Below are 109,356 nucleotides of genomic sequence, written 5' to 3'. Positions count from 1 at the left end.
GCGTCGGCGTCGTCCTGGGTGGGACAGGCGACCCGGACGATCTGGCAGCCGGACGCGGTGAGCTCGGCGATCTGCTGCAGGGTGGCGCCGATGTCGGAGGTACGGGTCGTGGTCATCGACTGCACGGACACCGGGGCGTCTCCGCCGACCGCCACGGAGCCGACCTGGATCTGCCGGCTCTTGCGGCGCTCGGCGAGCTTGGTCGGAACGGACGGCATGCCGAGAGAAATCGCAGTCATCTGCTGTGCAACCCCAAGTCGTGGATCAAGGCCCAGGTCCCGTCGAAGGCGGGTTCCAGGCTTCGAGATTACGGCACCGCCCCAGGCGCGAGCACTTCCCCACCTCGAACCACTCGACGGAGGGACCCCCATCGCCGGTCGAACCCACTCGACGGAGGGACCCTTATCGCCGGTCGAACCCACTCGACGGAGGACGGCCCGGCACGACGGAGGACGGCCCGGCACCTGGGAGGTGCCGGGCCGCCGTGAACCGCGGATGACAGGGAGGTGACCAGGACCTGGCCTAGGAGATCTTCACCGGGTTCACCACGTCCGCGATCAGGACCAGCACCGTGAAGCAGATGAAGATGCCTGCCACCACGTACGCCACCGGCATCAGCTTCGCCACGTCGAACGGGCCCGGGTCCGGCCTGCGCAGGACCTTGGCGAGGTTGCGGCGCAGGGACTCCCACAGGGCGCCCGCGATGTGACCGCCGTCCAGCGGCAGCAGCGGGAGCATGTTGAAGAGGAACAGGGAGAGGTTGAAGCCGGCGACCAGCATCACGGCCATGGCCAGCTGCTGCGAGGCCGGGATGTCCAGGGTGAAGATCTCGCCGCCGACGCGGGCCGCGCCGACCACGCCCATGGGTGAGTCGGGCTCGCGGGGTGCGCCGTCGAAGGCCGCGTTCCACAGGGCCGGGATCTTGCCGGGGAGGGCCGCGATGGAGTCGACGGCCTCGCCGACACGGTCCGTCATCCAGGACACGGAGTCGCCGAAGTCCTGCTTGACGACACCGGTGGCCGCGCCGAAGCCGAGGAAGCCGGCCTTGATGTACTCGCCCTGGACGTAGGCCCCGTCGGCGTCCTTCTTGGCGACCTGGTTGGTGGCGATCGTCGCGTGCAGGGTCAGTTCCCTGCCGCCCCGGTCGACGACGATGGCCACGTCCTTGCCCGCGCTGACCCGGATCAGGTCGGAGAGCGTGTTCCAGTCGTCCGTCCGCTGACCCGCGAAGGAGACGATCTTGTCGCCGGGCTTCATGCCGGCGGCCGCGGCCGGGGAGGCCGGGTCGGTCGATCTGCAGTCGTCGCGGTTCTGGCTCTGCGAGATGACGCACGGGGAGACCGAGCTGACGGTGGTGGTCTGCTGCTGGATGCCGAAGCCCATCAGCACGGTGAGGAACAGGCCCACCGCGAGCACCAGGTTCATGAAGGGGCCCGCGAACATCACGATGACCCGTTTCCACGGCTTGCGCGTGTAGAACATGCGCTTCTCGTCGCCCGGCCGGAGCTCCTCGTATGCGGCCGAGCGGGCGTCCTCGATCATGCCGCGCCAGGGGGAGGTGGAGCGGGCCGTGATCCGGCCGTCGTCGCCCGGCGGGAACATGCCGATCATGCGGATGTAGCCGCCGAAGGGGATTGCCTTGAAGCCGTACTCGGTCTCGCCCTTCCTGCGCGAGAAGATGGTCGGGCCGAAGCCCACCATGTACTGCGGTACGCGGATGCCGAACAGCTTGGCCGTCGACAGGTGCCCCAGCTCGTGCCAGGCGATCGAGAACAGCAGGCCGACCGCGAAGACGACTATGCCGAGGATCATCATCAGGGCTGTCATGCACGCGCCTCCGCGGTAACCGTCAGTTCCTGGGCCCGGGCCCGTGCCCAGGTCTCCGCTTCGAGGACGTCCGACACGGTGAGTGAAGTTCCCGTCGCCGGCGTGCCGTGCTCCTGCACGACCCGGGTGACGGTCTCCATGATCCCGTTGAACGGGAGCGCGCCCTTGCGGAACGCCTCCACACACTCCTCGTTGGCGGCATTGAACACCGCCGGGGCCGTGCCCGCGAGCTCGCCCACGTGCCGGGCGAGGCTCACCGAGGGGAAGGCCTCTTCGTCGAGCGGGAAGAACTCCCACGTCGACGCCGTGCTCCAGTCGAAGGCGGGCGCCGCGTCGGGAACGCGCCGGGGCCAGCCCAGACCGATGGCGATCGGCCCCCGCATGTCGGGGGGCGTCGCCTGGGCCAGCGTCGATCCGTCCGTGAACTCCACCATCGAGTGGACATACGACTGGGGATGCACGACGACCTCAATGCGGTCGAAGGGAATGTCGTAGAGAAGGTGCGCCTCGATCACTTCCAGGCCCTTGTTGACCAGGGTCGCGGAGTTGATCGTGATCACCGGGCCCATGGACCAGGTGGGGTGGGCGAGGGCGTCCTCGACGGTCACGTCGGCCAGCTGCTGTTTCGTGCGGCCTCGGAAAGGGCCGCCGGAGGCGGTGACGACCAGCTTGCGCACGTCCGCGCGGGTGCCCGCGGCAAGCGCCTGGAAGAGGGCCGCGTGCTCGGAGTCCACCGGGATGATCTGCCCGGGCTTCGCGAGCGCCTTGACCAGCGGGCCGCCGACGATGAGCGACTCCTTGTTGGCGAGCGCGAGGGTGCGGCCCGCTTCCAGGGCGGCGAGGGTCGGCGCGAGGCCGATGGAGCCCGTGATGCCGTTGAGGACGGTGTGGCAGTCGGAGGCGGCGAGCCGGGTGGCGGCCTCCGGGCCGGCCAGGATCTCGGGGAGCGGCTCCCCCGTCCCGTACTCGGCGGCGAGCGCCTCGCGCAGGTCGGCCACGACGTCCTCGCGGGCGACCGCGACCGTCCGCACGCGCAGCCTGCGGGCCTGTTCGGCGAGGAGGGCGACCCGGCCGCCGTTGGCGGACAGGCCCGTCACCCGGAAGCGGTCCGGGTTGCGCAGCACGAGGTCGATGGCCTGGGTGCCGATCGAACCGGTGGAGCCGAGGATCACCACGTCCTTCGGGCCGTCGCCCGCGACCGGGTCGAAGACGAGGTGCGGGTCGGCGAGTGGGGCTGGACTGTCGGTCATCCCCCCATTGTTGCCGCACCGGGTGTGCGGCAGGACAGGGTGCCCCCTGCTCGTCCCCCTCATGAGGGGCTCACAGCACGGGGCACCTTCCGGACATGTGTGCGACGCCTCACCTGATGGGGCGGTGGACGTTCTCCCGCTCGCTCGGCCCGGGTGTGGTGTCGGCGATCCAGGGGCCATCCCCGGACGGGTCGACGATGCCCTGTTCCAGCCACTCGTAGGTGCCGGCCATCACACCCTTGACGACCTTGCGGTCCACGTCGTCGGTGTTGCTCCACAGCTGGGTGAAGAGCTCGTCGACGCGGACGCGGGACTGGCGGCAGAAGGCGTCGGCGAGCTGATAGGCCTCACGGCCGTTCTCGCCGCGCGAACGCAGCAGTTCGGCGCGCACGCAGGCCGCGCTCATCGCGAACAGCTCCGCGCCGATGTCGACGATCCGGCCGAGGAAGGCCTGCTTGGTCTCCATCCGGCCCTGCCAGCGGGACATGGCGTAGAAGGTGGAGCGGGCGAGCTTGCGGGAGTGCCGCTCCACGTACCGCAGATGTACGGAGAGATCGACGCCCTGCTTGAACTCAGCGTAGGACGAGGGCAGTTGGCCCGGCCCGGCGACGAGTTTCGGGAGCCACTTGGCGTAGAAGACACCCGCGTTCGCGCCCGCCTTCGCCTTGTCCTGGAGGGACTTGTCGGGATCGATGAGGTCGCCGGCGACCGTCAGGTGGGCGTCCACGGCCTCACGGGCGATGAGGAGGTGCATGATCTCCGTCGAGCCCTCGAAGATGCGGTTGATCCGCAGGTCGCGCAGGACCTGCTCGGCGGGGACGGCCTTCTCGCCGCGCGCGGCCAGCGACGCCGCCGTCTCGAAGCCGCGGCCACCCCGGATCTGGACCAGTTCGTCGGCCATGCGCCAGCCCAGTTCGGAGGCGATGAGCTTGGCCAGCGCGCCCTCGATACGGATGTCGTTGCGGTCCTCGTCCGCCATCTGGGAGGAGAGGTCCAGCACCGCCTCCAGGGCGAAGGTCGTCGCCGCGATGAAGCTGATCTTCGCGCCGACCGCCTCGTGGTGGGCGATCGGCCTGCCCCACTGCTCACGGGCCGCGGACCACTCGCGGGCGATCTTCAGGGACCACTTGCCCGCCGCCACGCAGGACGCGGGCAGCGAGAGCCGGCCCGTGTTGAGGGTGGTCAGGGCGATCTTCAGGCCCGCCCCCTCGGGACCGATGCGGTTCGCGGCCGGGACCCGCACCTGGTGGAAGCGGGTCACGCCGTTCTCGATGCCGCGCAACCCCATGAAGGAGTTGCGGTTCTCGACGGTGATGCCGGGCGAGTCGGCCTCCACGACGAAGGCGGTGATGCCGCCCTTGTGCCCCTCGCTCTTCGGCACCCGGGCCATCACGACCAGCAGGTCGGCGACCACGCCGTTGGTCGTCCACAGCTTCACCCCGTCGAGGACGTAGTCTCCCCCGCTCTCGAAATCGCTCGAGCCGGAGGCGCCCCCGTCGTCGGGCACCGCGCTCGTGGCGAGCCGGGCCGGGTCGGAGCCGACGTCCGGCTCGGTGAGGAGGAAGGCGCTGATGTCCGTGCGGGCGCAGCGCGGCAGGAACCGCTGCTTCTGTTCCGGGGTGCCGAACAGCTTCAGGGGCTGCGGCACGCCGATCGACTGGTGCGCCGACAACAGCACGCCGACCGCGGGACTGGCCGAGCCCACCAGGGCCAGCGCCTTGTTGTAGTACACCTGGGTGAGGCCCAGGCCCCCGTACTTGGGGTCGATCTTCATGCCGAGGGCGCCGAGCTCCTTGAGTCCGTTGATCACCTCGTCGGGGATCCGGGCCTCTCGCTCGATGAGGGCCGCGTCCACCTTCGTCTCGCAGAAGTCGCGGAGTTTGGTCAGGAACTGCTCGCCGCGCCGGACGGCCTCGTCGGTGGGGACCGGGTGGGGATGGATCAGGTCCAGCCGGAAACGGCCGAGGAACAGTTCCTTGGCGAAGCTGGGCTTGCGCCAGTCCTGCTCCCGCGCGGCCTCGGCGACCTGGCGGGCCTCTCGCTCGGTGACGGTGGGTTTCTTGAGGGGTGGTGCGGACATGAGGCTCACCTCGCCGCGAATCGGGATCTCGGACCACATTGGTTACCGATGGGTGCTACCCGATCGTTGGTACCCGATCCGGGGCGAGGTGGCCACCCCACGCGCGTACGTTCGGCCGGTGCCCACCGGGTACGCGTGTGGCCCGGACGCCCCGGTTTCCCCGACGTCCCGGCGGTCGGCCCCGACGCCGGGAACGCACGCGTCGTGGGAACGCGGCCTGGGCCGAACGAGTGGTGGCCGCCGTGGCCGGAAATGCTTGCCGTACTCTTCTCCACCATTCCCCCACAACTCCCTGTCGAAGCGCTTCGACAACCTATGGACACCCACCCCCGCTAGAGCTACTGTCGAACCACCCTCACCCGCCCCTGTTCGTTCTGCGCACTGTCGAAGCGCTTCACAAAACTTGGAGAGCTGGATGGTCACCCTCGCCGAGGTCGCCCAGCACGCCGGAGTCTCGGCGAGCACGGTGAGCTATGTCCTCAGTGGCAAGCGGTCCATCTCCACGACCACCCGGCAGCGTGTCGAGCAGAGCATCCGGCAGCTCGGCTACCACCCCAACGCGGGCGCCCGCGCGCTGGCCAGCAGCAGGTCGAACATCATCGCGCTGATGATCCCGCTGCGCACCGACATCTACGTACCGGTGATGATGGAGATCGCCATCGCGGTGGCGACCACGGCGCGCGCGTACGGGTACGACGTCCTGCTGCTCACCGGCGAGGAAGGTCCCGACGCGGTCCGACGCGTCACCGGCAGCGGGCTCGCCGACGCGATGATCCTTATGGACGTCGAACTCGACGACGAGCGGCTGCCGCTGCTGCGCTCCACCGACCAGCCGTCCGTGCTGATCGGACTGCCCGCCGACACCACCGGCCTGACCTGCGTCGATCTGGACTTCGCGGCGACCGGTGCCCTGTGCGTGGAGCACCTGGCGACGCTGGGGCACCGCGACATCGCTGTCATCGGCGAGGCGCCGGCGGTCTACGAACGGCACACCGGGTTCGCCGAGCGCACGCTCGACGGACTCCGTCACCGGGCGAGGGAGCTGGGCCTGCGGCTGCTGCACCGCCCGTGCGAGGGCGGATACGACGCGATGGCCGTGACCCTGGCCCGGGTCCTGGACGAGCGTCCGGGCACCACCGGGTTCGTGGTGCAGAACGAGTCGGCGGTCGAGCCGCTGCTCGCGCTGCTGCGCCAGCAGGGCCGGGCCGTGCCGGAGGACGTGTCGGTCGTGGCCATCTGCCCCGAACAGGTCGCCGTCCAGGCCTCGGTGCGGCTGACGTCGGTCGCCATCCCCGCGCAGGACATGGGCCGGCACGCCGTGGAACGCCTGGTCGCCAAGCTGGCGGGGCACGGCGACGAAGTCGTGCTGATCGCACCCGAGTTGACGGTCCGGGCGAGCACGGGACCGGCGCCCGCCGCCTCTTGACACGCCCCGCCGCCTCCTGAGACCCCGCCGTCTCCGACACACCCCGCTTCACCGCTGTCGTGCCCGTTGCCAGGGCACCGCCATGTCTGCACTCCTTCAAGGAGCACTCCGCATGAACCAGCCTGCCGAAGTCCAGCCTCAGGTCAGCCTCGCGCAGTCCTCGCCCACGGTCGGCACCTTCCGTGAGCGGGACGGCGCCCTGGAGTGGAGCGGCCGCCAGGAGACCCTGCGGGTCGAGCCGTGGGGTCCGGACGCCGTCCGGGTGCGTGCCCGGCTCGGCGGGCCGATCCTCGAAGGGCTGCCGGGCGCGCTCCTCGACGAGCCGCCCGCCACCGAGAGCAGCGTCAAGGCCGGTGACACCGAGGGCCGGTTGACCGTCGGTGCCCTGACCGTCGAGGTGGACGCCGAGGGCGTGATCCGGTTTCTGCGGACGGACGACCGTACGGAGATCCTGGCCGAGCAGCGCGCCCACTTCTGGTGGCCGGGTCCGCGGCTCTACACCGCCGTGGGCAACGGCCACCACCGCCTGGAGCAGCGCTTCGCCGCCTACGACGACGAGAAGCTGTACGGCCTCGGCCAGCACCAGCACGGCCGTCTGGACCAGAAGGGCCTGGTCGTGGACCTGGTCCAGCGCAACGCCGAGGTCGGCATCCCGGTGCTCACCTCCAGCCGCGGTTACACGCTGCTGTGGAACAACCCGGCGATCGGCCGGGTCGAACTGGCCGGCAACGGCACCCGCTGGGTCGCGGACTCGGCCCGGCAGATCGACTACTGGATCACCGCGGGGGCCCCGGCCGACGCCCAGCGCAACTACAGCGCGGCCACCGGCCGCACCCCGATGCTGCCGGAGTGGGCGGCGGGCTTCTGGCAGTGCAAGCTGCGCTATCGCACCCAGGACGAACTCCTCGGGGTGGCACGGGAGTACAAGCGCCGGGGCCTGCCCCTCGACGCCATCGTCTGCGACTTCTTCCACTGGACCCACCTGGGCGAGTGGAAGTTCGACCCGGCCGAGTGGCCCGACCCGGCGGCGATGGTCCGAGAGCTCGAGGAGCTGGGCGTCAAGCTGGTGGTGAGCGTCTGGCCGTCGGTGTCGCCGCTGAGCGAGAACCACCCCGTGATGGAGCAGCGCGGCTACTTCATCGGCACCCAGTACGGCCCGATGGCCCACGCCGACTGGCCGGACAAGGGCGTCGCCTCGACCGTCCAGGTGGCGTTCTACGACGCGACGAACCCGGAGGCCCGGGAGTTCGTGTGGTCGAAGATCCGCGACAACTACCTCGCCCCGTACGGAATCACGGCCTTCTGGCTGGACGCCTGCGAGCCGGAGCTGAAGCCCGGCTTCCCGGAGAACCTGCGCTACTGGGCGGGTCCGGGCCTGGAGGTCGGCAACATCTACCCGGCCGAGAACTCCCGCACCTTCTACGAGGGGCTGCGCGCGGCCGGCGAGGAGGAGATCGTCAGCCTCAACCGCTCGGCGTGGGCGGGCAGCCAGCGCTACGGCGCCGCCCTGTGGTCCGGGGACATCGGCACCGACTTCGCGACCCTGCGCCGTCAGATCGCGGCCGGCCTGAACACCGCGCTGTCCGGCATCCCCTGGTGGAACACCGACATCGGGGGTTTCCACGGCGGCGACCCGGGCGATCCGGCGTACCAGGAGGTGATGGTCCGCTGGTTCCAGTTCGGCGCGCTGTCCCCGCTGATGCGCCTGCACGGCTTCCGCGACCCGGGCATGCCGCTGGGCCCGGACATGACCGGCGGCCCGAACGAGGTGTGGTCGTACGGCGAGGAGGCCGGCGCGGTCCTGGAGAAGTACCTGCGGCTGCGCGAGCGGCTCAAGCCGTACGTCCTGAAGGTCATGCGGGAGGCTCACGAGGAGGGGCTGCCGCCCATGCGGCCACTGTTCCTGGAGTTCCCGGACGACCCGGCCGCCTGGTCGGTGGACGACTCCTACCTCTTCGGCCGGGACCTGCTCGTCGCCCCGGTGCTCACGGCGGGCGCGACGGCCCGCACGGCTTATCTCCCGGCGGGCGCGACCTGGACGGACGCGTGGACGGGCCGGACGTACGCGGGCGGTGCGGCCGTGACGGTCGACGCCCCGCTGGACCGCCTTCCGCTGTTCCTGCGGGACGGGGCGCGGCTGCCGGTGGCGGAGTAGCGCCCGAGGACGGGAACACGAGCGGCCGGCCCCGCGACGCGGGGCCGGCCGGGTGCGGTGGTCAGCTGCTGCTGACGGTCAGGTTGTTGGTGGTGAAGTCCAGGCCGCCGGACGACGAGGTGATCTCGTAGCCGAACTGCACGTCACCGATGGTCTCGTTGCCGAACCAGCCCTTGGTGTCCTTGATCCATTTCAGGATCGGCAGGATGTTGACCGTGCCGGAGGTCGAGTTGGAGGTGCGGACGAAGGAGAAGACCTCGTTCGCGCCGTTGTTCCCCTTGTAGACGGTCCAGGTGTGACCGCCGAGCGTCACGTTCCCCTGCGAGGTGCCCAGGGGGCCGACGGCCCCGGTCTTGTTGACCCAGAGCATGATCTCGTAGTCGTAGTCGGTGTCCCAGATGTCGTACGACGTGTTGTACGCGCCGGACGACGGGACCGTGACGTTGTAGCTGCTGGAGAGCGAGCCCAGCGAGGTGATCGCCTTGTTGATCACCTTCTTGGAGTCGGGGTAGGACTTGATGCCGCCGGTGTTGGGGTGGTTGGCCCAGACACCCCAGTTGGTGCCGGAGTTGGCCCAGACGCACTGGCTGCCGGCGCCGGAGCCCCAGATGTTGTTGTACAGCGTGTAGCCGTTGAGGCTGGTGTTGCCCCACTGGTCGCAGGTGTTCCAGACGGCGGCCGAGGCGGGGGCCGAGGCCAGTCCGACGGTGGCGCCGAGCGCGAGGGCGGGGGCGAGCAGGGCCTTGCTGATCCTGCTCAGGGTGCGTGTTGCCATGGGTGTCCCTTCCATGGGTGGGGGGAACTGCGCTTTCTCAGGGGGGAGTCATCACGTCCCCAGGGTGAGGACGTGGTCTTCTCCGGCGACGAGGTCGAGCGGCTGTGCGTCTTCGTCGTCGGAGGAAGTCCGGACTTCGATGCGGTGACTGCGGTGCGGCCGCAGCACGGCCCGGGCGCCGTCGGGGCCCCAGGAGAGGTCGAGTTCGGCGCCGAAGGGGAGCGCGGCGGAGGCGGCCGAGGCCGTCTGGAGGTTGAGGTTGGCGTTGGTGGTGAAGGCGCCGGACCAGGCCGTGTCCCAGTCGCCGGTCCACAGGCCGGTCAGCCGGGGCGGGCACAGGCCGGAGGAGGAGAGCAGGTGGTAGCGGCCGGCGGCGAAGAGGCGCTCCAGGAGCGCCGTGCTGCGGGGGCGTTCCAGCAGCTCGGAGCCGGGGAGCCCGCGTTCTCCCGGGTCGGCGTGGAGGTCGAGGGTGACCCGCTCGTAGGTGGTGCGGTGGAGGGGGAGGTGGCGGTCCAGCAGTTCGTCGTGGGAGTGCGGCAGCCCGCTCAGGGCGCGCTGCTCCTCGGCGACGTCCAGTTCTCCGGTGTGCCGGCGCACGCGGGTGAGCAGCAGCACGGACCGGGCGCCGGTGACCCGGACGCCCGGGAGCCTGAGCGTGGTGCGGCCGCCGGTGACGACGACGAGCGTCACGCCCGTGTACGCGCGGTCGCTGTCGGGGCAGCGGGCCCGCAGGGTGAGCAGGGCGCCGTCCGGGGTGAGGACGGAGCCGTGGCCGACGGCGAGGCCGGCGGGTGCGCCGGGAAGCCGATGGTCCTGGAAGATGTCCAGGTCGAGGCCGGTGACCTGCTGGACGATCACGTCGTCGGCGCGGGAGACGAAGACCCGGCTGGTGACGCCCGCGCAGGTTGCCGTGGTCTCGCCGGTGGCGAAGTCGACGGCGCGCAGGCGGTAGCGGCGCGGCTCGTCCGAGGGGGCTCCGCGCAGCCGTATCTGGAAGGCCGGGTGGAAGGGCTGGACCCACTGCAGGATCCGGTGGTCGGTGAAGTCGTCGGCGGCGGCCCACTCTCCGGCCAGCAACCTGTCCTGCGGGGCGGTGAGTCCGGCGGCGAGTCCGGGCGGGCGGGCGTGTTCGGAGCCGTTGGGGCGGACCAGGGTGTGGTGGGTGACGATGACCCGGTCGTCGTACGGATCGCCGAACGCGAGGGTCCCGTGCCTGCCGTTTCCGCTGAGGAAGGCGTCCTCCCAGCGGGAGGCGGGCCGGTACTCGTGGGTTCCGTGCACGGGACTGTCGGTGCTCGGGCTGCCGATGCCCGGGCTGTCGGTGCCCGCGCTGCCGGGGCGGGGGCGGGGGCGGGCGCGGTTCGCCCGGGACGGCACGCCGGTCATGAGCGCAACACCACCACGCCGTAGCGGCCCAGCGTGACCTCGTCCGCGAAGGTCTCCCCGGTGAGCAGGTCGTGGTGGGTGCCCGGGAGCTCGACGGTCACCGACTCGCGGCCGTGGTGGAGCAGGAACAGCAGCTCACCCCGGCGTACGGCCTCCACGCCCGGCGGGAGGCCCTCGAGGACGGGCCGGGCGCCCGCGTCCGCGGCGATGCGGGCCAGCAGGGCGCGGAAGGCCTCGGGTTCCGGGAGGGTGGAGACGTACCAGGCGCGGCCCCGGCGCAGGACCGCCGGCAGTCCGTCGAGTTCCTCGCCCTTGTACGCGGCCTCGACCGAGGCGTCGTCGGTCTTCTCGAGCTCCTCCGACCACAGGGTCCCGCGGAAGGCGTCGGTCTCGACGTGCTCCCCCGCCTCCAGCGGCCACCACTCGTGCAGGGTGCGGATGCCGAACAGCTCGCGCAGGCGGGCGTCCATCCCGCCGGGCCGGACCCGGTCGTCCTCGTCGGCCACGCCGGTCAGGAAGCCGGCCACGAGGGTGCCGCCGCCGCGGACGTGGGCCAGCAGGTTGTCGATCGCCGCGTCGGTCATCGCGTACAGCTGGGGGACGACGACCAGGCGGTAGCCGGTGAGGTCGTGTTCGGGGTGGGCGAAGTCGGTGGTGAGGTGGGACTCCCACAGGGCGCGGTGCCAGGCGTGCAGGACGGCCGGGTGGTCGACGTGGGTGGAGGGGCGGCCGTCCTGGGCGCCGGCCCACCAGGCGTGCCAGTCGTGCAGGACCGCGATGTCCGAGCCGATGTGAGTGCCCGTCACCTCATCTCCGATACGGGCGAGTTCGGCCCCGAGTCGCTTGACCTCCTGGAAGGTGCGGCCCCGCTCCCCCGCGTGGCCGACCATCCCGGAGTGGAACTTCTCGGCGCCCTGCCGGGACTGGCGCCACTGGAAGTAGCAGACGGCGTCCGCGCCTCGGGCCACGGCCTGGAGGGACCAGAGCCGGTTCAGGCCGCGCGGCTTGGGGTGGTTCACCCCGCGCCAGTTGACCGGTCCCGCCGCTTGCTCCATCAGCATCCAGGGGCCCTGCGCCTGGGACCGGGTCAGGTCCTGGACCAGCGCGCCGTGCTGGGCGCCCAGCGGGTCGCGGGGGTCCGGGTAGAGGTCGACCGAGACGACGTGCTCCTCCTCGGCCCAGCGCCAGGCGTCCTGGCCGGAGAACAGCGGCATGAAGTTGGTGGTGACCGGGATGCGCGGGGTGTGCCGGGCGACGATGTCGCGCTCGGCGAGGTAGCACTCCAGGAGCATGTCGGAGGTGAAGCGCCGGAAGTCCAGCACCTGGGTGGGGTTCTTCAGGTAGTGGGTGCGGCGGGCGGGCAGGACGGCGTCCCAGCTGTCGTAGCCCTGGCTCCAGAAGTCCGTGCCCCAGGCGCTGTTGAGCGCGTCCAGGGTGCCGTATCTCGCGCGCAGCCAGCGGCGGAAGGCGGCGGCCGCCTCGTCGCCGTGGTCGGCCGTGCAGTACTCGTTGTTGATGTGCCACAGGGTGAGGGCGGGGTGGTCGCCGTAGCGGGCGGCCAGGTCCTCGGTGATGGCGGCGGCGTAGCGGCGGTAGGTGGCGCTGGAGTGGGAGAAGTGCTGGCGTCCGCCCCACCACTCGACGTCGCCGTTCTCGTCGCGGGGCAGGGTGTCCGGGTGCAGCCGGCCCAGCCACGGAGGCGGGGCGGAGGTGGGGGTGGCGAGGACCACGCCGACGCCGTTCGCGTGCATGAGGTCCATCAGCGTGTCGAGCCAGCCGAACTCCCGTGCCCCGGGCTCGGGTTCGAGCCTGGACCAGGAGAAGACGCCGAGGGTGACCGAGTTGACGCCGGCCTCCCGCATCAGCCGGACGTCCTCGTGCCAGGTCTCCTCGGGCCACTGCTCGGGGTTGTAGTCGCCGCCGAAGAGGATGCGGCCGCGGGTGACGTCGGCGAGGCCGGGCCGGTCGACGGCGGTCATCGGACGGGCTCCCCGTACTGGATGCCCCGACCGTTGGTGGCGATGTAGACACGGCCGTGGATGCGCGGGTCGGCGGCGATGGCCGCGCCGATCCAGCCCCACTGGTGCTGGTCGTCGTTGACCCGCACCCAGGTCTGCGCGCCGTCGTCGGAGCGGTACACGGCGGTGATCGCCTCCGTGGCGCCGACCTGGTAGACCGCCGGGTACGCGGCGCCGTCGGCGGGCTTGCCGAAGGCGAGGGTGTACGAGGCCCAGCAGCTGGTCGACCTGTCGAAGCTTGCCCCGCCGTCGGTGGACCGGTAGAGGCCGTTCCACTTGGTGCTCAGCCACAGGTCGCCGGAGCGCCCCGGGGCCGCGGCCAGCTGGAACTGGCTGTCCCCGGAGGGCAGTCCGCTCGCGCGCCCGGTGAAGGTGAGACCGCCGTCCGTGCTGGCGAACAGGGTTCCCCTGTCGGTGTCGTACGCGTAGAAGCGCGTCGGGTCGGCCGGGTCGGCGAGCGGTGTGGCGCCCTTGGGGAAGGAGGGGACCTCGGACCAGGTCGCTCCGTTGTCCGTGGAGCGGTGGGCGGGGTACTTGGTGCCGTCCCAGTGCACGAAGGTCCACAGCAGCACGCTGCCGTCGGTGTTGGTGGCGATGGGCCCGGGTGCGTCCTCGGCGAGGGCGGGCTGGGCCGCGAAGGGCGCCCAGGACCTGCCGCCGTCGTCCGACCAGGCGCCGTTGCCGTGGTCGCCGAAGCCCGTGCGGACGACGTACGACGGCCTGGCGGCGGCCTGGGCGAGTCCCGTCGCCGACCCGAACACGGGGTTGGCCGCCATGCCCCGCGAGGGCGAGGCGGTGAGCCGCTCGTGGTACATCACCCCGACGTCCCCGAGGCCGCTGATCAGGTGCGCCTCCCCGGTCGGCGGCGAGATGAGCTGACGTACGGAGGTCTCCTCCAGGCCGCGGACCCGCGGGGCCCAGTGCTTCAGGTCCCGGGTGCCGTAGAGGGTGGCGCCGGTGCCGAAGACGATGTGCTTCGAGTCGTACGGGTCGACGGCGACGGCCTGGATCCACCAGCCGAACTTGGGCCGGTCGGCGCCGAAGGCGAGGAACGGGGTCTCGGACACGTCGAGGACCGCCGCCTCCTTCAGGGACGTCCAGGTGCGGCCGCCGTTCGTGGTCCGGTACAGGGTGTCCACGGCCGCCCAGCGGTTGTTGGTGGAGACGACGACGGTGCCGGGGCGGCGGGCGTCGACGGCGGCTCCGCCGTAGCCGAAGCTGTCGGTGCTCCCGTCGGGGGTCGTCCCTCCCGGCTTCACCGGGGTGACGTCGGTCCACTTCCCGTCCGTGGTGCGCAGCTTGTGCACGCTGCCGTCGGACTGGCCGTTGGGGCCGGGCGCGTCGGCGAACGTGATGTACAGCTCGCGGGTGTGGCGGTCGTACGCGGCACGGACGGGCACCTTGGCGGAGGTTCCGGTGGGCTGTCCGGGCACGGCTTCCCATGTACCGCCGTCGGCGGTCCGGTAGAGGTTCGGCGACCCTGCCGAGCCGTCGGAGTCGCCCCAGCCGGCGTAGACGGCGCGGCCTGCGGCGACGAGCAGGGTGACGCCCTGGCCGCTCGCGCCCGGGGTGCCCGGGAAGCCGCCGGCCGCCGCCCAGGTGGCGCCGCGGTCGGTGGACTTGAGCAGCCCGTCGTGCCGCGTCCCCAGCCACAGCGTGTCGCTGTCGCGCGGGTCGACGAGAAGCCGCTCCCCCGCGCCCCGGCCGTCCTCGTTGCCGCCGAGCTTCACCGCGAGGTCGGTGCGGGTCCAGGTGGCGCCGCGGTCCTCGGAGCGCAGGATCGCGCCGTTGCCCGCCCAGGACTGGGCGTAGGTGCCGAGCGCGAGGAAGAGGCGGTTCGGGTGCGCGGGATCGACGGCGAGTGCCTCCACGCCGAGGAGGTTCCAGTCGTCCCAGCCGAGGTGGTCGGTGAGGGGGGTCCATCTCGCGGCTCTGTCGTCCCAGCGGTAGGCGCCGCCGATGTCGGTGCGGGCGTAGGCGAGGCCGTGGACGGCGGGGTGGAAGAGCACGCCGGTGACGAACCCGGTACCCCCGATGACGACGTTGCGCCAGCGGTAGGCGGGGGCGGTGGCCGCGGCTGCCGCCTGGGCGGCGCGAGGCCGGAGGGTGGTGAGGGCGGCTGCGGCTGCCGTGCCGGCGAGAACGGATCGGCGGCTCAGGGGGGTCGCGGGCATGGAGTACCTCGTTCATGTGTCATGGGGGGGCGCGGTTTGCCGGGTGCGGAAGGCGCGGGTGCGGGCAGCGTGGGTCGCGCGGCCCGGCGCTGTCGGGGCGTCTCCCCCGGGAGGCCCCCGGCCCAGCCGTACCGCCTTGTGGTTCCCCCAGGCTTGGGGCACGGGGGAGGCACGCATGCCCGCATGCCCGGAGGAACCGGCCTACGGCGGGGCAACCGTCCCAGGGGCGCGGGAACTGCGCGACCGGTCACCGACGGTCCCGAGCTGCGGACGACCCGCAGCGCGACGGCGATGTCCAGCGAGGGCGTCTACCCCTTGACCGCCCCCGTCAGCATCCCCTTCTTGAAGTGCTTCTGGACGAACGGCGAGAGCACCGCGACCGGCAGCAGCGCCATCACCATCACGGCCATCTGGATGGCCAGCCCCGACAGCTGACCGGTCCTGATGGCCTGGCTCAGGCCGACCGGCGCCTCCTGCTTCTGCACCAGCTGGATCATGACGTTCTGCAGCGGCATCATGTCCTGGTCGTTCAGGTAGAGCGACGCGTTGAACCACGCGCTCCAGTACCCGACGGCGTAGAACAGGGTGATCACCGCGAGGACCGCTCGCGACAGCGGCATGACGATCTGCCAGAGGATCCGGAAGTCCCCGGCCCCGTCGATGCGCGCGCTGTCGATGAGTTCCTGCGAGATCCCCATGAAGAAGCCGCGCAGCACCAGGATGTTGAAGACGCTCACCGCGCTCGGCAGGATCAGCGCGAGATAGCTGTCCGTCAGGCCGAGGGACTGCACCAGCAGGTAGGTGGGGATGAGGCCGGCGCTGAAGAACATGGTCGCCAGGAGCGTCATCAGGATCCCGCGGTGACCGAGGGACCCGGTGCGCGACAGGCCGTAGGCGCACAGGACGGACACCGCCATCGAGAACACGGTGCCGGCCAGCGTCACGAGGATGCTGATGATCGCCGCGCGGGTGACCTGTCCACCGCCGAGCAGCTCCTCGTAGGCGATGAAGGTGACGCCCTTGGGCACGATCACCAGTCCGCCCGCCTCGTCGATCGTCCTCCGCGAGGAGAGGCTGGTGACGACGATGATCCACAGCGGGAAGAGGACCGCCAGGCAGGCGAACAGCAGGACGATGCCCTTGCCCGCCAGGCCGGCCTTCGAAGGCTCCTCCTCCCACGCCGGGCGTGGCGGCGCGGCCCACCGGGGCGGCTTGGTCGCCGGTTCGTCGAGGACGGCGGTCACTTCTTGTACACCCCCTGCTCGCCCATGAGATGGGCCACTTTGTTCGCGGTGAGGACCAGGCCGATGCTGACCACGCCCTTGATCAGGCCGGCGGCGGCCGCGTAGCCGAAGTCCTGGTTGCGTACGCCGTTCCACCACACGAAGGTGTCGAGGACCTCCCCCGCGTCCGGTCCGACGGCGTCGCGTTGCAGCAGGATCTGCTCGAACCCGACGGTCAGCGCGTCGCCGACGCGCAGCACGAGAAGAAGGGCGATCACCGGCCGCAGGGCGGGAAGCGTGACGTGCCACATGCGGCGCCAGCGTCCGGCGCCGTCCATCGCGGCGGCCTCGTAGTGGTCCTGGGGTACCGAGGCCAGCGCGGCGAGGAAGACGATGATCCCCCACCCGGCGTCCTTCCACACGCTCTGCGCGGTGATCAGGAACGCGAAGGTGTTGGGGTCGGTCATGATGTCGAGGCCGTCGTGCCCGTGCTGCCGCAGCAGTTGGGAGAGCATGCCGGCGCCGCCGAACATCTGCTGGAAGACCGCGATGACCAGCACCCAGGAGAAGAAGTGCGGCAGGTAGAGCACGGCCTGCGCGACCGCCCGCACCCGCGGCCTGACGACGCTGTTGATGAGCAGCGCGAGCAGGATCGTGACCGGGAAGAACACCACGATCTGGATGAGGAACAGCACCAGCGTGTTCTGCACGGCCTGCCAGAAGGCCGACGCCTCGAAGATCCGCTGGAAGTTCTCCATGCCCACGAAGGGGCTGTTCAGGATCGAGACGATGCCGTTGTCGCTGATGTAGGGGTCGTAGTCCTGGAAGGCCACCACGTTGCCGAGGATCGGCAGGTAGTTGAAGACCATGACCAGCACGACGGCCGGCAGTGTCATCAGGATCAGGACGCGGTCGCGGCGGAACCTGAGCCGCGGGCTCAGCTTCCCCGCACTTCGTTTCTCCCGGGAACCGGTGGTGTCGTGGGACGCCACCGGGATCTTCTCCGGCGCGTCGGCCTCGGCGGTGCTCCGAGGCACCGTGCTGTGGGACACGGCGTTCTCCTTGCCTCAGAGCCTCGTCAGCTCGCCGCCGGGCCGTTCTCGTCGAGCAGCTTCTGGTACCAGTCGCGCAGCTGGTCCCCGCCCTTCTTCTTCCACTCGGAGATGGCCTGCTGCATGTCGCCGATCTTCTTGTGGCCGCGGGCGATGTCGTCCTCCAACTGCTCGAAGTCGTTCGAGAGGTTGGTGTAGCGGGACGGCTCGGTGATCTGCAGGCCCCAGAAGGACGACTTCTTGGTGAAGGAGCCCACCCGCTGCTGCCACTCCACCATTCCCTTGGTGTAGTCCGGCAGGTCGGGGTGGGCGATGGTCGCGGCGGGGCTCGCGACCATGACGTAGGCGTTGAGGACCTCGTTGTTGCCCTTGTCGTTCTTGACGGGCACGCCGTCCTTGAGGGTGTAGTGCGTGCCCTCCACGCCGTAGTTGGTCATCATCCACTCCTTGGTGCCGTACGGCGCCGCGGTGACGTTGGCGACCGCCAGCACGTCCCGGATGACGGACTCCGAGGCCTTCTTGTTGACGAAGGCGAAGATGCCGGCCGGGTTCGCCGCCCACAGCGTCGGGTCACCGCCGTCGTGGTTCCAGATGTCCATGCCCCAGATCTTGAACTCCGGGTTCTGGGTGGCCTGGGAGGCCTGCTGCCCGTACCAGCCGGAGATGTCGTTGTTCCAGATCAGGAACTCGCCGGCGGCGAACTTGGGGGCGGGGTCGGTGGCCTGGCTCTTGCCCAGCTTGAAGTCGGGGTGGACGTACCCGGCGGCGAACAGCTTGCGCGTCCACTCCAGCGCTTCCAGGTACTCCGGGGTCTCCATCCGGTGGAGCAGCTTGCCGTCGACCACGGTCCAGCTGAGCGCCTTCTCCCCGCCGCTGATGACCCCGAAGGTGTTCATCGCGGTCCACTTCATGTCACCGCAGGCCCACCGCTTGGCCCTGGCGTTGGTGATGTCCTTGCACAGGGCCATGAACTCGTCGGCGGACCGCGGGACGTCGTAGCCCTGCTTGTCGAAGACGTCCTTGCGGTAGAGGGGCACGATGTTCTGGACGTACGGGGCCGGCATCGGCAGGCCCATCAGCTTGCCGCCGAAGATGGAGCGCTGCCAGGCGTCGCTGGGGATCGCCGCGAGGTTCGGGAACTCCTTGACCTTGTCGCCGGACAGGTACGGGCCGAGGTCGGCGAACTTGCTGATGATGGCGCTGGGTATCTTGCCCATCATGTTCCAGCCGGGGACGACCACCACGTCCGGCACGTCGCTGGAGGCGAGGACCGCGCCGAGCTTCTGGTCGTAGGTGTTGCCGTCCTGGTTGCGCCACTGGACGTCCGCGCCGATCAGGGCGTTCATCGACGTGTAGTAGGAGTTGTCGCCCTTCGGCGGCGAGCCCCAGAACGGCGACATGATGGTGACCTTGCCGCCGCTGCCGAGCTTCTTCGGCACCGAGGCCTTCAGCGTGTCGACGTCGAGTTTGGCGGTGAAGCCCATCGCCGAGCCGTTCTTGGCCGGGAAGTCCGGCTTCACCACGTTGCTGGCCACGTAGGCGGGCAGGATCTTCTGGGCGCCCTTGCCCGACGTGGTGCCCTCGCGCGAACCCTTGTCCGCGCCACCGCAGGCGGCCAGCAACGGCATCCCTCCGGCCACCGCGGCAGTGGCGACCGCCGTGGAGGCGAGGAAGCTTCTCCGGCTGGGCCCGGAAGGACCAGAAGAGGGGGAAGCGGCGTTCGGCGTCATTGCGTCAACCCTTCATGGCACACCAGGACACCCGGCGGTGGCCGTCGGCTGCGGTGTCTCGAGTGGAACTGGCTGAGCCGAAGCGATCCTCCGACGCATGTCAGGGTGGTTCGCAGTCGAAGCGCTTCGATGTTGCTGCGAGGTTAAGTGAACACCCTGGGGTGCACAAGGGTCGTCCCCAACATTCCTCCCCGGCTTCCGGGGCTACCTGTTCGTATGCGCTGCTTGAAATAGCGGTGAGCTCCTCTTGACACCCACCCCGCCGTCGAATGAGCATCGAAGCGCTTCGAAAGAGTCTCCCGCTCCACCGCAAAGGGATCCCCACGTGACCGCACACACGCCGCCCACGCCGCCATTCCGCGATCCGCAGCTGCCGTTCGCGAAGCGCATCGACGATCTGCTGTCCCGGCTGACCCGCGAGGAGAAGGTCTCCTTCCTGCACCAGTTCGTGCCCGCCGTCGACCGCCTCGGCATCGCCGCGTTCCGCACCGGCCAGGAGGCGCTGCACGGCGTCGCGTGGATGGGCCCGGCGACGGTGTTCCCGCAGGCCGTGGGCCTGGGCGCGACCTGGAACACCGACCTCGTGCGCCGGGTCGGCGATGCCGTGTCCAAGGAGGTCCGGGCGATGCGCGCGGGCGACGAGCGGGTGGGCCTGAACGTCTGGTCCCCCACCGTCAACCTGCTCAGGCACCCCCTGTGGGGCCGTAACGAGGAGGGCTACTCCGAGGACCCGAAGCTCACCTCGGCGATCGCCACCGCCTACACGCACGGGCTGCGCGGCGACCATCCGACGTACTGGCGCACCGCCCCGGTCCTCAAGCACTGGCTGGCCCACAACAACGAGACCGGCCGGGACGTCACCTCGTCCTCGGTCCGTCCGCGGGTGCTGCACGAGTACGACCTGCGCGCCTTCCGCGAGACCGTCGAGGCGGGCGCGGTGGCCGGGGTGATGCCGGCGTACAACCTGGTCAACGGCCGCCCCAACCATGTCTCGCCGTATCTGCGCGAGCATCTGCGCGGCTGGACGGACGAGGAGCTGCTGGTCTGCTCGGACGCGGGCGCACCCTCCAACCTGGTGGACTCCGAGCACTACTTCGACACCCACGAGGAGGCGACCGCGGCCGCGCTCGTCGCCGGCGTGGACAGCTTCACCGACCACGGCACGGACAGTTCGCAGATCGTCGCCCGGGTCGAGGGAGCCCTGGAGCAGGGTTTGCTGACCCAGGCCGACGTCGACGCGGCGGTCCGCCGCCAGCTCTCGGTCCGTTTCCGGCTGGGCGAGTTCGACCCGCACCACGACCCGCACGCCGGCACCGGCGAGTTCGACAGCCCGGCCCATCGCGCCCTCGCCCGGGAGGCCGCCGAGCAGGCGATCGTCCTGCTGCGCAACGACGGTGTGCTGCCGCTGGCCGCCGACACCCGGATCGCGGTGGTCGGCCTGCTCGCCGACGAGTGCAAGCTCGACTGGTACAGCGGCACGCTGCTGCACCGCTCGACGCCGCTGGAGGGCCTGTACGAGCGGTTCGGCGCCGAGCGCGTGGAGTTCGCGGAGGGCGTGGACCGGGTCCTGCTGAAGACCTCCGCGGGGACGTTCCTGAAGGTCCCCGCCGCCCCCGCGGCCGCCGACGAGGCGCGCGGCGCCGAGGGCGCCCTCGACCCGGCGCTGCTCGCGGGCCGCACCGACCTGCCGCCGCTGACGACGGACGCGACCGGCACGGAGCTCGCGCTGGTCGACTGGGGCGCGGGCGTGCTGACGCTGCGCGCGCCCGACGGCCGCTACCTCTCCGTGGCCGAGGACGGCTTTCTGCGCGCCTCCGCCGACCAGCCCGGCGGCTGGGTCGTCCAGGAGACGTTCCGCCTGGAGCCGCACGCGGACGCCGACAAGGACACCCACGGGAACGGTCACCTCCTGCTGCATCTGGGTACGGGCCGCCATGTCTGTGTCGCCGCCGACGGCGTCCGGGTTGCCGGGCCGCAGGAGGAGACCCCCGAGGTCGTCGAGATCGTCGTCGTCGAGTCCGGCGAGGACGCGGTGGCCCGCGTCGCCGCCGGGGCCGACGTGGTGGTGGTCGTGGCGGGCAACGACCCGCACATCCACGGCCGGGAGACCGAGGACCGCACCACGCTGCGGCTGCCGGCCCACCAGGAGCGGCTGCTGGCGGCCGCCCGGGCGGCGAACCCGCGGACGGTGCTGGCCCTGGTGTCGGCGTATCCGTACGCGATCGAGCCGGGCGCGCCGGGCGCGGTGCTGTGGACGGCGCACGGCGGCCAGGCGGCGGGCACCGCCCTCGCGCGCGTGCTGGCCGGTGACGTCTCCCCGGCCGGACGCCTCCCGCAGACCTGGTACGCCGACGACGCCGATCTGCCCGACCTGCTCGACTACGACGTGATCGGCGCCCGCCAGACGTACCTCTACTTCGAGGGCACCCCGCTGTTCCCGTTCGGGCACGGCCTGTCGTACGCGTCGTTCTCCTACGCGGACCTGGCGGTGCGGATCGAGGACGGCACGGCGCACGTCTCCTGCACGGTCACCAACACCGGGGACCTGACCGCCGACGAGGTCCCCCAGCTCTACACCCGGGCGGTGGACCCCTCGGTCGTCCGGCCGCGCCGCGAGCTGCTCGACCACCGTCGCGTCACGCTCGCCCCCGGCGCGCGGGCGGAGCTGTCCTTCGAGGTCCCGCTGTCCGCCTTCGGCTTCTGGGACGTGGCGCAGGGCAGGTGGCGTCCGGAGTCGGGCCTGTACGAGTTCCTGGTCGGCGCGTCCAGCACGGACGTGCGGCTGCGCACGACCGTCACGCTCGAGGGCGAACCGTCCCTCCCGCGTCCGGTCCGCCGACGCGGTCTGGAAGCCGTCGGCTTCGACGAACAGAGCGGCGTGGAGATCGTCGACCGTTCGAAGGTGTCGGGCGACGCGGTGACGCCGGTGGCGGGCGGGACGGGCGAACTGGTCTACCGCGCCTGCGACTTCGGCACGGAGGCAGGCACCACGGGCGTGACGGTGACGGCGGCCGGGGCGGGCACGGTGGAACTCTCGCTCGACGGCGGCCCGGTCCTGTCCACGCTGAAGGTCGCCGCGCCCACGCCGGGACCGTACGACTACGTCACCGTCGCCGCGGCCCTCTCCGCCGAGGGCGTCCGCGACCTGCACATCAAGCTGCGCGGCCCACTGCGGCTGGCGCACGTCGGCTTCTCCGGTTGAGGGTCCGGAGGCAGCCGGCACGAAGAGGGGGTCCGGCACCGGAAGGCATCGGTGCCGGACCCCTTCGGGGACGGCGTTCGCGCGCCGGCTCCCAGCCTACATGAAAATGGTTCCCATTTACTGGAGAGCCGGCCCGTACTAGAGCGCGAGCCCCGTCAGGACCAGCACCCGCTCGTACGTGTAGTCCTCCATCGCGAACCGCACGCCCTCGCGGCCCACCCCGGACTGCTTGGCGCCGCCGTACGGCATCTGGTCGGCACGGTAGGAGGGCACGTCGCCGACGATGACACCGCCGACCTCCAGCGCGCGGTGGGCGCGGAAGGCGACCTGGAGGTCGTGAGTGAACACGCCCGCCTGGAGGCCGTACTTGGAGGAGTTGACGGCGGCGAAGGCCTCGGCCTCGCCGTCCACCCGCGTCACGGTGAGGACCGGTCCGAAGACCTCCTCGCAGGCGATGGTGGTGTCCGCCGGTACGTCGGTGAGGACGGTCGGCGCGTAGGAGGCGCCGTCGCGCTTGCCGCCCGCGAGGAGGGAGGCGCCCGCCGCGACGGCCTCGTCCACCCAGGTCTCGACACGCTTGGCCGCGTCCTCGCTGACCAGCGGGCCGACGTCGGTCCGGTCGTCGGCGGGGTCGCCGGTGACCTGGGCCTCGACGGCGGCGACGATGCGCGGCAGCAGCCGGTCGTACACGGAGGCGTCCGCGATGACCCGCTGCACGGAGATGCAGGACTGGCCGCCCTGGTAGTTGGAGAAGGTCGCGATACGGGTGGCGGCCCAGTCGAGGTCGGCGTCGCTCGCGAAGTCGCCGAGGACGACGGCCGCGCCGTTGCCGCCCAGTTCCAGGGTGCAGTGCTTGCGCGGCACCGAGTCCATGATCGCGTAGCCGACCTTCTCGGAACCGGTGAAGGAGATGACCGGCAGGCGCTCGTCCTGGACGAGGGCGGGCATGCGGTCGTTGGAGACCGGCAGGATGCTCCAGGAACCGGCAGGCAGCTCGGTCTCGGCGAGCAGGTCACCGATGATCAGACCGGACAGCGGGGTCGCCGGCGCCGGCTTGAGGATGATCGGCGCGCCTGCCGCGATCGCCGGGGCGACCTTGTGGGCGCACAGGTTCAGCGGGAAGTTGAACGGCGCGATGCCCAGGACGACACCCTTGGGGAAGCGCCGGGTGAGGGCGAGACGCCCCTGGCCGCCCGCGTCGGTGTCGAGGCGCTGGGCCTCGCCCCCGTTGAACCGGCGGGCCTCCTCGGCGGCGAACCGGAACACGGAGACCGCCCGGCCCACCTCCCCGCGCGCCCACTTGATCGGCTTGCCGTTCTCGGCGGAGATCAGCCTGGCGATCTCCTCGGTGCGCTCGGCGAGCCGCTTGCTGACGTGGTCGAGGGCGGCGGCGCGCACATGGGCCGGGGTGGCGGCGAACTCGTCCCGCACGGCGTACGCGGCGGCCACGGCCTCCTCGACCTGCGCGTCCGTCGGCACGCTGACCTCGGCGACGAGCCTGCCGTCCCAGGGGGAGGTGACGTCGAAGCTGTCCTCGCCGGTGACCTGGCGGCCGGCGAGCCAGAAGGCGTGGGTGGCCCCCACGTTCGTTTCCTGGGGCATAGCGAGTCCCGGCCCTTCCGCTTAGGGGGTGTCCTGTGGCTTTCGTGCTCCACCGTAGGGGCGGGAAGCGGAAGGGTCGCTTGTCCGACTCGTACGGGTGGACGGCTCGGGCGCGCCGGTTTGGCGCGGTCGGCCCCGCACCTTCCTCAGGAAGAGCCACAGCGCGCCGAGCAGCACCGTGCACAGGCACCAGCTGGCCACGACGTCCAGCGGCCAGTGGTAGCCCCGCCGGACCAGCCCGAACGAGACGGCCAGGACGAGGAGGAAGCCCGTGGCGACGGCCAGGCATCGGGCGAGCGTCGTGAGCAGCCACGGCAGCAGGATCAGCACCGCCGAGCCGTAGGCGACGGCCGCCGTCGCCGTGTGCCCGGAGGGGAAGTAGCCGATGGCCGGCGGCACGGCGGGCGTCCCGGGCCGGTCGGTCCACTCTTTCAGGGGTACGACGATCAGCGGCACCAGCGCCAGCAGGACCTGCGCGGCGATGGACGGCACCCACCACCGCGCCGCGTCCGCGGCCCGCGCCCTGCGGACCACGTACACCGCCACCACCATCAGCGCGGGCACCGCGACCTGGACGTTCCCCAGGTCGGACAGCAGCTCCGAGGCCCGGTCCGGGTGGACGAGTGCGCGGCTGAGGCGCTCGTCCGTGCGCAGGAGGGGACCGTCGACTGCGACCTGCCAGGTGATCAGGGCGAAGAGGAGGGCGGGCAGACCGAGCAGGAGTGCGCACCGGACCGCGGTCCCCCGCATGGCGGGGGTGTCCTCGGTCGGCGGGCGGAGGCGGGACGACATGGAGCCCAGCTTGTCAGCAGCGACCACTCTGACAAACCGGGACGAAAAAAGACCCCGGATCGGATCCGGGGTCGCTTTCCGTGGTCTGCACCTGAGAAGGAGGTCGGCCACCCCGGAACAGGGGGGGTGGTTCCGGGGTGGCCGACCGGACCGGAAACGCCGGCCGCCCCGGGGGGTTTGGGGCGGGCGGCCGTCCGATCGGTGTGGAGATCCGAAGCCGGAAGCTCCGGTTGTGTGCGCGAGGGCACGACCAGGTCGAAGCTGGGGAGGCCCCGGCCCGGTTTCCGTCCACAGTCCCCTGTGGACGGGGTGTATCTCTCATCTGAAGAGAACCTACGGCAGGGACAAGCGGTACGACAGGCCGTATCCCGTCCCGCCATCCTCCTCGCACACGTTCTTCACACGCTCTGCCGCCGATGGGAATCAGCTGTGCGGGACCCGGGCTCAGATGCGCGCGAAAGCCTGCTCGATGATGTCGAGGCCCTCGTTCAGCAGATCATCGCCGATGACCAGCGGCGGCAGGAAGCGCAGCACGTTGCCGTAGGTGCCACAGGTGAGGACCAGCAGGCCCTCCTGGTGGCACGCCTTGGCGAGCGCGGCGGTCGCCTCCGCGTTCGGCTCCTTCGTCGTACGGTCCTTGACCAGCTCGATCGCGATCATGGCGCCCCGCCCGCGGATGTCGCCGATGACCTCGAACTTCTCGGCCATGGCCGCGAGGCGGCCCTTCATGATCGCCTCGATGTGCTTCGCCCTGGCGTTGAGGTCGAGCTCCTTCATCGTCTCGATCGCGCCGAGCGCGCCCGCGCAGGCGACCGGGTTGCCGCCGTAGGTGCCGCCCAGGCCGCCCGCGTGCGCGGCGTCCATGATCTCGGCGCGGCCGGTCACGGCGGCGAGCGGCAGGCCGCCCGCGATGCCCTTGGCCGTCGTGATCAGGTCCGGGACGATGCCCTCGTCCTCGCAGGCGAACCACTGGCCGGTGCGGCAGAAGCCCGACTGGATCTCGTCGGCCACGAAGACGATGCCGTTGTCGGACGCGAACCTGCTGATGGCCGGAAGGAAACCCTTGGCGGGCTCGATGAAGCCGCCCTCGCCGAGCACCGGCTCGATGATGATCGCGGCCACGTTGTCGGCGCCGACCTGCTTGGTGATCTCGTCGATGGCCTGCGCGGCGGCTTCGGGGCCCGCGTTCTCGGCGCCGGTGGGCCAGCGGTAGCCGTAGGCGACCGGGACGCGGTAGACCTCGGGCGCGAACGGGCCGAAGCCGTGCTTGTACGGCATGTTCTTCGCCGTCAGCGCCATGGTGAGGTTCGTACGGCCGTGGTAGCCGTGGTCGAAGACGACGACCGCCTGCCGCTTCGTGTAGGAGCGGGCGATCTTGACGGCGTTCTCGACCGCCTCGGCGCCGCTGTTGAACAGCGCGGACTTCTTGGCGTGGTCACCCGGGGTGAGTTCGGCGAGGGCCTCGGCCACCTCCACATAGCCCTCGTAGGGGGTGACCATGAAACAGGTGTGGGTGAAGTCGGCGAGCTGGGCGGTGGCCCGGCGTACGACGGCCTCGGCGGAGGCGCCGACGGACGTCACGGCGATGCCGGAGCCGAAGTCGATCAGGCGGTTGCCGTCGACGTCCTCGATGATGCCGCCGCCCGCGCGCGTGGTGAAGACGGGGAGCACCGAACCCACGCCGGCCGCGACCGCGGCGGTGCGGCGGGCCTGAAGTTCCTGCGACTTCGGGCCGGGGATGGCGGTGACGATGCGGCGCTCCTGCGGAAGGGCGGTCATGAGGGGCTCCTGGGGTTCTGCGGACACTTTCGTTCTTTTCTCGCAGGCTAGGACGGGGAGTGGGGGGTGGGCATGCTCCATGTGGGCGGTGTCGGCGTGGCGGCTTGTCCGTCATGGACAGTGCCGTCGGGCGGTGATCGTCACAGGCCCGGCCGCGTAAGCGGTGAACTCCCCTTGTGGGCGCGTTAGATTGACTCGCTGATGGTGGACGGAGCGGCTGGTCGGGGGGCAGGGGCGATGGACAGCGACGGGACGCAGGACGCGCGGGGTACGCATGCGAATCCCGTGCCGCGCCCGGCGGGGCCGCCGCGGCCGCCCTCGACGCCGCCGCGACCGGACCGGGCACCGGGCGTCCCCCCTGCCTTCGAGCACTCCCCGCGAGCCTCGTCCGCCGTCGCCGACTGGCTCGACGAGGAGCGGCCCACGACCCGGACGGGGATCTGGCGCTTCGGCTACCGGCTGCCCAGAGCCGCGCGGGCGGCGGAGCGGCTCGCGCCGGTGACGGTCGTCGGCATGCTGGTCCCGCTGGTGATCGCGCTGGTGCTGTGGTCGCTGTGGCGCCGCGGAGGCCTGCCGTACCAATTCACCCTGCTGCGGCTGTTCACGCCGGGCGACTGGTGGTGGGGCGGCACGATCGCGTCCCCGAAGTCCAACGAGGGCGCCGAGGCACGCGTGGTCTACGACGGCGTGTTCTTCGCCGTCCTCGTCTACGCCATGGGCCGGCTGGGCAGCTGGCCGCACGCGGTGCGGCACTTCGTCGGTCGCCGGCCGCAGCCCACGCGGGCCCTCGTCGCCCTGCTCCTCGCGCTCGCCACGCTCAGCTTCGTGTTCCCCGGCGCCTTCGGGGTCGGCTGGGACGCCCTGCCCGTCATCGACCCACTGTTCTCGCTCATCGTGCTGATCTCCGGCAGCTACGAACTGTTCGCCTCACCCCTGTTCACCAACACGCTGTACGCGGTCATCACCCTCCTCGTGGTGTGGCCGTTCGCCCGCCTCGGCGGCTGGTTGCCGTACGTGAAGGAACGACTCGCCGCGCGTCGGGCCGGGCCCGGTCAGGCCGTGCCCACGGCCGAGCGGCCGCGCGCCCACTGGCCCGAGCTGCGGGACGCGGGGCAGTACGAGGCGGCCGACCTGCTCACCGCCGAGGTCGCCGCCGGCCGGATGAACGACGTGGACTGCGTGCGCGTGCGGCGGGCCTGGTCGGCGGGGCTCGCCGACTTCCGGGACACCGTGCTGCGGCAGGGCGGGGCGGCCTGGGCCCACCCGTCCGGCGCCCGCGACCTGCCCCGGCGCACCGCGCGCCACGACCTGCTCACCGAGCAGGTGTGCGTCGGCCGCTGGGTGGCCGCCGAACGCACCCCGGTCGCCTATCACGACGCGGGCGCCGCGCTCGGCCCGGACGTGCTGGGCACCTCACTGCTCGCGGTCGGGCCGTCCGGGTCGGGCAAGACCAGGACCCTGATCGAGCCGCTGACCGAGGCACTGGCCCTGCAGGCGCTCACCGGGGCGTGCGCCGTCGTCGCCGTGTCGTCGCCCGGCAGCGGCCCGCTCGGCTCCGACTCCGCGTTCGACGTGATCGTCCGGATCGGCGACCCGTCGTCCGTGCACGACCTGGACCCGTACGCGGAGTCCGACGACCCGGACGAGGCGGCCGCGATCCTCGCCGAGGCGCTGGTCGGCGACCTCGACACGGTGAGCGGCCAGAGCGCGACCACGGCGCTCGCCCAGCTGCTCGGCCCCTACCGGACCGTGCACGGGTGTTTCCCCACCCTCCCCGAGCTGCGCGCACTGCTGGAGGGCGAACCGGCCGCGCTGTCCGCGCTGCGGGAGTCCGTGGCCGGCGACGAGGTGATGCGGCGGGAGCTGGAGGCCCGCGTCCGGCAGACCGGGACACCGGGCGACGCGGGCCGGGCCCTCGCCGACCGGCTGTCACTGCTGAACCGGCCGGTGTTCGCGGAGTTCTTCGGCGGCGGCGGCAACGCGCACCGGGCGTTCTCGCTGCGCGCCGTCGCCCACCACCCGCTGCGGGTCCGCGTCGACCTGCCCGAGCGGGGTCACGAGGAGGCCGCCCGGCTGATCACCCGGCTGGTCCTGGCCCAGTTCCAGACCGTCGTACGGGAGCGGCGCGATCACTTCGCCTGCCTGGTCCTGGACGACGCGACCGGCGCGGTCACCGAAGGGTCGGTGCGCCGGCTCCAGCGGCTGCGCTCGCAGAACGCGGGCGTGGTGCTCGCCCTGCGCACGGTCGGCGACGTCCCGGAGGCGCTGCACGGACCGCTGTACGGAGCGGTCGGCTGCCGGATGGCGTTCTCCGGCATCACCACCTGGGACGGCAGCAGGTTCGCGCAGACCTGGGGCACCGAGTGGGTGGAGACGACGGAGGTCGCCAAGCACACCGTCTTCGCCGACCAGCCGATGACCCGCGCCATCCACGCCCTGCGCAAGCTGGTGACCGGCAGGGCGGTGACGACGGACGCGGTGACCGTCCGCCAGGTCGAGCGGGAGCGCTGGTCGGCGTCCCGGCTGGCGCACGAGGTACCGCCCGGACACGCGGTGCTGTCCCTGACGAGTGTGCGGGGCGAGCACGCGCCGCCGCTGCTGGTGGACCTGCGGGGCTGAAGGCACGTCCGGGGTCCTTACAGTGAGGCAGAATCGGGTGAGGCCGTTCATACGCCGCGGCCAAAAGATCACATCGCCCGTCACTCCGGTCACCGCCGATCGCTCCCCGACCTGAAGGCCCCATGCCTCCCACGCTCGCCTCGCTCGTCCATCACTCCGCGCTGAAGCTGACCGTGCGGGCCGGCGAGGGCCGTCTGGACGTGCCGGTGCGCTGGGCGCACGTCAGCGAGCTCGCGGACCCCGTGCCGTACATGGAGGGCGGGGAGCTGCTGCTGATCACCGCGCTCAAACTGGACGCGGAGGACCCGGAGGCGATGCGGCGTTATGTGCGGCGACTGGCCAAGGCGGGGGTGGTCGGGCTGGGCTTCGCCGTCGGCGTCAACTACGAGGAGATCCCGAAGCCGCTCGTGGACGCGGCCGAGGAGGAGGGCCTGCCCCTCCTGGAGGTCCCGCGCCGCACGCCCTTCCTCGCGATCAGCAAGGCGGTGTCGGCGGCGATCGCGGCCGACCAGTACCGGGCGGTCACGGCCGGGTTCGCGGCCCAGCGCGAGCTGACGAAGCAGACTCTGACGGACGGCCCGGAGGGGCTGCTCCGCGCGCTCGCCGCGCAGGTCGACGGGTGGGCTGCCCTGTACGACGCCTCGGGCGCCGTCGTGGCGGCCGCACCGGAGTGGGCGGGTCGGCGGGCCGCGCGGCTCACGGCGGAGGTGGAGCGGCTGCGGGAGCGGCCGGCCCCGGCCTCGGCGGTGGTCGGCGGGAGCGGAGAGGGACCGGAGCACTCCGAACACGACGACCGGGTCGAGCTGCACTCCCTGGGCACCGGCCGACGTCCGCGCGCGGCACTCGCCGTCGGCACCGCCTCGGCTCCCGGCACCGCCGAGCGGTACGCCGTCCACTCGGCCATCGCCCTGCTCACCCTCACCACCGAACGCTCCCGCTCCCTGCACGCGGCGGAACAACGGATCGGCGCGGCGGTGCTGCGCATGCTGCTGGCGGGCGAACCGGACCACGCGCGGGCGGTCGCCGGAGACCTGTACGGCGGTCTGCTCGACGCCCCGTTCCGGGTGATCGTCGCCGACTCGGCGTCGGCTGCGGCGGCGCGGGCGCACGCGGAGGGGAACGGGCACGCGCGCGTGCCCGCAGCCGACGCCAGGCCTTCGGCGGCCGCCGTGGCCGTGGCCGGGGACCCTTTCGGCAGTCTCACCGAAGTCGTCGAGTCGGCGGCCGCCCGGGCCGGGGAGGCCGCGCTGGTGGTGCCCGAGGGCGAGCGTCTGGTGGCCCTGGTCACCGACGGCGGTGCGGCCGTGGCGGCGTGCGTGCGGTACGCGACGGCGCTGGAGGGCGCCCGGGCGGCCGGGACCGCCGGGTCCGAGTCCGGCGACGAGGACGGGCTCGTCGTGGGTCTGTCCGCGCCGGCCGGGCCGATCGCGGCGGCGGCCGCGTACAAGCAGGCCGGGCAGGCGCTGTCGGTGGCGCGGCGCCGGGGCCGGGTCCTGGTGGAGCACGAACAGCTCGCGGCGGGCTCCGTACTGCCCCTTCTCGCGGACGACGCGGTGAAGGCGTTCGCGGACGGCCTGCTGCGCGCCCTGCACGAACACGACGCGACCGGCCGCGGCGACCTGGTGGCCTCCCTCCGGGCCTGGCTCTCCCGCCACGGCCAGTGGGACGCGGCGGCGGCCGACCTGGGCGTCCACCGGCACACCCTGCGCTACCGGATGCGGCGGGTGGAGGAGATCCTCGGCCGCTCACTGGACGACCCGGACGTCCGGATGGAGCTGTGGCTGGCCTTGAAGGCGACGTCCGCGGAGTAGCACGCGGGGCACGGCGGCGCGGGGCGCCGGGGGAACGACGGAGCGGGGCGCGGAGGAGCGACAGCGCGGCGCGCGGAGGAGCGACGGCGTAAGGCACCGGCACCGGCTACCGTCGGCAGCGGTCGCGCGGGCCACAGGCCGCAGGCCGAGCACCGCAGAGGAACGACGGCGTGAGGCACCGGCACCGGCTACCGTCGGCAGCGGGCGCACGGGCCACAGGCCGAGCATCCCAGGCCGAGCACCGCACACGGTTCGCCGCGGGCCGCAGGCCGAGCACCGCAACTGAGCCGCCGCAGGTGTGTCGCCGAGGGCGATTTGCGGCAGGCCGCAGGGCGACCACCACCGGCCGGTCGCCACAAGCCGGTCGCCGGCGGCCCGTCGCCGCAGGCATCCGCGTCGGCCGTGTGGGCGGCCGACGTGAGGGGGTCTTGCGTGCTGCCCGGTCCGGGGGACGTGGAAGCGCGCCGGTCCCGGCCGCCGGGACCGGGAGTCATGACGCCGGGCGTCCGGTCGGTCAGCCGTCCGTTCCACCGGCCAGCCCCGCCGCCGCCTCGTGCATCGCCAGCTCGAGGAGCGCGGGGTCGGTCAGGGTGCCGGAGCCGTCCGGCGGGACCAGCCAGCGGACCCCCCGGGTCGAGCGGCCCGGATACGGCACGACGATCCAGGTGCCGGCCCCGGCCGTGCGGATACCGGTGCCGAGCCAGCGGGCGGCCGTGCCGGGCGTCACGAAGAAACCCATGCGGTCGTCTCCGAAGTCGACCAGCACGGGGCCCGGCCGGCCGAGGATCCGGGTGAGCACGTCGAGGGTGGGGTAGCCGAGTTCGCCCGGCAGGATGAGTACGTCCCAGGCCCGGCCCGCGGGCAGCAACGCCACCCCGAGAGGGTTGCGCTCCCATTCCCAGCGGCACGCCTCGGGATCCGGTGCGACGGATGCCAGCCATTCGACAGCCGTCTTCGCCCCAGCCATGAGAAGACCTCCCCTTTCCCTCGTGGACGCGGTCGCGTCACGAGGGAGAGGGACGTCCCCGGCCGGCATTACGCGGGTTCGGACCACCCGTTGGAGTGAACCGAATCACGCCACACCTCATCGTCATCGGGATCGGGATCGGTCAACTGTCGAAGCCCAGCCCCAGCCTGTCCATCGTCCTCAGCCACAGGTTGCGCCGCCCGCCGTGCGCGTCGGCGCGGGCCAGCGACCACTTGGTCAGGGCGATGCCGGTCCAGGCGAACGGCTCGGGCGGGAACGGCAGCGGCTTCTTGCGGACCATCTCCAACGACGTGCGCTCGGTGCTCTCCCCCGCCAGCAGGTCCAGCATCACCTCGGCCCCGAAGCGGGTGGCCCCGACACCCAGGCCGGTGTACCCGGCGGCGTACGCCACCTTCCCCTGGTGCGCCGTGCCGAAGAACGCCGAGAAACGCGAGCACGTGTCGATCGCCCCGCCCCACGCGTGGGTGAAGCGAACTCCTTCCAGCTGCGGGAAGCAGCCGAAGAAGTGCCCGGCGAGCTTGGCGTACGTCTCCGGCCGGTCGTCGTACTCGGCGCGCACCCGGCCCCCGTAGGGGTAGACCGCGTCGTACCCGCCCCACAGGATCCGGTTGTCGGCCGACAGCCGGAAGTAGTGGAACTGGTTGGCCGAGTCCCCGAGGCCCTGCCGGTTCTTCCACCCGATCGAGTCGAGCTGTCCGGCGGTCAGCGGTTCGGTCATCAGCGCGTAGTCGTAGACCGGGACGGTGTACGCCCGCACCCGCCTGATCAGGTTCGGGAAGATGTTGGTGCCGAGCGCGACCTGCCGGGCCCGCACCTGCCCGTAGGGGGTGCCGACGGCCATCCCCGCGCCGTACGGCGTCAGCGTCAGGGCGGGGGTGTGCTCGTAGACCCGGACGCCCAGGCGCAGACACGCCTGCTTCAGGCCCCAGACGAGCTTGGCGGGGTGGAGCATGGCCACGCCCCGGCGGTCGTACAGACCCGCCTGGAAGGTGGGCGAGGCGACCTGCTCGCGCACCGCGTCCGCGTCCAGGAACTCGATGCCGTCGGCGAGGCCCTTGCCCTCGAGTTCCTCGTACCAGTCGCGCAGTTCCCACGCCTGGTACGTCTCGGTGGCGACGTCGATCTCGCCGGTGCGCTCGAAGTCGCAGTCGATGCCGTACCGGGCGATCGCCGCCTCGATCTCGTCGAGGTTGCGCGTCCCCAGCTCCTCCAGCCGGTGGATCTCGTCCGGCCAGCGCGCGAGCCCGTTGGGCAGCCCGTGGGTGAGGGTGGCCGCGCAGAAGCCTCCGTTGCGGCCCGAGGCGGCCCAGCCCACCTCACGGCCCTCCAGCAGCACCACGTCCCGCTGCGGCTCGCGCTCCTTGGCCACGAGCGCGGTCCACAATCCGCTGTAACCGCCCCCGACGACCAGCAGATCGCAGGTCTCGGGGCCGGTGAGCGCGGGTTCGGGGTGGGGTTTGCCGGGATCCTCCAGCCAGTACGGGACCGGCTGTGCGTCGGAAAGAGAAGTGATCCACCGGTTCATGGCGCTCGGGGCCATGATTTCAACTCCCTACAGGGCTTTTCCGGTCACGCCTTTTGCTTGTTGCGGCGATTTCCGATGACCATCGAGGTCAGGACGAACAGTACGGCGATCAGGAACATGGCCGTACCGATGACATTGATCTGAACGGGCGTTCCGCGCTGCGCCGAACCCCATACGAACATGGGGAAGGTGACGGTCGAGCCCGCGTTGAAATTGGTGATGATGAAATCGTCGAAGGAGAGCGCGAAGGCGAGCAGCGCGCCCGCGGCGATTCCGGGTGCGGCGATGGGCAGCGTGACGCGCAGGAACGTCTGCGCCGGCCCGGCGTAGAGGTCCTGGGCGGCCTGCTCCAGGCGCGGGTCCATCGACATCACGCGCGCCTTCACCGCCGTCACGACGAAGCTGAGGCAGAACATGATGTGCGCGATGAGGATCGTCCAGAATCCCAACCGAGCACCCAGGTTGAGGAACAGGGTGAGCAGCGAGGCGGCCATGACGACCTCGGGCATCGCCATGGGCAGGAAGATCAGCGAGTTGACGGCGCCCCGCGCGCGGAAGCGGTAGCGGACGAGCGCGAAGGCGATCATCGTGCCGAGGACGGTCGCACCGAGGGTCGCCCAGACCGCGATCTGAAGGCTGAGCGACAGCGACCCGCACAGCCCGGAGACCCCGCACGGGTCCTGCCAGGCGTCGGTGGAGAACTGCTGCCACTGGTAGTTGAAGCGCCCCTTCGGTTTGTTGAAGGAGAACACCGTGACGACGATGTTGGGCAGCAGGAGATAGGCGAGCGTGAGAAGTCCCGCGATGACCACGAAATGGCGCTTGAGCCAGTTGACGAGAGGCATTTAGACCAGATCCTCCGTCCCGGACCTGCGGATGTAGAGGGTGACCATGAAAAGGATCGCGGCCATCAGGATGAAGGAGAGGGCCGCCGCCGTCGGATAGTCGAGGACCCGCAGGAACTGTGTCTGGATCACGTTTCCGATCATGCGGGTGTCGGTCGAGCCGAGGAGTTCGGCGTTGACGTAGTCGCCGGCCGCCGGGATGAAGGTCAGCAGCGTTCCGGAGACCACGCCGGGCATCGAGAGCGGGAAGGTGACCTTGCGGAAGGTGGTGGCCGGTCTGGCGTACAGGTCTCCGGCGGCCTCGTGCAGCCGTCCGTCGATGCGCTCGAGAGAGCTGTAGAGCGGCAGGATCATGAACGGCAGGAAGTTGTACGTCAGACCGCAGACCACCGCGAGCGGGGTGGCCAGGACCCGGTCGCCCGCGGTCCAGCCGAGCCAGCTGGTGACGTCGAGGACGTGCAGCGTGTTGAGGGCGCCGACGACCGGGCCGCCGTCCGCGAGGATCGTCTTCCAGGCCAGGGTGCGGATCAGGAAGCTGGTGAAGAACGGCGCGATCACCAGGATCATGATCAGGTTCCGCCAGCGGCCGGCCCTGAAGGCGATCAGATAGGCAAGCGGGTAGCCGAGCACCAGGCACAGGATGGTCGCCGCGGCCGCGTAGAGGACCGAGCGCAGGAACTGCGGCCAGTACTCGCTCAGCGCGTCCCAGTAGGTCGCGAGGTGCCAGGTGACCTTGTAGCCCTCCTCCAGGGAGCCCGTCTGCACGGACGTGGAGGCCTGGTAGATCATGGGCAGCGCGAAGAACACGAACAGCCAGAGCAGGCCGGGCAGCAGCAGCCAGTACGGCGTCAGGCGCCCGCGTTTGCGGGGTGGCTTCCTGGTGGGTGCCGTCGGGGAGAGAGGCGGGGGCGCCTCGGTGAGCGTCGCCATCAGAGAGCCGCCTCTTCCTGGATGCCCGCGTCGATGTCCTGGGCCGCGTCCAGGCCGAAGGTGTGGGCGGGGCTCCAGTGCAGGACGACCTCGGCGCCGGGGGCGAGCCGGGCGTCCCGGTCGATGTTCTGGGCGTAGACCTCGAACTCGGGGCAGACCGTGCTGTCGATGACGTACTGGGTGGAGACGCCGATGAACGAGGAGTTGGCGATCCTGCCGGTGATGCGGTTGCGGCCATCGGGGATCTCGCCGGCGTCGTCGGCGTGGGTGAGGGAGATCTTCTCCGGGCGGACGCCGACCAGCACCTTGCCGCCGGTCGTCGTGGGCGCGGAGCAGCGCGCCTCGGGCAGCACGAGTTTGCCGCCGCCCGCCTTCAGCACGATGTCGTCGCCGCTCTTGGAGTCGACCTCGGCCTCGATGAGGTTCGACGTGCCGAGGAAGTTGGCGACGAAGGTGGTGTTGGGGTTCTCGTAGAGGTCGGCCGGCGAGCCGAGCTGCTCGACCCGGCCCGCGTTCATCACGGCGACCGTGTCGGCCATCGTCATGGCCTCCTCCTGGTCGTGCGTGACGTGCACGAAGGTGATGCCGACCTCGGTCTGGATGCGCTTGAGCTCCAGCTGCATCTGACGGCGCAGTTTGAGGTCTAGGGCGCCGAGGGGCTCGTCGAGCAGCAGCACCTTGGGGGTGTTGATCAGCGCGCGGGCCACGGCGACGCGCTGCTGCTGGCCGCCGGAGAGCTGGTGCGGCTTCTTACGGGCCTGCTCACCGAGCTGCACGAGTTCCAGCATGTCCTCGACCTGCTTCTTCACGCTCCTGATGCCGCGCCGGCGCAGGCCGAAGGCGACGTTCTCGAAGATGTCGAGGTGCGGGAAGAGGGCGTAGGACTGGAAGACCGTGTTCACCGGGCGCTTGTACGGCGGGAGCGCCGTCACGTCCTGGTCGCCGAGGTGGACGGTCCCGGAGGAAGGTTCCTCCAGGCCCGCGATCATGCGCAGGGTGGTGGTCTTGCCGCAGCCGGAGGCGCCGAGCAGGGCGAAGAACGAGCCCTGCGGAACGGTCAGGTCGAGCGGGTGGACGGCGGTGAACGAGCCGTAGGTCTTGCTGATGCCGGAGAGGCGGACGTCGCCGCTGCCGCTGTTGGTCGTCTTCATCGTCGTCACGCCCCAGTGAGCTTCGCGAACTTCGCCTCGTAGGCGGTCTCTTCCTTCGAGCTCAGGGAGCGGAAGGAGTGCGACTTCGCCTGCATGGCCTTGTCGGGGATGATCAGCGGGTTGTTCGCCGCATCCTCGTCGATCTTCGCCAGCGCGTCCTTCACGCCGTCCACGGGACAGACGTAGTTGATGTACGCGGCGAGTTCGGCGGCCGGCTCCGGCTCGTAGTAGTAGTCCATGAGCCGTTCCGCGTTCGTCTTGTGACGCGCCTTGTTGGGGATCAGCATGTTGTCGCTGGACGTCAGATAGCCGCTGTCGGGGATGACGAAGTCGACGTCGGGACTGTCCGCCTTCAGCTGTACGACGTCACCGGCCCAGGCGATGCAGGCCGCGAAGTCGCCGCTGGTGATGTCGGAGGTGTAGTCGTTGCCGGTGAAGCGGCGGATCTGGCCGCTGTCGACGCCCTTCTGGAGGCGGGCGATGGCGGCGTCGTAGTCGTCGTCGGTGAACTTCGCCGGGTCCTTGCCCATGTCCAGCAGCGTCATGCCCATGCTGTCGCGCATCTCGGTGAGGAACCCGACGCGGCCCTTGAGCTTGGGGTTGTCGAGCAGGTCGGAGACCGACTTCACCTCGACGCCGTCGAGCGCCTTCTTGTTGTAGGCGATGACGGTGGAGATGCCCTGCCAGGGATACGAGTACGCCCGGCCCGGATCCCAGTCGGGGCTGCGGAACTGCTGGGACAGGTTGGCGTAGGCGTGCGGCAGGTTGGAGGCGTTCAGTTTCTGCACCCACCCGAGGCGGATGAGCCGTGCCGCCAGCCAGTCGGTGAGCACGATGATGTCGCGGCCGGTGTCCTGGCCCGCGGCGAGCTGCGGCTTGATCTTGCCGAAGAACTCGTTGTTGTCGTTGATGTCCTCGGTGTACTTGACCTTGATGCCGGTGCGTTCGGTGAAGGCGTCGAGCGTCGGGTGGTGCTTGCCGCTCTCGTCGACGTCCATGTACTCGGTCCAGTTGGAGAAGCTGACGGTCTTCTCCTTCGCCGAGTGGTCGTCGGCGGACGTGCCGCCCTCGGTCTTGCCGGCCGCGGGGATCCCGCAGGCGCTGAGCGCCCCTAGGCCGCCCAGCGCCAGGGCGCCTCCCGTGGAGGCGCGCAGCAGCGACCGGCGGGTCATGGCTGCCCTGCCGTTGCGAAGACTGCGCCGCACGGCGGCCACTTGGGCCGGGCTCAGGCGGTCGGGCTCGTACTGCTCCATGCGCGTGGTGCCCTTTCGGGAGGGTCGGCCGTGGTCGGCGGCCGGTCGTCGTCGCTCTAACAGTCCCCGAAGATGGTGCGGTGCCAGGGCTTGCGGGCCACCGCAGTGTTATCGAACATAACGTGCTTTACCTGTGTGTACTCCTCGAACGAGTACGCTGACATGTCCTTGCCGAAGCCGGACGCCTTGTACCCGCCGTGGGGCATCTCGCTGATGATCGGGATGTGGTCGTTGATCCACACGCACCCGGCCTTGATCTCGCGTGTCGCCCGGTTCGCCCGGAAGACGTCCCGGCTCCACGCGGAGGCGGCCAGCCCGTACGGCGTGTCGTTGGCGAGCGCGATGCCCTCGTCGTCGCTGTCGAAGGGCAGGACCACCAGGACCGGGCCGAAGATCTCGGACTGGACGACCTCGCTGTCCTGCGCGGCGTCCGCGATCAGGGTGGGGCGATAGTACGCGCCCTCCTTGAGATCTCCCTGAGGAGCCTCGCCGCCGGTCACCACGCGCGCGTAGGCACGCGCCCGGTCGACGAAGGCGGCGACCCGGTCGCGCTGGAGGTGCGAGACCAGCGGGCCGAGGTCGGTTCCGGGGGCGAAAGGATCGCCGAGCCGGACGGTCTCCATCAGGGCGGCCGTCCGTTCGACGAACGCTTCGTAGAGAGGCCGCTGCACGTACGCGCGCGTGGCGGCCGTGCAGTCCTGTCCGGTGTTGATGAGTGCTCCCGCGACCGCGCCGTTGGCCGCGGCCTCCAGGTCGGCGTCGTCGAAGACGACGAAGGGCGCCTTGCCGCCCAGCTCCAGGTGGAGCCGCTTCACGGTCGCGGTGGCGACCTCGGCGACGCGCTTGCCGACGGCCGTGGAGCCGGTGAAGGAGGTCATGGCGACGTCGGGATGCCCGACGAGACGCTCACCGGCCTCCTGTCCGGTCCCGGTGACGATGTTGATCACGCCGTCGGGGATCCCGGCCTCCGTCGCCGCCTGGGCGAAGAGGAGCGAGGTGAGCGGGGTGAGCTCGGCGGGCTTGAGCACGATGGTGTTGCCCGCCGCGATCGCCGGGAGGATCTTCCAGGCGGCCATCTGGAGGGGGTAGTTCCAGGGGGCGATGGAGCCGACGACGCCGATGGGTTCGCGGCGGACGTAGGAGGTGTGGTCGCCGGAGTACTCACCGGCGGACTGCCCCGCGAGGTGGCGGGCCGCGCCGGCGAAGAACGCGGTGTTGTCGATGGTCCCCGGCACGTCGAACTCGCGGGTCAGCTTCAGCGGCTTGCCGCACTGGAGGGACTCGGCGCGGGCGAACTCCTCGGCACGGTCGGCGAGGACGGCGGCGAACCGGTGCAGCGCGTCGGAGCGCTCGCCCGGCGTGGCGCCGGCCCAGCCGGGGAAGGCGGCGCGGGCGGCGGCGACGGCCGCGTCGACGTCGTCGGCGCCGGCCAGCTCGTAGGTGAACACCTCCTCGCCCGTGGCCGGGTCGACCACGGCATGGGTCCGGCCGGACGTGCCGTGGGCGAGACGGCCCCCGATGTACTGAGCGCCGTCCGCGAAACGTTCCTGCGCGGGGAACCGGTCCTGCATGTCGCTCTCCTCCGCCTTCGCCCCGCTGTGTGCGGCGGCGGGTGGCGTAGCTCCAGCCTGATTTGATTGCCGATCCTGACAGAGCAAGGGCACTCCAACAAGTGATTCCGTTGTTGCCTTTTGGTTACGCGACGAAATCTGTCGGCAGCGGGTCGACCAGGTGTCGAGTCGGAACGGAAAAGGCGGGACGCAGTGTCAGTGGTGCGTGCCAGACTCGCGTGCATGGAGAAGATCGACAGCCGGGAGGCCCTGGTCAGGCAGGCCCGGGCAGGGGCGAGGATCAAGTATCTGCACTTCTGGGGACACCGGCCGCGACCCGACGGCCGACTCGGCTCCAGCTGCCTGAGCCAGTGGTGGCCGTCACCGTTCGTGGTCGACGGCGTCACCTATGCGACGGCCGAGCACTGGATGATGGCCGGGAAGGCCCGCCTTTTCGAGGACGCGGAGGCGGAGAAGCGGGCGCTGGCCGCGAGATCCCCCGCCCAGGCCAAGAAGGAGGGGCGGCTGGTACGCGGCTTCGACGAGACGACCTGGGAGCGGGAGCGGTTCCGGATCGTGGTCGAGGGCAGCGTCCACAAGTTCGCCTCGGACGCCGGACTGCGGTCGTTCCTGCTGGGCACGGCCGGGAGGGTGTTGGTGGAGGCGAGCCCCATGGACCGCGTGTGGGGCATCGGCCTGGCGGCGGACGACGAGGCGGCGATGGCCCCGGACCGGTGGCGCGGGGCGAACCTGCTGGGGTTCGCGCTGATGGAGGCACGGGAGCGGTTGCGGGCACAGGGCTGAGCCGGACACCCCGCGGCGGCCGAGGCCCGGCTCCCGCGGCGCGGGGGCCGAGGCCCGGCCCGACCCGGGCCCGCAGGCTTTTGACGCTCGACCTGGACGCCGAAGACCTTGTGACCGGCGCCGACCCTCGCCGCAGGGTGCGCGATCAACAACGCCGCCCAGCCGAGGCCAGGCCCGCGCCCGCCGGAAGCTCTGGCTGCACGAGCTCAGGGCTGCACGATCAGCAGCACCGCCCAGCCCGAAGCCGCGCCCGCGCCCGTGCCTTGCGAAAGCTCAGGGCTGCACGATCAGCAGGACGCCCAGACCGATCGCGAGCACGATGCCCACGGACCCGCAGATGATCCCGGCCAGGGCCTGCCCGGCGTTCGAGGCCTCGCCCCGGCGGGCCTTTCCGCGACCGACCGAGCCGAACGCGACGCCGAGGATGCCGGCGATGATGGCCAACGGCCACAGGCAGAAGAAGACGGCCGAGGCGATCCCGAGCACGAGCCCGGCGATACCCATGCCGTTGTTGTCCCGCGCCCCGCCGGGCCAGCCGTAGGGGGGCGGTGAGGGATAGCCGTACCCGTATCCGCCGGGGTAGCCGCCCGGGTATCCGTACGGGATCTGTCCGGGCCCGTGGGGCGCGATGGGCGGCGGAGGAACCGCCCCGCCCTGGACGGGGGGAGCGAAGGGATTCACGGGCGGGCCACCGGCCGCGGCTGTGCCGGGGTGGGGCGGCGGATAGGAACCGAGCGCGCCGTTCGGCGGCGGGCCCCCGAACGGGGTGGCCCAGGGCAGCGGGGTGCCGCCCGTCGGCGGCGGGGTCACGCCGGGCATCGCGGTGACCGTCCGCTGGTCATGGACGGCCGGTGGAGTCCGGTCCGGAGCACCGGAGGCGGCGGTCAGCGATTCGTCGAAGGCGACGGTGTGACCCGGCCCGCTCTGCGCGCCGTCCCCCGGGGCGGCCCAGGGGTTCGGCTCGGCCGGAGAACCAGCGGGGCCGGCAGGGCCGATGGCACCGGCGGCACTGGCGCCGTTGTCCCTCGGACCCTTGTCCAACGGCACCTTGGGCGCCGCGTCCTGCGGACCGTCCGGCCCGTCGGCAGCGGGCGCGGGCCACGGGTCTCGGGCGGCGTCACCGGCCGGAGTCGGTGCGTCGTCGGACATACGTGGGTCCCCTCTGTCGCCCTCTGGCCTGCGTTCCGTCTTGCGTGTCCTGCGGGTCTGGCGTTCCGCCATCCGTACGCCGTCGCGTCCCGCGTACGTTCCGTCATGCTACGGCCCTCGACGGATGCGGTGGTCAGCGGGCCGTGCCCCGGCCGAGACCGGCAGCCGTCTGCCACCCCTCCCCCCATGGCCGGTGCGTGCCCGACCCGTGAGCCGGCGCCCGACCCGGACCGCCGATGGACAGCGGACCCTGCCCCGCCCGAGGCGGACAGCCGTCTCCTCCCCCTCCGCCAGCCGGGGTGCCGAGACAGCGGGCCATGCCCTGCACGGGCCGACGGCCGTCCCCCGCCCCCGTTCCGTCCGCCCCGACCGGACCGCCGATGGACAGCCGACCCTGCCCCGCCCGAGGCGGACAGCCGTCTCCTCCCCCTCCGCCAGCCGAGGTGCCGAGACAGCGGGCCATGCCCTGTCCGAGGCCGACGGTCGGCTCCCGATGGCTCCGCCTACGATGATCCCGACCCATCGATCAGCCGATCACCCGCGTCCCGTCCGGCCCGCTCGGCCCGGGGCGCCGTCCCGGGGAGGACCCCATGACCGACCGCCTCGACGCATCCGCCGCAGCCCCCGGCTCCCCCGTCTCGGGCGCACCCTCCGGTCCCACCGCGGCCGCCGCGGCCGGCGCCCGTGATGTGCACGCCTTCATCGCCGGGCTGCCCAAGGCCGAGCTGCACGTCCACCACGTCGGCTCCGCCTCCCCCCGCATCGTCGCCGAGCTGGCCGCCCGGCACCCCGACTCCAAGGTGCCCACCGACCCCGAGGCCCTGGTCGATTACTTCACGTTCACCGACTTCGCCCACTTCATCGACGTGTACCTGTCCGTCGTGGACCTCATCCGCACCCCGGAGGACGTCCGGCTGCTGACGTACGAGGTGGCCCGGGACCTGGCCCGCCAGCAGGTGCGGTACGCCGAGCTGACCATCACCCCGTTCTCCTCGACCCGGCGGGGCATCGACGAGCGCGCCTTCATGGACGCCATCGAGGACGCCCGCGAGGCGGCCGAGGCGGAGTTCGGAACCGTGCTGCGCTGGTGCTTCGACATCCCCGGTGAGGCCGGTCTCGAGGCCGCCGAGGAGACGACACGGCTCGCCACCGACGACCGGATCCGTCCCGAGGGCCTGGTCTCCTTCGGGCTCGGCGGGCCGGAGATCGGCGTACCCCGCCCGCAGTTCAAGCCGTACTTCGACCGGGCGATCGCCGCCGGGCTGCGGTCGGTGCCGCACGCCGGCGAGACCACGGGCCCGCAGACGGTGTGGGACGCGCTGACCCACCTGCGCGCCGAGCGCATCGGCCACGGCACCAGCTCCGCCCAGGACGAGAAGCTGCTCGCGCACCTCGCCGAGCACCGCATCGCCCTGGAGGTGTGCCCGACCTCGAACATCGCCACGCGCGCCGTCCGCACCCTCGACGAGCACCCGATCAGGGAGTTCGTGAAGGCCGGCGTGCTGGTCACGATCAACTCCGACGACCCGCCCATGTTCGGCACCGACCTCGACAACGAGTACGCGGTCGCCGCCCGCCTCCTCGACCTCGACGAGCGGGGCCTGGCCGGCCTCGCCGCGAACGCGGTGGACGCGTCCTTCCTGGACGAGGCCGGCAAGGCGCGCATCAAGGACGAGATCGACACCTACACGGCGGGCTGGCTCGCCCCCTGAGGAACGGTGGCCGCCACAATGGGCCCATGCACAACGTGATTGCCGTGGCCCATCGCGGCGACCCCTACCGCTTCCGTGAGAACACGATCGACTCGCTGCGTTCCGCGCTCGCCCTGGGCGCGGACGCCGTCGAGCTCGACGTACGGCTCACCCGCGACGGCGTCCCCGTCCTGCTGCACGACGCGACGTTGAAGCGGCTGTGGGAGCGGGACCGGCCGCTGCTGTCGCTGTCCGCCGCCGAGGTGCGCGGACTGACGGCGGGCGCGGTGCCGACCCTCGAGGAGGCACTCGCGGCGACCGACGGCAGCCGGCTGATGCTCGATCTGCCGGGGACGCGAGAGGTGCGCACGGCACAGCGGATCGTGGACGCCGTACACGCGGCCGGAGCGGCGGACCGGGTCTACTACTGCGCCGACGCCACCGCGATGCTCGCCGTGCGCGCCGCCGATCCGTCCGCCGAGATCGCCCTGACCTGCACCAGCCTGGCTCCCCCGCGGCCCGCGCTGCTCGACGCGGTGAAGCCCCGCTGGCTGAACTACCGCTTCTCCCTGGTGGACCGCGGCCTGGCCGCCCGCGTGCATCACGGCGGCCATCTGCTCTCCGTCTGGACCCCCGACACCCGCCGTTCCATGCGCCGGCTCATCGACCTGGGCGTCGACTCCATCACCACCAACCGGATCGAGGTACTGACGGCCCTGCGCCCACAGACCTGACCGTGCAAGCGGGGCCGACCGCGCAGGCGAACCCGGCCGCGCAAGCAGACCCGGCCGCGCAAGCGAGCCGGGCGAGCAAGCAGACCCGGCCGCAAGCGAGCCCGCCCGCGCAAGCGAACCCGGCCCGCGCAAACAGAGCCACGGCGCAGGCGAACCTGCCCGCGCAGGCAGACCCGACCGCGCAACCGAACCTGACCGCGCAAGCGGGCCTAACCCGCCGCGTGCGCGAGCGGCGGCGCGATCGCCTGGGCGTCCGCGCCCTCGCCCAGCCACAGCCGGATCAGCAGCGCCGCCGTCGCCTCCAGCAGGCCGGCCCTGTCGAGTCCCCCCGCGTTCAGCGGTTCGCAGCCCAGGTCGCGGACGAGCCTGCGTACGACCGACAGCGCCGCCGGGTCGTCGCCGCACAACGGGACCGCCAGGGGGCGGCCGTCGAAGACGGGCGGGTTCAGGCGCCAGACGTCGACATGGCACAGGTTGAAGGCCTTCACCACGTGCGCGGTGGGCGCCGCGCGGGCGATGCGTTCGGCCGCCGCCGGGCCGCCCGCCGTGAGCAGGCCGAAGTCCGGGCCCACCGGATTGGTGCAGTCGATCAGCACCCGTCCGCGCAAGGCGTCTTCCAGTCCGGTGACCACCTCGACCACGGCCTCGTAGGGCACCGCGAGCAGCACCGCGTCCGTCCCGGCCGCCGCCTCCCGCAGTCCTCCCGAACGTCCTTTGGTGACCACCTCGTGTCCGGCCCGCCGCCACCCGGTGCCCAGAGCGTCCGCCATCCCGCCCGTGCCGAGAATTCCCACCCGCATGACTCCTCCTCCTGTTCTACGGATCTCCCACGACAGTAGGAAGCCGCTCAGGCACCATTCGGTACGTGGACACCGACCCCGCGTTCCTCGCCGACTGCCGGACCCGGCTCGCCTTCGACCTCGTCTCCAACACCTGGAACCCGGTGGTGGTCTGGGCCCTCAAGGACGGGCCCGGACGCCCCGGTGAGCTGCGGGCACGCATCGGTGGGATCAGTCAGAAGGTGCTGACGCAGACCCTGCGCCGGCTCGAGTTCAACGGGCTGGTCACGCGGCAGGCGTACGGGGGGTCGCCACCGCGGGTGGAGTACGAACTGACCGCCCTGGGAAGGACGTTGCTCGCGCCGATCCAGGCCTTCGGCGCTTGGGCGCACGACCACGGGGACGAGGTGACGCAGGCCCAGGACCGCTATACGCGCGAGGTCTGAGGGACCGTCGCCGGGTCGGCCGGCGTCTCCCGGGTGGCGTACTGCGGGACCGGTGTGTCGTCGTCGCCGGTGTCCCGGACCAGGCCGTAGCGCCCGGCCCCCTGGCCGGGGCCGCTCGTGACGTCCCTCTCCACGGCGTCCCAGGTGGTCGGGAAGACGTTGAGGCCGTAGTCGGCGCCCCGCTCGTTCACGGTGAGGGTGACGCTGCCGGCGACGTAGAAGTACTCGTTCTGCCACATCTGCTGGGTGCCGGACGGAGGGACGGCGTAGCCGGTGGCCTTGCTGCCCATGCCGGTGGCCGTGGGGTCGGTGGCGCCGACGGGGTCGTCCATGCGGCGGCCGCCGCCCGAGGCCACGTGGAAGAGCTTGCCCTTCAGGCCCGTCCAGCTCGGCATGACCAGGCCGCCGGACCGGTACTGCGGTGATATCTGCCAGCGCACGAGGACATAGCCCCGGCCGCTGAGCGTCACTTCGTCCCCGCGGTGGTTCATGGTGGCGTGTGCGCCGTCGCTGCTGGTGACGCCGGACGCGGGCCGCCGCGGCAGGACGGCGGGGGGTGTGTCCCGGTCGGGCGCGCTGTCGACGGCGTCGACGACGCTCCCGTACCGGGCCGTCCTCCGCTCGCTCGCCGACGCAGAGGGGGACGGCGGCGACGAGGCCGGGGCGGAAGGGGAGGGGCCGGGCGCGGACGGCGTGGCGGCGCGGGTGCTCGCCGCCGTGGGGACCACGACCGCCCGTGCGGGCGGGTCGTCGGGGGTCTGTACGACGACGTAGGCGCCGCCCGCGGCGAGGGTCGCGCCGGCCGTGACCGCGACGGCCGGCTTGGTGAGCGCGGTCAGCACCTTCGCGGACCAGCCGACGGAGGTCCCGGTGGCCGCGACGGCCGTCTTGCCGCCGAGGGCCAGGGAGATCGTGAAGCCGGCCGGCACCGGGACCAGCGCGATCCCGACGAGCAGCCGTTCCGCCGGTACGACGGACTCCCGCGTGTCACCGCAGTAGCCGCAGCCGCGGATGTGCCGGGCCAGCCGCTTGCGCCACACGGAGTCCGGCCGGCCGTTCCAGCGGACGGTCAGGTCGCGCAGGTCGGGGCAGGCGCCGTCGAGGGCGCGCACGATGCCCCGGGATATCTCCAGCCGCTCCTTGACCCGCTGGACGCGTACGGCGGCGTGCTGCCGGCTGATGCCGACGGCCGCGGCCAGCTCGCGGCGGGTGAGTTCGCCCGCGACCTCCAGCCACCACAGGGACAGCAGCTGCCGGTCCTCGTCGTCGAGCCATCGCGCCGCCTCCACGACCTCGCGCCGCTGCCCCTCCAACTGGAGCCGGAGCACGGTGAGTTCGGCGAAGTCGGCGGCTTCGCCGGGGGGCGCGCCCTCGTCGAGACGCTGTGTCGTCCGGCGGCGTGCGCGGTCCCGGATCTGCCGCATGGCGATCGCGACCAGCCAGGAGCGGAAGCTGTCGGGGTCGCGCAGCGAGCCGAGGTTGTCGACGGCGCGCAGCATGGTCTTCTGGACGACGTCGTCGACATCGGCGTGGCCGTTCAGGGCGCGGCCGACGACGTTGTAGACCAGCGGCAGCCAGCCCGCCACCAACTCGTCGAGCGCCCGCCGGTCGCCGGCCTGCGCGTCGGCGATGGTGGCGCGCCACCGCCGGTCGGTCTCGGCGTCGGCATGCGTCCTCATGCCCGCACCCTCTCAGCCGGGCCCCCGCTGTTGGCAATGTCGGAGATCACACCCATGGAGACGGCCGGGACGGCCCACGGATAACACTTTTCGGCATCCGGCTCGGCACCCGTAGGGGTAACCCGGGGCAACTCCCCGAGTCGGCACGGTAGTTGCTCAGGGTTCCACCAGGGTCGGGCACCCTCCTCGGCGACGATCCGCAACCGTCGCCTCCCATCGGAAGATCATGGCGCATCCTCCGCCGATCCCACCTCCGACCGCCCTTCCCTCCGACCGCCCTTCCTCTGGAGTTCCGTATGTGCGCTCGTCGCCGCACCGCCGTCCTCACCGCCTCCCTGGTGGCCGTCCTCGCCGCGGGCCCGCTGGCCGCGCCCGCCTTCGCGGCGCCGGCCCCGACCTCGGCCCACCGTGCGAACGCCCTCGACGTCGAAGCCCTGACCGCCGCGCTCGCCGGTCTTCCGGACGCCGACGCGACCGCCGCCCTGGTCCGCGTCGGCGGCACGGACGGCAGCTGGCGCGGCAGCGCGGGCGTGCACGACCTCCCGAGCGGGACCCCGGCCGACCCCGACGCCCGCTTCCGGGCCGGTTCGACGACGAAGGTGGTGACGGCGGCGGCCGTCCTGCGGCTGGCGGCCGAGCGGAGGATCGACCTGAACACCCCGGTCCAGCACTACCTGCCCGGGCTCCTCGGCCGGCAGTACCGGCCGATCACCGTACGCCGCCTGCTGAACCACACCAGCGGCATCCCGGCGGGCGACGGCCTGGGCGACTCCTTCGCGGAGGTGTACGCGCACCGCTTCGACACGCTGACCCCGCAGCAGGTCGTGGCCTCGGCGGCGGCGAAGAAGCCGGAGTTCCGCCCGGGGGAGAAGCAGCACTACCTGAACATCAACTACACGATCCTGGGCCTGCTGATCGAGAAGGTGACCGGCCGGTCGTACGCGTCCGAGGTCACCCGCCTGGTCCTGGCGCCCGCCGGCATGCGGGACACGTACTTCCCCGGCACCGACCCGCGCGTCCTCGGCCCGCACAACCGCGGCTACCAGGCGGTGGAGAGGACCGACGGGACGACGGAGTTCGTGGACGTCACCGAGTGGAACCAGGCGGACCGGTTCGCGGCCGGCGACATGATCTCCACGACCGCCGATCTGGAACGCCTGCTCACCTCGCTCTTCAGGGGCCGGATCGTGCCGGAGCCACAGCTGCGGGAGATGTTCACGGTCCCGGCGCACATCGACGGCGCCACCTACAGCGCGGGCCTGCAGCGGTTCGAGTACGACGGAAGGGTCTACTGGCTCAAGTCGGGCGCCCGGTACGGCTACAGCGCGCTGATCGCCGGCACCCGGGACCTCAGCCGCACCCTTGTGTACTCCGTCAACTCCACGGACGCCAAGGGCGAGGGCATGAACCCGGTGGCGCAGCGCGTCGCCATGGCCGCGCTCAAGTGACGCCCAGCAGCCCGGGGGCCGGCGCACCCCGATGGCGACGGCACCGGCTTCAACGGTCCGTACTCGACGCGGACGGCGCGACGGACGGCGCGGGCGGCTCCGCCGAGGACGTGCTCGGTTCACTCGCCCCGGTGGAGTCGCTCGCCGTGGTCGGTTCCGGCGACTGGCCGAGGCCGTGGTCGGCGGTCGGGACAGAGGTGTCGTCGGGGGCAGTCGACGCCCGGGGATCCGGGAGGGGGGTCGCCGCCCCCTCGGTAGGGTTGTCGGTGGCCGGTACGGGCGAGGGCAACGACGGGGGCACGGTCGAGGGACCGCTCACCGACGGCGGTGCGAGCGGCACCGTCGGGCGCGCGGGCCCGTCGGACGCCGTCAGACGCAGCGGCAACAGGACGGCGAGCGCGGCGATCCCGCAGGCCGCGCCGGCCCCGGCCGCGGTGCGCAGCAGCCGGCGGCGGACCGCGCCGCGGCGGATCTCCTCGTAGCGGCCGGGCGGCGGGCCGAGGTGGCCGGAGGCAGGCCGCAGGATGACGGCGAGGGGGTCGTCGGGGTCGAGGTCCGGGCCGTCGTCGAAGTCGTCAGCGGGTGTGATCAAGGCTCCTCCTCAGGTGGGCACGGAGCAGTTCGCGGGCCGCGTGCAGGTCGGCCTTGACGGTTCCTTCCTTGCGCCCGGTCAGTACGGCCACCTCCCGGATCGGCATGTCAGCGTAGTAGTGCAGCAGGATCGGGACACGCAGCCGGTCGGGCAGGGACTGCACCAGCAGCCGCACCGAGGGGTCGGCCGGCTCGACGGGCGGCGCGACGGCGGCCTCGACGGTGGCCCGGCGCAGGGCCCGCCGCTCGCGTTCGAGCTTGCGCCAGTGGTCGCGGACCAGGTTGGCGGCGGTGACGTAGAGAAAGCCCTGGGGCTCCGCCACAGCCGTCCAGCGGGCCCAGAGCCGGGTGAACGCCTCCGAGGCGATCTCGTGCGCCGTCCCGTCGTCGTCGACAAGACGGCGGCACCAGCCGGCGAGACGCGGATAGAGGGCGGCGAACAGCTCGGACGCCGCCCTCTCGCTGGAGCGAACGGGCCGTTTCAACGTTCTCCCGCGGGAGTCAGGGTGGCGAAGACGATCACGTTGTCGCGGTATCCGTCGCCGGTACGGGGGCCGCCGCACGTGATGAGACGCAGTTCGGGCCCGTCCACGTTCCCGTAGACCTCCTCGGTCGGGAACTCCGCCTTGTCGACGGTCGTCACCTCGGTGACGGCGAACTCGGCCGTCGTGCCGTTCTCCAGACGCGCCCGGATCCGGTCGCCCCGGCGCAGCCGGTCGAGGTGGCGGAAGACGCCGTCCCCGTACCGGCCGACCGTGACATGGGCGAGGATCACCGACGGCCCGGTCTGTCCCGGTGTCGGCGAGTTCTCGTACCACCCCGCCCGGTCGTGCTCCTCGACCGGAGGCACCTGCACGCTGCCGTCACCGGCCAGCCCCAGCCGCATCACCGGGGCGTCGACCCCGATGGCCGGGATCCGCAGCCCGACCGGCACCGAGCGGGCGAGGGGACGCGCCGCCCGGGCGGCGGGCGCCGAGAAGGTGCCCGGCGTGCGTGCGGCTGCGCCGGCGCCCGCCCCGGCCGCGTCGCCCGGGCCGGCCGGGTCGTCGGCGCAGCCCGTGAGCAGCGGCGCCGCCAGGGCCGAGAGGATCAGGGCGCGCCTGGAGAGCGGGCTCATGCGCCGGTCGCCCTCCGGCGCCGTACGACGTAGAAGCCGGTGCCCGCCGCCGCGACCACCGCGGCCGCGCTGCCGCCGATCAGTTGGCCGTGTCCCCCGGAGGACTCGCCCACGCCGGTGTCGGCGGCGCCCCGCGGCACAACGCTGACCTGGCTCGGAACGGCGCTCGGATCGGTGGCGCCGTCCCTGGTCGGGGCGGGGACCGGACTCGCGTCGGTGTCCTCGGCGGGGGCCGGGGTCGCGCTCTGGTCCGCGACGGTGGGGCCGGGGGTGGGCGTCCCGCCGTCGGCCAGCGCGGGCGCCGCGCCCGCAAACAGGGCGGTGCCCGCAACTACCAGGGCGGCGAGGCCCGTTCGCGGTATGAGTCGCATGAATCGCTCTCCTTCATCGGTCCGTTGACGGATCGAGCGAAGAGACGAGACAGCCGGGGAGCGGGTTGTAAAGAGATGGCAAAACAGTGGAGGCGGGTGATCGGCGCCGCGCGAGGCCGCCGCGAACGGCCCCCGGTCCGAGAACCAGGGGCCGAACCTCCTACGGGGCGCGGGCAACCGCGCGACCGGCCACAACGCACCCGGTCGGCCGCACCCCGACAGCGTCGGCCGCACCCGCGCACAAAACGCGCACCCGAAAAGCAGCCCGCACCCGGACGGCGACCGACCCGGCGGAGCGCTACGCGTCCAGGGACGTCATCACGTGCTTGATGCGCGTGTAGTCGTCGAAGCCGTAGCCCGACAGGTCCTTGCCGTAACCGGACTTCTTGAAGCCGCCGTGGGGCATCTCGGCGACCAGCGGGATGTGGGTGTTGATCCACACGCAGCCGAAGTCGAGCTTCTTGGACATCCGCATCGCGCGGCCGTGGTCCTTGGTCCACACCGAGGAGGCGAGGGCGTACTCGACACCGTTGGCCCACTCCACGGCCTGGTCCTCGTCCGTGAACGACTGGACGGTGATGACCGGCCCGAAGACCTCGTTCTGGATGATCTCGTCGTCCTGCTTCAGTCCGGACACGACGGTCGCGGCGTAGAAGTAGCCCTTGTCGCCGACCCGCTGACCGCCCGCCTCGACCTTGGCGTGCGCGGGCAGCCGCTCGATGAAGCCGGTGACCTGCCGGAGCTGGTTGGGGTTGTTCAGCGGACCGAACAGCACGTCCTCGTCGTCCGGCTGCCCGGTCTTCGCCTCCGCCGCGGCCTTCGCGAGCGCGGCCACGAACTCGTCGTGGATGCCCTCCTGGACGAGGACGCGGGTGGCCGCCGTACAGTCCTGGCCGGCGTTGAAGAAGCCCGCCACCGAGATGTCCTCGACGGCCTTGGGGATGTCGGTGTCCTCGAACACGACGACCGGCGCCTTGCCGCCCAACTCCAGGTGGACGCGCTTGAGGTCCTTCGACGCCGACTCGGCGACCGACATGCCCGCGCGCACCGAACCGGTGATGGAGGCCATCGCCGGGGTCGGGTGCTCGACCATCAGCCGGCCGGTGTCACGGTCGCCGGTGACGACGTTGAAGACGCCCTTGGGCAGGATCGAGCCGATGATCTCGGCGATCAGGACGGTGGAGGCCGGCGTGGTGTCGGACGGCTTGAGCACCACCGTGTTGCCGGCCGCGATCGCCGGGGCGAACTTCCACACGGCCATCATCATCGGGTAGTTCCACGGCGCGACCTGCGCGCAGACGCCGACCGGCTCGCGGCGGACGATCGAGGTCATCCCGTCCATGTACTCGCCGGCGCTGCGCCCCTCCAGCATCCGGGCCGCGCCCGCGAAGAAGCGGATCTGGTCGACCATGGGAGGGATCTCCTCGGAGCGGGTCAGCCCGATCGGCTTGCCCGTGTTCTCCACCTCGGCCGCGATGAGCTCCTCGGCCCGCTCCTCGAACGCGTCCGCGATCTTCAGCAGGGCCTTCTGACGCTCGGCGGGGGTCGTGTCGCGCCAGCCCGGGAACGCCTTGGCGGCGGCCGCCATCGCGGCGTCGACGTCCGCCCGGCCGGACAGCGGCGCGGTCGCGTACGCCTCGCCCGTCGCGGGGTTGACCACCTCGGTGGTCCGTCCGTCGGCGGCGTCCCGGAACTCACCGTCGATGTGGTTGCGCAGACGACGCAGCTCGGTGCTCACTGCCGGCCCTCCAAGTTCGGTGTCCATTGACTGAGACACCCACACTAATCCTTGCCCTGACGTTTTCAACACCCCTGATCCCGTCAAGGCTGCGGAATCCGCAGATCTCACTCACGTAAACAACGAATTTCATCGCCTCGGCCTTGCGGAACTGTCGAGACGTCGTGCACAGTGTGGCCGTGGCCAGTCGAAGCGCAGAGCACAGGGACTCCCGCGAGTCCAGGAACGGCAGCACCCCTCACCTGGATGCCGTGAGCCTCGCCATCATCGAGCAGCTCCAGGAGGACGGCCGTCGGCCGTACGCCGCGATCGGCAAGGCCGTCGGCCTCTCCGAGGCGGCCGTGCGCCAGCGCGTCCAGAAGCTGCTCGACCAGGGCGTGATGCAGATCGTCGCCGTCACGGACCCGCTCACCGTGGGCTTCCGTCGGCAGGCGATGGTCGGGATCAACGTCGAGGGCGATGTCGAGTCCATAGCGGAAGCGCTGACCGACATGTCGGAAGTCGAGTACGTGGTGATGACCGCGGGCTCGTACGACGTCCTCGCCGAGATCGTCTGCGAGGACGACGACCACCTGCTGGACGTCATCAACAAGCGCATCCGTGCCCTGCCAGGCGTTCGCTCGACCGAGAGCTTCGTCTACCTGAAGCTGAAGAAGCAGACCTACATGTGGGGAACCCGATAACCGTGAGGACCCGATAACCGTGAGCACCAAGGACCTCAGCCGCACCGCGTACGACCACCTGTGGATGCACTTCACCCGCATGTCCTCGTACGAGAACTCGCCGGTACCGACCATCGTCCGGGGCGAGGGCACCTACATCTACGACGACAAGGGCAGGCGCTACCTCGACGGTCTTGCGGGTCTGTTCGTGGTGCAGGCCGGCCACGGGCGCGTGGAACTCGCCGAGGCGGCCGCCAAGCAGGCGCAGGAGCTGGCGTTCTTCCCCGTGTGGTCCTACGCCCACCCGAAGGCCGTGGAACTGGCGGAGCGTCTGGCCCACCACGCCCCGGGCGACCTGAACAAGGTCTTCTTCACCACCGGCGGCGGTGAGGCGGTCGAGACCGCCTGGAAGCTCGCCAAGCAGTACTTCAAGCTCCAGGGCAAGCCGACCAAGTACAAGGTCATCTCCCGCGCGGTCGCCTACCACGGAACCCCGCAGGGCGCCCTGTCGATCACCGGCCTGCCGGCGCTGAAGGCCCCCTTCGAGCCGCTCGTCCCGGGCGCGCGCAAGGTCCCGAACACCAACATCTACCGCGCCCCGCTGTTCGGCGACGACCCCGAGGCCTTCGGCCGCTGGGCCGCCGACCAGATCGAGCAGCAGATCCTCTTCGAGGGCCCGGAGACGGTCGCCGCGGTCTTCCTGGAGCCGGTACAGAACGCCGGCGGCTGCTTCCCGCCCCCGCCCGGCTACTTCCAGCGGGTCCGCGAGATCTGCGACCAGTACGACGTGCTGCTCGTGTCGGACGAGGTCATCTGCGCCTTCGGCCGCCTCGGCACGATGTTCGCCTGCGACAAGTTCGACTACGTCCCGGACATGATCACCTGTGCCAAGGGCATGACCTCCGGCTACTCCCCGATCGGCGCCTGCATCATCAGCGACCGGCTGGCCGAGCCGTTCTACAAGGGCGACAACACCTTCCTGCACGGCTACACCTTCGGCGGCCACCCCGTCTCCGCGGCGGTCGGCCTCGCCAACCTCGACCTGTTCGAGCGCGAGGGCCTCAACCAGCACGTGCTGGACAACGAGGGCGCGTTCCTGAAGACCCTGCAGAAGCTGCACGACCTCCCGATCGTCGGCGACGTCCGCGGCAACGGCTTCTTCTACGGCATCGAGCTGGTCAAGGACAAGGCGACGAAGGAATCGTTCAACGACGAGGAGACCGAGCGCGTCCTGTACGGCTTCCTGTCCAAGGCCCTCTTCGACAACGGCCTGTACTGCCGTGCCGACGACCGCGGCGACCCGGTCGTCCAGCTCGCCCCGCCGCTGATCTCCAACCAGGAGACCTTCGACGAGATCGAGCAGATCCTGCGCGCGACGCTGACGGAGGCGTGGACGAAGCTGTGATCGTCGGCCTGAGCAGCTGATCAACACCGGCCCCGGTGTCGACCGTTCGAGTGAGAAACGGCGACCCGGGGCCGTGTGCTGTCCGGCCTTCCCGTCCTGGCTGCCTAGCGTGCGAGTGACCGATCGGCGCTGCCTTCGTTCCCCCGCACGGGGGAACGGCACGGGAACTACGGATCTGAACCGAGGTGTACGCCCATGGAGGCCCCGCCGGACAACGACGTGCTGTGGGCACGCTCCCTGCATTTCACGCACCGCGACGGCTCACCCGCGCTCGGCGGTGTCTCGCTGGGCGTGCGGGAGGGCGAGATCCTCGCCGTCAGCGGGCCGCGCGGCAGCGGCAAGACGACTCTGCTGCAGTGTCTGTCCGGCCTGGTGCCCGCCCAGCGCGGCGAGGTCTGGTTCAACAGCGTCCCCGTGCACACGATGGGCCCGATGGCCCGCGAGCGGCTGCGCCGCGACCGTTTCGGCTGGATCGAGCCGGTACCGGTCCTCGTCCCCGAACTCAATGTCTGGGAGAACGCGGCCCTCCCCCTGATGCTGCGCGGCACCAGCCGCCGCCGGGCCAAGGTCGCCGCGATGGAGTGGCTGGACCGTCTGGACATCGGCGACAGATGCCGGAGCCGCCCGCACGAACTCACCCAGGCCGAGCGCCAGCGGGTCTGCATCACGCGCGCCCTGGCCCCGGCCCCCTCGGTCCTCTTCGCGGACGAGCCGACGGCTCCCCTCCACCGCGCGGACCGGGCCCACGTCCTGCGCACCCTGACGACGGCGGCCCGCTCCCACGGCATCACCGTGGTGCTGGCCACCCACGACCCGGAGACCGCCGCCCTGGCCGACCGCACGGTGCCGCTGCTGGACGGCCGCCGGGTGAAGACAGTCCATCTGCCGCCGGTCACGGAGCCGGAAGGCCGGGGGGCCGCGTGCTCGCTCTCCGTCTGACGCGCAGCGCCCACCCCGCCGTCCAGCTGCGCCGCCTCCTGGTGGCGACGGCCTCGGCGGGCACCGGCTTCCTTCTCCTGTGCACCCTCGGCCACGCCCTCACCCACCCCGGAGATCCGGCCGCGTCCGTGCTGCGTCTCGCCTGGTGCGCGGTCCCGCTGGCCGCGACGGTCTACTTCGCCCTGGCGGTGGCCCGCACCGACCCCGGCACCCGCCCGCGCCCCGGACTGGCCGCGATCGGCCTGGGCCCTGCCCGCCTGATGGCCGTCTCGGCGATGACGACGGGCCTGTCGACACTGCTCGGCTCCATGCTGGCCCTCCTCCTCTTCCTCCACCTGCGCGGCGACCTCACGGGCATGCCGTTCGACGGGGCGGCCGACGACTTCCTGGCGGCGAACCAGCCCCTCCCGCTGCCGGCGTCCCTGACCCTGCTGGCACTGGTCCCGGTGGCCTCGTCCGTCGCGGTGGCACTGATGCTCCACCCGAGGGACGCCCGCGTGGCGGCACAGGCGGCCCAGGCGGCCCAGGCGGCCCCGAGGACGCTCGGCCGCTTCGGGGCGTACGGGAGGACGGGCCCGGGCGGCAGGTTCGGCGAGTACGGCCGCTTCGGGGCGAGGACGAGGAGCACCCAGCGGTCCCGTACGGCAGCGGGCCACCGCCCCGCCGAGGCGAGCGCCGCCCCCACGGCGGGCGTGCAGCAGTGCGGTACGGCTCAGGGCGGCCGGTCCGCCGAGGCCGCCGCCGACCCGACAGCAGGTCGCCGGCAGTCCCGTACGGCTCGGCACGGACGGTCCGCCGCCGAGGCGGCCGCCGACCCGGCGACGGACGGCCGGCCCTCCCGGACCGACCCCGAACACCGCCCCGCGTCGGCCGCCCACGCCCTGGCGACGGACGGCGCCCCGTCGGCGCCGGGCACCGCGACCCTGTCCATCGACCCGGCTCCGGTCGACGGCCCGTCGCAGACTCCGCAGGGCACACCGGCCCTGCTCGGGGCCCCGGCTCGCGGCACGCCGGAATCACAGACGCGCCCGCCCCATCCCACCGCCCTCCCCTGGGGCATGGCGCTCCTCGCCACCGGCCTGGCCGTGGAGGCGTACGCGAACCGCACCGCCGACCCCCGCACGCTCCCCCTGCCCGGCGGCCTCCCCACCGGCCCCGCCGCCGTCCTCGTCGGCTGGACCCTGACCGCCGTGGGCCTCGCACTCGCCGGCCCCGGCCTCACCCACCTCTGCGGCCGGCTGCTGCAAGCCGCCCGCCCCGGCGCGCTCCGCCTCCTCGCGGGACGCGGCCTGATGCAGGAGGCGTCCCGCATCGGCCGCCCGCTGGGCGTGGTCTGCGCGGTGGCCTCCGGCGCGTACACGATGGCCATGCTGTACGACCCGTCGGACCCGTCCTTCGGCCCGCTCACCACCCTCGGAGCCCTGATCGTGGCGGGCTGCACCGTCGCCACACTGCTGACGGCCGCCGTGGAGGCGAGGCAGGTCCGCGCCGACACCACCGCCGCCCTGCTCCGCCTCGGCGCCCCGGCCAGGACGCTGCGCAGCGCCGCCGCCCTGCGCACCGGCGCCCTGCTGGCCCTCTTCGTCCCGCTCACCCTGATCGTGGCCGAACTGGCGGCCCTCCCACTGATGCGCTGAAGCACTCCCGTACGGAAAAGATCCGTGCGAAAAAGGTCTCCGCCCGCCGATGAGTTCCGGACGGCCCCCCGGTCTACCCCACGAAACCACCGACCAGCAGCACGAACCCCCTGGGAGAGACCAGATGACCGCCCCGGCCTACCAGCAGATGATCTTCGTGAACCTTCCCGTGAACGACCTCGACGCCTCGAAGAAGTTCTTCACGGAGCTCGGCTACTCGATCAACCCGCAGTTCAGCGACGACAACGCGGCCTCCGTGGTGATCAGCGACAGCATCGTGGCGATGCTGCTCACCAAGCCGTTCTACTCGACCTTCACCAAGAAGGAGATCGCGGACGCCTCGAAGACCAGCGAGGTCCTGATCGCCCTGAGCGCCCAGAGCCGCGCGAAGGTCGACGAACTCGTCGACAGGGCGCTCGCGCTGGGCGGCTCCCCGAGCGGCGAGACCCAGGACATGGGTTTCATGTACGGCCGTTCGTTCGACGACCTCGACGGCCACACCTGGGAAGTCGTGTGGATGAACCCGTCGGCCATCGAGAGCTGACCGGCGCTGCCTAGCATGGGCGGGTGCATCCGACGACACCCGCCCAGCCGTTCGACGGCTCCCACGACCGTGAGATCGAGTGCCTCGCCGAGTTCGACGAGGTGGTCCGCACGCACGGCACGCTCTCCCACTTCCGTGTCCAGTCCGTCGATCTGACGGCCCGTACGGACGTCCTCCTCGCCCTGGACACCTCGGGCGCCGTCTTCCTCGGCTGCCCGATGACCCCGGAGGCGGCCACGAAGTCCCGCGCCTCCGGCGCCCTGGTCTTCCCGCCCGTACCGGGTCTGTCCTTCGACCCGTACCGCGGTTTCGTCTACTCCCCCGACGAGTTGTTCGCTTCCCTGGACGAGGGCGGCTACGAGGCGACCCCCGACGCCCGTACGTACGCCTGGTTCCAGCGCACGAAGGCGGACGGCGACATATTCGGCTCGATGCTCCGCTCGATCCACGACGACGCCGTCACCGACGCGCTCGACGAACTCCTCGTCGGGGAGAGCGTGGTGGGTGTCATGGGTGGCCACGCCATGGCGCGCGGCACGGACGCGTACGCCGGCGCGGCCCGCCTCGGCCGCGCACTGGCCCGCACGGGGCTCATGGTGGCGACCGGTGGGGGACCCGGCGCGATGGAGGCGGCGAACCTCGGCGCCTACGCGGCCCCCTTCGACGACGAGATGCTCACCGGCGCCCTCCGGATCCTGGCCAAGGCACCCAGATTCACACCCTCGATCACCGAGTGGGCGAGGGCCGCCTTCGATGTGCGTGCCGGTTGGCCGGACGGCGGCCCCTCGGTCGGCATCCCCACGTGGTTCTACGGCCACGAGCCGCCGAACCCGTTCGCCGCGCACCTCGCCAAGTACTTCTCCAACGCCACGCGTGAGGACGGGCTGTTGGCCCGCTGCACCGCGGGCGTGGTGTTCCTGCCGGGGGCCGCCGGGACCGTACAGGAGATCTTCGACAACGCGACACCCAACTACTACGGGTCGCGGGGCGAACCGACGCCGATGGTGCTCGTGGACCGGGAGCACTGGACCCAACGGCTGCCCGCCTGGCCGCTCTTGCAGTCACTCGCCCGGGAGCGATCGATGGAGTCCCGTATCGCCCTGGTTGACCGGATCGAGGAGGCTCCGGAGGCGTTGAAACGTCTTGGTGGTTAATAAGCGGGCAAAGCCCGCCGCTCAGAGGCGTCCTCGCATTGACACTTCTTATGGAACGCTTATAGACCTGTGAGTCTGCTGGGGATGGTGACGCACTCGCTCACCGGGGGCGCCATCTCCCCCTCCACCCCCCGCAGTTGCGCTTCCCGTAAAGGACAAACGTGTCCCTTTCCCGCCGTACCGCCGCCCGTTCGGTGCGCATGCTCGGTGTCACCGCCGCCTCCGCCGCCCTCGCGCTCAGCGCCGCCGGCACCGCGCTGGCCTGCGACATCAGCGAGTTCTCCGCCTCTGCCGTCTGTGACGGCACGAAGGGCGCCATCACCGTCACCGACAAGGACCCGTTGCACGTCCCGGCCGAGATAACCGTCTTCCTCGAGAACAACGGCGCCGACCTCAGGCAGGTCGGCGAGGCCCAGACCGTCAAGGGTTCGGCCACCGGCGTCACCATCTCCTTCGCCGAGCACTGGGAGCCCAACGCCGAATACCGGATCCACGTCAAGGCCCTCAAGGGCAAGAAGATCCTGGTCGACAGCGACATCGTCGGCAACCTGAGCACCCCGTCCAAGGCCTGCAAGGCCGAAGACACGTCCACCCCCTCCACCACGCCGTCCACGACGCCGTCCGGCACCACGACCACTCCGCCGCCGGCCGAGACGATCACCCCGTCCCCGTCCGACTCGACGAGCGACAGCTCCGCGCCCGCGACCGCACCCTCCGCGAGCAACGTTCCGTCGGCCGCGGTCCAGGAGTCCAACCTCGCCGAGACCGGCGCCAACTCCAACACCGGTCTGATCGTCGGCGTCGCGGCCGCTCTGGTCGTCGTCGGCGGTGGCGCCGTGTTCTTCGGCATGCGTCGCCGCGGATCCAGCAACCGCTGACCCGAACGACCGGCACGACGGACGTACGCGTGTGGCCCGCCCCTTTCCGGGGGCGGGCCTTCCGCATGTCCTCACGTGTCCCGGTCCCTCGGCCGGACTTCGGTCCCCGCCGCCGGTCAGTCCAGCACGACGATCTCGGCCGGGTCGAAGGACACCCCCACCACACCGCCGACCTCCGGCGCGTCCCGCAGCGCGCACGCCGCCTCGAGCCTCGGCGCGCCCTCCGGCTGGAGGTGCACCGCGACATGGGTGCCACGGAAGGTGCGGGCGCCGACCGTGCAGCGCAGCCCCTCGTCCCCGCCCACCAGGCGCACTCCGGCGGGCCGGACGAGCAGCGTGCGCGCCCCCTGCCCCGACCCGGCCGGCACCGGCACCTTCCCCCACGGGGTGACCGCGGCCTCGCCCGTGACGGTCGCCTCCACCACGTTGTCGAAGCCGAGGAAGCGGGCCACGAACGCGTCCGCCGGCCGCTGCCACACCTCAAGGGGCGTACCGGACTGGGCGATCCGCCCGTCCCGCATCACGACGACCCGGTCGGCGAGCGCGAACGCCTCCCCCTGGTCATGGGTGACCGCGAGCACGGTCGTCCCCAACCGGCCGAACAGTTCCCGCAGTTCGACCACCAGCCGCTCCCGCAGCGACCGGTCCAGCTGGCCGAGCGGCTCGTCGAGCATCAACAGCCGGGGACGCGGCGCCAGAGCCCGGGCCAGCGCCACCCGCTGCTGCTCCCCGCCGGAGAGCGTGGCCACCGCACGGCCGGCGGCACCCGGCAGCCCGACCAGTTCCAGCAGTTCGGTCACCCGCTCGCGCTGCCGGGTCCTGGGCATGCCGTGCATCCGCAGGCCGAAGCCCACGTTGCCGCCCACATCCCGCTGCGGGAACAGCTGATGGTCCTGGAACATCAGCCCGAGCTCCCGCTTGTGCGCGGGCACCCCCGACTGGTCGCGCCCGTCGAGGAGCACCCGCCCGGCGTCCAGCGGCTGGAGCCCGGCCACCGCCCGCAACAGCGTCGACTTGCCGCTGCCGCTCGGCCCCAGCACACACACCACCTCGTGCTCGGCGACGGCGAGACCGACCGCGTCGAGCACGGCCCGCCCACCGAACCGCACGGTCGCGCCCTCCAGCTCCAGCAGCATCAGAACTCCCCCGTCCGGTCGGTGCGCAGCCGCTCCAGGACCAGCAGGGCCACCGCGCACACCACCATCAGAATCGTCGAAAGGGCCATCGCCTGGCCGTAGTTCAGCTCACCGGCCCGCCCCAGCAGCCGCGCCACGGCGACCGGCAGCGTCGGATTGTCGGGCCGGGCGATGAACACGGTCGCCCCGAACTCCCCCAGCGACACCGCGAAGGCGAACCCGGCCGCGACGAGCAGCGCCCGCCGCACCATCGGCAGGTCGACCTCCCGCCACACCCGCCAGGGCGACGCCCCGAGCACGGCCGCCGCCTCGCGCAGCCGCTGGTCCACCGCCCGCAGTACCGGCAGCATGGTCCGTACGACGAAGGGGACGCCGACCAGTGCCTGCGCGAGCGGCACCAGGATCCACGTACCGCGCAGGTCCAGCGGAGGCTCGTCCAGCGCGATCAGGAACCCGAAGCCGACGGTCACCGCGGAGACACCCAACGGCAGCATGAGCAGCGCGTCGAAGCCACGGACCAGCCGTCCGGCGTCACGGCGGGTGAGAGCCGCGGCGGCCAGCCCTCCGACCACCACCGCGAGGGCGGTCGCGGCGACGGCGTACTCGAGCGAGTTGCCGATCGCGTCGATCGGCGGGACCAGGAAGACATTGCCGTCGTCGCTGGTCAACGCCCGGTAGTAGGCGAAGCCGGGGGCGTCGAGCGAGCGTTGCGCCAGGACCGCCAGCGGCAGCACGAGCAGGACGGCGATCGTGCCGAGCACTCCGGCCAGCAGGGCCCATTGCCCGGCCCCGCGCGGCCGGCGGGCCGTCACCGAGGCGTCGACCAGCCGCAGCGCGGTCTCCCGTCGCCGTACGGTCCAGGCGTGCACGGCGAGGATCGCGCCGACGGCCACGAACTGGACGATCGTGAGGACGGCGGCCGTGGACAGGTCGAAGATCTCGGAGGTCTGCCGGTAGATCTCCACCTCGAGGGTGGAGAAGGTGGGCCCGCCGAGGATCTGCACCACTCCGAAGGAGGTGAAGGTGAAGAGGAAGACCATCAGCGCGGCAGCCGCGACGGCGGGCCCCAGGGCGGGCAGCGTGACCGTACGCCACGCCTTCGGGCGGGACGCGCCGAGCATCCGCGCCGCCTCCTCCTGCCGGGGGTCCAGCTGCGACCACAGCCCGCCCACCGTCCGTACGACGACCGCGTAGTTGAAGAAGACGTGCGCCAGCAGGATCGCCCACACCGTGGTGTCCAGCCGCACGCCCCAGAGGTCGTCGAGCAGTCCACCGCGCCCGACGAGCGCGAGGAACGCCGTGCCGACGACGACCGTCGGCAGCACGAACGGCACGGTGACGACGGCGCGCAACACCTGCTTGCCCGGGAACTCCAGTCGGGCGAAGACATACGCGGCGGGCAGCGCGACCAGGAGCGTGAGGGCGGTGGAGGCCAGCGCCTGCCAGGTGGTGAACCACAGGACGTGCCGGATGCCGGACTGTGCGAGCACGTCCCACAGCCGTCCGAAGCGCCATCCCCCGTCGGCGCCGAGCCCCCGGGCGACGATCGCGGCGACCGGGTAGGCGAAGAAGACCGCGAAGAACGCGACGGGCACGGCCATGAGACCGAGCCGGGCCGCGTTCCCCGTGCGGGCTCCGCGTCCGGTCACTTCAGTACGAGCGAGGTCCATGACTTGACCCAGTCGTCACGGTTGTCGGCGATCTTCGCCGGGTCCAGGGTCTCGGGATCCTTCGCCTGCGGCCCGTACTTCGTGAACTCCGCCGGGACCTCGGCGCCCTTGCGCACCGGGTAGACGAACATGTTGAGCGGCATGTCCTGCTGGAACTCCGCGGTGAGCAGGAAGTCGAGGAGGGCCTTGCCGCCCTCGGGGTCGGCGGCGTTGCTCAGCAGACCCGCGTACTCGACCTGACGGAAGCAGGTGCCGGTGGAAACGCCGGTGGGTGCGGTGGCCGGCTTCGGGTCCCCGTAGATCACCTCGGCGGGCGGCGAGGAGGCGTACGAGACGACGAGCGGCCGGTCGGCCCCCGCCTTCTTCCCGCCCGCGGACCCGGAGAACTCCTCGTTGTAGGCCTGCTCCCAGCCGTCGACCACCTTCACGCCGTTGGCCTTCAGCTTCTTCCAGTAGTCCGTCCAGCCGTCGTCGCCGTACCTGGCGGCGGTGCCCAGCAGGAAGCCGAGGCCGGGCGAGGAGGTGGCGGCGTTCTCGGTGACCAGCAGGTTCTTGTACGCGGGCTTCAGGAGGTCGTCGAACGAGGAGGGCGGGGTCAGCTTGTGCTCGCTGAAGTACGCCTTGTCGTAGTTGACGCAGATGTCACCGGTGTCGACGGGCGTGACCCGGTGCTTGCCCTGGTCGGCCCGGTACGCGGGCAGGACCTGGTCGGAGCCCTTCGCCTCGTACGACTGGAACAGCCCGTTGTCGAGGGCGCGCGACAGGAGCGTGTTGTCGACGCCGAAGAAGACGTCGCCCTGCGGGTTGTCCTTGGTGAGGACGGCCTTGTTGACGGCCTGACCGGCGTCTCCGTCCTTGAGGACCTTCACCTGGTAGCCGGACTGCTTCTCGAAGTCCGCGAGCACGCTCTTGGAGACGGCCCACGAGTCGTGGCTGACGAGGGTGACGGTCTTGGAGCCCGCCGCCGAACCGCCGTCGTCCGACGATCCGCAGGCGGACAGCGTGACGAGGCCGAGGCCGACGGCCGCGGCCACGAACGTCCTGGTGTGCACTGGATTCCTCCTGGGGTTGACCAGGAAGAGACGCGGCCCTGCCCGGGCACCCGCGGAGCGATCCGCCGGTGCCCGGGCAGGGCGCAACAGCTTGAGTGATGACCGAACTTCCTACCCAGAATGACCTGGGCAAGGTTCAGAGGGTCTGCGGACTCTCCCGCACTCTCAGCGCTGTGGCGCTCCCCTGTCGGAATATGAAGATGTACTGATACGGATGCACTGATACCCGATAGGTAATACCTGATACCGGGGTCAGACTACCGCTCGGTGGCGGCGAGCTGACCGCACGCCCCGTCGATCTCCTGACCGCGGGTGTCCCGGACCGTGACGGGCACCCCGTGCGCGGCGATCGCCTCGACGAACGCCTTCTCGTCCTCGGGCCGGGAGGCCGTCCACTTGGAACCCGGCGTCGGGTTGAGCGGGATGAGGTTGACGTGCACGGGCTTGCCGCGCAGCAGCCGACCGAGCCGGTCACCACGCCAGGCCTGGTCGTTGATGTCGCGGATCAGCGCGTACTCGATGGACAGCCGGCGCCCCGACCGCTCGGTGTACTCGAACCCGGCGTCCAGCACCTCGCGCACCTTCCACCGCGTGTTCACGGGGACGAGGGTGTCACGCAGTTCGTCGTCCGGCGCGTGCAGGGAGATCGCCAGCCGGCACTTGAATCCCTCGTCGGAGAACCGGTGGATGGCCGGCACCAGCCCGACCGTGGACACGGTGATCCCGCGCTGCGACAGCCCGAGGCCGTCCGGCGCCGGGTCGGTCAGCGCCCGGATCGAACCGACGACCCGCTTGTAGTTGGCGAGCGGCTCGCCCATCCCCATGAAGACGATGTTGGAGAGCCTGGCGGGCCCGCCGGGCACCTCCCCGTCCCGCAGCGCCCGCATCCCGTCGACGATCTGGTGCACGATCTCGGCGGTGGAGAGGTTCCGGTCCAGCCCCGCCTGCCCGGTGGCGCAGAACGGGCAGTTCATCCCGCACCCCGCCTGCGAGCTGATGCACATGGTCACCCGGTCCGGGTACCGCATCAGCACCGACTCCACGAGCGTGCCGTCGAACAGCCGCCACAGGGTCTTGCGGGTGGTCCCCTCGTCCGTCGACAGATGCCGGACGACCGACATCAGGTCCGGCAGCAGCGCCTCACGCAGCTTCTCGCGCGCACCGGCGGGGATGTCGGTCCACTCCGCCGGGTCGTGCGCGTAACGCGCGAAGTAGTGCTGCGAGAGCTGCTTGGCACGGAACGGCTTCTCCCCGATCTCCGCCACGACCTCCTTCCGCTCGGCGGGCGAGAGGTCGGCGAGATGCCGCGGCGGCTTCTTGGCTCCGCGGGGGGCGACGAAAGTAAGTTCTCCGGGTGCAGGCATAACACGTCCAGTGTGGCAGATCCATTCGGGTGGCTTGGGCCGGAGCGGGGTGGGGGTGGTCACCCGTGGGCGTCGCCCGTCAGCGTTGGTCAACCTCGCACGGCCACGGCGGCGTCGGTCCGCCCGTCGGCCGTCTCGGCCGCCCGGGTCGTGCCGTCGACGCGAACCGCGACCGGTGCACGGCAACGGGCCCCCTCCCGGAACACAGGGAAGGGGCCCGCATCAGCCGGTGGGCGGTGTGGGTCAGCCGGAGCCCACGAACAGGACGAGCAGCAGCCAGACCACGGGAGCCGTGGGCAGGAGCGAGTCGAGCCGGTCCATGATGCCCCCGTGGCCCGGGAGCAGCGTGCCCATGTCCTTGATGCCCAGGTCCCGCTTGATCATGGACTCGCCGAGGTCGCCGAGCGTGGCGCTGGCCGCGACGGCGAGGCCGAGCAGCAGGCCCTGCCACCAGGTGCCGTCGTCGATCAGGAACTGCATCAGCAGCGCGCCGGCGACCATCGCGAACGACACCGCGCCGAGCAGGCCCTCGCGGGTCTTGCCCGGGCTGATGCGCGGGGCGAGCTTGGTCTTGCCGAAGCGCCAGCCGACGGCGTAGGCGCCCGTGTCGCTGACGACCGTCAGGAGCAGGAACGTCATGACGCGGAACGCTCCGTCGTCGGCGGTGAGCATCAGGGCGACGAACGTGGCGAGGAACGGGACGTAGAAGGCCGCGAAGACGCCGGCCGTGACGTCCTTGAGGTAGCCATCGGGCGGTTCGGTCATCCGCCAGACCAGCACGGCGAGCGCCGTGAGGGCCATGGCGACCCACGCGCCCTCAGGACCCCGGACGTATCCGGCGACGACCATCGCCGCACCGCCGACCGCGAGCGGCACGAGCGGCGCCTTGATGCCCTTGCGCTCCTGAAGCCTGCTGGTCAGCTCCCACAGGCCGACGACCACGGCGACCGATATCACGCCGACGAACGCGGCCTTGACGACGAACAGCGACGCGACGATCACCGCACCGAGCCCGACCCCGACCCCTATGGCCGCACCCAGGTCTCGGCCCGCACTCTTCTTCTGCGGTGCGGGCGCCGGCTGAGGGGCGTCGGGCATGGGCTCCGGATTCTGCGGCACCGCCGCGTGGGGCTGTGCCGACGGTGTGTCGTGACCGCGCGCGGCGGCGCCGTACGGCTGGTTGCCGTAGGGCGCGTCGGCGTACGGCTCGGCTGGGAACAAGGGGCCGCCCAGCCGAGCGGCCCCCCGGTCGTCATCCTGGTTTCCGCCGTGTGCGGGTACGTCGGGGACGATGGGCATGGGGCGAGTCTGCTGCGCCTCAGGCGCATCGTACGCGGGACCCGCCGGGGCGGCCCCCTGGACCGGCCCCTGGTCGGCGGGCCCCCAGTACCCGGCCCGCGACCCGGCGTGTGGCGGTGAGCCCCAGGAAGAGTCGTTCATCAGACCTCGAGCAGCTCCGATTCCTTGTGCTTCAGGAGCTCGTCCACCTGGGCGACGTACTTCGCGGTGGTGTCGTCGAGCTCCTTCTCGGCACGGCGGCCCTCGTCCTCGCCGACCTCGCCGTCCTTGATCAGCTTGTCGATCGCGTCCTTGGCCTTGCGGCGGACCGCGCGGATGGACACCTTGGCGTCCTCGCCCTTGCCCTTGGCGACCTTGATGTAGTCGCGGCGGCGCTCCTCGGTCAGCTCGGGGAACACCACTCGGATGATGTTGCCGTCGTTGCTCGGGTTGACGCCCAGGTCGGAGTCGCGGATCGCCTGCTCGATGTTGCGCAGCGCGGTCTTGTCGAACGGGGTCACCACCGCCATGCGCGGCTCCGGCACGGAGAACGAAGCCAGCTGGTTGATCGGCGTCGGTGCGCCGTAGTAGTCGGCAACGATCTTGTTGAACATCGCCGGGTGCGCACGGCCGGTGCGGATCGCGGCGAAGTCCTCCTTGGCGACCACGACGGCCTTCTCCATCTTCTCCTCGGCCTCGAGGAGGGTCTCTTCGATCACCACTTGCTCCTGCGTGTCTTGAGTAGGCCCGGCTGCGGTTCCCTGCGGAGGCGGCGGCCGGCTGCGTCGCGTCTTCTTCCTGCACGGTTCCCGACCGGCAGGACATTGTCCATCCCCCGACCAGGCTCCGTCCCCCGGTCAGGTGTTGTCGTACGAAACCGGGGTTCTTCCGGTCAGGCCCGGCTGCCTTGCTCACCCACAAGCGTGCCGATCTTCTCACCCTTGACGGCGCGAGCGATATTGCCCTCGGTCAGAAGCTCGAAGACGAGGATCGGGAGCTTGTTGTCGCGGCACAGCGTGATCGCGGTCATGTCGGCGACCTTCAGGTCGCGGGTGATGACCTCGCCGTAGCCGAGGGCGTCGAACTTGACGGCCGCCGGGTTGGTCTTCGGGTCGGAGTCGTAGACGCCGTCCACGCCGTTCTTGCCCATCAGCAGCGCCTCGGCGTCGATCTCCAGGGCGCGCTGGGCGGCGGTGGTGTCGGTGGAGAAGTACGGCATGCCCATACCGGCGCCGAAGATGACCACGCGGCCCTTCTCCAGGTGCCGCACGGCACGCAGCGGGATGTACGGCTCGGCGACCTGGCCCATGGTGATGGCGGTCTGCACGCGGCTGTCGATGCCCTCCTTCTCCAGGAAGTCCTGGAGGGCGAGGCAGTTCATGACCGTACCGAGCATGCCCATGTAGTCCGAGCGGGCGCGGTCCATGCCGCGCTGCTGGAGTTCGGCGCCGCGGAAGAAGTTGCCGCCGCCGATGACGACCGCGATCTCGGCGCCGTCACGGACGACGGCGGCGATCTCACGGGCGATCTTGTGCACCACGTCGGGGTCCACGCCCAGGCCACCGCCACCGGAGAACGCCTCTCCGGACAGCTTCAGCATGAACCGGCCGCGTAGTTTGCCGTCGTCGCTCTTCTGGGCCTTGGTGGTCATGAGAGATCCCGCCTCTTTCACGTGGTGCACATGCGAAGAAGGCCATTGCCGGTGGGGTGTTCGCAACCCGTGCGCGGCAATGGCCTCCTCGTCAGATCTGCTGTCGTCCGTCACGCGCGCGCGTGACGGCGTACCGGACGACTGCGTCCGACCCTATCGGGCCGGCGCGTCGATCGCGGTACGGACTCAGATGCCGACCTTGATGCGCGTGAAGCGCTTCAGGGTGACACCGGCCTCGTCCAGGACCTTCTGGACGGACTTCTTGTTGTCCAGCGCGTACGGCTGGCCGAGCAGCGTGGCGTCCTTGAAGAAGCCGTTGAGGCGACCCTCGACGATCTTCGGCAGGGCGGCCTCGGGCTTGCCCTCGGCGCGGGTGGTCTCCTCGGCGACGCGGCGCTCGGACTCGACGACGTCGGCCGGCACGTCCTCCTTGGAGAGGTACTTCGGCGCGAACGCGGCGATGTGCTGGGCGATGCCCTTGGCGACGGCCGCGGCCTCATCGCTCTGCTTGTCGAACTCGACGAGAACACCGATCTGCGGGGGCAGGTCGGGCATCGTGCGGTGCATGTACGCGGTCACGAAGCCGTCGGCGAACTGCGCGAAGCGGTCCAGCACGATCTTCTCGCCGAGGTTGGCGTTGGCCTCGTCCACGAACGCCTGGACGGTCTTGCCGGCCTCGATCTCGGACGCGAGCAGCGCCTCGAGGTCGGCCGGGGAGCTCTTGACGACGTGCTCGGCGATCGCGTTGGCGACGGCCTGGAACTTCTCACCCTTGGCGACGAAGTCCGTCTCGCACTTCAGCTCGACGAGGACGCCGGAGGAGTTGTCGTCGGCGATGATCGAGACCACGGCGCCGTTCTCGGCGGAGCGGCCCTCACGCTTGGCGACGCCCTTCTGACCCTTGATCCGAAGCGCCTCGACAGCCTTGTCGACGCTGCCCTCGGCCTCGTCCAGCGCCTTCTTGCAGTCCATCATGCCGGCGCCGGTGAGCTCACGGAGCTTCTTGACGTCAGCGGCGGTGTAGTTCGCCATGATCTGTGAATCTCTCTCGGAGTTCGAAGTCTCGAAGATCTACGAAGATCTGGGGGCTGTGGGTGAACGGCGGGCGGTGCACTCGGCACCCCCCGCCGTCACTTCTTCCCTAGGGCCGTACTGACGACCTGGCGGCCGTACGGCCTACGGCCTGACTCAGGCCTGCTCGCCCTCGGCGGCCGGAGCGGCCTCGTCGGCGGCGGGGGCCTCGGCGGGGGCCTCGGCCTCAGCGGCGGGGGTCTCGGCGACCGGGGTCTCGGCCTCGTCGGCGGGGGCCTCGGCCTCGTCGGCGGGGGCCTCGACAGCGGCCTCGGCCGGCTTCTCGGCAGCCTCGTCCGCGGTCTCGGCGTCGGCCTTCTTCTCGCCCTCGAGCAGGTCGCGCTCCCACGCGGCCAGCGGCTCGCCGGCGGCCTTGTCGCCCTTGTCGCCGGTGGCGACGCCGGAACGGGAGATGAGGCCCTCGGCGACGGCGTCGGCGATCACGCGGGTGAGCAGGGTGACGGAGCGGATCGCGTCGTCGTTGCCCGGGATCTTGTAGTCGACCTCGTCGGGGTCGCAGTTGGTGTCGAGGATGGCGACGACCGGGATGTTGAGCTTCCGGGCCTCACCGACCGCGATGTGCTCCTTCTTGGTGTCCACGATCCAGACGGCGCTGGGGACCTTGGACATCTCGCGGATACCACCGAGGGTCTTCTCGAGCTTGGCCTTCTCACGCGAGAGGACCAGGAGCTCCTTCTTCGTCAGACCCGAGGCGGCGACGTCCTCGAAGTCGATGAGCTCGAGCTCCTTGAGGCGCTGGAGGCGCTTGTAGACGGTCGAGAAGTTGGTGAGCATGCCGCCCAGCCAGCGCTGGTTGACGTAGGGCATGCCGACGCGGGTGGCCTGCTCCGCGATGGCCTCCTGCGCCTGCTTCTTCGTGCCGACGAACATGACCGTGCCGCCGTGGGCGACGGTCTCCTTGACGAACTCGTAGGCGCGGTCGATGTACGACAGCGACTGGAGCAGGTCGATGATGTAGATGCCGTTGCGCTCGGTGAAGATGAAGCGCTTCATCTTCGGGTTCCAGCGACGGGTCTGGTGACCGAAGTGGACGCCGCTTTCCAGCAGCTCCCGCATCGTGACGACGGCCATGGCCGTTCTCCTTGGGTTTCTCGGTTGTGCCGCGGGAACCGGACGGTTCCCGCGCCTGACGCCCGCGCTGCGCCGAGCCACGAAGGACCGAGGGGCGCGGATAGCGGAAGACCGACCGTGGTCGGCCCCCGATATTGGGGCGTGCGAAGTCGACCCGGTGACCCGGATCGCCAGAAGAAGTGTACGGGACCCACGGGCTACCGGGTGACGCCGCTGTCCACAACCGGCGGGTGGTCCACAGGTTCGCGCCCCGACCGGCGCAACGCGGGACGGTGGCGCCATGCACGCACAGCGACGACACACCCGGCGACCCCGCGCACGGCGGTACCTGGCCCTGCTGCCGATCCTGTTGATCACGGTGGTGGCCATGGTTGCCACGGTGGCCTGGGCGGATCCCCGGGTTCCGCCGCGAGCTCCTTCGCTCCCGGCACTCCCCGCGCCGCCGGTCCCCGCGCCCCCCGTCCCGGCGATCGGCCGGGCGTGGCCCGTGGGGGCCCGCCCGGAGGTGGTCCGCGGCTGGGAGCCCCCGGCCGGGCCGTACGCCCGCGGCCACCGGGGTGCCGACCTCGCGGCACCGCCGGGCACCGCGGTACGCGCGGTGGCGGCCGGCCGGGTGTCCTTCGCCGGCCGGGTGGCGGGCCGGGGCGTCGTCTCGGTGGAACTGTCGGCGACGGGCCGGCCGCCCCTGCGGACGACCTTCGAGCCGGTACGGGCGTCGGTGCGCAAGGGCGACGAGGTGGCCCCGGGCCAGGTCGTCGGCACGGTGGAGCCGACGGGCTCGCACTGCGCACGGACCTGTGTGCACTGGGGGCTGCTCAGAGGCGAGGCCTACCTGGACCCGCTGTCGTTGCTGCCCCCATGGCTGTGGCGAAGCGGCCCCTCCCGGCTGCTGCCGGTACTCGGCGTACCCCTGCCATGACTCGGCCCCCCGACGCCCGTAGCTCGGCTCAGCCCGCCCGTGACTCGGCCCTCGACGCCCGCGGCTCGTCTCCGCACGCCCACGGCTCCGCTCCGAACGCCCGCGGCTCGGCCCCCCCGACGCCCGTAGCTCGGCTCCGCATGCCCGTGACCGGGCCACCGACGCCCGCAGCTCGGTTCAGCCCGCCCGTGACTCGGCCCTCGACGCCCGCCGCTCGTCTCCGCACGCCCGTAGCCCGCCTCCGCACGCCCACGGCTCCGCTCCGAACGCCCGCGGCTCGGCCCCCCGACGCCCGCAGCTCGGCCCCGCACGCCCGTGACCCGGCCCCCGAAGCTCGGCCCCGCACGCCTGCGGCTCGGCCCCGAGGCCCGTAGCTCGGTTCCGCACACCTCGGCTCAGCCCAGAAGCCCGTCACCTAGGCCTTGCCGACCGCCTCAGCCCCGGACGCCCCGCAGCACCATTCCCACCGCGGCGTCCGTGATCGCCGAAGGATCCTCCGCCGCGCCCAGTTCGATCCGGCGCACCGCCGCGTCCACCACGCCCTGCAGCAGCATCGCCGCCAGCCGGGGCTGGGCGTGTCCCAGCTCGGCCAGCGCCGCCCCGATCATCGCCACCAGTCCGCCGTGCGCCGCCCGGATCTTCTCCCGGGACCCCGCGTCCAGCTCGCTCGCCGAGATCGCCACCACGGCCCGGTGCCGCCGGTCCCCCACCAGTGCGAGCTGTCGGCGCACGTACGCCTCGACCTTGGCCTCGGCCCCGTCGGCCGCGGCCATGGCGGCCTCGACCTCGGCCGCCCAGACGGGGAAGTCGACCTCGCACAGCTCCTCGACGACGGCGGCCCGCGACCGGAAGTACTCGTACACGGACGAGCGCGCGAGGCCCGTGCGCTCGGCGAGGGCCGGGAAGGTCAGCGCCTCCGTCCCGCCCTCGGACAACAGGGAGCGTGCCGCGTCCAGCAGGGCGGCACGCTGCATCGACCGGTGCTCGGCCACGGAGGCCGCTCGAATCCTTGGCACACCGACCACTCTACGGACGCCGCCCGCCCGGCGGGAGTGACTCCGCCCGCCCGTGCGCCGTCCGGCCGGGTCGCGCCGGCCGGGTCACCGGCCGAAGCTCGCCAGTTTCGCGCGCAGCTGGAGGACGGACTTGGTGTGGATCTGACTGACCCTGCTCTCGGTCACACCCAGCACGTTCCCGATCTCGGCGAGCGTCAGTCCCTCGTAGTAGTAGAGGGTGACGACCGTCTTCTCCCGGTCGGGCAGCGTGTTGATCGCCCGCGCGAGGAACCGCCTGAGCTCCCGGTCCTCGGCCACTTCCACGGGGTTGTCCGCGGCGGTGTCCTCCAGCGTGTCCATGAAGCTGAGGCCGTCCTCGCCCCCGACGTGCAGCAGCTCCTCCAGCGCCACCACGTTGGCCAGCGACAACTGACTGAACACGGCGTGCAGTTCGTCCACCGCGATGCCCAGCTCGGCGGCCACCTCGCACTCCGAGGGAGTCCGCCGCAGCCGCGCCTCCAGCGTCGCGTAGGCCCGCTCGACGTTGCGCGCCTTCTGCCGCACCGACCGCGGGATCCAGTCCAGCGCCCGGAGCTCGTCGATCATCGCGCCCCGGATCCGGGTGATCGCGTAGGTCTCGAACTTGATCTCCCGGTCGATGTCGAACTTCTCGATCGCGTCGATCAGCCCGAAGACCCCGGAGGACACGAAGTCGGCCTGCTCCACATTGGGCGGCAGGCCGACGCTCACCCTGCCCGCCACGTACTTCACCAGCGGCGAGTAGTGCAGGATCAGCTGCTCCCGCAGCCGCTCGTCACTCGTCGCCTTGTACGACCGCCACAGCTCGTCGAGCGTCGAGGGAGCGGGCGGCCGCACGCTGCCACCGTCACGGGCGGCTGGGGGGATCGCCGCCCGGTCGGACCCGGAGGTGTGCTGGGGCATTCGTCGCCTTGTGCCGTTCTGCCGTGAAGTGCGTGTGGTCGGTACCGCGTGGTGCAGAGGTGCCGGTCTGTGCCGGAATCCACGTGAGCGTAGCGTGACTGTGGTGTCGCGGTGCGCGAAGGGCGTGGCCGGACCGGTACGCAGATACGTTCCGCTGGGGTCGCTCCAGGGTCACGACGGTCACCGTCGTCGCCCCGGGTCTGGGTCAACTGCCGGAAATGCCAAGGCTTTCGGCGTTCCCCCGGACGGCCGAACACCCAGGGTCAACACAGACGGCGACCTTCTCGAACGGAGACCACCGCCTGGCGTGTCAACTTCCAGCCGTCGCCGTGTCGTTCGACGTAACCGAGTGCTCTGAGTTCGTACAGTCTCGCGATCGCGTCGTCCGGTGTGGTCCGGGCCTCGCGGGCGACCTCGTCGACCGCGGCGGGCCTGCGGGCGGGCAGCGCGGCCAGGACACGCCGGGCGCCCGGTTCCAGGAGATCGCGCGGCAGCGCCGGGCCACGCCGGTGGGGAGCCAGCTCGCCCATGTCGCCGACCAGTTCGACGACCTCCGCCGCGTCGGTGACCAGTACGGCCTCCCCCCGCAGGAGTTCGTGCACACCGGCGGAGAGGCCGCTCGTGGCCGGCCCCGGCACCCCCATCGTGTGCCGGCCCAACCGCTGCGCCGCCCGCGCGGTGACCAGCGAGCCACTGCGGTACGCGGCCTCGACGACGACCGTGCCCCGGGTGAGCGCGGCGATCACCCGGTTGCGCAGGATGAACCTGCTCGGTGTCGGATGGTCACCGGGCGGCAACTCGCCTACCACCAGACCCTGTTCGGCGATCCTGTTGATCAACGCCGTGTGGCCGCGGGGGTAGGGCCGGTCGACTCCGCAGGCGAGGACGGCGACGGTGGCGCCGCCCGCGCCGAGGGCGCCCCGGTGGGCGGCGCCGTCGACCCCGTAGGCGCCGCCCGACACCACGACCCAGCCCTGTTCGGCGAGGGCGGCCGAGAGGGTGGCCGCCATGTGGGCGCCGTACTCGGTGCAGGCGCGGGCCCCGACGACGGCGACCGAGCGCAGGACCCACATCCGCAGATTCGGCCGCCCCCGCACCCAGAGCCCGAGCGGCCGGGCGTCCCCGAGTTCGTCCAGGGTCCCCGGCCACTCGGCGTCTCCCGGACACACGAACCGCACGCCCGCCTCCCGCGCGACGGCCAGATCCCGTTCCGGTTCGGCCCGCTCGGCGCGGGCCCGCAACCCGGCCCACCGTCGCGCGGTCACCCCCGGCAACGGCTCCCCGTCGTCCCGCAGGCGCCGCACCACCTCCCGCACCCCGCGCTCCCGCACCCACTGCCCGCCCACCTCGTCGCCGGGCTCGACGACCCGCCCGAGGAAGACCCGGGCGAGCCGGTCGTCGGCCGGCTCGCCGCCGCTCACGTCAGGGCCCCGAGGGCCATCGGCACCCCGCGCGGCACCCCCGTGCGCAGTTGCAGGGCCAGGTTCACGTCCATCGGGCCGGGCCGGTCGTGGCCGATGAGGTCGGCGACGGTCCAGGCGACCCGAAGGACCCGATCGAGCCCTCGGGCGGTCAGCACCCCTCGCTCCAGGCTCCGCTCCGCCTCGTCCATGGCCCCGACCGCCGCGTGCCAGCGGTTGCGCAGCTCCCGACCCGGCACTTCGCTGTTGGTCCGCCACGGGGTGCCCGCCAGCCGGGCCGCCGCACGTTCCCGGGCGGCCCTGACCCGGTCGGCGACGGTCGCCGTGGATTCCCCGCCGGGACCGCGGTGCGCGAGCTGGGCGCGGCTGACCGGATCGACCTCGACCCGCAGGTCGACCCGGTCGAGCAGCGGACCCGACAGCCGTGCCTGGTAGCGGCGGATCGCGGAGGGCGGACACTCGCACAGGGTGTCCCGTTGCGAGAACCGGCCGCACGGGCACGGATTGGCCGCGAGCACCATCAGGAACCGGGCCGGGAACCGCACCACTCCCGCGCTGCGCGCGATCACCACATGGCCCGCCTCCAGCGGCTGCCGCAGGGCGTCGAGGGCGTGGCTGCCGAACTCGGGGGTCTCGTCGAGGAAGAGCACGCCCCGATGGGCCAGCGAGACCGCACCGGGCCGCGCGAAGCCCGCCCCGCCCCCGACCAGTGACTGCATCGTGGCCGAGTGGTGCGGGGCGCAGTACGGCGGCACGTCGATGAGGGGCTTGCCCGGCGGCAGCAGCCCGGCCACCGAGTGCACGGCGGTGACCTCCAGCGACTCCTGCCTGTTCAGACGGGGCAGCACGGCCGGCAGGCGCTCCGCGAGCATGGTCTTGCCCGTCCCGGGCGGTCCCTCAAGGAAGAGGTGGTGTCCGCCCGCCGCGGCCACCTCCACCGCGGTCCGCGCCGAGCTCTGCCCGATGACGTCCGCGAGGTCGTGCCCCTGGTCCTGCTGGGCGGCGCCCAGGCCGTGCATCCCGGTGGCCGCTCCGGTGCCGGGCATCCGCAGGCCGGCCAGGAGCGGATCCGGGCGGCCGGCCTCGTCGGGCTCCTCCTCGGGCACGGGCTCGTCCGCGAGGACGGCGATCAGCTGCCGCAGGCTGCGCACCCCGAGCACGGACACGCCGGGGACCAGCGCCGCTTCGGCGGCGGCGCATTCCGGCACGACCACCTGTTCGTATCCGGCGTCGGCCGCGGCCAGCACCGCGGGCAGGATGCCCCGGACCGGGCGCACCCGTCCGTCCAGGCCGAGCTCCCCGATCATGACGATGTCGGCGAGGACCCGCGGGTCGATCCGCTCGGCCGCGCCGAGCACGGCGCTGGCGATGGCCAGGTCGAAGCCGCTGCCGCCCTTGGGCACCGAGGCCGGGCTGAGGCCGACGGTGAGTTTCTTCTGCGGCCATTCGCCACCCGAGTTCACCACCGCCGCCCGCACCCGGTCCCGGCTCTCGCTCAGGCTCTTGTCCGGCAGCCCCACCAGCGTGAACGCGGCAACTCCCGGTTCGAGGTCGGCCTGCACCTCGACGACGACCCCTTCGACGCCCACCAGCGCCACCGAGCACGTACGCGCGAACCCCATCTCAGGCCACCCCCCGCACATGCTCGACGACGGCCGCGCCGCGGCGGGGCAGGACGACGCCGATCAGATCGATGCGGACGCCACCCGGCGGGGCTCCTCCGTGTGCTTGGATCCATCGCTCGGCCAGGCCGCGCAGGCGCTCGGCCTTCTCCGGCGTCACCGCCGCCATCGGGTGCTGGAATCCTCCGCCGCTGCGGGTCTTCACCTCGCAGACGACCAGGACGTCCCCGTCCTTCGCGACGATGTCGATCTCGCCGGTCCTGCCGCAGCGCCAGTTGCGCTCCAGGACCGACATACCGGCCTCGACCAGCCGCCGTGCGGCCAGTTCCTCGCCGTACCTCCCGAGTGCGCCTCGGGCCAGATCCGTGTTCGTGCTCATGTGGGCACCACCTCCGGCACCCACGCTCACGCATCCGCCGCCACGGAAACGATCTTGGTGGAGAACCCCGCGTCTGTGGAAATCCCCGTCACCCGCACGAGCGCCGCACGTCGGGCCTCAGCTTCCGGGGAGCTCCAGATCGCTCTTGTTCAGCTCCTCGATGTTCACGTCCTTGAACGTGAGTACCCGTACCTGCTTCACGAACCGGGCCGGCCGGTACATGTCCCACACCCAGGCGTCCGCCATCGACACCTCGAAGAAGACCTCGCCCTGGACCGAGTGCACCTGCATCTCGTAATCATTGGTGAGGTAGAAGCGCCGCTCGGTCTCGATCACGTATTTGAACAGACCGACGACATCGCGGTACTCCCGGTAGAGCTTCAGCTCCATCTCGGTCTCGTACTTCTCGAGGTCCTCGGCGCTCATGGCATGTTCCCCTTCAGCCGTGCGATCCCCCCATTGTGCGCCAGTCCCGTGCGCCTCTAGACGATTTCCGTGTCGAGGGTTACGGGTCCGGCCGGAGGACCGTCGTCGAGCAGCTTGCGCAGCAGCCCGGCGAGTCTGGTCGGATACACCGTCTCATGTGCCCGGGTCAGTTCCTGACACGTCCACCAACGCGCTCCGGCGACGCTGCGCCGCTCCAGCTCGGTCAGGGCCGTGGCGCGGGTCTCCGTCACCGACGTACGGGCCAGGTAATACCACTCGTCCTGGTCCCAGCGGCGTCCTGCGAACGGGAAGGAACACCTCCGCCGCCACAGCACCGGGCCGAGCTCGACCTCGGTGATGCCGGTCTCCTCGACGAGTTCCCGCAGCGCGGCCTCCTCAAGGGTCTCGTCACCCTCGACACCGCCGCCGGGAGTGAACCACCACTTGTCGGACGGGTCGTCCGGTTCATGGCCGTGCAGCAGCAGGATGCGGTCCTGCGGGTCGAGGAGGACGACCCGGGCGACCTTGCGCAGCCCGCCCTGGTAGGAGTCGACGCCCGCGCCGGCCTGCCGGCCCGTGGTCTCAGCGGGCACCGGCCGCCTCCGGCCGGGTGGGGGTCCGGCGGCCGGACGTCCGCTTGGCGATCGGGCCGTACGCGCCGCCGCCGAGGACCAGCACACCGCCCGCGACGATCATCCAGCCGATCGTGCCCAGCGGGCCCGGCTCGGAGAGGGCGCCGAGGTCTGCGAAGCCCGTGGGCCGCTTCAGCATGCCGTTCATGGGCCAGACGACGGCGTCGACACGGGCCTTGACGGCGTTGCGCGCGACCGTGCCCTGGGCCGCGTCCGTGAGGTGGGCGGTGGAGTCCAGGGAACCCTCCCGCTCGTCGCCGAGCAGGAACAGCCGGCCGTCCGGGACCTTCACGGTCGGGAAGTTCTTGATCTCGGCCAGGCTGCCCGCGGGCAGATACGGTTCTTCGATCTGCTTGCCGTTGACGGTCAGCTTGCCCTCGGTGCAGCAGGAGACCGTGTCGCCACCGACCGCGACCACCCGCTTGACCACGGGCGCGTTGCTCACCCAGGTCTTGTCGGTGAAGACGACGATGTCACCGCGGCGCACCTCGTCGCCGTCGATCCGCTCGGCCAGCACGCGGTCGCCGGCGGCGATCGTCGGGCTCATGGAACTGGTGGGCACGGTGTACGGCCGGTAGAGCAGGGCTCCCCATCCGAATCCGCCGAGAAACAGCGCGAGGCCCAGTGCGACGGCCAGTCCGGACAGACGCTGTCCGGTCCGGCTGCCCACCGGGCCACTGCTGGTGCCACCGCCACTGTGCGGGGCCGTACGCGTAGTGCTCTCGCCACCCATGGATCCGCACCCTACCCGGCGGTACCCAACCCGGGCAGCCCTTCCTCCCGGGTCTTCCCGCGCCTTGGTCACAAGCTTGGGAAAGGGTTTGCCGAGTGGAGGCCGACGCGGAAGCCGGAAGGTCAGCGGCTCGCGGGGTCCTCCGTGCGCCGACGGCGCCACAGGACCACCGGCACGGCCCCGGCGAGGACGAGGCCCTGCGGGGCGACCGTCAGGGCCGCGGACGCGGCGGACTGTGTGTCCAGGCCGTTCTGGTCGAAGGTGTCCGGCACCGGCAGGGTGCCCCAGCGGGTGATCGGCCAGGCCTTGACGACGGCACGGCCGACGACCTGGTCGACGGGCACCATGCCGTGGTTCTTGTCCGACTGGTTGTAGCGCGAGTCGCGGGAGTTCTGGCGGTGGTCGCCCATGACCCAGATGAAGCCCTTGGGCACCTTCACGGTGAACTGGCCGCCCTGGTCGTCCTGGCTGCACGGGGTGTTGCCGGGGTACACGTACGGCTCGTTCAGCGCCTTGCCGTTGACCGTGAGCGGGCCCGTGCCCTTGCAGGAGACGGTGTCACCACCGACGCCGACGACCCGCTTGATCAGGTCCTTCTCCTCGGCGGACGGCATCAGGCCGATCCAGCTGAGGACGGTCTGGAAGGCGTTCGGATCGGCGGTGGCCTCGCCCGCCAGCCAGTTGTCGGGGTCGTGGAAGACGACGACCTCACCACGCTCCGGCTCGGATCCGAACCACGGGGTCAGCTTGTCGACGAGGACCCGGTCACCCTCCTTGAGGGTGTTCTCCATCGAGGCGGACGGAATGGAGAACGCCTGCACCAGGAACGTCTTGATCAGCAGCGCGAGGACCAGCGCGATACCGATCAGGATCGGCAGCTCCTTCCAGAAAGAGCGCGGCTTCTTCGGCTTGGGGGCCGGGCCGCCCGATCCCTCACCACCGGTCCGGGGCGGCTCGTCCGCCGGCGGGCCGTCGCCGCCCGCCGCGGGGTCACTCCCGGAGGTCACGGCGCTGTCGGAAGCCGGGTCGGCTGCTTCCACGGGATGACCGCGGTGCTCCTCGCCGTCGTGCCCGGACCGTGCGCCAACCGCCACATCCCCCACGCCAACTCCTCACTCTGTGCCGCTGCCTGCCCCACGTACGACGCAGGCCCACCACTCCCATAACGAGCGGGAGTTCCGCAGGGCTCGGGAGTTGTCGAATCGATCCGTTCGGATCGCCGGGAGCAACCCTATGCGACAGCTGGGCGGACGCGGTCGCCGTGGCGGCCGAGCCGGTGACGGATGCGAAAGTTTGCGGTTCCTTGAGACGGACCCAGTGCCCCAGGGGCCAGGCGATGACCATGGCCCTCCCCACCACCTCGTCCTCCGAGACGGTGCCCCCGTAGTCGGTGTTCTGGTGGAAGCGGGAGTCGGCGGAGTTGGCCCGGTGGTCGCCCATCACCCACAGCCGCCCCTGTGGGACGGTGATGTCGAACGCTGTGGCCGAGGGCTCGTTGCCGGGGTACAGATACGCCCCCTCCTCGAGGGGAACGCCGTTGACGGTCACCTTCCCCTGGGCGTCACAGCACACCACGCGGTCGCCGCCCACCCCGACGACCCGTTTGATGAGGTCCTTCTCGTCGTCGGACGGCAGCAGACCGATGAAGGTGAGCCCTTCCTTGATCTGCTTGACGACGACCGGGTCACTCTTTTTGGTGGTCGTCTGCTCGTCGTTGAGCCAGCCGCCGGGGTCCTTGAAGACGACGACGTCCCCGCGTTCGGGCTTGGAGCCGAACCACGGGGTGAACTTGTCGACCAGGACGCGGTCGCCGATCCGGATCGTCTGCTCCATGGAACCCGACGGGATCACGAAGGCCTGCACCAGGAAGGTCTTCAACACCAGGGCTATCAGGACGGCGACACCGACCAGCAGCGGTATCTCCCGGGCGGCCGAACGCCTGCGCTTGCGCTTGACCTTGCGCTGGAGCTTGCGCCGCTCCGCGCGTGAACGGCCACCGCCCGCGCTGGAGGTGCGCCGGGCCCCGGTGGGCAGAAGGTTGTCCGCGGCGCTGGTCGGGACGCCGCGCGGCTTGCCGCGGTTACCCATGGGCGCGCTCCGCGCCGGGCACGCGCGCGTAGGCGCTCGGCCGGGGCAGGCGGTCGAGGTGCGCGTAGGGCCAGACGATCCAGTCGGCGCGGCCGATCACACGGCCGACGGGGATCATGCCGCCGCCCGGTGAGCCGAGGTGGTCCCGGGAGTCGCTGGAGTGGCTGCGGTGGTCACCGAGGACGAACAGGGTGCCCTCCGGCACGACCACGTCGAAGTCCACCGTGGACGCACTGTCGCCGGGATACAGGAACGTCGACTCATCGACCGACCGGCCGTTCACCTTGATCCTCCCCTCGTTGTCGCAGCAGACCACGTGATCTCCCCCTACACCCACGACGCGCTTGATGTAGTCGAAGTTCCCGAAGTAGCCGGTGCCGTCGAACACCACGACATCGCCGCGCCGCGGCTCGGCACCGAAACGGTACGCCAACTTATTTACGAGAACCCGGTCGCCGATCCTCAATCCGTTTTCCATGGATCCGCTGGGAATCCGGAATGGTTGGACCACGAAAGCGTTGAGCACCAGCAAAAAGAGCAGGCAGATCAGCAGGGTGAGGCTGGTCCGGCCGCCCGGAAGCCACTGCGTGATCCGCGCCACCAACGCGAAACGCGACCGTCCCTCCGGTCCCTCCGGGCCCGGGGTCTCCTGGGAGACGTCCGGGGGCACGGAAGAGTGGGAGGAGCGGTCGCGCTCCGTCGTCGGCTGAGCTTCGGTGTCCATCGGGGCCAGATGCTATCCGGCCCCTCTATGAACCCCGCAGAGCACTCAGTTGTCGCGCTTCTCCTTGATCTTCGCGGCCTTGCCGCGCAGCTCGCGGAGGTAGTAGAGCTTGGCGCGACGCACGTCACCGCGGGTGACGAGCTCGATCTTCTCGACGATCGGGGTGTGCACCGGGAACGTGCGCTCGACGCCGACGGAGAAGGAGACCTTGCGGACCGTGAAGGTCTCGCGGACACCGGCGCCCTGGCGGCGGATGACTACGCCCTTGAACTGCTGCACACGGGAGCGGTTGCCCTCGATGACGCGGACGTGGACGTTGACGGTGTCACCCGGGCGGAAGGCCGGGACGTCGCTGCGCAGCGACGCGGCGTCGACAGAGTCGAGCAGGTGAGACATTTCGTCTGCTTTCTTCGCTGATGCCACAGGTCATCAACGGAACTAGAAGTTCGAGGATTGAGTGCCGTGTGCCCGTCGAGGCGGGCGTCGTGTCCCCCTGTGGCAGGGGCGCACACCGGACGGCGCACAACAGCGACCTATTCTTCCACGCCGTCGGTCCTGCGCCAAAATCGACCGTACGGCGCACCCTCCGGGTCGGGCGTCCAGCCCAGGATGGAGAGCATCTCGCGGTCCTTCTTGTCGAAGGTCCCCGGTTCGCAGCGCTCGATCAGGTCGGGCCGGTTGGCCGTCGTGCGCCGCAGGGCCTCGTCGCGGCGCCAGCGGGCGATCCTGCCGTGGTGGCCGCTGAGCAGCACCTCGGGGATCTCCCGGCCGCGCCAGGCGGGCGGCTTGGTGTAGACGGGGCCCTCCAGGAGGCTGGCCATGGCACCGGGTGCGAAGGAGTCGTCGCGATGGGACTCGGCGTTGCCGAGCACTCCGGGCAGGAGTCGCGCCACGGCCTCGGTGACGACCAGCACGGCGGCCTCCCCGCCGGCCAGGACGTAGTCCCCGATGGATACCTCGTAGACGGGGATCCTGGTGGCGTACTCGTCGATGACCCGCCGGTCGATGCCCTCGTAGCGGGCCGGTGTGAAGATCAGCCAGGGGCGCTCGGAGAGCTCGACCGCCAGTTCCTGGGTGAAGGGCCGGCCGCTGGGGGTCGGGACGACGATCGCGGGCGCGTGCGAGCCCCGCTCGTAACCGTCGGCGAGGACCGTGTCGAGGGCGTCGCCCCAGGGGTCGGTCTTCATGACCATGCCGGGTCCGCCGCCGTAGGGGGTGTCGTCGACCGTGTTGTGCCGGTCGTACGTCCACTCCCGCAGGTCGTGCACCCGTACGTCCAGCCGGCCACGCGCGCGTGCCTTGCCGACGAGGGAGACGTTCAGCGGTTCGAGGTACTCGGGGAAGATCGTGACGACGTCGAGGCGCATTACGGCCGGTCCCCGTCCACGTCCCCATCGGCGTCCGCATCCGAGTCCCTGTCCCCGTCCTCGTCCTCGTCCTCGTCCCGGGAGGAGGCGATCTCCGCGCGGTCGTCGATCAGACCCGGCGGCGGGTCGATGACGGCCCGCTGCTCCTCGAGATCGATCCCAATGACGATCGACTCGACGAAGGGGATCATCACCTCGCTGCCGTCGGCCCGCTCGACGATGAAGAGGTCCTGGGAGGGCAGATGCGAGATCTCGGTGATCCGGCCGACCTCGACGCCGTCCTTGGTGACCACGTCCAGGTCCATCAGCTGGTGGTCGTAGTACTCGTCCTCCTCCTCGGGCAGCTCCGTGGGGTCGACCTCGGCGATCAGGAGGGTGTTGCGCAGGGCTTCGGCGGCGGTGCGGTCGCGCACACCCTCGAAGCGCAGGAGGAGACGGCCGCTGTGGACGCGGCCGGTCTCGATGGTCAGCGGGCCGGTCGAGGCCGGGTCCGTGGCCAGGACGGCGCCGGGCGCGAGCCGCTGCTCCGGCTCGTCGGTGCGTACCTCGACGGTGACCTCGCCCTTGATGCCGTGGGCGCGGCCGATCCGCGCGACTACGAGCTGCACTTCTGAAGATCTCCTGTCGTACCTGTCGTCACGACTGCCGTAACGACTACGGGCCGGGGACGGCCCAGTGGCCCTCCCCGGCCCGAGCCGGTGCTGCGAAACGCGTCAGCGGACGTGATCCACGTCGACGAGGTCGACGCGGACGCCACGGCCGCCGATGGCGCCCACGACGGTGCGCAGAGCGCGTGCGGTGCGGCCGTTGCGGCCGATCACCTTGCCGAGGTCGTCCGGGTGGACCCGGACCTCGAGCACACGCCCGCGGCGCAGGTTGCGCGAGGCGACCTGCACATCGTCGGGGTTGTCGACGATGCCCTTCACGAGGTGCTCAAGCGCCTCTTCGAGCATGCTGCTCAGGCCTCGGTCGGCTCAGCCGCAGAGGACTCGGCAGCAGCCTCGTCCTTCTTCTCGGCCTTCTTCTTCTGGGTGATGGCCTCACCCTTGCCCGAGTCGTCGCCACCGAGGGCCTCGAACACCGGACGAGCCTTCTTCGGCTCGGCGACGAGCAGGGGCGCCGGGGCGGGCTCGCCCTTGAACTTCTGCCAGTCGCCGGTCTTCTTCAGAATGGCGAGCACCGGCTCGGTCGGCTGCGCGCCGACACCCAGCCAGTACGCCACGCGGTCGGCGTCGACCTCGATGATCGACGGGTGGTACGTCGGCTGGTACTTGCCGATCTCCTCGATCGCACGACCGTCACGACGGGTACGGGAGTCGGCGACGACGATGCGGTAGTGAGGCGCGCGGATCTTGCCCAGACGCTTCAGCTTGATCTTGACTGCCACGGAAGTGGTGTCTCCTGGTCTTGACGTGGTTGGGCACGGCGAGATGGCCGCGTGGGGTTGCGGTACCCGAATGCCCGATGGACGCGTCAGCCGGAGGAGAGAGGGGTCCTGTGCGACTGTCGAGTACAGCTAGCCATTGTGCCACACCCCGCGGGTCGCCTTCGGCCGAGGGGTGTGGCGGCGCGTAGGCGCGCTTCAGCGGCACCCGGCGTCGTGGTGAACGCGCGTCGGATGCGCGGACCCGGCGCCGCGGGGTGCCGGGCCGCACGCACCCGCGCCGCCCCGGGGAGGGCACGACTGCCGCGGTGTACGGACACCCCGCCCACGCTGTCGACCGGCAGCCACGAGATGCCGGTGCTGGGCCGTCGGGTGTTACGCCGCCACGATCTCGGGGATCCGGAAGGGCTTGCCGCAGCCCCCGCACACGATCGGCGCCTGGGCCAGGACCGACGGGACGACGCGCACATTGCGCCCGCAGTCGCACACGGCCTTGACCCGGACGCCGCCGCCGGAGGAGCCGTGCCGGGCCGCGGGACCGCGGAAGGTACGGGTGGTGTCGGCGGAGGTGGCGGCCAGGTGGGCCTTGAGGGCCCGCTGGAGGCGCTCGATGGTCGGACGGTAGCGGCGCTTGGCCTCGGGGTTGAGCGTGACCAGGGAGAAACCACTGCTGGGGTGGGGTTCCTCGGGGTGGTCCAGACCAAGCTCCTCGGCGATCGCGAGGAATCTGCGGTTGTGGTAGCGGCCGGCGCGGGAGGTGTCGCGCACGCCGCGGGCGGCGGCGATGCCATGGACTGCCTCGTGAAGCAGTCGCTCGAAGGAGAGCTCGTGACCGCAGGCGGACGACGACTCCCCGATCAGGGACTCTGGCGCGGCAAGATCCGGCAGCTCGGGGTGGTACCGCTGAATGTCGGCCCACGCCTCTGCCAGCTCTGCGGCGAGAACAGGTGGTGTCTGTGTCGTGCTCACGTAATGACAACGAGCGGGGGTGCCCCTGTGTTCCGATTCCGGGCCATCCCAAATAATTTGCACGTACCCGTCAGTTGCGACTCATGCGTCCTGACGAGGGCGGGTGCGCTGATCTGCGGAGAAGCCTCACAGCTCCTACCAAGCTGGTGCGTAGTCCCCGTACGTCCGCTCGTCTCCCACCCTCTTGCCCGGCGCGTAGACGAGGTCTGCGCGCCGGTGCGGGGATGTTCCGCAGGGGCGCAAGGGACGTTTCGGCCGCTCTCGCGAGCGGAGCGCGCTGTCTCAGTAAGCGCGCGCGACGATCGCGACGTTACCGGGAGCGTCCCCGTCGTCCGGCACCGACCCGTCCTCCGCGAGCAGACACCGTACGGTCAGCGACTGCTCTGCCAGCCTGGCCTCGCCCTCTTCGCCGAGGGTCGCCCAGGGGATGCGCGCCCAGCCGCCGGCGACGGCCGCCTCGACCGCCTCCGCGATCGTCGACACATCCGCCGTACGGGACTCGCGGCGCTCGCGGGACTGCTTCAGCAGCAGCGCCTGATCCTCTTCGAGGAGTGCGGGCAGCAGGCCTACGAGCGTGTCGACCGGCACCGGCTCCTTGCCTCCCGAAATCCGCCGGGCCAGCATCACCGTCCCGTTCTCCAGGTCACGGGGCCCGATCTCGATGCGGACGGGCACGCCCTTGAGCTCCCAGTCGACCGCGCGCCGCCCGAAGGGGACGTCGGTGCGGTCGTCGACCCGGACGCGGAGCCCCGCCGCCTTCAGCCGGTCCGCCAGCTCGCGGACCTTGGCCAGAACCGGCTCGTCGCCCTTGATCGCCAGGACCACGACCTGGACGTGCGCCAGCCGCGGCGGCACCCGCAGCCCGTCGTCGTCGCCGTGGGTCATCACCAGGGCGCCGATCATGCGGGTCGTCGAACCCCAGGAGGTCTGCCAGACCAGTTCCTGGGTGCCCTCCTTCGACAGGTACCGGGTGTGGAAGGCCTTGGCGAAGTTCTGGCCCAGCTCATGGCTGGTGACCATCTGGAGGGCCTTGCCGTCGCCCATCATGCTTTCGAGGGTGAGGGTGTTGATGGCGCCCGCGAAGCGCTCCTTGACCGTCTTGCGGCCGGAGACGAAGTCGATCGCGAGGACGTTCCGCAGGAAGTCGCCGTAGACCTCGCGCTGGATGCGCGCGGCGAAGTCGCGGGCCTCCTCGTACGTGGCGTGCGCGGTGTGCCCCTCCTGCCACAGGAACTCGGAGGTCCGCAGGAAGAGGCGGGGCCGCAGCTCCCAACGGACCACGTTGGCCCACTGGTTGATCAGCAGGGGGAGGTCGCGGTAGCTCTGCACCCACTTGGAGAAGTACTCGTTGACGATGGTCTCGGAGGTGGGCCGGACGACGACCGGCTCCTCCAGTTCCTTGCCGCCCCCGTGCGTCACCACGGCCAACTCGGGCGCGAAACCGTCGACATGGTCCGCCTCGCGCGCCAGATAGGACTGCGGGATCAGCAGCGGGAAGTACGCGTTCTGGGTGCCCGTCTCCTTGATGCGGGCGTCCATCTCCGCCTGCATCCGCTCCCACAGCCCGTAGCCGTACGGTCGGATCACCATGGTGCCGCGCACCGGTCCGTTGTCGGCCAGTTCGGCCTTGGTGATCAGATCCTGGTACCAGCGGGGGAAATCGTCCGCCCGCGGGGTGAGAACGGGAGCCTTGGCCATGGCGCGATGGTACGGCCCCAAGTTGCCGGAATGTGAATTCTCGCCACAGGCACATGCCGTCCACAAGCAGGGCTCCGCAACCCCTGGACGCGGTCGCGTACGGGGAGTTACCTGGCATACGGGGGAAGTGCGAGCGCACTGCACGGGGGCCACCTGATCGGTTACTGCGGCAACTCTCGGCGGATTGGGGCGCTTATCCATGACACCTACGCTCGTGCGGCAGCACCTGCCACTCGCGGGGCCGACGCCCCGCGCGGACCCGGGTGCACGCGCGCGTGACTGGTCGGAGATCCAGGAGCGGATGCTGGTCCCGCTCTACGAGGCCGTCTACGAGCGACTCGACGCAGGACCCGGCACCCGGCTCCTCGGTCTCGGCTGCGGCTCCGGCCTGGCCCTGCTGATGGCGGCCTCCAGAGGCGCGGCGGCCCTCACCGGTGTCGAGCCCTCCTCCCCCGAACGGCTGGCCCTCGCGCGCGAGCGGCTGTCGGCGAGGGAGCCCGGGGAACGGGCCGCGGGCGCGCGCGGGAACAGCGGCATCCACCTCACCGACCGCTTACCGAAGAACGCGGCCGGCCCGAACCCGCCCGCCTACAACCTGGTGACGGCCTTCGAGCCGATCGGGTGCCTCGCGGGCGACGCGGACGGGCTCGCCGGTCTGCTCGCGGCCACCACACCGCTCGCCGTGCGCGGGGCGCCCGTGGTGCTCGTCGGCTGGGGTCCACCGGAACGCTGCGCCACGTCCGCGGTGTTGCGGGTCGCGGCCAAACTGGCCGATCCGCTGCGCGGCGGCACGGTCCGGCTGCGCCCGGCGCTGCGCGACGACCTGGAGGAGGTCGCCGGGCGGGCCGGGCTCAGGCCGGACGGATCGGGGCGGGTGGCCTGCCCCTTCGGGTACGCCGACGTGGAGAGCGCCGTCAAGGGCCTGCTGTCCACCGGCCTGTTCGACGCGGCGGTCGCGGCGACGGACCAGGCGCAGGTCGACAAGGAACTGGCCGAGGCGCTGCACCCGTACCGACGCCCGGACGGCACGGTGTGGATGCCGAACGTGTTCCGGTACCTGATCGCGCGGACTCCCTGAGGCGCCACACGTCCCTGGAGGACCGAGCCGGCCCTGCCTCCCCGCCGCCCTTCGTCGGCCGGGCGGGCCCGTGAGCCGGTGCGCGTCCGCCTGCCTCGGGCCGGCCGCTCGACGGCGATACGCGCGTGGGGCGCCCCTCCGTGAAAGGAAGGGCGCCCCACGCGACGCCGGTGTACGGACGGGCTCGGCGCCGAGCCCCAACGGCTGCCGTCAGCCCATGAACTTCTTGAACTCGTCCGGCAGCTCGAAGTCCTGGGCGCCCTGCTGCGGCAGCCCGAGCGCGTTGCCGCCCTGGGCCTGGGCCTCGCGGCGCTGGGCCTCCTCCAGCTCCTGCTGCTTGCGCTTCATCGGGTTGCCGGAGCGCTGCTTGCCCTTGGCCTGCTTCGGCTGCTTCTTCTGCCGGCCGGCGCCGCCGCCCATGCCCGGCATCCCGGGCATCCCCGGCATGCCGCCGCCCTGGGCCATCCGGGACATCATCTTTCGGGCCTCGAAGAACCGCTCGACCAGGCCCTTCACGGCGCTGACCTCGACGCCGGAACCCTTGGCGATACGGGCGCGGCGCGAGCCGTTGATGATCGTCGGGTCCTGGCGCTCGCCCGGGGTCATCGACTTGATGATCGCGGCCGTGCGGTCGACGTCGCGCTCGTCCAGGTTGGCGATCTGGTCCTTGATCTGCCCCATGCCGGGCAGCATGCCGAGCAGCTTGGAGATGCTGCCCATCTTCCTGACCTGCTCCATCTGGGCCAGGAAGTCGTCCAGGGTGAAGTCCTGGCCCTTCTTGGACGCCAGCTTGGAGGCCATTTTCTCGGCCTCTTCCTGGCTGAACGTCTTCTCCGCCTGCTCGATCAGGGTGAGCAGGTCACCCATGTCGAGGATGCGGGAGGCCATCCGGTCAGGGTGGAAGGCGTCGAACTCGTCGAGCTTCTCGCCGTTCGACGCGAACATGATCGGCTTGCCGGTCACCGAGGCGATCGACAGGGCCGCACCGCCTCGGGCGTCACCGTCGAGCTTCGACAGCACGACACCGTCGAAGCCGACGCCGTCGCGGAAGGCCTCGGCGGTGTTGACGGCGTCCTGACCGATCATCGCGTCGACGACGAAGAGGATCTCGTCGGGCGAGACGGCGTCGCGGATGTCCGCGGCCTGCCGCATCAGCTCGGCGTCGATACCGAGGCGGCCGGCGGTGTCCACGATCACGATGTCGTGGACCTTGGACTTGGCGAAGTCGATGGAGTCCTTGGCGACCTGGACCGGGTCGCCCACGCCGTTGCCGGGCTGCGGGGCGTACACGGCCACACCGGCGCGCTCGGCGACGACGCTGAGCTGGTTGACGGCGTTGGGGCGCTGGAGGTCACAGGCGACGAGCAGCGGCGAGTGGCCCTGCTCCTTCAGCCAGCGGCCGAGCTTGCCCGCGAGGGTGGTCTTACCGGCACCCTGGAGACCGGCCAGCATGATCACGGTCGGCGGCTGCTTGGCGAAGCGCAGCCGCCGGGTCTCGCCACCGAGGATCGTGACGAGTTCCTCGTTGACGATCTTCAGGACCTGCTGGGCGGGGTTCAGCGCCCTGGAGACATCGGCGCCGAGCGCACGCTCCTTGACGTTCTTGATGAACGTGCGGACGACCGGCAGGGCCACGTCCGCTTCGAGGAGTGCGATGCGGATCTCGCGCGCCGTGGCGTCGATGTCCGCTTCGCTCAGGCGCCCCTTGCCGCGCAAGTTCTTGAAGGTCGCTGAAAGGCGATCGGAGAGAGTATCGAACACGGCGGCGTCGGTCCTCGGAGTCGGGGGCAGTCTGAGCGTCTTCCAGGGTATCCGGCCGCGCAAGACATTCGTCCCCGCCTGCTGTATTCAGCGGGCGGGGACGTGTTCCGCGCGGCACAACGTCACGCCCGCAGTGTCTCCTCCAGCTTGCGGGTCACTGAGGCGGCCTCGTCGCCGGGCAGGGGCGCGCCCTCGGCTCCGGTGACGTAGAAGGCGTCCACGGCGTTCGCGCCGAGGGTCGAGACGTGCATGCTGCGCACCCGCAGTCCCTCGTCCTCCAGGGCCTGTCCGATCCGGAACAGCAGCCCCGGCGCGTCCTGGGCGCGTACCTCGATGACCGTGGCGTGCCGGGAGGCGGCGGAGGCCACCGTCACGCGCGGCGGCGGCGCGATCACGCCCCGGCGGCGGGGGTAGGCGGCGTCCCGTTCCGCGAGCCGTCCGGCGATGTCCAGCGAGCCGTCCAGGGCGCGGACGAGGTCGGCGCGGAGCCGGGCCGCCTGGGGCAGGGAGCCGTACTCGGCGGCGACCCGCCAGTTCAGCAGCAGGACGGAGCCCTCGACGCCGGTCGGCAGGTCCAGGGCGCGCAGCTCGGCGGTGCGGACGGTCAGGCGGTGCATGGCGAGGACGCCGGCCACGGCGGGCAGTACGCCGGGCTGGTCGGGTACGGCGATCAGCAGCTCCACCCCGAGCGGCTCGGGGTCCTCGGCGGGCCGGTCCTCCGCGGGGACCTCGGTCTGGGCGCGCAGGGCCAGCACGGGGCTGCTGGTGGCGACCGCCTCGATGGCGAGCCGTTCCTGCTCCGCCGTGGGCGCGGCGGCGTCGGGCTCGTCGGGCTCGTCCCCGGCGAGCACCGCCCCCACCCGCTTGACCAGGTCCGCCACGAGCGAACCCCGCCAGGACGACCAGGCGGCGGGACCGGTGGCCAGCGCGTCCGCCTCGGTGAGCGCGTGCAGCAGCTCCAGGGTGCTCTGCGAGCCGACCGCGTCGGCGACCGAGCGGACCGTGACCGGGTCCTCCAGGTCGCGCCGGGTGGCGGTCTCGATCAGCAGCAGGTGATGCCGTACGAGCGTGGAGAGGACGGCGACGTCGGCGCGGTCGAAGCCGATCCGGGCGGCGACGTCCTTGGCGATGATCTCGCCCGCGACCGAGTGGTCGCCCGGCCAGCCCTTGCCGATGTCGTGCAGCAGCGCGGAGACCAGGAGAAGGTCGGGGCGGCTGACCCGGCGGGTGAACTCGGAGGCGCGGACGGCGGTCTCGATGAGATGCCGGTCGACGGTCCAGATGTGCACGGCGTTGCGCTGCGGGCGGCAGCGCACCCGCTCCCAGTCGGGCAGCAGCCGCGTGATCAGCCCCTCGGCCTCCAGCGCCTCCCAGACCTCGATGGTGGGCTGGCCCGAGCCGAGCAGCGTCACCAGCTGCTCACGGGCCTCGGCGGGCCAGGGCGTGGGCAGGGGGCGCACGGTGGCGGCGAGGCGCCGTACGGCGTGCAGGGAGAGCGGGAGGCCGGCCTGCGCGGCGGCGGCCGCGGCGCGCAGCGGGAGCACGGGGTCGCGTTCGGGGCGGGCGGCACGGGCGAGCACCACCTCGCCGTCCTGCTCGACCACCCCTTCGGCCAGCGGAGAGCGCTCGGCGACGGGCTTGCCGCCGCCGAGCATGGCGCGCAGCCGGGGCCGCACGGCGCGCGACCGCAGCACGCGCCCCACTTCGCGCCAGGTGACATCACTCGCATACGAAATGACGCGGGCCGCCTCGTACACCTGCCGCAGCAGCGTGTCCGCGTCCAGCAGGCCCAGCTCGGCGGCCACCTGGTCCTGCTCCTGGAGGGCCAGCCGGTCGGTGGCACGGCCGGTGGCCAGGTGCAGGGCGTCCCGTACGTCCAGGAGGCGGCGCCGGGCGTCGTCGAGGCCCTCGCGGGGGGCGTCCGCCAGCCAGGAGGCGGCGACGGCCCGCAGCGCGGTGGCGTCCCGCAGCCCGCCCCGGGCCTCCTTCAGGTCGGGCTCCAGCAGGTACTGGAGCTCGCCCTGGCGTTCCCCGCGCTCGGCGCAGAGTTCCTGGAGCTCGGGGAGGCGCTTGGGCGCCTGGTTGCGCCAGTCGGCGAGGACGGCCGTGCGCAGTCCCGCCGTCAGCGCGACGTCGCCGGCGAGGTGGCGGGCGTCGAGGAGGCCGAGCTGGACCTTGAGGTCCTCGCCGGCGGTCCTGCGGGCCTCCGCCGGGGTGCGGACGGAGTGGTCCAGGGCGAGGCCCAGGTCCCACACGGGGTACCAGAGCCGGTCGGCGAGGGCGGCGACCGCCTTGGGGTCGTCGCCGTCGTGCAGGAGCAGGAGGTCGAGGTCGCTGCGCGGGGACAGCTCGCCGCGGCCGTAGCCGCCGACGGCGACCAGGGACACGCCCTTCAGTTCCTCGGTGCCGGCGGTGAAGAGCCCGGTCAGCCAGTCGTCGGTCAGTTCCGAGAGGGCCGTACGGCGCGGCGGCCCGGACCGCGCCCCCTCGGTGAGGAGGCGCAGCCGGGCCGCCGCGTAGCCGCTGGGTCCCGAGTCCTCTGCATCCTTGCGCACGTCCGTACTCGTCACCCAGCGACTCCTGTTCTGTTTGCCGTCAGAGCGCGTCCGGGCCGCGCTCGCCGGTGCGGACCCGAACGGCCGTCTCGACCGGGAGGGACCAGACCTTGCCGTCACCGATCTTGCCGGTGCGGGCCGCCTTGACGATGACGTCGATCAACTGCTCGGCGTCGTCGTCCTCGGCCAGCACCTCGATGCGGATCTTGGGGACGAGGTCGACCGTGTACTCGGCACCGCGGTAGACCTCGGTGTGTCCCCGCTGACGACCGTAGCCGCTGGCCTCGGTGACCGTCAGACCGTGGACGCCGAAGGCCTGCAGGGCTTCCTTGATCTCGTCGAGCCGGTGGGGCTTCACGACGGCGGTGATGAGCTTCATGCGTCCACCTTCTTGCTCGCGTCGGTGACCGCGGTCGGGAGGGCGGTCGTGCGGGCGGCGCCACCGCCGGCCCCGCTGAAGTCGTATGCGGTCTCGGCGTGCTCGGCCTGGTCGATGCCGGCCACCTCGTCGTCCTCGGAGACCCGCATGCCGATGGTCTTGTCGAGGAGGAAGGCGAGGATGGCGGAGACCACCAGCGAGTAGGCGAGCACCGCGAAGACTCCGGCGCACTGCTTCCACAGTTGGTCGAAGGAGTGGTCGCCGTAGAAGACGCCGGTCGCGGTGGACTGGCCCTTGCCGGTGGCGAAGAAGCCGATCAGCAGGGAGCCGATGACACCGCCGACGAGGTGGACGCCGACGACGTCGAGCGAGTCGTCGTAGCCGAACCTGTACTTCAGGCCGACGGCCATGGCGCAGAGCAGACCGGCGATGGCGCCGACGGCGATCGCGCCGAGCGGGGAGATCGCACCGCCCGAGGGGGTGATGGCGACCAGACCGGCGACCGCGCCGGAGGCGGCGCCCAGCGTGGTGAACGCGCCGTGGCGGATCTTCTCGTAGACGAGCCAGGCCAGCATGGCGGCGGCGGTGGCGACCTGCGTGTTGACGAACATCAGCGCGCCGACGCCGTCGTCGTTGCCGAGCCACGAACCGGCGTTGAAGCCGAACCAGCCGAACCACAGCAGACCGGCGCCGAGCATGACCAGCGGCAGGCTGTGCGGACGCATCGGGTCCTTCTTGAAACCGACGCGCTTACCGATGACGAGGATCACACCGAGGGCCGCGGCACCGGCGTTGATGTGGACCGCCGTACCACCGGCGAAGTCGATGACCCCCAGCTCGAAGGCCCAGCCGCCGGCGCCCCAGACCCAGTGCGCGACCGGGAAGTAGACGACCGTGGCCCACAGGGCGACGAACAGCGCCCACGCGGAGAACTTGACGCGGTCGGCGAGCGCACCGCTGATCAGGGCGGGCGTGATGATCGCGAACATCATCTGGAAGACCATGAACACGAAGATCGGGATGGTGTAACCGTCCCACAGCTCCGTCAGGCCGATGTTGCTGAGGCCGACCCAGTCGGAGTTCCAGCCGATGAGGCTGCCGGAGTCGGTCCCGAATGCGAGGGAGAAGCCGTACAACACCCACAGGATGGTGACGATCCCGATGCTGATGAAGCTCATCATCAGCATGTTGAGCGTGCTCTTGACGCGGACCATGCCTCCGTAGAAGAAGGCGAGGCCCGGGGTCATGATCAGCACCAGGGCGGAACAGATGAGCATGAAGCCTGTGTTCGCGGAGGACAGCTTGGGTGCCTCCGCGGCAAGCGTGATGGCTGCTGCCATCGGCGTCTCCTCGTCGTAGGTACGGCCCCGTGCGGGCGAAGCCAGAGCGGGTTCGTGAGGGGTGGGCCGGTTATGCGCCATGAGATTCGCGCAGCGCCGTTTCGGTGGAAGCCCCGCGTTGTTTCGCCGCTGTGACGAAGGCGCCCTGCGCGTTACGCCTCGATGAACTGGCTGATGTTCGGCGAGGGGATCGTTATCGTGGCGCAACCTTCGACGAAGGCAGCAAACCGGCCGCGGGCGGCCTTCCGATGACCTGGCATGGGGGAGCCGAGTCGGGCAGTTCGGGAGGACCGGCCGCGGCCGGGGTACATGGGTTTTGCGTTGTGGATCAGCCGGATCAGACCGCTTCCGCCGTCTCCGGCAGCTCGATGGTGAGCCGCTCGGTCAGGTCCACGACCGCGGAGAGATCCCCGAAATCGCGTACGGCGCTGTCGACGGTCTTTCGAATACGAGTGTTGACGCGCTCCGAGCGCACTTTCTTGGCCTCCTGCATGGCCTGAGTGGCGAGGCCGGCGCTCTTCTCGGGCTCGCGCTGGAGGAGGTGCACCGTGGCCATGCCGATCAGGTTCAGCACGTACGACCGCTGGTGGTCGCGGTCGCCCGCGAACAGCTCCACGGCCTTGCGCATCAGGGGCTCGGCCAGCGACGCGTACGTGGGACTGCGGCCGGCGACATAGGCGAGGTCGCGGAAGGAGTGGCTGTTCTCGCCGTACAGCTCGGCCTCGGAGAAGAAGCGGATCCAGTCGGGGTCGGGCTCGTCCCACTCGTCCGAGTCGGCGAAGGTGTCCTCGGCCATCCGCACCGCCCGCTTGCACCGCCCGGGCTGCCCCATGTTGGCGTAGGCGCGGGCCTCCATCGCATACAGCATGGACTGGGTGCGCGGGCTCGCGCAGTCCCGGCTGCCGTACTGCGCGAGGTGGATCAGTTCCAGGGCGTCCTCGGGCCGGCCGAGGTGGATCATCTGGCGGCTCATGCTGGACAGCACGTAACTGCCGAGCGGCCGGTCACCGGCCTCCTTGGCCGCGTGCAGGGCGAGGACGAAGTACTTCTGCGCGGTGGGCTGGAGCCCGACGTCGTAACTCATCCAGCCCGCGAGCTCCGCCAGCTCGGCGGCGACCTTGAAGAGCCTCCTCGCGGTGGCCTCGGGCTGGGGCTCCTGGAGGAGGTCCGTCACCTCGTGCAGCTGCCCGACGACCGCCTTGCGGCGCAGACCGCCGCCGCACTGGGCGTCCCACTGCCGGAACATCACGGTGGTGGACTCCAGCAGGTCCAGCTCGGGCCTGGAGAGCCGGCCGCGGGCCCGGCTGGTCGGCATCGAGTCCGGTTCCTCGAGCGGGGCGGGCGGCGAGGGGACGAGCCAGCGCTGCATGGGCTCGATGAGGGACGGGCCCGCGCACAGGGCCAGCGAGGTACCGAGGAAGCCGCGCCGGGCCAGCATCAGGTCGCTGCGCGAGAACTCGCTGAGCTGGGCCACCGTCTGCGGCGCCGTCCACGGCAGGTCGACACCGGTCACGGAGGGCGCCTGGCGCGCCGCGCGCAGCCCGAGGTCCTCGACGGAGACGACACAGCCGAACCGCTCGGAGAACAGCTCCGACAGGATCCTGGGGATGGGCTCGCGGGGGTTCTCGCCGTCCAGCCAGCGGCGTACGCGCGAGGTGTCCGTGGAGATGTGGTTGGCACCCAACTGACGGGCTCGACGGTTGACTTGACGGGCGAGTTCACCCTTCGACCAGCCGCTGCGCACGAACCACGAGGCGAGCAACTCGTTCGGGCGCTTGTCCGCACCCGCAGCGCTACTTCCGCTTCCGCCGTTGCCGCTCACTGGAACGCCCCCATCCCTGAGACCACTTGTCACTGAGTGCGCCAAGCCTTATCAGAATGCCGGTAAATACGGCCCGCCGTACGGCACTTGTCACCCTTCGAACGGAAAGCCGACTTGCCTCCGGCATACCCACAAGCGCATGTGCCTCCAGGACCCGCACACTCAAAGTAATCCTACGATCACGGGTCCAGCCACGCAGATCCCGGAAACGCCACCATTCGCCACCCCTTCGAATGAACTCCCGATGACCTGCGCACGATTCACTTGACAGAGGACGGCCGGGAGTGAGCGGAGCGAAGCACTCAGGGGCGCACACAGCCGAGCACGCCACCCGGAGCACTTCGAGGCGCCGGCAGGATCGAGCGGCCGGCGGGTAGCGGGAGCACACAGAGTCACACATCCGGACCGCTGCGTAACCATCGGCGCGTCGGACCCGTTGGAGGGGGCATGGGCTTCACGATCGGCGGCATCCGCGAGATCCGCTCCGGCGCGCGCAGGCGCGGTCGCTCGTCCGAGTGCACCGCCGTCGCCGAGTTCACGGGCCTCTGGGGCTGGGACGCGGTGCCCGGCGCGCGGGCCGCGGCGGGCGTCTGCTCGTGCGGACGCCCCGACTGCCGCGAACCCGGCGCGCATCCCCTGGGGTTCGCCCCCCGGGTCCCCGCCGGAGCCACTCTCGACGACGTGAGCAGGACCTGGTCGGAGTTCCCTGGAGCCGCGGTCATGCTGCCCGTCGGGCGCGCGTTCGACGTGATCGACGTCGCGGAGCCCGCCGGCCGCCGCGCCCTGGTCCGGCTGGAGCGCATGGGCCTTCCCCTCGGCCCGGTCACCGCCACCCCCGAGGGCCGCACCCAGTTCTTCGTCGCCCCCGGCGCCGCCGCCGAACTGACCGGTCTGCTGTACCGCATGGGCTGGGACGACCCGACCGCCCTGGACCTGCGCGGCCTCGGCCCAGGTGCGTACGTCACGGCCCCGCCCTCCGACCGCGGCGGACTCGGCCCGGTGCGCTGGCTGCGTCCACCCGCCCTGGACTCGGCGACCCGCCCCCCGCAGGCCCGCCTGCTGCTGGGCACTCTGGCGTACGTCGCCCATCGCTCACGGGCGTAGACCTGCCGCCCGGCCGGCGCGGCCATCCACCGCGGAGGCCCGAGGGCCGACGACCGGATCCGTCACAGCGGCGCCGGTTCAGGCGCGAGAAGCGGCAGCGCCCGCTCCCACCGAACCCGGGGGCGGGCGCTGCTCGCAGCCGTACCGCTGCCGACAGGTGGCCGGTCAGTCCCCGATAAGGGCGTCAACGAACGCCTCCGGCTCGAACGGCGCCAGATCGTCCGCGCCCTCGCCGAGTCCGATCAGCTTGACCGGGACGCCCAGCTCGCGCTGGACCGCGACCACGATGCCGCCCTTCGCCGTGCCGTCCAGCTTGGTCAGGACGATGCCGGTGATGTTCACGACCTCGGCGAAGACACGGGCCTGGACGAGACCGTTCTGCCCGGTGGTGGCGTCGAGGACGAGCAGCACCTCGTCGAGCGGCGCGTGCTTCTCGACGACCCGCTTGACCTTGCCGAGCTCGTCCATGAGCCCGGTCTTGGTGTGCAGCCGCCCCGCGGTGTCGATGAGGACGACGTCGACCCCCATCTCCTTGCCCTCCTTCACCGCGTCGAACGCGACGGAGGCGGGGTCGCCCGCCTCGGGGCCACGCACCGTGTGGGCGCCGACGCGCTCGCCCCAGGTCTGGAGCTGGTCGGCGGCGGCGGCGCGGAAGGTGTCGGCGGCGCCGAGGACGACGGTCCGCCCGTCGGCCACGAGCACGCGCGCGAGCTTGCCCGTGGTGGTGGTCTTGCCGGTGCCGTTGACCCCGACGACCATCACGATGCCCGGCTTGCGCTCCTCGGGCTCGGTCTTCACGGTGCGGTCGACCTCGGTGCCGACCAGCTTGAGCAGCTCCTCGCGCAGCAGGCCGCGCAGCTCCTCGGGGGTGCGGGTGCCGAGCACCTTGACGCGCTCGCGCAGCCGCTCGACCAGCTCCTGGGTGGGCTGCACACCGACATCGGCGGTGAGCAGGGTGTCCTCGATCTCCTCCCAGGTGTCCTCGTCGAGGTGCTCACGCGAGAGCAGCGTGAGCAGGCCCTTGCCCAGGGCGTTCTGCGAGCGTGACAGGCGGGCGCGGAGGCGGATCAGCCGCCCCTCGGTGGGCTCCGGGATCTCGATTCCCGGAGCCTCGACAACGGGTGGCTCCTCGACGGCGGTACCGGTCGAGCCGCCGTCGGGAAGATCCACCTCCTCGATCGTGCGGCGCGGTTCGTCGCGCGGCGTCTCGGCCTCGTCGCCGACCTGCGGCTCGGCCGGAGGGGCGGTGATGTCGGGCGCGGTGGGGGGCGGCGGGGGCAGCGACTTCGTCCGTCGGCTGCCGATGACGAGCCCGCCCAGCACACCGAGCACGACCACGGCGATGACTACAGCAAGGATGACGGTTTCCATAACAGAGCCAGTATGCGTGACCCCTCCCCGCCGGGGCGGGTGGCGGCCCGGCCGAACGGCGGCAAACATCTCCACCTCGTCGGGACGTGCTCCACCCCTGGTTACCTGATGGCCCGTCAGCTAACGTCCTCCCGCATCGGCACCCACCCGCCCGGCGAAGGGGGCTCTCCCATGCCCGTCACCGTCGTTCGTTTCAACCTCGTCGCTCCCGGCGCGACCCCGGCAGAGCTCGGTGATCGTTACCGGGCCGCTCTGGAGATGGCCGCGTACGCCGACGAGTGCGGGATCACCACCGTGCAGACCGAGGAGCACCACGGGGTCGAGAACAACTGGCTGCCGTCACCGTTCGCCTTCGCGGGCGCCGTGCTCGGCGCGACCCGGCGGCTCGCGGTCACGGTCTCGGCGGTGATCGGCCCGCTGCACGACCCGTTGCGACTGGCCGAGGACATCGCGGTGCTCGATCTGCTGAGCGGGGGCCGGCTGGTCACGGTCGCCGGGATCGGGTACCGGCCCGAGGAGTACGCCCGAGCGGGGGTGGAGTGGAAGCGGCGCGGGCGGCTCCAGGACGAGCTGCTCGACACCCTGCTGAAGGCCTGGACCGGCGAGGAGTTCGAGTACCGGGGCCGTACGGTACGGGTCACCCCGCGTCCGTCCTCCGAGCCGCACCCCCTGCTGCTCGTCGGCGGGTCCTCGCAGGCCGCCGCCCGCCGGGCCGCCCGGCTCGGGCTGCCCTTCTTCCCCAGCGCGCACCTGCCGGAGCTGGAGGCGTACTACAAGGAGCGGCTCGTGGAGTACGGGACGGAGGGCTGGACGATGATGCCGGCCGCTGAGACCCCGCTGCTGCACATCGCCGAGGATCCGGACCGGGCGTGGGCCGAGTACGGCGAGCACTTCCTGCACGAGGCACGGACGTACGCCTCCTGGCAGTCCGGCGAGATCCGCTCGGCGGTGCGGTCGGCGGCGGGAAGCGTCCGGGAACTCCGTGACGAGGGCGTGTACCGGATCCTGACGCCGGACGAGTGCGTGGAGCAGGGGCTCGACAACCTCGTCCTGCATCCGCTGGCCGGTGGGATGCCGACGGCGGAGGGATGGCGCGGTCTGCGGCTGTTCTGCGAGAACGTGCTGCCCCGGCTCGACGGGTGAGCCGGGGCGGCACGTTCTACGGGTATCGAGGAGCGGGCAGCGGGGACTTGGCCCGGCTCCTCGAGATCAGGAGCCTCCTGGGGAGGCTCAGCCCATCTCCTCCAGCGTCTTGCCCTTCGTCTCCTTGACGTACTTCAGGACGAACGGGATGGAGAGCGCGGCGAAGACCGTGTAGATCACGTAGGTCGCGGAGAGGTTCCAGTCGGCCAGCGACGGGAAGCTCGCGGTGATGGCCCAGTTGGCGATCCACTGTGCGGAGGCGGCCACACCGAGGGCGGCGGCACGGATCCGGTTGGGGAACATCTCGCCGAGGAAGACCCAGACGACCACACCCCAGGACAGCGCGAAGAAGAGGACGAACACGTGGGCGGCGACCAGGGCGATCCAGCCCTGCGTGGCCGGCAGCTTGCCGTCGACCAGGTCGAAGGAGAACGCCCAGGCCTCCAGCGCGAGGCCGACGACCATGCCGACGGAGCCGATGAGGGCCAGCGGCCTGCGGCCGACGCGGTCCACGAAGATCATCGCGATCACGGTGCCGATGATGTTGATGATCGACGTCGTGAAGGAGTAGAAGAACGACTCCGTCGGGTCGACGCCGACCGACTGCCACAGCGTCGAGGAGTAGTAGAACGCGACGTTGATGCCGACGAACTGCTGGAAGACCGACAGGCCGATACCGACCCAGACGATCGGCTTGAAGAAGAAGGACCCGCCGAGCAGGTCCTTGAAGGTGGACTTGTGCTCGCTCTTCATCGCGTGCTCGATCTCGGCGACGCGGGCGTCCAGGTCGATCTTCTCGCCCTCGACCTCTTCGAGGATGCCGCGGGCCCGCTCGTGCTTGCCGACGGAGATCAGGAAGCGCGGGGACTCGGGGATGGCGAAGGAGAGCAGACCGTAGAGGACGGCCGGGACCACCATGACGCCGAGCATGACCTGCCAGGCCTCCAGGCCCATGAGCTCGCCGCGCTGGTCGCCGCCGGCGGAGTTCAGCAGACCCCAGTTGACCAGCTGCGAGATCGCGATGCCGATCACGATGGCGGCCTGCTGGAAGGATCCGAGGCGGCCGCGGTAGGCGGGCGGGGCGACCTCCGCGATGTAGGCGGGGCCGATGACGGAGGCCATACCGATGGCGAAGCCGCCGACGACCCGCCACAGGGCGAAGTCCCACAGCGAGAAGGGCAGGGCCGAGCCGACGGCGCTGACGGTGAACAGCACGGCGGCGATCTGCATGACCCGGATGCGGCCGATGCGGTCGGCCATGCGGCCGGCGGTCGCGGCGCCGATGGCGCAGCCGATCAGGGCGATGGCGATGACCTGCGCCAGGGCCGCGGAACCGACGTCGTAGCGGTCCCGGATGGCCTCGACCGCGCCGTTGATGACGGAGCTGTCGTAGCCGAAGAGGAAGCCGCCCATCGCGGCCGCCGCCGCGATGAAGATGACGTGCCCGAGATGATCGGGATGAGCCGTGCCGGCTCCTGACTTTTGTGCCTGCTCTGTGCTGGTCACGTTCAACTCCTCGGGCCGCCGGCAACGCCGCCGACGGGATCAACCCCTCCAGATAGGTGGTACCTGAAGGTAAAAGCAACGGTGCCGAGACTATTCCTTCAAGTGTCGAAGTCAAGAGAGGTTACGTATGACCTTTCAAGGCACAGGTGAGGGGAATGTGTTCAACTCTTGAAGTAATGCCCCGGAGCTTGGCTACGGGTACCCCGCTTCGGGCGGCTCAGCGCAGACGCTGGCTGATGACCTTCGACACACCGTCGCCCTGCATGGAGACGCCGTACAGCGCGTCGGCGACCTCCATCGTGCGCTTCTGGTGCGTGATCACGATCAGCTGCGAGGACTCCTGGAGCTCCTGCATGATGCGGATCAGCCGCTGGAGGTTGGTGTCGTCGAGGGCTGCCTCGACCTCGTCCATGACGTAGAACGGGCTGGGCCGGGCCTTGAAGATCGACACCAGCATCGCGACGGCGGTCAGCGACCGCTCACCGCCGGAGAGCAGACTGAGCCGCTTGACCTTCTTGCCGGGCGGCCGGGCCTCGACGTCGACGCCCGTGGTGAGCATGTTGTCGGGATCGGTCAGGAACAGCCGTCCCTCACCTCCCGGGAACAGCCGGCTGAACACGCCCTCGAACTGCCGTGCGGTGTCCCGGAACGCCTCGGTGAAGACCTGCTCGACCCGCTCGTCGACCTCCTTCACCACCTGAAGGAGGTCGGCGCGGGTCTTCTTGAGGTCCTCCAGCTGCTCACTGAGGAACTTGTGACGCTCCTCCAGCGCGGAGAACTCCTCCAGGGCGAGCGGGTTCACCTTGCCGAGCTGCTGGTAGGCACGTTCGGCCGCCTTCAGCCGCTTCTCCTGCTCGGCCCGCAGGAAACGCCTCGGCTGGTTGCGCGGATCCTCGGGGTCCTCCGGCAGCACCTCGCCCTCGGCGGGCGGCGAGGGCGGCACGAGCTGGTGCGGACCGTACTCGGAGACCAGCCCCGAGGGCTCCACCCCGAGCTCCTCCAGCGCCTTGGTCTCCAGCTGCTCGATCCGCATCCGCTTCTCGGCGCCGAGCACCTCGCCCCGGTGGACCGAGTCCGTCAGCTTGTCGAGTTCGGCCTTGAGGTCGCGGCCGGCGGTGCGGGCGGCGGCCAGCTCCTGCTCGCGCCGCGCCTTGGCCGCGTCGGCGGCGACCCGCTCCGCCTCGGCCCGCCCCAGGGACACCTCGACGTGCGCGAGCAGCTGCCGCGCACCGGAGCCGACGGCCTCCGCGACGGCGGCCTCGTGCCGCAGTCGTGCCCACCGCTGTTCGGCACGCGCGCGTGCCTCGCGTTCCGCCCGCGCGGCCCGGTCCAGCGAGTCGGCCCGTCCGGCCAGCCCCTTCACCCGCTCCTCGTGCGTACGCACCTGGAGCCGGGCCTCCATCTCGGTCTGCCGGGCGTTGGCCCCGTCGGCGGCGAGCCGGTCCCGCGCGGAGGTGTCGGGCTCCTCCTCGACCGGCATCTCCTCGGCGACGGCCAGCCGTTCGGCCAGCTCCTCTGCCTCCTCCACGGCCCGGTCCAGCGCCTCCTGTGCCCGGGCCGCGGCCGCCGTGGACCGCTCGGCCTCACCGGCGGCGCCCCGCGCCTGTCCCGCGAGCCGCCCGAGCTGCTGGGCCACGGCCGACTTCTCCCGGTCGGCGGCCCGCCGCCGCTCCCCCAGCTCCTCGACGAGCGCGGCACACTCAGCGCGCCGCTCCCCGGCCGCGTGCTGTGCCCCGGTCAACTCCGCGCAGCGCACGGCCAGCTCGTCGAGCTCGGCGGCGGCCTCGTCCACGGAGGCCTGCACCTCCAGCAGGCTGGGCGCCCCGGCGGAGCCGCCGTGCGCGAAGTGCGCCCCGAGCAGGTCGCCCTCGGCGGTGACGGCGGTGAGCTCGGGACGGGCGTGGACGAGATCCTCGGCGTCCTCCAGCGTGCCGACGACGACGATCCCTCGCAGGAGGCGCCGCACGGCGGGCATGAGCTCGGCGGGACCCCGCACGAGTTCGGCGGCAAGGAGGAACCCTCCGGCGCCGCCACCGGCCGGGGCCGGCCTCAGACCCTCTCCCGCCACGGTCCCCTCACCGGACGCCGTCAGACCGGCGACGCGGCCGCCCGACGAGTCATCGGCAGCCGGGGCGCCCGCGCGGTCGTGGACGGCCGGCGCCTGCTCCTCCGGCGCTCCTGCCAGCAGCAGCGAGGCCCGTCCGCCGTCCTGCTTGCGCAGGAGGCGGATCGCCTCGGCGGCGGCGGACAAAGTGGTCACGGCGAGGGCGTCCGCCGCCGCCCCGAAAGCCGCCGCGAGCGGGACCTCGTACCCCTGCGTCACCGTCAGCAGTTCGGCCGCCGGGCCCAGCAGGCCGTTCAGCCGGTCCTGCGCGCCGAGCAGCGCGCCCGTGCCGTCCTTGCGGCGCAGGCCCATCGCCAGGGCCTCGTGGCGTGCCTGGGTCGCGGCGCGCCGGCGTTCGGCCGCGGTGGCCGCCTCTCGGGCGGAGGTGAGGGCGGCCTCCGCCTCGGCGAGCCGTCGTCTGGCCGTCTCGTGCTGCTCACCGAGGTCCTGATCATCCGCGTCGAGGCCGTCGACCTCCGCTTGGAGCGCCTCGTACTCCTCCTGGGCGGTGACGGCCCGCTCCTGGGCCCCGTCGCGGGAGGCGGCCAGCCGGTCGATCTCGGCCTGGGCGGAGGCCGCCCGCGAACGGGCCGCGTTGACCTGGCCGTTCAGCCGGGCCAGGCCCTCGCGGCGGTCGGCGATGGCCCGGGCGACGTCCTTCAGCCGCCGTTCCTCGACGGCGAGCTCACGCTCCAGGTCGGCGCGGTGGGAGACGGTGTCGTCGAGCGCGTGCTGGGCCGCTTCCAGGGCGGCCTCCAACTCGGCCTCCTGCTCGCGGACGCGGGCGGCCTCACGCTCCATGTCCTCGGGGTCGCGGCCGCGACGCTCCTCGGGCGGCGCGGAGGTGGCGCTCTTCACGCGCGCGTCGGCGAGCGAGATCGTGCCACGGACGCGTTCGGCGAGCTGGGACAGTTCGTACCAGGTCTGCTGGGCGCGCTGGAGGCGCGGTGCGAGCCGGCGGACCTCGTCCTCCAGCAGGGCCTCCCGCTGGAGGGCCTTGCGCAGGTCCTGCTCGGCGGCTTCCTTGCGTTCCTTGAGGGCGGCCTCGTCGGCCACCTCGGTCTGCAGGGCCTCACGCAGCCGTACGAGATCGTCGGCGAGGAGGCGCAGGCGGGCGTCGCGCAGATCGGCCTGGATGACGGCGGCGCGGCGGGCCACGGCGGCCTGGCGGCCGAGGGGTTTGAGCTGGCGCCGGAGTTCGTCGGTCAGATCCTGCACGCGCGCGAGGTTGGCCCGCATCGCGTCCAGTTTCCTGAGCGCCTTCTCCTTGCGCTTGCGGTGCTTGAGGACGCCCGCGGCCTCCTCGATGAAGGCGCGGCGGCCCATGGGGTCGGCGTGCAGGACGGAGTCGAGCTGGCCCTGGCCGACGATGACATGCATCTCGCGGCCGATGCCGGAGTCGGACAGCAGGTCCTGGATGTCGAGGAGCCGACAGGTGTCGCCGTTGATCTGGTACTCGCTGCCGCCGTTGCGGAACATGATCCGCGTGATGGTGACCTCGGCGTACTCGATGGGCAGCGCCCCGTCGGAGTTGTCGATGGTCAGGGACACCTCGGCGCGTCCCAGCGGGGGGCGGCCGGTCGTGCCGGCGAAGATGACGTCCTCCATCTTGCCGCCGCGCAACGACTTGGCGCCCTGCTCGCCCATGACCCAGCTGAGCGCGTCGACGACATTGGACTTGCCCGAGCCGTTCGGCCCGACGACACATGTGATCCCCGGTTCGAACCTGAGCGTGGTCGCCGAGGCGAACGACTTGAACCCCCGGAGGGTCAGGGCCTTGAGGTGCACGGCGCTGGACTCTACCTTCCGGCGATGTCTCACTCCATGAACCCGCGGTTTCGCCCATGAACGCGCAGGGCACACCAAACGTTAAGAGACTGAAAGGGTGCGCGGGGGAAGCAAAAGAGCGGGCGGGGCGACGGGCCGGGAAGACGGGGAAAAGAAAGAAGGGACGCCGAAGCGTCCCTTGCAAACTCTTACGACTTAGCGGTCCGACGCGGTTGAGACGAGCCGCCCGACCACTGCGTTTGCCGTTGTGCAGCGGTGCAGCGATCAGGTGAGCGCAGGCTCCGCCTGGCGTGCGTCGATGCTCTCCAGAAGCGATTCGTGAGAAGCGGCAGCCGTCAGCGCGTCGTTCTCGGCCTGGATCCGTCCGAGCTCGGATTCCAGATCCTGTACACGCTGCTGGAGCCGTCGCATCTCGGCGAGGAGTCGCGGGTCGGAGCCGCCGACGTAACCGAGAAGCGCCTTTGCCATGATGGATGGTCCTCCACAATGAGTGACCGACCGAAGCGGTGTGGGTCGTGAGGGATTCGCACCCGCGGTGTCTGGCAGGATCTTGTTTGTTCTGCCGTTCATCCACGCCAAACAGCTGAGGTGCGGGGGGTGCTTTCAGCGTCTCACCAAAAAGTTTGACGGTCAACACGATCACGCCCCGTATTGGCGGGCGACCCGGTGGCGCGCGGCCTGAACGGCGGCGCTGCGACTCCTGCGGGGCCCTCAGGGCGTGGCGATCATCCTTGCGTGCGGAGCCTCCCACTGCAAGCGATTCTTGGCAACCACCTGCCACTTTCTGCTGGGGGCAGCTGCCATTGGCATGTTTCACCCCTCGCACGGCGCCGTTTCGCACGGATTGCTCAGCGGATCGCGAAGCCGTCGTAACCGCCGCGCGGTGTGTCCCAAATCTCGGTGACGCCGTCCACGCGTCCGGGCGTGTCGTCACTCAGGAGCCAACCGAGTAGTCCGTCGCAGCCCTCACGGGCCCCCTCGGCGACGACCTGAACCCTTCCGTCGGCCAAATTGAGAGCAAAACCACTCAGGCCGCCGATCTCCAGCGCCTTGGCCCGTGTGAACCAGCGGAAACCCACGCCCTGGACATGTCCGCGCACCCAGGCGACCAGCCGTACATCCTCGCTCATGGGTGCAACCTAACCGGGCAAAGTCGCTCGGAGCACTTCCTCACTCAGGGCCATGGGGTACCGTCCCCACCCAATGATTCTCATATGAAACTCACTCGATCGAGTGAGTCAGGTTGACCAGAGGGAGCAGGAGGCGCACGTCGCCCCAGCACTCCGGCCGGCCGTTGGGAACACCGCTTGGACGAGGAAGGCAAGGACATGGGACGCCACCGACGCTCCGCCGCCGGCCGCGCCGCCACGGGCCGCGCCACGGGGGTCACACAGACGCACGGCTCGCACGCGGACAGTCACACTTCGCGGGACTCCTACGCGGACGACCGCCCCACGATGGGCATCGCGCCGTATCTGAACCCCGAGGCGTACGCCGACTCCGTCGCCAGAAGCCAGGATTACCTGTTCGCCACCGGCGACGGCGCCCACGCGGACACCGCGGTGTTCGCGGCGGACGACTTCCGGCCCGACGGCGGTGCGCTGCGGCCCGACTCGGCCCGGGCAGCCGCGGGCCGCCGCCGGAAGAGGAAGGTCGCCACGCCGGTCAAGACGGGTCTGCTGGGCGTCTCCGCGGCGGTCGCGATCGGCACCGTCGCGGTGGCCACGGGCGTGGTGCCCGGTCTCGACAGCTACCAGCTCGGCGGCGGCGGCTCGGCCGACAAGGTGCAGGCTGCCGGCTCCCCGACCAACTCGGCCTCCGAGCAGGGCGGCACGTCCGGCTCCGCGGAGACCGAACGCGGCGGTACGTCGACCAGCCGCGACGCGGGCCGGTCGACCTCGCCCGCCACTTCGCCGTCGACGTCACCCCCTTCTTCTCCTTCCGCCTCCGCCTCGTCGGCGGCGCCGACCGAGACGGCAACCGAGAAGCCGCAGGCCCCGCCTTCGAAGGAGCCGAAGACCACCCCGTCCAAGTCGAAGAAGACGGCCACCAAGGCGCCGGAGAAGTCCGAGTCCCCGGTGACGGTCCCGGCCGAGGCGCAGGCCGCGGCCGAGGTGCTGAAGCTGGTCAACGAGGAGCGCGCCAAGGTCGGCTGCAGTGCCGTCGCCGCGAACAGCGCGCTGTCGGACCTCGCCGAGAAGTTCAGCGACGACATGGCCGCGCGCGGTTTCTTCGACCACACCGATCCGAACGGGGCGACCCCGTGGGACCGCGCGGCGAAGGCCGGGATATCCGGCCTCGGCGGCGAGAACATAGCCCGCGGCCAGTCGGACGCGGCGGCGGTCATGGAAGCCTGGATGAACAGCCCCGGCCACAAGGCGAACATTTTGAACTGCGACTTCAAGACGCTGGGCGTCGGTGTCCACTTCGGCTCCGGCGGCCCCTGGTGGACGCAGGACTTCGGCTACTGAGGGCCGCAAAGGGATCGAACGGCGGGTGACGGACCCGCAGAAACGATCAAGCAGCCTGGGCCCGCCCGTCCAGGAAGACCTGCGCGGTCTCGGCGATCCGCCGGCCCAGGTGCTCCGCCGTCGCGACGTCGGCCTTGTGGACGGCCTCCGGACCCTCGTCGGCGTTGGTCTGCGCGGCCGCACCGAGGAAGAAGCCGAGGCGGTTGAGGTCGTTCTCGGAGCCGGTGCTGCTGTTCCAGCCGGGCAGCAGACCGAGATTGACCCAGTGCATGCCCAGCTGCGCGGCCAGGATCTGGAAGAACTGGAGCGTGTGCAGCTTGTCGCCGCTCTTGGACCCGGAGTTGGTGAACCCGGCGGCCAGCTTGTCCCTCCAGGCCTGAGTGGCCCAGCGTGCGGAGGTCGCCTCGGCGAAGGCGTGGAAGGCGCCGGACGCGGTCCCCATATAGGTCGGTGAACCGAACACGATCGCATCCGAGCCGTCGAGCAGCGTCCACTGCTCCTCGGTGATCTCGTCGACCTTGATCAGATGTGCCTCGGCGCCGGCATCGGCGGCCCCGGCGCGAACTGCCTCGGCGAGGACGGCGGTGTGGCCGTAGCCGGAGTGATAGGCGACGGAGACAACGGGGGCGGACATGCGTACTCCTCGGATGCGCAGCTCAAAAGCGGTAACCACAGGAAATCACTAACTTTTAGTTAGTGCAATCTGTCAGCTAGCGCTGCTTTCGCGTACGCTTGACTCATGGACATCACCCAGGAGCACGCGGAGGACCAGGACCTCCCGTTCGACGTGTTCGCCAGATCCTGCCCCTCGCGCGGCACGCTGGAGCACGTCACGGGCCGCTGGGGAGGGCTCACGCTCGGGGCGCTGTACGAAGGCCCGCTGCGCTTCAACGAACTGCGCCGCCGGGTCGACGGCGTGAGCGAGAAAATGCTGTCGCAGACGCTGCACGCGCTGGAGCGCGACGGCTTGGTGCACCGCGAGGCCCAGCCGACCAACCCGCCCCGCGTGGACTACGAACTGACCCCGCTGGGACGCGAGGTGGCCGAGCGACTGCTGTCCCTCATCCACTGCGTCGAGGGACGCATGGGTGACGTGCTGGCCGCCCGGGAACGCTACGACGGGATGCGCGGCACCTTCTGACACTTCGGACAGAAGTAGCTGGACCGGTTCATCCACGGGCGCCGGCGCATCGGCGTCGCACACCGCCTGCAGGGCAGGCCCTCGCGGCCGTAGGCGTCCAGCGACCGGTCGAAGTAGCCCGACTCGCCGTTGACGTTGACGTACAGGCTGTCGAAACTGGTGCCGCCCACGGCGAGGGCCGCGTTCATCACGTCCCTGACATGGCCCAGGAGTGCGAGCGTGCGCGGGCGCGTGAAGTTCCCGGTCGGACGGTCGTAGTGAAGGCGGGCGCGCCACAGCGCCTCGTCCGCGTAGATGTTGCCGACCCCGCTGATCAGCGACTGGTCGAGCAGGGCGCGCTTGATGGTGGTGCGTTTGCGCCGCAGGGCCTGATGGAACCCCTCGTCGTCGAACAGCGGGTCGAGGGGGTCACGGGCGATGTGCGCGATGACGTCCGGAAGGCCGTCGGGGGTGGTGTCGTGCAGCGACAACCCGCCGAAGGTTCGCTGGTCGACGAAGCGCAGTTCGGTGTTGACCTCGTCCGCGAAGCGCACCCGGACGCGCAGGTGCTTCTCGTCGGGGGCCTCGTGCGGCTGGACCAGCAGCTGACCGCTCATGCCGAGGTGGGCCAGGATCGCCTGGCGCGTGTCCGCCAGCGGCAGCCACAGATACTTGCCGCGACGGCTGGGCGTGCCGATGCGGTGGCCCTTGAGCCGGTGCGCGAAGTCGTCGGCGCCGGCCGGATGACGGCGTACGGCACGGGGGTGCAGCACCTCCGCGTCGGCGACGGTGCGCTGGGCGACCCATCGCTCCAGACCGCGCCGGACGACCTCGACCTCGGGCAACTCGGGCATGGGGTCTCCCGTACGGAGCGCCCGCCCCCCAGCGGGGGCGGGCGCTCGTCTCGTACCGCTGTCTACTGTTCCGCTGTTGGTCAGGCGGAGGCGGACTCGGTGGCCGGGCTGCCGTCGGCGGCCGGGACGGCCTCGGCCGCCTTGGCGCGCTCGTCCGCCGCGGCCCGGATGGACCGCCATGCGGACTCGGCGGCCTGCTGCTCCGCCTCCTTCTTGCTGCGGCCGGTGCCGGTGCCGTACGAGACGCCTCCGACGCGGGCAGCAGCAGTGAAGGTCTTCTCGTGGTCGGGGCCGGTCTCCGTGACCAGGTACTCGGGGACACCGAGGCCTTCGGTCGCGGTGAGCTCCTGGAGACTGGTCTTCCAGTCCAGGCCGGCACCGAGGTTCGAGGACTTCTCGATGAGCGGGTCGAACAGGCGGTGCACCAGTTCGGAGGCCGCGTCGAGGCCCTGATCGAGATAGACCGCGCCGATCACCGCTTCGAGGGTGTCGGCGAGGATGGACGCCTTGTCCCGGCCGCCCGTGCCCTCTTCACCCCGGCCGAGCCGGATGAAGGAACCCAGGTCGAGGCCACGGCCGACCTCCGCCAGCGCACGCGAGTTGACCACCGCGGCCCGCAACTTGGCCAGCTGGCCTTCGGGCAGGTCGGGGTGGGTGCGGTACAGCGTGTCCGTGACGACGAGGCCGAGCACGGAGTCCCCGAGGAACTCCAGCCGCTCGTTCGTCGGCAGGCCGCCGTTCTCGTATGCGAAGGAACGGTGGGTCAGCGCACGCACCAGAAGGGCGGACTCGAGCCGATAGCCGAGCCGCCCTTCCAGAAGCGTGTGGGACGAGGCCGTGTCCGCCTTGTTCTTGGCGGTCGTGTCCGCCTTGGCGTCAGACATGGAGCCTCTCACCAGCCGCTCAGACCTCGAGGACCTGGCGCTTGTTGTAGGTGCCGCAAGACGGGCACGCGATGTGCTGCAGCTTGGGCTCGTGGCAGCGCTCGCACGCAACCAGGGTGGGGACCGCAGCCTTCCACTGCGACCGGCGGTGGCGCGTGTTGCTGCGCGACATCTTCCGCTTCGGAACAGCCACGGCTACTTCTCCTGCTTCTCGTTGGCGCGCGCCGATCGAGGCGCTTCGCCACTCATCTCGTCCTTCTCGCCGTCTTCGAGTGAACCGGCGAGTCCCTGCAGTGCCGCCCAACGGATGTCGGTGGCGTCGTGGTGGTGGTCCGGGTCGTCCGTGAGCCGCGCTCCGCACTCGGAGCACAGACCCAGACAGTCGTCCTGGCACACCGGCTGCATCGGCAGTGCGAGCACCACCGCATCACGCAGCACGGGCTCGAGGTCGAACAAGCCGTCCTCGATGAAGAGCCTGTCCTCGTCTTCCTCGGCGTCGTCGACCGGCTCCGCTTTGGGGCGGCCCCGGTCGTCGGCGTCAGGGTACGAGAACA

The 109,356-nt window shown here is 71.2% G+C and carries 92 protein-coding genes, 2 pseudogenes and 1 riboswitch (1 of these 95 cut by a window edge); of the genes and pseudogenes, 23 read left to right on the top strand and 71 right to left on the bottom strand.

Annotated elements, in window-relative coordinates; genetic code table 11:
* The 4 genes from ACIPFH_RS40250 to ACIPFH_RS40235 form a co-directional block, all read right to left on the bottom strand.
* Positions 1–239, bottom strand: a 239-nt coding sequence (locus ACIPFH_RS40250) for a flavodoxin-dependent (E)-4-hydroxy-3-methylbut-2-enyl-diphosphate synthase (protein WP_359127349.1), incomplete at its 3' end; no start/stop codon positions are given.
* Between the two features lie 283 nt (positions 240–522).
* Positions 523–1,827: a M50 family metallopeptidase gene (locus ACIPFH_RS40245; protein WP_401834545.1), complete on the bottom strand. Its 1,305-nt coding sequence runs from the start codon at positions 1,825–1,827 to the stop codon at positions 523–525.
* Positions 1,824–3,077 (bottom strand): 1-deoxy-D-xylulose-5-phosphate reductoisomerase, encoded by a 1,254-nt coding sequence (dxr, locus tag ACIPFH_RS40240; RefSeq protein WP_356263981.1) that lies wholly within the window; start codon positions 3,075–3,077, stop codon positions 1,824–1,826. Before dxr ends, ACIPFH_RS40245 begins: the two co-directional genes overlap by 4 nt.
* A gap of 109 nt (positions 3,078–3,186) precedes the next feature.
* On the bottom strand, positions 3,187–5,157 hold the full coding sequence (locus ACIPFH_RS40235; protein WP_401834543.1) for an acyl-CoA dehydrogenase family protein: 1,971 nt from the start codon (positions 5,155–5,157) through the stop codon (positions 3,187–3,189).
* A gap of 415 nt (positions 5,158–5,572) precedes the next feature.
* Between ACIPFH_RS40235 and ACIPFH_RS40230 the strand changes: the two genes are divergently transcribed.
* Both ACIPFH_RS40230 and ACIPFH_RS40225 read left to right on the top strand, forming a co-directional pair.
* Positions 5,573–6,583, top strand: a complete 1,011-nt coding sequence (locus ACIPFH_RS40230) for a LacI family DNA-binding transcriptional regulator (RefSeq protein ID WP_401834542.1) — start codon at positions 5,573–5,575, stop codon at positions 6,581–6,583.
* Between the two features lie 112 nt (positions 6,584–6,695).
* Positions 6,696–8,738: a TIM-barrel domain-containing protein gene (locus ACIPFH_RS40225; protein ID WP_401834540.1), complete on the top strand. Its 2,043-nt coding sequence runs from the start codon at positions 6,696–6,698 to the stop codon at positions 8,736–8,738.
* Between the two features lie 61 nt (positions 8,739–8,799).
* On the opposite strand, the gene ACIPFH_RS40220 is transcribed toward ACIPFH_RS40225, so the two are convergent.
* The 7 genes and pseudogenes from ACIPFH_RS40220 to ACIPFH_RS40190 all read right to left on the bottom strand — a co-directional run bounded on the left by ACIPFH_RS40220 (position 8,800) and on the right by ACIPFH_RS40190 (position 19,096).
* A complete protein-coding gene (locus tag ACIPFH_RS40220) occupies positions 8,800–9,513 on the bottom strand; it encodes a hypothetical protein (RefSeq protein WP_401834538.1) in 714 nt (237 codons plus the stop codon).
* 216 nt (positions 9,514–9,729) lie between these two features.
* A pseudogene (locus ACIPFH_RS40215) lies at positions 9,730–10,899 on the bottom strand (glycoside hydrolase N-terminal domain-containing protein); the annotation flags it as partial.
* On the bottom strand, positions 10,896–12,878 hold the full coding sequence (locus ACIPFH_RS40210) for a beta-galactosidase (protein WP_401834535.1): 1,983 nt from the start codon (positions 12,876–12,878) through the stop codon (positions 10,896–10,898). The gene ACIPFH_RS40210 and the pseudogene ACIPFH_RS40215, both read right to left, overlap by 4 nt.
* Positions 12,875–15,091, bottom strand: coding sequence for a WD40/YVTN/BNR-like repeat-containing protein (locus ACIPFH_RS40205; RefSeq protein WP_401834534.1), 2,217 nt, complete (start codon positions 15,089–15,091; stop codon positions 12,875–12,877). The genes ACIPFH_RS40210 and ACIPFH_RS40205 overlap by 4 nt, the downstream gene beginning before the upstream one ends.
* A gap of 308 nt (positions 15,092–15,399) precedes the next feature.
* On the bottom strand, positions 15,400–16,335 hold the full coding sequence (locus tag ACIPFH_RS40200; RefSeq protein ID WP_401834532.1) for a carbohydrate ABC transporter permease: 936 nt from the start codon (positions 16,333–16,335) through the stop codon (positions 15,400–15,402).
* Positions 16,332–17,366, bottom strand: a complete 1,035-nt coding sequence (locus ACIPFH_RS40195) for an ABC transporter permease (RefSeq protein ID WP_401834530.1) — start codon at positions 17,364–17,366, stop codon at positions 16,332–16,334. Before ACIPFH_RS40195 ends, ACIPFH_RS40200 begins: the two co-directional genes overlap by 4 nt.
* A 26-nt stretch (positions 17,367–17,392) precedes the next feature.
* A complete protein-coding gene (locus ACIPFH_RS40190) occupies positions 17,393–19,096 on the bottom strand; it encodes a Tat pathway signal sequence domain protein (RefSeq protein WP_401834528.1) in 1,704 nt (567 codons plus the stop codon).
* A 325-nt stretch (positions 19,097–19,421) separates the two neighbouring features.
* Here ACIPFH_RS40190 and ACIPFH_RS40185 point away from each other — a divergent pair, with 325 nt between their 5' ends.
* Positions 19,422–22,298: a glycoside hydrolase family 3 C-terminal domain-containing protein gene (locus tag ACIPFH_RS40185; RefSeq protein WP_401834525.1), complete on the top strand. Its 2,877-nt coding sequence runs from the start codon at positions 19,422–19,424 to the stop codon at positions 22,296–22,298.
* 138 nt (positions 22,299–22,436) lie between these two features.
* On the opposite strand, the gene ACIPFH_RS40180 is transcribed toward ACIPFH_RS40185, so the two are convergent.
* The 3 genes from ACIPFH_RS40180 to gabT form a co-directional block, all read right to left on the bottom strand.
* The gene (locus ACIPFH_RS40180; protein WP_401834522.1) at positions 22,437–23,882 is read right to left on the bottom strand and encodes an aldehyde dehydrogenase family protein; all 1,446 of its coding nucleotides are present in this window, start codon (positions 23,880–23,882) and stop codon (positions 22,437–22,439) included.
* A 39-nt stretch (positions 23,883–23,921) separates the two neighbouring features.
* Positions 23,922–24,650 (bottom strand): phosphatase PAP2 family protein, encoded by a 729-nt coding sequence (locus ACIPFH_RS40175; RefSeq protein WP_356255235.1) that lies wholly within the window; start codon positions 24,648–24,650, stop codon positions 23,922–23,924.
* Between the two features lie 486 nt (positions 24,651–25,136).
* Positions 25,137–26,471 (bottom strand): 4-aminobutyrate--2-oxoglutarate transaminase, encoded by a 1,335-nt coding sequence (gabT, locus tag ACIPFH_RS40170; RefSeq protein WP_401834520.1) that lies wholly within the window; start codon positions 26,469–26,471, stop codon positions 25,137–25,139.
* 237 nt (positions 26,472–26,708) lie between these two features.
* On the opposite strand from gabT, the gene ACIPFH_RS40165 reads away from it, so the two are divergent.
* Together ACIPFH_RS40165 and ACIPFH_RS40160 are read left to right on the top strand one after the other, a co-directional pair.
* A complete protein-coding gene (locus ACIPFH_RS40165) occupies positions 26,709–29,090 on the top strand; it encodes an ATP/GTP-binding protein (protein WP_401834518.1) in 2,382 nt (793 codons plus the stop codon).
* 122 nt (positions 29,091–29,212) lie between these two features.
* On the top strand, positions 29,213–30,901 hold the full coding sequence (locus tag ACIPFH_RS40160) for a PucR family transcriptional regulator (protein WP_401834516.1): 1,689 nt from the start codon (positions 29,213–29,215) through the stop codon (positions 30,899–30,901).
* A gap of 514 nt (positions 30,902–31,415) precedes the next feature.
* Here the strand turns inward: ACIPFH_RS40160 and ACIPFH_RS40155 are convergent.
* The 7 genes from ACIPFH_RS40155 to ACIPFH_RS40125 all read right to left on the bottom strand — a co-directional run bounded on the left by ACIPFH_RS40155 (position 31,416) and on the right by ACIPFH_RS40125 (position 39,164).
* Positions 31,416–31,868 carry a hypothetical protein gene (locus ACIPFH_RS40155; RefSeq protein WP_401834513.1) on the bottom strand — a complete coding sequence of 151 codons (453 nt, stop codon included), beginning with the start codon at positions 31,866–31,868 and terminating at the stop codon, positions 31,416–31,418.
* Positions 31,869–32,010: 142 nt separating this feature from the next.
* The gene (locus ACIPFH_RS40150) at positions 32,011–33,429 is read right to left on the bottom strand and encodes an NAD(P)/FAD-dependent oxidoreductase (protein ID WP_401834512.1); all 1,419 of its coding nucleotides are present in this window, start codon (positions 33,427–33,429) and stop codon (positions 32,011–32,013) included.
* A 29-nt stretch (positions 33,430–33,458) separates the two neighbouring features.
* Positions 33,459–34,259 carry an ABC transporter permease gene (locus tag ACIPFH_RS40145; protein ID WP_401834511.1) on the bottom strand — a complete coding sequence of 267 codons (801 nt, stop codon included), beginning with the start codon at positions 34,257–34,259 and terminating at the stop codon, positions 33,459–33,461.
* Positions 34,260–35,189, bottom strand: coding sequence for an ABC transporter permease (locus ACIPFH_RS40140; RefSeq protein ID WP_356252341.1), 930 nt, complete (start codon positions 35,187–35,189; stop codon positions 34,260–34,262).
* Positions 35,189–36,340, bottom strand: a complete 1,152-nt coding sequence (locus tag ACIPFH_RS40135) for an ABC transporter ATP-binding protein (RefSeq protein ID WP_401834551.1) — start codon at positions 36,338–36,340, stop codon at positions 35,189–35,191. The genes ACIPFH_RS40140 and ACIPFH_RS40135 overlap by 1 nt, the downstream gene beginning before the upstream one ends.
* 5 nt (positions 36,341–36,345) lie before the next feature.
* Positions 36,346–37,593 carry a spermidine/putrescine ABC transporter substrate-binding protein gene (locus ACIPFH_RS40130; RefSeq protein WP_401834509.1) on the bottom strand — a complete coding sequence of 416 codons (1,248 nt, stop codon included), beginning with the start codon at positions 37,591–37,593 and terminating at the stop codon, positions 36,346–36,348.
* 56 nt (positions 37,594–37,649) lie between these two features.
* Positions 37,650–39,164, bottom strand: a complete 1,515-nt coding sequence (locus ACIPFH_RS40125) for a gamma-aminobutyraldehyde dehydrogenase (protein WP_401834506.1) — start codon at positions 39,162–39,164, stop codon at positions 37,650–37,652.
* A 222-nt stretch (positions 39,165–39,386) separates the two neighbouring features.
* Between ACIPFH_RS40125 and ACIPFH_RS40120 the strand changes: the two genes are divergently transcribed.
* Complete coding sequence (locus tag ACIPFH_RS40120) at positions 39,387–39,947, top strand: NADAR family protein (protein WP_401834504.1); 561 nt, start codon at positions 39,387–39,389, stop codon at positions 39,945–39,947.
* A gap of 273 nt (positions 39,948–40,220) precedes the next feature.
* Here the strand turns inward: ACIPFH_RS40120 and ACIPFH_RS40115 are convergent, their stop codons facing one another.
* Positions 40,221–41,096, bottom strand: a complete 876-nt coding sequence (locus tag ACIPFH_RS40115; RefSeq protein ID WP_401834501.1) for a DUF4190 domain-containing protein — start codon at positions 41,094–41,096, stop codon at positions 40,221–40,223.
* 501 nt (positions 41,097–41,597) lie between these two features.
* Here ACIPFH_RS40115 and ACIPFH_RS40110 point away from each other — a divergent pair.
* Positions 41,598–42,808, top strand: a pseudogene (locus ACIPFH_RS40110) (adenosine deaminase); the annotation flags it as partial.
* A gap of 26 nt (positions 42,809–42,834) precedes the next feature.
* A complete protein-coding gene (locus ACIPFH_RS40105) occupies positions 42,835–43,521 on the top strand; it encodes a glycerophosphodiester phosphodiesterase (RefSeq protein WP_401834499.1) in 687 nt (228 codons plus the stop codon).
* Positions 43,522–43,730: 209 nt separating this feature from the next.
* On the opposite strand, the gene ACIPFH_RS40100 is transcribed toward ACIPFH_RS40105, so the two are convergent.
* Complete coding sequence (locus ACIPFH_RS40100) at positions 43,731–44,321, bottom strand: NADPH-dependent F420 reductase (RefSeq protein WP_401834496.1); 591 nt, start codon at positions 44,319–44,321, stop codon at positions 43,731–43,733.
* A gap of 65 nt (positions 44,322–44,386) precedes the next feature.
* On the opposite strand from ACIPFH_RS40100, the gene ACIPFH_RS40095 reads away from it, so the two are divergent.
* Positions 44,387–44,746, top strand: a complete 360-nt coding sequence (locus ACIPFH_RS40095; RefSeq protein WP_401834494.1) for a winged helix-turn-helix transcriptional regulator — start codon at positions 44,387–44,389, stop codon at positions 44,744–44,746.
* Here the strand turns inward: ACIPFH_RS40095 and ACIPFH_RS40090 are convergent.
* Positions 44,728–46,425, bottom strand: a complete 1,698-nt coding sequence (locus tag ACIPFH_RS40090) for a sigma-70 family RNA polymerase sigma factor (protein ID WP_401834491.1) — start codon at positions 46,423–46,425, stop codon at positions 44,728–44,730. The two genes, ACIPFH_RS40095 and ACIPFH_RS40090, sit on opposite strands and share 19 nt — an antisense overlap.
* A 296-nt stretch (positions 46,426–46,721) precedes the next feature.
* On the opposite strand from ACIPFH_RS40090, the gene ACIPFH_RS40085 reads away from it, so the two are divergent.
* Positions 46,722–47,873: a serine hydrolase domain-containing protein gene (locus tag ACIPFH_RS40085; RefSeq protein ID WP_401834490.1), complete on the top strand. Its 1,152-nt coding sequence runs from the start codon at positions 46,722–46,724 to the stop codon at positions 47,871–47,873.
* Between the two features lie 49 nt (positions 47,874–47,922).
* Here ACIPFH_RS40085 and ACIPFH_RS40080 read toward each other — a convergent pair whose 3' ends face one another.
* The 5 genes from ACIPFH_RS40080 to ACIPFH_RS40060 form a co-directional block, all read right to left on the bottom strand.
* Entirely contained in the window at positions 47,923–48,465 is a 543-nt protein-coding gene (locus ACIPFH_RS40080; RefSeq protein ID WP_401834487.1) for a hypothetical protein, read from the bottom strand.
* Complete coding sequence (locus tag ACIPFH_RS40075) at positions 48,449–48,949, bottom strand: RNA polymerase sigma factor (protein WP_401834484.1); 501 nt, start codon at positions 48,947–48,949, stop codon at positions 48,449–48,451. Before ACIPFH_RS40075 ends, ACIPFH_RS40080 begins: the two co-directional genes overlap by 17 nt.
* The gene (locus ACIPFH_RS40070) at positions 48,946–49,581 is read right to left on the bottom strand and encodes a class F sortase (RefSeq protein ID WP_401834482.1); all 636 of its coding nucleotides are present in this window, start codon (positions 49,579–49,581) and stop codon (positions 48,946–48,948) included. The genes ACIPFH_RS40075 and ACIPFH_RS40070 overlap by 4 nt, the downstream gene beginning before the upstream one ends.
* Positions 49,578–49,952, bottom strand: coding sequence for a sortase-dependent protein (locus ACIPFH_RS40065; protein ID WP_401834480.1), 375 nt, complete (start codon positions 49,950–49,952; stop codon positions 49,578–49,580). The genes ACIPFH_RS40070 and ACIPFH_RS40065 overlap by 4 nt, the downstream gene beginning before the upstream one ends.
* Before the next feature lie 298 nt (positions 49,953–50,250).
* On the bottom strand, positions 50,251–51,690 hold the full coding sequence (locus ACIPFH_RS40060; protein WP_401834478.1) for a gamma-aminobutyraldehyde dehydrogenase: 1,440 nt from the start codon (positions 51,688–51,690) through the stop codon (positions 50,251–50,253).
* Between the two features lie 164 nt (positions 51,691–51,854).
* On the opposite strand from ACIPFH_RS40060, the gene ACIPFH_RS40055 reads away from it, so the two are divergent.
* From ACIPFH_RS40055 to ACIPFH_RS40025, 7 genes are all read left to right on the top strand, one after another.
* Positions 51,855–52,373 carry an Lrp/AsnC family transcriptional regulator gene (locus ACIPFH_RS40055; RefSeq protein WP_356252391.1) on the top strand — a complete coding sequence of 173 codons (519 nt, stop codon included), beginning with the start codon at positions 51,855–51,857 and terminating at the stop codon, positions 52,371–52,373.
* A 19-nt stretch (positions 52,374–52,392) separates the two neighbouring features.
* Positions 52,393–53,757: an aspartate aminotransferase family protein gene (locus ACIPFH_RS40050; protein ID WP_356252395.1), complete on the top strand. Its 1,365-nt coding sequence runs from the start codon at positions 52,393–52,395 to the stop codon at positions 53,755–53,757.
* Between the two features lie 195 nt (positions 53,758–53,952).
* On the top strand, positions 53,953–54,696 hold the full coding sequence (locus ACIPFH_RS40045) for an ABC transporter ATP-binding protein (protein ID WP_401834476.1): 744 nt from the start codon (positions 53,953–53,955) through the stop codon (positions 54,694–54,696).
* Positions 54,678–56,333 (top strand): hypothetical protein, encoded by a 1,656-nt coding sequence (locus tag ACIPFH_RS40040; RefSeq protein ID WP_401834474.1) that lies wholly within the window; start codon positions 54,678–54,680, stop codon positions 56,331–56,333. Before ACIPFH_RS40045 ends, ACIPFH_RS40040 begins: the two co-directional genes overlap by 19 nt.
* A gap of 124 nt (positions 56,334–56,457) precedes the next feature.
* Positions 56,458–56,877: a VOC family protein gene (locus ACIPFH_RS40035; protein WP_401834472.1), complete on the top strand. Its 420-nt coding sequence runs from the start codon at positions 56,458–56,460 to the stop codon at positions 56,875–56,877.
* Positions 56,878–56,900: 23 nt separating this feature from the next.
* A complete protein-coding gene (locus tag ACIPFH_RS40030; RefSeq protein ID WP_356252407.1) occupies positions 56,901–58,031 on the top strand; it encodes an LOG family protein in 1,131 nt (376 codons plus the stop codon).
* A 161-nt stretch (positions 58,032–58,192) separates the two neighbouring features.
* Complete coding sequence (locus tag ACIPFH_RS40025; RefSeq protein WP_401834469.1) at positions 58,193–58,909, top strand: LAETG motif-containing sortase-dependent surface protein; 717 nt, start codon at positions 58,193–58,195, stop codon at positions 58,907–58,909.
* Positions 58,910–59,025: 116 nt separating this feature from the next.
* Here ACIPFH_RS40025 and ACIPFH_RS40020 read toward each other — a convergent pair whose 3' ends face one another.
* The 9 genes from ACIPFH_RS40020 to rpsB form a co-directional block, all read right to left on the bottom strand.
* Positions 59,026–60,045 (bottom strand): ABC transporter ATP-binding protein, encoded by a 1,020-nt coding sequence (locus ACIPFH_RS40020; protein WP_401834466.1) that lies wholly within the window; start codon positions 60,043–60,045, stop codon positions 59,026–59,028.
* Complete coding sequence (locus tag ACIPFH_RS40015; RefSeq protein ID WP_401834464.1) at positions 60,045–61,715, bottom strand: ABC transporter permease; 1,671 nt, start codon at positions 61,713–61,715, stop codon at positions 60,045–60,047. The genes ACIPFH_RS40020 and ACIPFH_RS40015 overlap by 1 nt, the downstream gene beginning before the upstream one ends.
* Entirely contained in the window at positions 61,691–62,767 is a 1,077-nt protein-coding gene (locus tag ACIPFH_RS40010; RefSeq protein ID WP_401834461.1) for a thiamine ABC transporter substrate binding subunit, read from the bottom strand. Before ACIPFH_RS40010 ends, ACIPFH_RS40015 begins: the two co-directional genes overlap by 25 nt.
* Positions 62,768–62,857: 90 nt before the next feature.
* Positions 62,858–62,963: riboswitch (TPP riboswitch) on the bottom strand.
* Positions 62,964–63,024: 61 nt separating this feature from the next.
* The gene (rlmN, locus tag ACIPFH_RS40005) at positions 63,025–64,131 is read right to left on the bottom strand and encodes a 23S rRNA (adenine(2503)-C(2))-methyltransferase RlmN (protein ID WP_356252422.1); all 1,107 of its coding nucleotides are present in this window, start codon (positions 64,129–64,131) and stop codon (positions 63,025–63,027) included.
* 243 nt (positions 64,132–64,374) lie between these two features.
* Entirely contained in the window at positions 64,375–65,571 is a 1,197-nt protein-coding gene (locus ACIPFH_RS40000) for a phosphatidate cytidylyltransferase (RefSeq protein ID WP_401834458.1), read from the bottom strand.
* Positions 65,571–66,128, bottom strand: coding sequence for a ribosome recycling factor (gene frr, locus ACIPFH_RS39995; RefSeq protein ID WP_057580535.1), 558 nt, complete (start codon positions 66,126–66,128; stop codon positions 65,571–65,573). Before frr ends, ACIPFH_RS40000 begins: the two co-directional genes overlap by 1 nt.
* Positions 66,129–66,301: 173 nt before the next feature.
* Positions 66,302–67,060, bottom strand: coding sequence for a UMP kinase (pyrH, locus tag ACIPFH_RS39990; RefSeq protein WP_171399760.1), 759 nt, complete (start codon positions 67,058–67,060; stop codon positions 66,302–66,304).
* 186 nt (positions 67,061–67,246) lie between these two features.
* A complete protein-coding gene (tsf, locus tag ACIPFH_RS39985) occupies positions 67,247–68,092 on the bottom strand; it encodes a translation elongation factor Ts (protein ID WP_401834455.1) in 846 nt (281 codons plus the stop codon).
* Positions 68,093–68,248: 156 nt separating this feature from the next.
* Positions 68,249–69,223 carry a 30S ribosomal protein S2 gene (rpsB, locus tag ACIPFH_RS39980; protein WP_401834452.1) on the bottom strand — a complete coding sequence of 325 codons (975 nt, stop codon included), beginning with the start codon at positions 69,221–69,223 and terminating at the stop codon, positions 68,249–68,251.
* Positions 69,224–69,503: 280 nt separating this feature from the next.
* On the opposite strand from rpsB, the gene ACIPFH_RS39975 reads away from it, so the two are divergent.
* Positions 69,504–70,142: a M23 family metallopeptidase gene (locus ACIPFH_RS39975; RefSeq protein ID WP_401834451.1), complete on the top strand. Its 639-nt coding sequence runs from the start codon at positions 69,504–69,506 to the stop codon at positions 70,140–70,142.
* Positions 70,143–70,576: 434 nt separating this feature from the next.
* Here the strand turns inward: ACIPFH_RS39975 and ACIPFH_RS39970 are convergent, their stop codons facing one another.
* The 18 genes from ACIPFH_RS39970 to proS all read right to left on the bottom strand — a co-directional run bounded on the left by ACIPFH_RS39970 (position 70,577) and on the right by proS (position 85,522).
* Positions 70,577–71,134, bottom strand: coding sequence for a helix-turn-helix domain-containing protein (locus ACIPFH_RS39970; RefSeq protein WP_356252442.1), 558 nt, complete (start codon positions 71,132–71,134; stop codon positions 70,577–70,579).
* A 108-nt stretch (positions 71,135–71,242) separates the two neighbouring features.
* On the bottom strand, positions 71,243–72,079 hold the full coding sequence (whiG, locus tag ACIPFH_RS39965; RefSeq protein ID WP_401834449.1) for an RNA polymerase sigma factor WhiG: 837 nt from the start codon (positions 72,077–72,079) through the stop codon (positions 71,243–71,245).
* A 263-nt stretch (positions 72,080–72,342) separates the two neighbouring features.
* A complete protein-coding gene (gene dprA / locus ACIPFH_RS39960) occupies positions 72,343–73,500 on the bottom strand; it encodes a DNA-processing protein DprA (RefSeq protein ID WP_401834447.1) in 1,158 nt (385 codons plus the stop codon).
* Entirely contained in the window at positions 73,497–75,122 is a 1,626-nt protein-coding gene (locus tag ACIPFH_RS39955; RefSeq protein ID WP_401834445.1) for a YifB family Mg chelatase-like AAA ATPase, read from the bottom strand. The genes dprA and ACIPFH_RS39955 overlap by 4 nt, the downstream gene beginning before the upstream one ends.
* 1 nt (position 75,123) lies before the next feature.
* Positions 75,124–75,531: a YraN family protein gene (locus ACIPFH_RS39950; protein WP_356261563.1), complete on the bottom strand. Its 408-nt coding sequence runs from the start codon at positions 75,529–75,531 to the stop codon at positions 75,124–75,126.
* Positions 75,532–75,618: 87 nt separating this feature from the next.
* Entirely contained in the window at positions 75,619–75,927 is a 309-nt protein-coding gene (locus tag ACIPFH_RS39945; protein WP_005311352.1) for a DUF2469 domain-containing protein, read from the bottom strand.
* 56 nt (positions 75,928–75,983) lie between these two features.
* The gene (locus tag ACIPFH_RS39940; protein WP_401834442.1) at positions 75,984–76,520 is read right to left on the bottom strand and encodes an NUDIX hydrolase; all 537 of its coding nucleotides are present in this window, start codon (positions 76,518–76,520) and stop codon (positions 75,984–75,986) included.
* The gene (lepB, locus tag ACIPFH_RS39935; RefSeq protein ID WP_401834440.1) at positions 76,510–77,292 is read right to left on the bottom strand and encodes a signal peptidase I; all 783 of its coding nucleotides are present in this window, start codon (positions 77,290–77,292) and stop codon (positions 76,510–76,512) included. The genes ACIPFH_RS39940 and lepB (ACIPFH_RS39935) overlap by 11 nt, the downstream gene beginning before the upstream one ends.
* 122 nt (positions 77,293–77,414) lie before the next feature.
* Positions 77,415–78,395, bottom strand: coding sequence for a signal peptidase I (lepB, locus tag ACIPFH_RS39930; RefSeq protein WP_401834437.1), 981 nt, complete (start codon positions 78,393–78,395; stop codon positions 77,415–77,417).
* Positions 78,283–79,380 carry a signal peptidase I gene (gene lepB / locus ACIPFH_RS39925; protein WP_401834435.1) on the bottom strand — a complete coding sequence of 366 codons (1,098 nt, stop codon included), beginning with the start codon at positions 79,378–79,380 and terminating at the stop codon, positions 78,283–78,285. The genes lepB (ACIPFH_RS39930) and lepB (ACIPFH_RS39925) overlap by 113 nt, the downstream gene beginning before the upstream one ends.
* Positions 79,373–80,104, bottom strand: coding sequence for a signal peptidase I (gene lepB, locus ACIPFH_RS39920; RefSeq protein WP_401834432.1), 732 nt, complete (start codon positions 80,102–80,104; stop codon positions 79,373–79,375). The genes lepB (ACIPFH_RS39925) and lepB (ACIPFH_RS39920) overlap by 8 nt, the downstream gene beginning before the upstream one ends.
* Before the next feature lie 45 nt (positions 80,105–80,149).
* The gene (gene rplS, locus ACIPFH_RS39915; RefSeq protein WP_020128707.1) at positions 80,150–80,500 is read right to left on the bottom strand and encodes a 50S ribosomal protein L19; all 351 of its coding nucleotides are present in this window, start codon (positions 80,498–80,500) and stop codon (positions 80,150–80,152) included.
* A 137-nt stretch (positions 80,501–80,637) separates the two neighbouring features.
* A complete protein-coding gene (trmD, locus tag ACIPFH_RS39910) occupies positions 80,638–81,471 on the bottom strand; it encodes a tRNA (guanosine(37)-N1)-methyltransferase TrmD (RefSeq protein ID WP_356261546.1) in 834 nt (277 codons plus the stop codon).
* Positions 81,471–82,079, bottom strand: coding sequence for a ribosome maturation factor RimM (gene rimM, locus ACIPFH_RS39905; RefSeq protein WP_401834430.1), 609 nt, complete (start codon positions 82,077–82,079; stop codon positions 81,471–81,473). Before rimM ends, trmD begins: the two co-directional genes overlap by 1 nt.
* A 105-nt stretch (positions 82,080–82,184) precedes the next feature.
* A complete protein-coding gene (locus ACIPFH_RS39900; RefSeq protein WP_003973401.1) occupies positions 82,185–82,424 on the bottom strand; it encodes an RNA-binding protein in 240 nt (79 codons plus the stop codon).
* Between the two features lie 5 nt (positions 82,425–82,429).
* Positions 82,430–82,858, bottom strand: a complete 429-nt coding sequence (gene rpsP / locus ACIPFH_RS39895; protein WP_356261539.1) for a 30S ribosomal protein S16 — start codon at positions 82,856–82,858, stop codon at positions 82,430–82,432.
* Between the two features lie 372 nt (positions 82,859–83,230).
* Positions 83,231–83,824 (bottom strand): hypothetical protein, encoded by a 594-nt coding sequence (locus tag ACIPFH_RS39890; protein WP_356261536.1) that lies wholly within the window; start codon positions 83,822–83,824, stop codon positions 83,231–83,233.
* 282 nt (positions 83,825–84,106) lie between these two features.
* The gene (gene proS / locus ACIPFH_RS39885; RefSeq protein WP_401834426.1) at positions 84,107–85,522 is read right to left on the bottom strand and encodes a proline--tRNA ligase; all 1,416 of its coding nucleotides are present in this window, start codon (positions 85,520–85,522) and stop codon (positions 84,107–84,109) included.
* A gap of 199 nt (positions 85,523–85,721) precedes the next feature.
* Here proS and ACIPFH_RS39880 point away from each other — a divergent pair, with 199 nt between their 5' ends.
* The gene (locus tag ACIPFH_RS39880; RefSeq protein ID WP_401834423.1) at positions 85,722–86,600 is read left to right on the top strand and encodes an SAM-dependent methyltransferase; all 879 of its coding nucleotides are present in this window, start codon (positions 85,722–85,724) and stop codon (positions 86,598–86,600) included.
* Between the two features lie 210 nt (positions 86,601–86,810).
* Here ACIPFH_RS39880 and ffh read toward each other — a convergent pair whose 3' ends face one another.
* The 5 genes from ffh to ACIPFH_RS39855 all read right to left on the bottom strand — a co-directional run bounded on the left by ffh (position 86,811) and on the right by ACIPFH_RS39855 (position 94,457).
* Entirely contained in the window at positions 86,811–88,361 is a 1,551-nt protein-coding gene (gene ffh, locus ACIPFH_RS39875; RefSeq protein ID WP_356255633.1) for a signal recognition particle protein, read from the bottom strand.
* 122 nt (positions 88,362–88,483) lie between these two features.
* A complete protein-coding gene (locus ACIPFH_RS39870; RefSeq protein WP_401834421.1) occupies positions 88,484–90,931 on the bottom strand; it encodes a [protein-PII] uridylyltransferase in 2,448 nt (815 codons plus the stop codon).
* A 25-nt stretch (positions 90,932–90,956) separates the two neighbouring features.
* On the bottom strand, positions 90,957–91,295 hold the full coding sequence (locus ACIPFH_RS39865) for a P-II family nitrogen regulator (protein ID WP_003997576.1): 339 nt from the start codon (positions 91,293–91,295) through the stop codon (positions 90,957–90,959).
* Complete coding sequence (locus ACIPFH_RS39860; RefSeq protein ID WP_401834418.1) at positions 91,292–92,635, bottom strand: ammonium transporter; 1,344 nt, start codon at positions 92,633–92,635, stop codon at positions 91,292–91,294. Before ACIPFH_RS39860 ends, ACIPFH_RS39865 begins: the two co-directional genes overlap by 4 nt.
* 337 nt (positions 92,636–92,972) lie before the next feature.
* A complete protein-coding gene (locus tag ACIPFH_RS39855) occupies positions 92,973–94,457 on the bottom strand; it encodes a hypothetical protein (protein WP_401834416.1) in 1,485 nt (494 codons plus the stop codon).
* A 447-nt stretch (positions 94,458–94,904) separates the two neighbouring features.
* Here ACIPFH_RS39855 and ACIPFH_RS39850 point away from each other — a divergent pair, with 447 nt between their 5' ends.
* Positions 94,905–95,561: a bifunctional DNA primase/polymerase gene (locus ACIPFH_RS39850; protein ID WP_356255643.1), complete on the top strand. Its 657-nt coding sequence runs from the start codon at positions 94,905–94,907 to the stop codon at positions 95,559–95,561.
* A gap of 165 nt (positions 95,562–95,726) precedes the next feature.
* Here ACIPFH_RS39850 and ftsY read toward each other — a convergent pair whose 3' ends face one another.
* Positions 95,727–96,932: a signal recognition particle-docking protein FtsY gene (ftsY, locus tag ACIPFH_RS39845; protein WP_401834412.1), complete on the bottom strand. Its 1,206-nt coding sequence runs from the start codon at positions 96,930–96,932 to the stop codon at positions 95,727–95,729.
* A 171-nt stretch (positions 96,933–97,103) separates the two neighbouring features.
* Here ftsY and ACIPFH_RS39840 point away from each other — a divergent pair, with 171 nt between their 5' ends.
* Entirely contained in the window at positions 97,104–98,075 is a 972-nt protein-coding gene (locus ACIPFH_RS39840) for an LLM class flavin-dependent oxidoreductase (RefSeq protein ID WP_356255649.1), read from the top strand.
* An 87-nt stretch (positions 98,076–98,162) separates the two neighbouring features.
* Here the strand turns inward: ACIPFH_RS39840 and ACIPFH_RS39835 are convergent, their stop codons facing one another.
* From ACIPFH_RS39835 to ACIPFH_RS39820, 4 genes are all read right to left on the bottom strand, one after another.
* Positions 98,163–99,581 carry a sugar porter family MFS transporter gene (locus ACIPFH_RS39835; RefSeq protein WP_401834410.1) on the bottom strand — a complete coding sequence of 473 codons (1,419 nt, stop codon included), beginning with the start codon at positions 99,579–99,581 and terminating at the stop codon, positions 98,163–98,165.
* Positions 99,582–99,798: 217 nt separating this feature from the next.
* A complete protein-coding gene (locus ACIPFH_RS39830; RefSeq protein ID WP_401834408.1) occupies positions 99,799–103,473 on the bottom strand; it encodes an AAA family ATPase in 3,675 nt (1,224 codons plus the stop codon).
* A gap of 264 nt (positions 103,474–103,737) precedes the next feature.
* Positions 103,738–103,941 carry a hypothetical protein gene (locus ACIPFH_RS39825; RefSeq protein WP_020128723.1) on the bottom strand — a complete coding sequence of 68 codons (204 nt, stop codon included), beginning with the start codon at positions 103,939–103,941 and terminating at the stop codon, positions 103,738–103,740.
* A 380-nt stretch (positions 103,942–104,321) separates the two neighbouring features.
* The gene (locus tag ACIPFH_RS39820; RefSeq protein ID WP_356255658.1) at positions 104,322–104,603 is read right to left on the bottom strand and encodes an acylphosphatase; all 282 of its coding nucleotides are present in this window, start codon (positions 104,601–104,603) and stop codon (positions 104,322–104,324) included.
* A gap of 198 nt (positions 104,604–104,801) precedes the next feature.
* Between ACIPFH_RS39820 and ACIPFH_RS39815 the strand changes: the two genes are divergently transcribed.
* Positions 104,802–105,944: a CAP domain-containing protein gene (locus ACIPFH_RS39815; protein WP_401834406.1), complete on the top strand. Its 1,143-nt coding sequence runs from the start codon at positions 104,802–104,804 to the stop codon at positions 105,942–105,944.
* Between the two features lie 46 nt (positions 105,945–105,990).
* On the opposite strand, the gene ACIPFH_RS39810 is transcribed toward ACIPFH_RS39815, so the two are convergent.
* Complete coding sequence (locus ACIPFH_RS39810; protein ID WP_401834404.1) at positions 105,991–106,578, bottom strand: flavodoxin family protein; 588 nt, start codon at positions 106,576–106,578, stop codon at positions 105,991–105,993.
* Positions 106,579–106,683: 105 nt separating this feature from the next.
* Here ACIPFH_RS39810 and ACIPFH_RS39805 point away from each other — a divergent pair, with 105 nt between their 5' ends.
* Positions 106,684–107,085 (top strand): winged helix-turn-helix transcriptional regulator, encoded by a 402-nt coding sequence (locus ACIPFH_RS39805; RefSeq protein ID WP_401834402.1) that lies wholly within the window; start codon positions 106,684–106,686, stop codon positions 107,083–107,085.
* On the opposite strand, the gene mutM is transcribed toward ACIPFH_RS39805, so the two are convergent.
* From mutM to ACIPFH_RS39785, 4 genes are all read right to left on the bottom strand, one after another.
* Positions 107,058–107,918 carry a bifunctional DNA-formamidopyrimidine glycosylase/DNA-(apurinic or apyrimidinic site) lyase gene (gene mutM / locus ACIPFH_RS39800; RefSeq protein ID WP_401834399.1) on the bottom strand — a complete coding sequence of 287 codons (861 nt, stop codon included), beginning with the start codon at positions 107,916–107,918 and terminating at the stop codon, positions 107,058–107,060. The genes ACIPFH_RS39805 and mutM overlap by 28 nt on opposite strands.
* Positions 107,919–107,998: 80 nt before the next feature.
* Entirely contained in the window at positions 107,999–108,802 is an 804-nt protein-coding gene (rnc, locus tag ACIPFH_RS39795) for a ribonuclease III (protein WP_401834397.1), read from the bottom strand.
* A 19-nt stretch (positions 108,803–108,821) separates the two neighbouring features.
* Positions 108,822–108,995: a 50S ribosomal protein L32 gene (gene rpmF, locus ACIPFH_RS39790; RefSeq protein WP_007493396.1), complete on the bottom strand. Its 174-nt coding sequence runs from the start codon at positions 108,993–108,995 to the stop codon at positions 108,822–108,824.
* Between the two features lie 2 nt (positions 108,996–108,997).
* Positions 108,998–109,356, bottom strand: the 3' portion of a protein-coding gene (locus tag ACIPFH_RS39785) for a YceD family protein (protein WP_401834394.1). 295 nt of this gene lie beyond the right edge of the window; 359 of the gene's 654 nt are visible here — the last part of the coding sequence; the start codon falls outside the window, past its right edge; its stop codon occupies positions 108,998–109,000.

Origin of the sequence: Streptomyces sp. NPDC088157 (genome assembly GCF_044741545.1) — a bacterium.
Taxonomy (GTDB): domain Bacteria; phylum Actinomycetota; class Actinomycetes; order Streptomycetales; family Streptomycetaceae; genus Streptomyces.
This window is presented reverse-complemented; position numbering and strand designations above follow the sequence as displayed.

What these genes read in the sequence shown, in the direction of transcription:
- mutM (WP_401834399.1), bottom strand. Translation starts at nt 107,918, where the DNA reads ATGCCCGAGTTGCCCGAGGTCGAGGTCGTCCGGCGCGGTCTGGAGCGA.
- rpsB (WP_401834452.1), bottom strand. Translation starts at nt 69,223, where the DNA reads ATGGCCGTCGTCACGATGCGGGAGCTGCTGGAAAGCGGCGTCCACTTC.
- ACIPFH_RS40085 (WP_401834490.1), top strand. Translation starts at nt 46,722, where the DNA reads ATGTGCGCTCGTCGCCGCACCGCCGTCCTCACCGCCTCCCTGGTGGCC.
- ACIPFH_RS40020 (WP_401834466.1), bottom strand. Translation starts at nt 60,045, where the DNA reads ATGCTGCTGGAGCTGGAGGGCGCGACCGTGCGGTTCGGTGGGCGGGCC.
- rnc (WP_401834397.1), bottom strand. Translation starts at nt 108,802, where the DNA reads ATGTCTGACGCCAAGGCGGACACGACCGCCAAGAACAAGGCGGACACG.
- ACIPFH_RS39805 (WP_401834402.1), top strand. Translation starts at nt 106,684, where the DNA reads ATGGACATCACCCAGGAGCACGCGGAGGACCAGGACCTCCCGTTCGAC.
- ACIPFH_RS39945 (WP_005311352.1), bottom strand. Translation starts at nt 75,927, where the DNA reads ATGAGCGCCGAGGACCTCGAGAAGTACGAGACCGAGATGGAGCTGAAG.
- proS (WP_401834426.1), bottom strand. Translation starts at nt 85,522, where the DNA reads ATGGCCAAGGCTCCCGTTCTCACCCCGCGGGCGGACGATTTCCCCCGC.
- ACIPFH_RS40120 (WP_401834504.1), top strand. Translation starts at nt 39,387, where the DNA reads ATGGAGAAGATCGACAGCCGGGAGGCCCTGGTCAGGCAGGCCCGGGCA.
- trmD (WP_356261546.1), bottom strand. Translation starts at nt 81,471, where the DNA reads ATGCGCCTCGACGTCGTCACGATCTTCCCCGAGTACCTCGAACCGCTG.
- lepB (WP_401834440.1), bottom strand. Translation starts at nt 77,292, where the DNA reads ATGGGTGGCGAGAGCACTACGCGTACGGCCCCGCACAGTGGCGGTGGC.
- lepB (WP_401834435.1), bottom strand. Translation starts at nt 79,380, where the DNA reads ATGGGTAACCGCGGCAAGCCGCGCGGCGTCCCGACCAGCGCCGCGGAC.
- ACIPFH_RS40015 (WP_401834464.1), bottom strand. Translation starts at nt 61,715, where the DNA reads ATGGACCTCGCTCGTACTGAAGTGACCGGACGCGGAGCCCGCACGGGG.
- ACIPFH_RS40090 (WP_401834491.1), bottom strand. Translation starts at nt 46,425, where the DNA reads ATGAGGACGCATGCCGACGCCGAGACCGACCGGCGGTGGCGCGCCACC.
- ACIPFH_RS39815 (WP_401834406.1), top strand. Translation starts at nt 104,802, where the DNA reads ATGGGACGCCACCGACGCTCCGCCGCCGGCCGCGCCGCCACGGGCCGC.
- ACIPFH_RS40135 (WP_401834551.1), bottom strand. Translation starts at nt 36,340, where the DNA reads ATGAAGACGACCAACAGCGGCAGCGGCGACGTCCGCCTCTCCGGCATC.
- ACIPFH_RS40165 (WP_401834518.1), top strand. Translation starts at nt 26,709, where the DNA reads ATGGACAGCGACGGGACGCAGGACGCGCGGGGTACGCATGCGAATCCC.
- ACIPFH_RS39820 (WP_356255658.1), bottom strand. Translation starts at nt 104,603, where the DNA reads ATGAGCGAGGATGTACGGCTGGTCGCCTGGGTGCGCGGACATGTCCAG.
- ACIPFH_RS40105 (WP_401834499.1), top strand. Translation starts at nt 42,835, where the DNA reads ATGCACAACGTGATTGCCGTGGCCCATCGCGGCGACCCCTACCGCTTC.
- ACIPFH_RS39810 (WP_401834404.1), bottom strand. Translation starts at nt 106,578, where the DNA reads ATGTCCGCCCCCGTTGTCTCCGTCGCCTATCACTCCGGCTACGGCCAC.
- gabT (WP_401834520.1), bottom strand. Translation starts at nt 26,471, where the DNA reads ATGACCGCCCTTCCGCAGGAGCGCCGCATCGTCACCGCCATCCCCGGC.
- ACIPFH_RS40175 (WP_356255235.1), bottom strand. Translation starts at nt 24,650, where the DNA reads ATGCGGGGGACCGCGGTCCGGTGCGCACTCCTGCTCGGTCTGCCCGCC.
- whiG (WP_401834449.1), bottom strand. Translation starts at nt 72,079, where the DNA reads ATGCCCCAGCACACCTCCGGGTCCGACCGGGCGGCGATCCCCCCAGCC.
- ACIPFH_RS39860 (WP_401834418.1), bottom strand. Translation starts at nt 92,635, where the DNA reads ATGGCAGCAGCCATCACGCTTGCCGCGGAGGCACCCAAGCTGTCCTCC.
- ACIPFH_RS40130 (WP_401834509.1), bottom strand. Translation starts at nt 37,593, where the DNA reads ATGGAGCAGTACGAGCCCGACCGCCTGAGCCCGGCCCAAGTGGCCGCC.
- ACIPFH_RS40000 (WP_401834458.1), bottom strand. Translation starts at nt 65,571, where the DNA reads ATGAACGACTCTTCCTGGGGCTCACCGCCACACGCCGGGTCGCGGGCC.
- ACIPFH_RS39900 (WP_003973401.1), bottom strand. Translation starts at nt 82,424, where the DNA reads ATGCTCGAAGAGGCGCTTGAGCACCTCGTGAAGGGCATCGTCGACAAC.
- ACIPFH_RS40155 (WP_401834513.1), bottom strand. Translation starts at nt 31,868, where the DNA reads ATGGCTGGGGCGAAGACGGCTGTCGAATGGCTGGCATCCGTCGCACCG.
- pyrH (WP_171399760.1), bottom strand. Translation starts at nt 67,060, where the DNA reads ATGACCACCAAGGCCCAGAAGAGCGACGACGGCAAACTACGCGGCCGG.
- ACIPFH_RS40230 (WP_401834542.1), top strand. Translation starts at nt 5,573, where the DNA reads ATGGTCACCCTCGCCGAGGTCGCCCAGCACGCCGGAGTCTCGGCGAGC.
- ACIPFH_RS40150 (WP_401834512.1), bottom strand. Translation starts at nt 33,429, where the DNA reads ATGGCCCCGAGCGCCATGAACCGGTGGATCACTTCTCTTTCCGACGCA.
- rlmN (WP_356252422.1), bottom strand. Translation starts at nt 64,131, where the DNA reads ATGCCTGCACCCGGAGAACTTACTTTCGTCGCCCCCCGCGGAGCCAAG.
- ACIPFH_RS40065 (WP_401834480.1), bottom strand. Translation starts at nt 49,952, where the DNA reads ATGCGACTCATACCGCGAACGGGCCTCGCCGCCCTGGTAGTTGCGGGC.
- ACIPFH_RS40225 (WP_401834540.1), top strand. Translation starts at nt 6,696, where the DNA reads ATGAACCAGCCTGCCGAAGTCCAGCCTCAGGTCAGCCTCGCGCAGTCC.
- ACIPFH_RS39975 (WP_401834451.1), top strand. Translation starts at nt 69,504, where the DNA reads ATGCACGCACAGCGACGACACACCCGGCGACCCCGCGCACGGCGGTAC.
- ACIPFH_RS40205 (WP_401834534.1), bottom strand. Translation starts at nt 15,091, where the DNA reads ATGCCCGCGACCCCCCTGAGCCGCCGATCCGTTCTCGCCGGCACGGCA.
- ACIPFH_RS40035 (WP_401834472.1), top strand. Translation starts at nt 56,458, where the DNA reads ATGACCGCCCCGGCCTACCAGCAGATGATCTTCGTGAACCTTCCCGTG.
- rplS (WP_020128707.1), bottom strand. Translation starts at nt 80,500, where the DNA reads ATGTCTCACCTGCTCGACTCTGTCGACGCCGCGTCGCTGCGCAGCGAC.
- ACIPFH_RS40145 (WP_401834511.1), bottom strand. Translation starts at nt 34,259, where the DNA reads ATGCCTCTCGTCAACTGGCTCAAGCGCCATTTCGTGGTCATCGCGGGA.
- ACIPFH_RS40190 (WP_401834528.1), bottom strand. Translation starts at nt 19,096, where the DNA reads ATGACGCCGAACGCCGCTTCCCCCTCTTCTGGTCCTTCCGGGCCCAGC.
- ACIPFH_RS39955 (WP_401834445.1), bottom strand. Translation starts at nt 75,122, where the DNA reads ATGGGGTTCGCGCGTACGTGCTCGGTGGCGCTGGTGGGCGTCGAAGGG.
- ACIPFH_RS40070 (WP_401834482.1), bottom strand. Translation starts at nt 49,581, where the DNA reads ATGAGCCCGCTCTCCAGGCGCGCCCTGATCCTCTCGGCCCTGGCGGCG.
- ftsY (WP_401834412.1), bottom strand. Translation starts at nt 96,932, where the DNA reads ATGGAAACCGTCATCCTTGCTGTAGTCATCGCCGTGGTCGTGCTCGGT.
- dxr (WP_356263981.1), bottom strand. Translation starts at nt 3,077, where the DNA reads ATGACCGACAGTCCAGCCCCACTCGCCGACCCGCACCTCGTCTTCGAC.
- ACIPFH_RS40045 (WP_401834476.1), top strand. Translation starts at nt 53,953, where the DNA reads ATGGAGGCCCCGCCGGACAACGACGTGCTGTGGGCACGCTCCCTGCAT.
- ACIPFH_RS39880 (WP_401834423.1), top strand. Translation starts at nt 85,722, where the DNA reads ATGACACCTACGCTCGTGCGGCAGCACCTGCCACTCGCGGGGCCGACG.
- ACIPFH_RS40210 (WP_401834535.1), bottom strand. Translation starts at nt 12,878, where the DNA reads ATGACCGCCGTCGACCGGCCCGGCCTCGCCGACGTCACCCGCGGCCGC.
- ACIPFH_RS40115 (WP_401834501.1), bottom strand. Translation starts at nt 41,096, where the DNA reads ATGTCCGACGACGCACCGACTCCGGCCGGTGACGCCGCCCGAGACCCG.
- ACIPFH_RS39850 (WP_356255643.1), top strand. Translation starts at nt 94,905, where the DNA reads ATGGGCTTCACGATCGGCGGCATCCGCGAGATCCGCTCCGGCGCGCGC.
- ACIPFH_RS40235 (WP_401834543.1), bottom strand. Translation starts at nt 5,157, where the DNA reads ATGTCCGCACCACCCCTCAAGAAACCCACCGTCACCGAGCGAGAGGCC.
- lepB (WP_401834432.1), bottom strand. Translation starts at nt 80,104, where the DNA reads ATGGACACCGAAGCTCAGCCGACGACGGAGCGCGACCGCTCCTCCCAC.
- ACIPFH_RS39825 (WP_020128723.1), bottom strand. Translation starts at nt 103,941, where the DNA reads ATGGCAAAGGCGCTTCTCGGTTACGTCGGCGGCTCCGACCCGCGACTC.
- ACIPFH_RS40125 (WP_401834506.1), bottom strand. Translation starts at nt 39,164, where the DNA reads ATGCAGGACCGGTTCCCCGCGCAGGAACGTTTCGCGGACGGCGCTCAG.
- ACIPFH_RS40220 (WP_401834538.1), bottom strand. Translation starts at nt 9,513, where the DNA reads ATGGCAACACGCACCCTGAGCAGGATCAGCAAGGCCCTGCTCGCCCCC.
- ACIPFH_RS39840 (WP_356255649.1), top strand. Translation starts at nt 97,104, where the DNA reads ATGCCCGTCACCGTCGTTCGTTTCAACCTCGTCGCTCCCGGCGCGACC.
- tsf (WP_401834455.1), bottom strand. Translation starts at nt 68,092, where the DNA reads ATGGCGAACTACACCGCCGCTGACGTCAAGAAGCTCCGTGAGCTCACC.
- ACIPFH_RS40245 (WP_401834545.1), bottom strand. Translation starts at nt 1,827, where the DNA reads ATGACAGCCCTGATGATGATCCTCGGCATAGTCGTCTTCGCGGTCGGC.
- ACIPFH_RS39865 (WP_003997576.1), bottom strand. Translation starts at nt 91,295, where the DNA reads ATGAAGCTCATCACCGCCGTCGTGAAGCCCCACCGGCTCGACGAGATC.
- ACIPFH_RS40140 (WP_356252341.1), bottom strand. Translation starts at nt 35,189, where the DNA reads ATGGCGACGCTCACCGAGGCGCCCCCGCCTCTCTCCCCGACGGCACCC.
- ACIPFH_RS40100 (WP_401834496.1), bottom strand. Translation starts at nt 44,321, where the DNA reads ATGCGGGTGGGAATTCTCGGCACGGGCGGGATGGCGGACGCTCTGGGC.
- ACIPFH_RS40160 (WP_401834516.1), top strand. Translation starts at nt 29,213, where the DNA reads ATGCCTCCCACGCTCGCCTCGCTCGTCCATCACTCCGCGCTGAAGCTG.